Annotated in this window: 114 protein-coding genes and 1 pseudogene (1 of these 115 cut by a window edge); 62 read left to right on the forward strand and 53 right to left on the reverse strand. The window is 70.4% G+C overall.

Translation table 11 applies throughout. The annotated features are described in order from the left end of the window. Positions 1-148 precede the first annotated feature (148 nt). Positions 149-667 carry a DUF4276 family protein gene (locus tag IC605_RS15190; protein ID WP_216325961.1) on the forward strand — a complete coding sequence of 173 codons (519 nt, stop codon included), beginning with the start codon at positions 149-151 and terminating at the stop codon, positions 665-667. 247 nt (positions 668-914) lie between these two features. Here IC605_RS15190 and IC605_RS24700 read toward each other — a convergent pair whose 3' ends face one another. Beyond that, the gene (locus IC605_RS24700; RefSeq protein ID WP_246580910.1) at positions 915-1,571 is read right to left on the reverse strand and encodes a hypothetical protein; all 657 of its coding nucleotides are present in this window, start codon (positions 1,569-1,571) and stop codon (positions 915-917) included. Positions 1,572-3,423: 1,852 nt separating this feature from the next. Then, positions 3,424-3,789: a hypothetical protein gene (locus IC605_RS15200; RefSeq protein ID WP_216325963.1), complete on the reverse strand. Its 366-nt coding sequence runs from the start codon at positions 3,787-3,789 to the stop codon at positions 3,424-3,426. A 231-nt stretch (positions 3,790-4,020) separates the two neighbouring features. Between IC605_RS15200 and IC605_RS15205 the strand changes: the two genes are divergently transcribed. After that, positions 4,021-4,710 (forward strand): hypothetical protein, encoded by a 690-nt coding sequence (locus tag IC605_RS15205; RefSeq protein WP_216325965.1) that lies wholly within the window; start codon positions 4,021-4,023, stop codon positions 4,708-4,710. Here IC605_RS15205 and IC605_RS15210 read toward each other — a convergent pair. After that, positions 4,691-5,449 (reverse strand): hypothetical protein, encoded by a 759-nt coding sequence (locus IC605_RS15210; RefSeq protein WP_216325967.1) that lies wholly within the window; start codon positions 5,447-5,449, stop codon positions 4,691-4,693. The two genes, IC605_RS15205 and IC605_RS15210, sit on opposite strands and share 20 nt — an antisense overlap. Before the next feature lie 165 nt (positions 5,450-5,614). On the opposite strand from IC605_RS15210, the gene IC605_RS15215 reads away from it, so the two are divergent. From IC605_RS15215 to IC605_RS15225, 3 genes are read left to right on the forward strand one after another with little or no spacing between them, the layout of a single operon-like run. Continuing rightward, positions 5,615-6,097 carry a hypothetical protein gene (locus IC605_RS15215; RefSeq protein ID WP_216325969.1) on the forward strand — a complete coding sequence of 161 codons (483 nt, stop codon included), beginning with the start codon at positions 5,615-5,617 and terminating at the stop codon, positions 6,095-6,097. Further along, a complete protein-coding gene (locus tag IC605_RS15220) occupies positions 6,094-6,891 on the forward strand; it encodes a hypothetical protein (protein ID WP_216325971.1) in 798 nt (265 codons plus the stop codon). Before IC605_RS15215 ends, IC605_RS15220 begins: the two co-directional genes overlap by 4 nt. 3 nt (positions 6,892-6,894) lie before the next feature. Continuing rightward, complete coding sequence (locus tag IC605_RS15225; RefSeq protein WP_216325973.1) at positions 6,895-7,116, forward strand: hypothetical protein; 222 nt, start codon at positions 6,895-6,897, stop codon at positions 7,114-7,116. A 552-nt stretch (positions 7,117-7,668) separates the two neighbouring features. On the opposite strand, the gene IC605_RS15230 is transcribed toward IC605_RS15225, so the two are convergent. Both IC605_RS15230 and IC605_RS15235 read right to left on the reverse strand, forming a co-directional pair. Further along, positions 7,669-8,034 carry a type II toxin-antitoxin system PemK/MazF family toxin gene (locus tag IC605_RS15230; RefSeq protein WP_216325975.1) on the reverse strand — a complete coding sequence of 122 codons (366 nt, stop codon included), beginning with the start codon at positions 8,032-8,034 and terminating at the stop codon, positions 7,669-7,671. Then, complete coding sequence (locus IC605_RS15235; RefSeq protein WP_216325977.1) at positions 8,031-8,408, reverse strand: helix-turn-helix domain-containing protein; 378 nt, start codon at positions 8,406-8,408, stop codon at positions 8,031-8,033. The genes IC605_RS15230 and IC605_RS15235 overlap by 4 nt, the downstream gene beginning before the upstream one ends. A gap of 1,107 nt (positions 8,409-9,515) precedes the next feature. Here IC605_RS15235 and IC605_RS15240 point away from each other — a divergent pair. The 4 genes from IC605_RS15240 to IC605_RS25585 all read left to right on the forward strand — a co-directional run bounded on the left by IC605_RS15240 (position 9,516) and on the right by IC605_RS25585 (position 12,220). Beyond that, positions 9,516-10,520, forward strand: a complete 1,005-nt coding sequence (locus IC605_RS15240) for an FUSC family protein (RefSeq protein WP_216325980.1) — start codon at positions 9,516-9,518, stop codon at positions 10,518-10,520. Beyond that, positions 10,517-11,446, forward strand: a complete 930-nt coding sequence (locus tag IC605_RS15245; RefSeq protein WP_216325983.1) for an ATP-binding protein — start codon at positions 10,517-10,519, stop codon at positions 11,444-11,446. Before IC605_RS15240 ends, IC605_RS15245 begins: the two co-directional genes overlap by 4 nt. After that, a complete protein-coding gene (locus tag IC605_RS15250; protein ID WP_216325986.1) occupies positions 11,440-11,643 on the forward strand; it encodes a hypothetical protein in 204 nt (67 codons plus the stop codon). Before IC605_RS15245 ends, IC605_RS15250 begins: the two co-directional genes overlap by 7 nt. A gap of 352 nt (positions 11,644-11,995) precedes the next feature. Further along, positions 11,996-12,220 (forward strand): HNH endonuclease, encoded by a 225-nt coding sequence (locus IC605_RS25585; RefSeq protein WP_216325988.1) that lies wholly within the window; start codon positions 11,996-11,998, stop codon positions 12,218-12,220. Positions 12,221-12,340: 120 nt separating this feature from the next. Here the strand turns inward: IC605_RS25585 and IC605_RS15260 are convergent, their stop codons facing one another. After that, positions 12,341-12,748, reverse strand: a complete 408-nt coding sequence (locus IC605_RS15260) for a helix-turn-helix domain-containing protein (RefSeq protein ID WP_216325991.1) — start codon at positions 12,746-12,748, stop codon at positions 12,341-12,343. Next, the gene (locus tag IC605_RS15265; RefSeq protein WP_216325994.1) at positions 12,745-13,008 is read right to left on the reverse strand and encodes a hypothetical protein; all 264 of its coding nucleotides are present in this window, start codon (positions 13,006-13,008) and stop codon (positions 12,745-12,747) included. The genes IC605_RS15260 and IC605_RS15265 overlap by 4 nt, the downstream gene beginning before the upstream one ends. Positions 13,009-13,527: 519 nt before the next feature. Between IC605_RS15265 and IC605_RS15270 the strand changes: the two genes are divergently transcribed. After that, positions 13,528-13,767: a site-specific integrase gene (locus IC605_RS15270; protein ID WP_216325997.1), complete on the forward strand. Its 240-nt coding sequence runs from the start codon at positions 13,528-13,530 to the stop codon at positions 13,765-13,767. A gap of 4 nt (positions 13,768-13,771) precedes the next feature. Here the strand turns inward: IC605_RS15270 and IC605_RS15275 are convergent, their stop codons facing one another. From IC605_RS15275 to IC605_RS15290, 4 genes are all read right to left on the reverse strand, one after another. Beyond that, positions 13,772-14,011, reverse strand: a complete 240-nt coding sequence (locus tag IC605_RS15275; RefSeq protein ID WP_216325999.1) for a hypothetical protein — start codon at positions 14,009-14,011, stop codon at positions 13,772-13,774. A gap of 257 nt (positions 14,012-14,268) precedes the next feature. Beyond that, positions 14,269-14,613 carry a P1 family peptidase gene (locus IC605_RS15280; protein ID WP_216326262.1) on the reverse strand — a complete coding sequence of 115 codons (345 nt, stop codon included), beginning with the start codon at positions 14,611-14,613 and terminating at the stop codon, positions 14,269-14,271. A gap of 21 nt (positions 14,614-14,634) precedes the next feature. Further along, on the reverse strand, positions 14,635-16,020 hold the full coding sequence (locus tag IC605_RS15285) for a J domain-containing protein (protein ID WP_216326003.1): 1,386 nt from the start codon (positions 16,018-16,020) through the stop codon (positions 14,635-14,637). A 39-nt stretch (positions 16,021-16,059) separates the two neighbouring features. Further along, positions 16,060-16,833 (reverse strand): hypothetical protein, encoded by a 774-nt coding sequence (locus tag IC605_RS15290; RefSeq protein WP_216326006.1) that lies wholly within the window; start codon positions 16,831-16,833, stop codon positions 16,060-16,062. Between the two features lie 390 nt (positions 16,834-17,223). Between IC605_RS15290 and IC605_RS15295 the strand changes: the two genes are divergently transcribed. Next, positions 17,224-17,520, forward strand: a complete 297-nt coding sequence (locus tag IC605_RS15295) for a helix-turn-helix domain-containing protein (protein WP_216326008.1) — start codon at positions 17,224-17,226, stop codon at positions 17,518-17,520. 209 nt (positions 17,521-17,729) lie between these two features. Here the strand turns inward: IC605_RS15295 and IC605_RS15300 are convergent, their stop codons facing one another. Continuing rightward, positions 17,730-18,284, reverse strand: coding sequence for a hypothetical protein (locus IC605_RS15300; protein ID WP_216326011.1), 555 nt, complete (start codon positions 18,282-18,284; stop codon positions 17,730-17,732). A gap of 764 nt (positions 18,285-19,048) precedes the next feature. On the opposite strand from IC605_RS15300, the gene IC605_RS15305 reads away from it, so the two are divergent. After that, the gene (locus tag IC605_RS15305) at positions 19,049-19,699 is read left to right on the forward strand and encodes a type IV toxin-antitoxin system AbiEi family antitoxin domain-containing protein (RefSeq protein ID WP_216326014.1); all 651 of its coding nucleotides are present in this window, start codon (positions 19,049-19,051) and stop codon (positions 19,697-19,699) included. Between the two features lie 246 nt (positions 19,700-19,945). On the opposite strand, the gene IC605_RS15310 is transcribed toward IC605_RS15305, so the two are convergent. After that, the gene (locus IC605_RS15310) at positions 19,946-20,830 is read right to left on the reverse strand and encodes a nucleotidyl transferase AbiEii/AbiGii toxin family protein (protein WP_216326017.1); all 885 of its coding nucleotides are present in this window, start codon (positions 20,828-20,830) and stop codon (positions 19,946-19,948) included. Then, a complete protein-coding gene (locus tag IC605_RS15315; RefSeq protein ID WP_343216631.1) occupies positions 20,827-21,423 on the reverse strand; it encodes a type IV toxin-antitoxin system AbiEi family antitoxin domain-containing protein in 597 nt (198 codons plus the stop codon). The genes IC605_RS15310 and IC605_RS15315 overlap by 4 nt, the downstream gene beginning before the upstream one ends. Before the next feature lie 1,063 nt (positions 21,424-22,486). On the opposite strand from IC605_RS15315, the gene IC605_RS15320 reads away from it, so the two are divergent. Next, a complete protein-coding gene (locus IC605_RS15320) occupies positions 22,487-23,872 on the forward strand; it encodes a replication initiator protein A (RefSeq protein ID WP_216326022.1) in 1,386 nt (461 codons plus the stop codon). A 127-nt stretch (positions 23,873-23,999) separates the two neighbouring features. On the opposite strand, the gene IC605_RS15325 is transcribed toward IC605_RS15320, so the two are convergent. Further along, the gene (locus IC605_RS15325; protein WP_216326024.1) at positions 24,000-26,165 is read right to left on the reverse strand and encodes a UvrD-helicase domain-containing protein; all 2,166 of its coding nucleotides are present in this window, start codon (positions 26,163-26,165) and stop codon (positions 24,000-24,002) included. Positions 26,166-26,179: 14 nt separating this feature from the next. Beyond that, positions 26,180-26,416 carry a hypothetical protein gene (locus IC605_RS15330; protein ID WP_216326027.1) on the reverse strand — a complete coding sequence of 79 codons (237 nt, stop codon included), beginning with the start codon at positions 26,414-26,416 and terminating at the stop codon, positions 26,180-26,182. 956 nt (positions 26,417-27,372) lie between these two features. Between IC605_RS15330 and IC605_RS15335 the strand changes: the two genes are divergently transcribed. Further along, positions 27,373-28,077: a hypothetical protein gene (locus tag IC605_RS15335; RefSeq protein WP_216326029.1), complete on the forward strand. Its 705-nt coding sequence runs from the start codon at positions 27,373-27,375 to the stop codon at positions 28,075-28,077. Between the two features lie 121 nt (positions 28,078-28,198). On the opposite strand, the gene IC605_RS15340 is transcribed toward IC605_RS15335, so the two are convergent. Both IC605_RS15340 and IC605_RS15345 read right to left on the reverse strand, forming a co-directional pair. Next, the gene (locus IC605_RS15340; RefSeq protein WP_216326031.1) at positions 28,199-28,366 is read right to left on the reverse strand and encodes a hypothetical protein; all 168 of its coding nucleotides are present in this window, start codon (positions 28,364-28,366) and stop codon (positions 28,199-28,201) included. Positions 28,367-28,755: 389 nt separating this feature from the next. Continuing rightward, entirely contained in the window at positions 28,756-29,199 is a 444-nt protein-coding gene (locus tag IC605_RS15345; protein ID WP_216326033.1) for a hypothetical protein, read from the reverse strand. A 319-nt stretch (positions 29,200-29,518) separates the two neighbouring features. Between IC605_RS15345 and IC605_RS15350 the strand changes: the two genes are divergently transcribed. The 6 genes from IC605_RS15350 to IC605_RS15375 all read left to right on the forward strand — a co-directional run bounded on the left by IC605_RS15350 (position 29,519) and on the right by IC605_RS15375 (position 33,762). Continuing rightward, positions 29,519-29,929: a hypothetical protein gene (locus tag IC605_RS15350; RefSeq protein WP_216326035.1), complete on the forward strand. Its 411-nt coding sequence runs from the start codon at positions 29,519-29,521 to the stop codon at positions 29,927-29,929. Between the two features lie 790 nt (positions 29,930-30,719). Continuing rightward, positions 30,720-32,099: a replication initiator protein A gene (locus IC605_RS15355; protein WP_216326037.1), complete on the forward strand. Its 1,380-nt coding sequence runs from the start codon at positions 30,720-30,722 to the stop codon at positions 32,097-32,099. A gap of 184 nt (positions 32,100-32,283) precedes the next feature. Beyond that, on the forward strand, positions 32,284-32,646 hold the full coding sequence (locus IC605_RS15360) for a type II toxin-antitoxin system RelE/ParE family toxin (RefSeq protein WP_216326039.1): 363 nt from the start codon (positions 32,284-32,286) through the stop codon (positions 32,644-32,646). Further along, complete coding sequence (locus IC605_RS15365) at positions 32,639-32,950, forward strand: helix-turn-helix domain-containing protein (protein WP_216326041.1); 312 nt, start codon at positions 32,639-32,641, stop codon at positions 32,948-32,950. Before IC605_RS15360 ends, IC605_RS15365 begins: the two co-directional genes overlap by 8 nt. A gap of 219 nt (positions 32,951-33,169) precedes the next feature. Continuing rightward, complete coding sequence (locus IC605_RS15370) at positions 33,170-33,598, forward strand: hypothetical protein (protein WP_216326043.1); 429 nt, start codon at positions 33,170-33,172, stop codon at positions 33,596-33,598. Then, on the forward strand, positions 33,595-33,762 hold the full coding sequence (locus IC605_RS15375) for a hypothetical protein (RefSeq protein ID WP_216326045.1): 168 nt from the start codon (positions 33,595-33,597) through the stop codon (positions 33,760-33,762). The genes IC605_RS15370 and IC605_RS15375 overlap by 4 nt, the downstream gene beginning before the upstream one ends. 188 nt (positions 33,763-33,950) lie before the next feature. Here the strand turns inward: IC605_RS15375 and IC605_RS15380 are convergent, their stop codons facing one another. From IC605_RS15380 to IC605_RS15395, 4 genes are read right to left on the reverse strand one after another with little or no spacing between them, the layout of a single operon-like run. Then, entirely contained in the window at positions 33,951-35,501 is a 1,551-nt protein-coding gene (locus IC605_RS15380; protein WP_216326047.1) for a ThiF family adenylyltransferase, read from the reverse strand. Continuing rightward, positions 35,498-35,989, reverse strand: a complete 492-nt coding sequence (locus IC605_RS15385; RefSeq protein WP_216326049.1) for a Mov34/MPN/PAD-1 family protein — start codon at positions 35,987-35,989, stop codon at positions 35,498-35,500. The genes IC605_RS15380 and IC605_RS15385 overlap by 4 nt, the downstream gene beginning before the upstream one ends. After that, the gene (locus IC605_RS15390) at positions 35,986-36,438 is read right to left on the reverse strand and encodes a hypothetical protein (RefSeq protein WP_216326051.1); all 453 of its coding nucleotides are present in this window, start codon (positions 36,436-36,438) and stop codon (positions 35,986-35,988) included. The genes IC605_RS15385 and IC605_RS15390 overlap by 4 nt, the downstream gene beginning before the upstream one ends. Next, positions 36,438-37,142 (reverse strand): ubiquitin family protein, encoded by a 705-nt coding sequence (locus tag IC605_RS15395; protein ID WP_216326052.1) that lies wholly within the window; start codon positions 37,140-37,142, stop codon positions 36,438-36,440. The genes IC605_RS15390 and IC605_RS15395 overlap by 1 nt, the downstream gene beginning before the upstream one ends. Positions 37,143-37,340: 198 nt before the next feature. Between IC605_RS15395 and IC605_RS15400 the strand changes: the two genes are divergently transcribed. From IC605_RS15400 to IC605_RS15415, 4 genes are read left to right on the forward strand one after another with little or no spacing between them, the layout of a single operon-like run. Then, complete coding sequence (locus tag IC605_RS15400) at positions 37,341-37,709, forward strand: helix-turn-helix domain-containing protein (protein ID WP_216326054.1); 369 nt, start codon at positions 37,341-37,343, stop codon at positions 37,707-37,709. Between the two features lies 1 nt (position 37,710). After that, positions 37,711-38,595, forward strand: a complete 885-nt coding sequence (locus tag IC605_RS15405; protein ID WP_216326057.1) for an ImmA/IrrE family metallo-endopeptidase — start codon at positions 37,711-37,713, stop codon at positions 38,593-38,595. A gap of 41 nt (positions 38,596-38,636) precedes the next feature. After that, positions 38,637-39,854, forward strand: coding sequence for a metallophosphoesterase family protein (locus tag IC605_RS15410; RefSeq protein ID WP_216326059.1), 1,218 nt, complete (start codon positions 38,637-38,639; stop codon positions 39,852-39,854). 11 nt (positions 39,855-39,865) lie between these two features. After that, entirely contained in the window at positions 39,866-42,370 is a 2,505-nt protein-coding gene (locus IC605_RS15415) for an AAA family ATPase (RefSeq protein WP_216326062.1), read from the forward strand. Positions 42,371-42,398: 28 nt separating this feature from the next. On the opposite strand, the gene IC605_RS15420 is transcribed toward IC605_RS15415, so the two are convergent. After that, positions 42,399-42,890 carry a hypothetical protein gene (locus IC605_RS15420; RefSeq protein ID WP_216326064.1) on the reverse strand — a complete coding sequence of 164 codons (492 nt, stop codon included), beginning with the start codon at positions 42,888-42,890 and terminating at the stop codon, positions 42,399-42,401. 674 nt (positions 42,891-43,564) lie between these two features. Further along, positions 43,565-44,587, reverse strand: a complete 1,023-nt coding sequence (locus IC605_RS15425; protein WP_216326067.1) for a GGDEF domain-containing protein — start codon at positions 44,585-44,587, stop codon at positions 43,565-43,567. A gap of 373 nt (positions 44,588-44,960) precedes the next feature. Here IC605_RS15425 and IC605_RS15430 point away from each other — a divergent pair, with 373 nt between their 5' ends. Further along, the gene (locus tag IC605_RS15430; RefSeq protein ID WP_216326069.1) at positions 44,961-45,677 is read left to right on the forward strand and encodes a hypothetical protein; all 717 of its coding nucleotides are present in this window, start codon (positions 44,961-44,963) and stop codon (positions 45,675-45,677) included. A gap of 834 nt (positions 45,678-46,511) precedes the next feature. Here IC605_RS15430 and IC605_RS15435 read toward each other — a convergent pair. From IC605_RS15435 to IC605_RS15445, 3 genes are read right to left on the reverse strand one after another with little or no spacing between them, the layout of a single operon-like run. Next, positions 46,512-46,715 carry a hypothetical protein gene (locus IC605_RS15435; RefSeq protein WP_216326071.1) on the reverse strand — a complete coding sequence of 68 codons (204 nt, stop codon included), beginning with the start codon at positions 46,713-46,715 and terminating at the stop codon, positions 46,512-46,514. 1 nt (position 46,716) lies between these two features. Continuing rightward, positions 46,717-47,649, reverse strand: a complete 933-nt coding sequence (locus IC605_RS15440; protein ID WP_216326073.1) for a ParB/RepB/Spo0J family partition protein — start codon at positions 47,647-47,649, stop codon at positions 46,717-46,719. Further along, a complete protein-coding gene (locus IC605_RS15445; RefSeq protein ID WP_216326075.1) occupies positions 47,646-48,581 on the reverse strand; it encodes a type II toxin-antitoxin system prevent-host-death family antitoxin in 936 nt (311 codons plus the stop codon). The genes IC605_RS15440 and IC605_RS15445 overlap by 4 nt, the downstream gene beginning before the upstream one ends. A 355-nt stretch (positions 48,582-48,936) precedes the next feature. Here IC605_RS15445 and IC605_RS15450 point away from each other — a divergent pair, with 355 nt between their 5' ends. Beyond that, on the forward strand, positions 48,937-49,218 hold the full coding sequence (locus IC605_RS15450; protein ID WP_216326078.1) for a hypothetical protein: 282 nt from the start codon (positions 48,937-48,939) through the stop codon (positions 49,216-49,218). Between the two features lie 30 nt (positions 49,219-49,248). Here the strand turns inward: IC605_RS15450 and IC605_RS15455 are convergent, their stop codons facing one another. After that, on the reverse strand, positions 49,249-50,511 hold the full coding sequence (locus IC605_RS15455) for an MDR family MFS transporter (RefSeq protein ID WP_216326081.1): 1,263 nt from the start codon (positions 50,509-50,511) through the stop codon (positions 49,249-49,251). A 56-nt stretch (positions 50,512-50,567) separates the two neighbouring features. Here IC605_RS15455 and IC605_RS15460 point away from each other — a divergent pair, with 56 nt between their 5' ends. Then, a complete protein-coding gene (locus IC605_RS15460; RefSeq protein ID WP_216326085.1) occupies positions 50,568-52,325 on the forward strand; it encodes an ABC transporter substrate-binding protein in 1,758 nt (585 codons plus the stop codon). A 56-nt stretch (positions 52,326-52,381) separates the two neighbouring features. Here IC605_RS15460 and IC605_RS15465 read toward each other — a convergent pair whose 3' ends face one another. Together IC605_RS15465 and IC605_RS15470 are read right to left on the reverse strand one after the other, a co-directional pair. After that, positions 52,382-53,203: a hypothetical protein gene (locus IC605_RS15465; RefSeq protein ID WP_216326088.1), complete on the reverse strand. Its 822-nt coding sequence runs from the start codon at positions 53,201-53,203 to the stop codon at positions 52,382-52,384. Positions 53,204-53,329: 126 nt separating this feature from the next. Continuing rightward, entirely contained in the window at positions 53,330-54,217 is an 888-nt protein-coding gene (locus tag IC605_RS15470; RefSeq protein WP_216326090.1) for a hypothetical protein, read from the reverse strand. A gap of 175 nt (positions 54,218-54,392) precedes the next feature. Here IC605_RS15470 and IC605_RS15475 point away from each other — a divergent pair, with 175 nt between their 5' ends. Next, on the forward strand, positions 54,393-54,644 hold the full coding sequence (locus IC605_RS15475) for a hypothetical protein (RefSeq protein ID WP_216326093.1): 252 nt from the start codon (positions 54,393-54,395) through the stop codon (positions 54,642-54,644). Between the two features lie 527 nt (positions 54,645-55,171). On the opposite strand, the gene IC605_RS15480 is transcribed toward IC605_RS15475, so the two are convergent. The 3 genes from IC605_RS15480 to IC605_RS15490 form a co-directional block, all read right to left on the reverse strand. Next, positions 55,172-55,576: a response regulator gene (locus IC605_RS15480; protein WP_216326096.1), complete on the reverse strand. Its 405-nt coding sequence runs from the start codon at positions 55,574-55,576 to the stop codon at positions 55,172-55,174. A gap of 410 nt (positions 55,577-55,986) precedes the next feature. Further along, positions 55,987-56,784: a COG4705 family protein gene (locus tag IC605_RS15485; RefSeq protein WP_216326099.1), complete on the reverse strand. Its 798-nt coding sequence runs from the start codon at positions 56,782-56,784 to the stop codon at positions 55,987-55,989. Between the two features lie 86 nt (positions 56,785-56,870). Continuing rightward, positions 56,871-57,209 carry a ComEA family DNA-binding protein gene (locus IC605_RS15490; RefSeq protein WP_216326102.1) on the reverse strand — a complete coding sequence of 113 codons (339 nt, stop codon included), beginning with the start codon at positions 57,207-57,209 and terminating at the stop codon, positions 56,871-56,873. Positions 57,210-57,466: 257 nt separating this feature from the next. Here IC605_RS15490 and IC605_RS15495 point away from each other — a divergent pair, with 257 nt between their 5' ends. The 4 genes from IC605_RS15495 (at position 57,467) to IC605_RS15510 (ending at position 60,684) form a co-directional block, all read left to right on the forward strand. Then, positions 57,467-57,877, forward strand: coding sequence for a DUF4397 domain-containing protein (locus IC605_RS15495; protein WP_216326105.1), 411 nt, complete (start codon positions 57,467-57,469; stop codon positions 57,875-57,877). 218 nt (positions 57,878-58,095) lie between these two features. Beyond that, positions 58,096-58,614, forward strand: a complete 519-nt coding sequence (locus IC605_RS15500) for a hypothetical protein (RefSeq protein WP_216326108.1) — start codon at positions 58,096-58,098, stop codon at positions 58,612-58,614. Beyond that, a complete protein-coding gene (locus IC605_RS15505) occupies positions 58,611-59,666 on the forward strand; it encodes a YncE family protein (protein WP_216326111.1) in 1,056 nt (351 codons plus the stop codon). The genes IC605_RS15500 and IC605_RS15505 overlap by 4 nt, the downstream gene beginning before the upstream one ends. 172 nt (positions 59,667-59,838) lie before the next feature. Then, complete coding sequence (locus tag IC605_RS15510; RefSeq protein WP_216326114.1) at positions 59,839-60,684, forward strand: undecaprenyl-diphosphate phosphatase; 846 nt, start codon at positions 59,839-59,841, stop codon at positions 60,682-60,684. Positions 60,685-60,985: 301 nt separating this feature from the next. On the opposite strand, the gene IC605_RS15515 is transcribed toward IC605_RS15510, so the two are convergent. Further along, positions 60,986-61,738 (reverse strand): hypothetical protein, encoded by a 753-nt coding sequence (locus IC605_RS15515; protein ID WP_216326117.1) that lies wholly within the window; start codon positions 61,736-61,738, stop codon positions 60,986-60,988. Positions 61,739-62,204: 466 nt separating this feature from the next. Between IC605_RS15515 and IC605_RS15520 the strand changes: the two genes are divergently transcribed. The 10 genes from IC605_RS15520 to IC605_RS15565 all read left to right on the forward strand — a co-directional run bounded on the left by IC605_RS15520 (position 62,205) and on the right by IC605_RS15565 (position 71,945). Continuing rightward, entirely contained in the window at positions 62,205-62,705 is a 501-nt protein-coding gene (locus tag IC605_RS15520) for a PepSY domain-containing protein (protein WP_216326120.1), read from the forward strand. Positions 62,706-62,844: 139 nt separating this feature from the next. After that, complete coding sequence (locus tag IC605_RS25150) at positions 62,845-63,510, forward strand: phosphatase PAP2 family protein (RefSeq protein ID WP_281416317.1); 666 nt, start codon at positions 62,845-62,847, stop codon at positions 63,508-63,510. Then, complete coding sequence (locus IC605_RS15530; RefSeq protein WP_216326123.1) at positions 63,507-64,187, forward strand: response regulator transcription factor; 681 nt, start codon at positions 63,507-63,509, stop codon at positions 64,185-64,187. Before IC605_RS25150 ends, IC605_RS15530 begins: the two co-directional genes overlap by 4 nt. After that, positions 64,184-65,503 (forward strand): sensor histidine kinase, encoded by a 1,320-nt coding sequence (locus IC605_RS15535; RefSeq protein WP_343216632.1) that lies wholly within the window; start codon positions 64,184-64,186, stop codon positions 65,501-65,503. Before IC605_RS15530 ends, IC605_RS15535 begins: the two co-directional genes overlap by 4 nt. 191 nt (positions 65,504-65,694) lie before the next feature. Then, positions 65,695-66,582 carry an alkaline phosphatase family protein gene (locus tag IC605_RS15540; protein ID WP_216326126.1) on the forward strand — a complete coding sequence of 296 codons (888 nt, stop codon included), beginning with the start codon at positions 65,695-65,697 and terminating at the stop codon, positions 66,580-66,582. Between the two features lie 44 nt (positions 66,583-66,626). Next, positions 66,627-67,193, forward strand: coding sequence for a hypothetical protein (locus IC605_RS15545; RefSeq protein WP_216326129.1), 567 nt, complete (start codon positions 66,627-66,629; stop codon positions 67,191-67,193). A 5-nt stretch (positions 67,194-67,198) separates the two neighbouring features. After that, positions 67,199-67,873 (forward strand): ABC transporter ATP-binding protein, encoded by a 675-nt coding sequence (locus tag IC605_RS15550; RefSeq protein WP_343216633.1) that lies wholly within the window; start codon positions 67,199-67,201, stop codon positions 67,871-67,873. After that, positions 67,866-68,636 (forward strand): ABC transporter ATP-binding protein, encoded by a 771-nt coding sequence (locus IC605_RS15555; protein WP_246580912.1) that lies wholly within the window; start codon positions 67,866-67,868, stop codon positions 68,634-68,636. The genes IC605_RS15550 and IC605_RS15555 overlap by 8 nt, the downstream gene beginning before the upstream one ends. Then, positions 68,633-71,269 (forward strand): FtsX-like permease family protein, encoded by a 2,637-nt coding sequence (locus IC605_RS15560; RefSeq protein WP_216326136.1) that lies wholly within the window; start codon positions 68,633-68,635, stop codon positions 71,267-71,269. The genes IC605_RS15555 and IC605_RS15560 overlap by 4 nt, the downstream gene beginning before the upstream one ends. Positions 71,270-71,351: 82 nt before the next feature. Then, positions 71,352-71,945, forward strand: coding sequence for a DedA family protein (locus tag IC605_RS15565; protein ID WP_216326139.1), 594 nt, complete (start codon positions 71,352-71,354; stop codon positions 71,943-71,945). 114 nt (positions 71,946-72,059) lie between these two features. Here the strand turns inward: IC605_RS15565 and IC605_RS15570 are convergent, their stop codons facing one another. Beyond that, complete coding sequence (locus IC605_RS15570) at positions 72,060-72,254, reverse strand: hypothetical protein (protein WP_216326142.1); 195 nt, start codon at positions 72,252-72,254, stop codon at positions 72,060-72,062. Positions 72,255-72,581: 327 nt separating this feature from the next. Then, complete coding sequence (locus tag IC605_RS15575) at positions 72,582-73,121, reverse strand: hypothetical protein (protein WP_216326145.1); 540 nt, start codon at positions 73,119-73,121, stop codon at positions 72,582-72,584. A 641-nt stretch (positions 73,122-73,762) separates the two neighbouring features. On the opposite strand from IC605_RS15575, the gene IC605_RS15580 reads away from it, so the two are divergent. The 7 genes from IC605_RS15580 (at position 73,763) to IC605_RS15610 (ending at position 79,787) form a co-directional block, all read left to right on the forward strand. Next, complete coding sequence (locus tag IC605_RS15580; protein ID WP_216326148.1) at positions 73,763-74,431, forward strand: phosphatase PAP2 family protein; 669 nt, start codon at positions 73,763-73,765, stop codon at positions 74,429-74,431. Then, positions 74,428-74,940, forward strand: coding sequence for a winged helix-turn-helix domain-containing protein (locus IC605_RS15585; protein ID WP_216326151.1), 513 nt, complete (start codon positions 74,428-74,430; stop codon positions 74,938-74,940). Before IC605_RS15580 ends, IC605_RS15585 begins: the two co-directional genes overlap by 4 nt. Before the next feature lie 109 nt (positions 74,941-75,049). Then, positions 75,050-75,721: a hypothetical protein gene (locus IC605_RS15590; protein WP_216326153.1), complete on the forward strand. Its 672-nt coding sequence runs from the start codon at positions 75,050-75,052 to the stop codon at positions 75,719-75,721. Between the two features lie 5 nt (positions 75,722-75,726). Next, complete coding sequence (locus IC605_RS15595; protein WP_216326156.1) at positions 75,727-76,695, forward strand: PIG-L deacetylase family protein; 969 nt, start codon at positions 75,727-75,729, stop codon at positions 76,693-76,695. Positions 76,696-76,793: 98 nt separating this feature from the next. Then, positions 76,794-78,122 (forward strand): glycoside hydrolase family 1 protein, encoded by a 1,329-nt coding sequence (locus IC605_RS15600; RefSeq protein WP_216326159.1) that lies wholly within the window; start codon positions 76,794-76,796, stop codon positions 78,120-78,122. Next, positions 78,119-78,859 (forward strand): SDR family NAD(P)-dependent oxidoreductase, encoded by a 741-nt coding sequence (locus IC605_RS15605; protein WP_216326162.1) that lies wholly within the window; start codon positions 78,119-78,121, stop codon positions 78,857-78,859. Before IC605_RS15600 ends, IC605_RS15605 begins: the two co-directional genes overlap by 4 nt. Positions 78,860-78,950: 91 nt before the next feature. Beyond that, positions 78,951-79,787 carry an MIP/aquaporin family protein gene (locus IC605_RS15610; RefSeq protein ID WP_216326165.1) on the forward strand — a complete coding sequence of 279 codons (837 nt, stop codon included), beginning with the start codon at positions 78,951-78,953 and terminating at the stop codon, positions 79,785-79,787. 234 nt (positions 79,788-80,021) lie between these two features. On the opposite strand, the gene IC605_RS15615 is transcribed toward IC605_RS15610, so the two are convergent. Together IC605_RS15615 and IC605_RS15620 are read right to left on the reverse strand one after the other, a co-directional pair. Next, positions 80,022-80,759, reverse strand: coding sequence for an alpha/beta hydrolase family protein (locus IC605_RS15615; protein WP_216326168.1), 738 nt, complete (start codon positions 80,757-80,759; stop codon positions 80,022-80,024). 317 nt (positions 80,760-81,076) lie between these two features. Continuing rightward, entirely contained in the window at positions 81,077-82,111 is a 1,035-nt protein-coding gene (locus IC605_RS15620) for a S8 family serine peptidase (protein ID WP_216326171.1), read from the reverse strand. A gap of 257 nt (positions 82,112-82,368) precedes the next feature. On the opposite strand from IC605_RS15620, the gene IC605_RS15625 reads away from it, so the two are divergent. Next, positions 82,369-83,007, forward strand: coding sequence for a GNAT family N-acetyltransferase (locus IC605_RS15625; RefSeq protein ID WP_216326174.1), 639 nt, complete (start codon positions 82,369-82,371; stop codon positions 83,005-83,007). A gap of 82 nt (positions 83,008-83,089) precedes the next feature. Here IC605_RS15625 and IC605_RS25155 read toward each other — a convergent pair whose 3' ends face one another. Beyond that, positions 83,090-83,704: a DedA family protein gene (locus tag IC605_RS25155; protein ID WP_216326185.1), complete on the reverse strand. Its 615-nt coding sequence runs from the start codon at positions 83,702-83,704 to the stop codon at positions 83,090-83,092. A 34-nt stretch (positions 83,705-83,738) separates the two neighbouring features. Next, positions 83,739-84,953, reverse strand: a complete 1,215-nt coding sequence (locus IC605_RS15635) for a polysaccharide deacetylase family protein (RefSeq protein ID WP_216326188.1) — start codon at positions 84,951-84,953, stop codon at positions 83,739-83,741. A 160-nt stretch (positions 84,954-85,113) separates the two neighbouring features. On the opposite strand from IC605_RS15635, the gene IC605_RS15640 reads away from it, so the two are divergent. Then, on the forward strand, positions 85,114-85,617 hold the full coding sequence (locus IC605_RS15640; RefSeq protein ID WP_216326191.1) for a PepSY domain-containing protein: 504 nt from the start codon (positions 85,114-85,116) through the stop codon (positions 85,615-85,617). Positions 85,618-85,671: 54 nt separating this feature from the next. Here IC605_RS15640 and IC605_RS15645 read toward each other — a convergent pair whose 3' ends face one another. From IC605_RS15645 to IC605_RS15660, 4 genes are all read right to left on the reverse strand, one after another. Then, on the reverse strand, positions 85,672-86,469 hold the full coding sequence (locus IC605_RS15645) for a mechanosensitive ion channel family protein (RefSeq protein ID WP_216326194.1): 798 nt from the start codon (positions 86,467-86,469) through the stop codon (positions 85,672-85,674). A 70-nt stretch (positions 86,470-86,539) separates the two neighbouring features. After that, on the reverse strand, positions 86,540-87,565 hold the full coding sequence (locus IC605_RS15650; RefSeq protein ID WP_216326196.1) for a hypothetical protein: 1,026 nt from the start codon (positions 87,563-87,565) through the stop codon (positions 86,540-86,542). Positions 87,566-87,594: 29 nt separating this feature from the next. Beyond that, positions 87,595-88,740: a heparan-alpha-glucosaminide N-acetyltransferase domain-containing protein gene (locus IC605_RS15655; RefSeq protein WP_246580913.1), complete on the reverse strand. Its 1,146-nt coding sequence runs from the start codon at positions 88,738-88,740 to the stop codon at positions 87,595-87,597. A 168-nt stretch (positions 88,741-88,908) separates the two neighbouring features. After that, positions 88,909-90,003: an AI-2E family transporter gene (locus IC605_RS15660; RefSeq protein ID WP_246580914.1), complete on the reverse strand. Its 1,095-nt coding sequence runs from the start codon at positions 90,001-90,003 to the stop codon at positions 88,909-88,911. 1,034 nt (positions 90,004-91,037) lie between these two features. On the opposite strand from IC605_RS15660, the gene IC605_RS15665 reads away from it, so the two are divergent. From IC605_RS15665 to cydB, 4 genes are read left to right on the forward strand one after another with little or no spacing between them, the layout of a single operon-like run. Then, positions 91,038-92,678 (forward strand): ABC transporter ATP-binding protein/permease, encoded by a 1,641-nt coding sequence (locus tag IC605_RS15665; RefSeq protein ID WP_216326198.1) that lies wholly within the window; start codon positions 91,038-91,040, stop codon positions 92,676-92,678. Further along, on the forward strand, positions 92,675-94,273 hold the full coding sequence (locus tag IC605_RS15670; protein ID WP_216326199.1) for an amino acid ABC transporter ATP-binding/permease protein: 1,599 nt from the start codon (positions 92,675-92,677) through the stop codon (positions 94,271-94,273). The genes IC605_RS15665 and IC605_RS15670 overlap by 4 nt, the downstream gene beginning before the upstream one ends. Next, entirely contained in the window at positions 94,270-95,685 is a 1,416-nt protein-coding gene (locus tag IC605_RS15675) for a cytochrome ubiquinol oxidase subunit I (protein WP_216326201.1), read from the forward strand. Before IC605_RS15670 ends, IC605_RS15675 begins: the two co-directional genes overlap by 4 nt. Then, complete coding sequence (gene cydB / locus IC605_RS15680; RefSeq protein ID WP_216326203.1) at positions 95,682-96,725, forward strand: cytochrome d ubiquinol oxidase subunit II; 1,044 nt, start codon at positions 95,682-95,684, stop codon at positions 96,723-96,725. The genes IC605_RS15675 and cydB overlap by 4 nt, the downstream gene beginning before the upstream one ends. 59 nt (positions 96,726-96,784) lie before the next feature. Here cydB and IC605_RS15685 read toward each other — a convergent pair whose 3' ends face one another. Then, on the reverse strand, positions 96,785-96,997 hold the full coding sequence (locus IC605_RS15685) for a hypothetical protein (RefSeq protein WP_216326205.1): 213 nt from the start codon (positions 96,995-96,997) through the stop codon (positions 96,785-96,787). Positions 96,998-97,194: 197 nt separating this feature from the next. Between IC605_RS15685 and IC605_RS15690 the strand changes: the two genes are divergently transcribed. Genes IC605_RS15690 through arsB form a run of 3 tightly spaced genes read left to right on the forward strand, consistent with a single transcriptional unit; the run spans position 97,195 to position 99,919 of the window. Further along, on the forward strand, positions 97,195-97,851 hold the full coding sequence (locus IC605_RS15690; protein WP_216326207.1) for an ABC transporter ATP-binding protein: 657 nt from the start codon (positions 97,195-97,197) through the stop codon (positions 97,849-97,851). 2 nt (positions 97,852-97,853) lie between these two features. Next, positions 97,854-98,645, forward strand: a complete 792-nt coding sequence (locus tag IC605_RS15695; RefSeq protein WP_343216634.1) for an ABC transporter permease — start codon at positions 97,854-97,856, stop codon at positions 98,643-98,645. After that, positions 98,642-99,919, forward strand: a complete 1,278-nt coding sequence (gene arsB, locus IC605_RS15700; RefSeq protein ID WP_216326211.1) for an arsenical efflux pump membrane protein ArsB — start codon at positions 98,642-98,644, stop codon at positions 99,917-99,919. Before IC605_RS15695 ends, arsB begins: the two co-directional genes overlap by 4 nt. On the opposite strand, the gene IC605_RS15705 is transcribed toward arsB, so the two are convergent. From IC605_RS15705 to IC605_RS15735, 8 genes and pseudogenes are all read right to left on the reverse strand, one after another. Next, positions 99,846-100,778, reverse strand: coding sequence for a ferritin-like domain-containing protein (locus IC605_RS15705; protein ID WP_216326214.1), 933 nt, complete (start codon positions 100,776-100,778; stop codon positions 99,846-99,848). The two genes, arsB and IC605_RS15705, sit on opposite strands and share 74 nt — an antisense overlap. A gap of 82 nt (positions 100,779-100,860) precedes the next feature. Further along, a complete protein-coding gene (locus tag IC605_RS25160) occupies positions 100,861-101,517 on the reverse strand; it encodes a DJ-1/PfpI family protein (RefSeq protein WP_343216636.1) in 657 nt (218 codons plus the stop codon). 73 nt (positions 101,518-101,590) lie between these two features. Beyond that, positions 101,591-103,090, reverse strand: a pseudogene (locus tag IC605_RS25165) (catalase); the annotation flags it as partial. Positions 103,091-103,188: 98 nt separating this feature from the next. Beyond that, on the reverse strand, positions 103,189-103,608 hold the full coding sequence (locus IC605_RS15715) for a hypothetical protein (protein ID WP_216326220.1): 420 nt from the start codon (positions 103,606-103,608) through the stop codon (positions 103,189-103,191). Positions 103,609-103,635: 27 nt separating this feature from the next. Then, complete coding sequence (locus IC605_RS15720; protein ID WP_216326222.1) at positions 103,636-104,139, reverse strand: hypothetical protein; 504 nt, start codon at positions 104,137-104,139, stop codon at positions 103,636-103,638. A 142-nt stretch (positions 104,140-104,281) separates the two neighbouring features. Next, on the reverse strand, positions 104,282-104,779 hold the full coding sequence (locus IC605_RS15725; protein ID WP_216326225.1) for a VIT1/CCC1 transporter family protein: 498 nt from the start codon (positions 104,777-104,779) through the stop codon (positions 104,282-104,284). Positions 104,780-104,841: 62 nt separating this feature from the next. Further along, positions 104,842-106,152, reverse strand: a complete 1,311-nt coding sequence (locus tag IC605_RS15730) for a sensor histidine kinase (protein ID WP_216326227.1) — start codon at positions 106,150-106,152, stop codon at positions 104,842-104,844. Next, entirely contained in the window at positions 106,149-106,808 is a 660-nt protein-coding gene (locus tag IC605_RS15735; RefSeq protein WP_216326229.1) for a response regulator transcription factor, read from the reverse strand. Before IC605_RS15735 ends, IC605_RS15730 begins: the two co-directional genes overlap by 4 nt. Positions 106,809-107,021: 213 nt before the next feature. Here IC605_RS15735 and IC605_RS15740 point away from each other — a divergent pair, with 213 nt between their 5' ends. The 4 genes from IC605_RS15740 to IC605_RS15755 all read left to right on the forward strand — a co-directional run. Then, positions 107,022-107,735 (forward strand): Dps family protein, encoded by a 714-nt coding sequence (locus tag IC605_RS15740; RefSeq protein WP_216326232.1) that lies wholly within the window; start codon positions 107,022-107,024, stop codon positions 107,733-107,735. Between the two features lie 151 nt (positions 107,736-107,886). Next, the gene (locus IC605_RS15745) at positions 107,887-109,023 is read left to right on the forward strand and encodes a type III polyketide synthase (protein WP_216326235.1); all 1,137 of its coding nucleotides are present in this window, start codon (positions 107,887-107,889) and stop codon (positions 109,021-109,023) included. A gap of 17 nt (positions 109,024-109,040) precedes the next feature. Continuing rightward, a complete protein-coding gene (locus IC605_RS15750) occupies positions 109,041-109,739 on the forward strand; it encodes a class I SAM-dependent methyltransferase (protein ID WP_216326238.1) in 699 nt (232 codons plus the stop codon). Beyond that, positions 109,732-110,860: the 5' portion of an FAD-dependent oxidoreductase gene (locus IC605_RS15755; RefSeq protein ID WP_216326240.1), read on the forward strand. The gene runs 11 nt beyond the window's last position; the window shows 1,129 of its 1,140 coding nt (coding positions 1-1,129); it begins with the start codon at positions 109,732-109,734; its stop codon lies beyond the right edge, outside the window. Before IC605_RS15750 ends, IC605_RS15755 begins: the two co-directional genes overlap by 8 nt.

The following is a 110,860-nucleotide window of genomic DNA, read 5'->3' on the forward strand; positions in this document are numbered from 1 at the left end:
CGGCCCGCAGGCAACAGCGGCTCAAGGCGCTTAAACTGCTTCCGGGTCAGGTCACTCGGGTATGTTTTGCGTTTCACACCTCAAAACTGCCGCAGGACCTGACCCTTTTCAAACACCCTCTCAGGGAGCCTACTTCCACCGGGGAGGTATGACGACCTATGCGCGGGCCAGGAGCGACGTCCTTCAGTGGCTCAGGCAGGACACGGGGGCCCACGTCACCACCTTCTTCGACCTCTACGCCCTACCCACCGACTTCCCCCGGCGGGCGGCGGCCACCGGTGCCCCTTCCGGGGCCGCGCGGGCCACGCTGCTGGAAGAGGCCTTCGCCCGCGACATTGGTTCGCCGCTGTTCTTCCCGCACATCCAGCCCCACGAGTTCGAGGCCCTGCTGTTCAGCGACGTGGCGGCCATCGACCGGGCCCTGCAACTCCTCATGCCGGTCTCGAGGCTCTCAAACCTCACCACCATGCTGACCAGTCTCCCCACCCCCGAGGATTTGAACGACAGTCCGTCAACGGCCCCCTCCAAGCGGCTCCTCGGCCTGTACCCGGCCTACGATAAGAGACTGTTCGGGCCGCTCATCGCCGCCGAGATCGGGCTAACTCGAATGCGCCAGGCCTGTCCCCACTTCGGCGCCTGGTTGACCCGCCTGGAATCTCTGAGTTGAAAAGAGCAGGCCGCTGGCGCGGACCGGAGGCTGCAAGTCCGGTGGCGCGCTGGCCACGTTTTGGTCGACATGATCTTCCCCTCTTGGGAGGCCTGCGGGACCGTGCACCTGCACGCCCATCCCGAGTAGAGAACGAAGCGCAGATGATCTTCGGGGGCCAGGGGTTTCAGAACACTTCTCGCCTGCAGGAACTGGTTACAGGGGAAGGACACAGACATGGACCCCACGCCCCCGCAGCCGAGGGCATTCAGGGTTGCTTGAGCGCAGTTGCCCGGGCGAGGAGGGCCCGCGCCCGCCGCCGCCCATCCAGCGAACCCACCCCCGCGAAACCGCCCAGGGCCAGGCCGAAGGGCAGGGCGAGCAGCGGCAACGCCCACGCCCCCGCCACCTTCTGCGCTCCCGCGTAAGCGCCCAGCAGCAGCGCGACCAGACCGACGCCGCCGCCGACACGGGCCGGCCCGAGCAGGGTGTTGGCAAAGCGGTCCACCGCCTCGAGCTGCGCGTCGTACTCCGCGAGGACGTACTCCAACGCCTTGAGATCGAAGGCCTGCAGCTGCTGGGCGACGTGCGCCTCCCGGGCGCTGCGCTCGACGAAAGCGGCGTGGGCCTGGGGGTCCGCGGCGTTCGTCAGGCGCAGATATTCAACCCGGTAGGCGATCAAGCGCGCCACGAAGAGGAGCACCACCGCGGCGGCCACGAGACCGACCGTGAGGTCCGGCACCCGGAGGGTTGCCAGGGCGTAGGTGGCCGCCGTCGTGAGGAGCAGGGCGATGTCGAGCAGCAGGGGGAAGCGCGCCGTGAGACGCCAGACGGGGTGGGGTTGACCGCCACACACCACCGGCGGGCGCGAGGGCGTCAGGAGGGTGTGGATGGCATGCACCTGTGTGAAGACGTCACGGCTCACCCCAGGAACCTAGCCGAACACGGCGCCGGAACGCAGCGAAAGTTGGCGTGTCCGGGGGAGCAGGAGGCGGTCCACTCCGCCCTGGTTCGGGATGAGCCCATGAGGCCGGCAACGCGCTGAATTTGGTGACGCGGCGGGCGAGCTGGGAGGTGGACAGCGGCCTGAACTCCCCAGACTTCACCGTTTGCCGGGTCCTGGTCGAACCATACTGACCGATCACCCTCGAACTCCCCTACCTCGCCTCACAGGCTTGTTGCCCGGGATGTCAGCCGGCCTCCAACCGCATTCACGGCCGGCTCCGTTCCCTTGCACGCCTTCCCCTGATCGGGTCACCCGGTCAAACTCCCCGTCCGTGTTCACCACTTCCGGTGCTCGACACCAGGCGGTCCCCGAGTGATTTTCGCCGGGCATTCCCCCTTCCCGACCCGGCCTGACCGTCCACCCACGTCGCGCAGCGAGGACGTGGCGCACACCCTCGTGACCGACCTGGGCAGTTGGGGTGGTGCCCAACTCGCAACGCCCCCGAGGCCCAACCCCGCCACCTGCCCGTGGCCCGGTTCACGCTGCCCGTCTGGTGCGCTCGGCCGCAGTCGCCCGACGGACCGGTCCCGCTGCTTCGACCCCACCGGGAGGACCCGCATTTATCGCCACCACGTCACGCCAGAACGTGCTGGGCTGGGACCTGTGATCGGCGCTCACCTCGCTCCCCGACGCTATGTGGTCACCACCCCAGCTCTCCTTAGCAGGTCTCCCAGCGGGGGGACGGGCAGAGACGGAAGACCCTGGGAACCCCGGCCTGCGCCAGCCGCATCAACTGACCGGCAGTCCGGACATCCGCTCCAGAGCGGCAGGAAGACGGGGGCAACCCCGGCGACGAAGACCCAGAGGTGGCCTTTCAAACGTCCAGTTGGAGGCGGGAGGAGGGGCCGTCGCCCCAGGTTTTCGAGGTGGCGTTGTCAACCCTCCTGGGCCGCGCCCCCGGCGCCCTACACCGTGACAGGAGATCGGAACGCCTACACCTCCACACCAGGCAGGACCCAGGCGACCCCATGCCACCGGTCCGGACCGTCAGCCAGACGCTCCTGACCACGCCCAGCACCAAAAGTGTTCAACCCCCTTCGCACACCGCCAGGATAGGTACACCCGCCCCTGGTCCGTCCGCTTCCCCGGCAACCTCGGGATGGCCTGCCGAGACCTCGTCAACCTTCCGGGGGACGGCCTGACACCCCACCCTGCCTCAGCGCCGAGAACGACGAGGGGCAGAGCTGACGCACATCATCGGAGCCTTGGCTCTTCGAGACAGAACCTGTCAGATCAACAACCCGGGCGGGGCAGCAGGGCGGTCACGTGTACCCCGGATGACAATATCGCGGAGTGGGACAGGACCGGGCCTGGCCGGTCGGTCCAACAGGAGGAGACCTTCCGGCCCACCGCGTGCCGGGTGCCTGGGTGGGAACAAGCATCGGACACTGGACGCCTGGACCCGAGCGTCGGACCCGGCGAATCGGAGCGCCCGGCTGGACGACACCCGCTGCCGATCACCCCGCTGCCAGACAGGCGGGACAGACCCGACCCGGCGCTTGAACCAAGCGCGATCTCAAACAGTCAGGTTGGTCGGCGCACCTTCGGCAGCGTTGCTGCACTGAGGAGGTCATGCATCCATCACGCCGCCAGATCTGCCATCGCCGGGGCTCCCTCTCGTCCTCGCCCGGGCTCTGGTCACACGGCGACCAATCTCCCTTACAACTTCCGATCTCACCCAGACATGAACCGTGTTCAGGATGTACAGGTGGTCCGCAGCCAATGGTCGGCACTCTTTCCCACGCGTTCCCGCCGCACTTTCAGCGTCGGCCTAGCTTCCACCCTCCACTCCGTTCCGCTTGACGAGCACCCCCCGCAAGTACTCAGCGATTTGATCCATCCTCTTGACCAACTGGGTCTGGTTGGTCTCCAGGGCCTCCATGCGCCTGAGGAGTTCCTGGGCCGATTCCGACGGGATGGGTGCGGTGTACCTGCCCAGCAGCTGCTGGATGGCCTGCTTGAAGGTTCCTGCCTTCCCGCTGGTAAGGAGTGCGTGGGCTTCCCGCATGTGCGTCACTGTCTGGTCATCCATTAGCCGAGGGCGTGCCGTGCCCATCTCCGCGTGATAGATGTTCAGCCTCTTCGAGATGACGCTGGGATCGACGTCGAGTTCGCGAGCAAGTTCGGAGGCAAGCATACCCCAGCATACTCGCCAGACCAGTTTTGTCCAGGACTTGCCAGTGTTCGCGGATTGGCAAGCCACCTGCCCTCACCCGACAACTTTTTGGATTTTGCAAATTTGTCCCCTTGCAAAATCATAATCTGTTCCGGGAAGGAGAACCCTTGCACTCTCCGCCCCCGTCCGCAGCCACACGGCGGCGAGGCGAGGTGGGCACGCACAACGGATGACGATGTGCCATCATGACCCATGTCAGGGGAGCATCCCGCCATCCAGAAGGCCAAGTTGCGCGCCGCGCTCGCCCTCGACCGGACGCTGACGACGGTGCAGCTCGAGCGGCGGGGGCTCTTGCAGGCGGCGACGTGGCTGGGGCTCCCCCAGGTGACCCTGACCTGCCGGACCCGGACCACCCAGCCGCACAGCGACACCGACCTGAGCTTCGTGGCCCTGGACGCCCGGTGGCTCTCGCGGCCCCCCCGCGACCTGATGCACGACGCGGGGCTGGGTGAGGCGCGGCACCGGATAGAGCAGCGGGGCGACATGCCCCCCCGGGCTGTCTGGCAGCACGTGACGCTCGCGGGCCGACAACGCGTTCACCTCCCAGATGCGGAGGTGCTCATCCCACACCCGCAGCGGCAGATGGACTGGGCGGTGGAGTTCGACGCCGGCTACAGTCCCCAGCGCATTGAACGCAAACTGGAAGCCGCCGCCTCTGCCGGATACCGCTGGATGTTTTGGGCCACGTCGGTCCACGACCGCACCACGCGGGTGCTCGGGCAGGCCGAAGACCTACATCACCTGGGCCGACTCCCGGGGCTGGCCGGCATCACGACCATCTTCGTGGACTTCTGGAGCCTGCGGGACCCGTACGTGGGACGGCGCCGCTGCCTCAAACAGATGTCGATTGAATACAGCTTCATCAGGGTCGGGGCAGGATGAGGAGCCTGACCCGGGGGTAGTGCGAGGACACACCGCCGTCATTCGTCCGGGCGCGCTCGACCTCCAGGGCGCGCAGGAAGGTTCGCAACTGGCCTTCCTCGGGCACCGCGAGGATCAGGGGGTGACGCCACGAGTGAATGTCGTTCTCGTGTCGTCGGTAGAGCGTCCGCATCCGGGACAGCCCGATCCCGCCGCCGCCGATGGAGGCGTACAAGCTGGGGTAACCGAGCATCTCCTCGAAGCTCCCCCACTGATCCGCCTTCGGCTCCAGCACCTCGCGCTCGATGCGGTGTCCCCTGACGAAGTAGCTCTCAGTGTCTTTCAGCCTGGCCGCGTAGGCGGGCGGCACCCGCACGACCGTGCGCACGATCTGGCTGGTGGTGCCCGCCTGGTAGCCCACCTTCCCCGAGCGCTTGTACTCGTGCCGGTCCAGGGTGTACCCCTCCGCCTCCAGCAGGGCCAGCGCGTCCAGCTGGTAGGCCCGGTCGGCGACGGCGCTCGGACCGGTGAGGTAGGGGGCGTCCGGCACGATCTGCTGCTCCGCGTTGAGCCCGTGGGCCCGGGGGGTGACCGCCAGCACCGCGCCGTAGGGCGTGTGCACCTCGCGGAGGTAGCCTTCCCGGAGCAGGCGTGACCAGTTGGGTTTGGGGCCGTGCTCGGCGATCACACGCCGGGTCGTCAGGGCGCCCGCCTGCAACACCTTCGCCAACACGGCGTTCTCCAGCTCAAGCGTCCCCATGCTCCCAGGCTAGCCGCGCAGGGGGAGGGACGTCACCCCCGCCGGGGGCGGGGGTCCGGGCGGAGGCGAGCGATGTCCTGCGCCGTGGCCGGACCGAGAGCGGGGCACATCACATGAGGGGCACCGGCGGGTGGAGCAGGCACCGCAACCGACGGGAACGGCCGGGTGCGCAAGGTCTTCGATCAGGGCCAGGTGGCCATTGCGCTGTGCTCGGATACGGGGGCGACCAGCGCTCACCTCCAACACCGAGGCGAGAGCCTGATCGACGACTTGCCCTCGACGCAGGAGACCCCCAAACAGAGGAACGCCCGCATTGACCGGCTGGGGCAGATGAAGCGGGTGGAAGTGCCCCACCTCGTCACCGACACCGCCTCTGACCGCGACAACATGCGGCGCCTCACTCGCAAGCAGGAGCTGGGTTCAATTCTCCAGGGAGAATACGGGGACATGGACGACAACGGCCTCGCCGCTTCCATCCGCCGCGCCCACGCCGAGCGGGAGGGGGACTTGCCCAAGTGGTGGGAAAAGCCGCTGGGCCCGGCCATTCACGAGGACGCCCGGCAGGAGGCTCAGCCGGACGTGCCGGCCGATCTGCCCACCTCCCCTGAACACACCGTTCCCGGCGCGGGTGCCAGGGTGAGTGCATGAAGCCTCCCCGAGAGCGGCCCCTGAGACTCGTCCTGATGGTCCGGCGCGACGGCGTGCGGCAGGGCTACCACGTCGCCGAGCGGGACCAGGAGCCGGAGGTGAGTCTGGGCCTCGACCGGCTGCCCGCCAGCGGGACCGTGCCCCATGACCGCCTGCTGCGCTACGCCTCGCCGCGCGCCGTGGTGAACGCGGTGACCCACGAGCTGCACCGCCGTCATCCGCTGCCGGGCTCGGTCCGGCTGCGCTACCTGCACACCGAGCGCAAGCTCGAACGCTACGCCCGCGAGCACGGCCTGAGCGCGGTGCAGGCAGAGGCTTTGACCCTGACCCGCTCGGCATTCACTGGGCGGGAGATTTTAATTCTGCCGCTGCTCTGGCATGACCTGGCGAGCGAGTTCATGGACGTCCGCGCCAGAGGAGCGCGCACCCTCGCGCACGAACACTGGCACGCCCTCAAGGGGTACGTGGGCGGGGAATTTCACCCGCTGGAGGAGGGCGGTGCGGACCTGTACGGGGAGCGGGCCACGCGCGATCTGCTGTTGGGCGTCCCGCCTATTCCGACGGCCTACCCCGAGGCCATGCGGGCGGTGCTCGCGTTGGAAGACCGCTTCGGGGCGGTGTGGTTGCTGGAGAGCCGGCGCGCGCGCGACCAGCACGCCTACCTGAGAGCGGCGCTGCATACCTTGAACGTGGACCCGGTGGTCCGGCAGGAGGTCTTGTCGTACACTGCTTTTCGAGAGCAGTCAAGTTTCCGGCAAGGAATCGAAGACTTGCTCGCCCGTGAAAGGCGGTGACGTATGCCCACCCTCGCCCCCCAACCTCAGCCCAGCACCGAGTACCGCGAGCCGCCCGTTGTCGCGCGGCTGCGCGCCCTCTTCGCGTCGGGGGCGAGCGATGACGAGCTGCGCACCGCGCTGTACGAGGCCCGGGACGCGCAGATGAGCCCTTACGACCGCGCCATGTCGGGCGAGCTGATGGGTGAAGTCGCCAAGTACCTCGTGTTCAACGGGCGCGCGTAGACGGCTCACATGACGGCCCGACCTCGGGCTGCGGATCGCAACAACGGACGAGCACAGACGGCTCTGATGGGGCGGGGTGGGGAGTTCCCCGCCCCTTCTTCTTGACCCCCGTGTCTGCTTGGCGGCACGCACGGGGCTATGGCGGAACAACGTCCTGACTCGGATCGACCTGGCCTGGTACACCCGACGGAACGGCCTCACCGGCGTCCAGCCGAACCTGGAGGACACCCGGGCGGAATCGGCTGGGGCACGGGGCTTGACACCCGCACCTGCGCGCGTGTCTCACGCCCAGTCCGCCCCGCTTCCGACCTTCGCCCGCCCTCCTGTGCCCCGGCCTCCACACCCCTCTCGGCATCCCGGGCCTGGGCGCCTGCGAGGCCCCCCGATGGGGTGCTGAGTGACATGGCACGGGACTGCGGAACCGGGGCCCTTTCGGCGTGCGCACCATCCTCCCGACGTGAGGAGCGTGGGATGGTCGGCCGAACGACGGGTTCGTCGTGGAGAGCGGTGGAGGGCTATGACCGCTCCCGTGCTCGACGGCCGAGGGTTCGCCTACAGGTCGAACATGGCGGTCAGCGCCGCCCGGATCGGGGCAGACTCGTCGGGCGTCAGGGTCCCCAGGCGTCCCAGGATCCGTAAGACGTCCAGCGCCCGCACGTTGTCCACCAACGCCACGCTCGGGACCGTCAACCCGCCCTGGCCCGCGGCCAGCACCGGGTACAGCGCCGGAGAGGTGCTCGCGTACCCGCCCACATTCGAGGTCAGCGGCACCACGACCAGCGCCGGGAAGCGTGACACCCCCACCCGGTCGGGAAGTCCCACGACGACGGCCGGTCGGCTGCCGGTCTGCTCGTGGCCGGGCGGTCGCTGGGCCGGGAACTGCACCTTGAGCACGTCGCCCACCGCGACGCCGCTCAAGCCTCCCCCACCACGAAGCCCACGCCCGGCACGTACCGCACCGGCTCGCCGCTCGGCTCGCCACCCTCGCCCCAGTCGTAGGGCTCGAGATCGGGCATCAGGTCGGCGGCGGCCCACTCCGCCGCCTCGGTGTCGGGTTCGGGCACGGTGACGGCGGCGAGGAGGTCGGCGGGCGTGACTTCCTCGCCGGTGAGTTCCTCCAGCGCGGTGATGACGGCGCCGAGGGTGCCCAGGTCCACGCGGGTGACCTCGCCGCGCGCGAGGGCGTAGACAGTGCGGCGGCTGACGCGCCCCTCCGTGGCCTGGGCGAGGCGGTACGCGGTCAGGCCGTGGGTGTTCAGGTAGCGCTTGAGCGTGAATTCGACGGCGCGCATGGTGGTAATATCTTAACACTACCCTTTAGTGTGAACTCCGCTCGTCCACTTCAGGTGACGTCCGACCCGTGGGAGGGCGGGAGCCTGAGGACGAGCCGGGGCTGAGCGGACCAAAATGTCGAAATCGTGTCCTAAGCCCGGTACGCGTGCGCTGGCAGATGGCGCGGAGGTTGTCTCTCGGCACAACAGAAGCCCCACGCGGGAACCTGACATTGCCGCGAGTGAGGCACAGGGCTTGACATCAGAACCTGCGCGCGTGTCTTCCGCCAGGTCGGACCCTGCTTTTGGCCTTCGCCTGCTCAACCGCTTCCCTGGCCCGCCGTCCACGACCTCGGCAGAAGTCCGAATTCGGCGGCCTCTGCGGTTTGCCGGTGAGGGACGACTGGACAACGGTGACGCTGAACGAAGAGCAGTCCCACCTGAAGCCCGCGGGAGTCACCCGCACCCGCGCCAGGGGCACGGCGCGAACTCGATGCTTCGCCCGAGCCGTTGCGCGCCGGGAGGGTGGCATGAGACCCCACCACACGGGCCTCCTCGGTGCGGGCAACGATGACAGCCCCGTCGCGCGGGTTTCTCGCGGGGCGCACGCGACCTTGACAACGGAGGGCGCGCGCACGTCCGTTTAGGGGTGCGCTCGCGGGCGGTCGCCGCGAGTCGGGCGCGCGAGCCTCGGCGCTTCGTGGGGGGGGTGTACCCCCATTGCGCCGCAGGGTAGCGCGCAGTCACCGTGCCGGACATGGGCCCTTCCTCTCTCGATGTCTGTCCCGTCCCACGTCTTGATATGACGCCCAGCAACCCGGCGACCACCCAGCACTTGGTCAAAGGAGCACGCCCCCAGTCTGGGGAGACCGAGGGCGTGCGGGGGACCCTTCTCAAACTTGAAACCAATATCGCTTTCGGCGTGGGGACGCCGACGGCCTCGGCCTGGGCCCAGGACACGTGCCTGGGCATGCCTGGTCAACGCACCGGGCGAGTGGCCTTCACCCAGGAGCGCGTGGGAGCGCCGTCCATGTCACGTGAGTTCACGCATCGCCGCTTCGGACTGCTGGTCCTGGAGCCGATTCACGGCCACCCCACCCTGCCGCGGCCCCTGGTAGGCGGCCAGGCATGAGCATTCGTCGTCGAAAGAAGACCCGGGCGTTCACGCAGATCAACAACGACGCCCTGCGCAACCCCGCCCTCAGCCTGAAGGCCAAGGGGCTGCTCGCCGTGATGATGAGCTGCCCCGAAGACTGGCAGTTCTACATGAACTGGCTTCAGCAGCAAAGCCGTGACGGCAAGGAAGCCCACCAGTCCGCCATGAAGGAATTGCAACAGCACGGCTACGTCGTCCGGCAGCGCGGAAACGGCGAGGACGGCCGGCTGGAGTGGGAGTATCTGGTGGACGATGAGCCGACCGGGAAACCCACACCCACCATGACGGGTAAACCCGGTCATGGTGACGCGCCGACCATGACTGGGTTTACCGTGCATGGTTCGACCATTCACGGTGAACCCGCCACTACAAATATGGATTCCACCAAAACGGATTCCATAAAGACAGAGAACATTCAAAGAGAGGAGGCCACGCTTCCCACGCGCTCTAACCCCACACAGGGAACTCTGCCGGACATCCTCCCACCCGAACTCCCGGTGCCTGACGGGGCCAGTGAGGGTTTCCCGGTCCCTGTTCAGGTTCGAGCTCAGATCCCCACAAGCCATAACGATGAAGCCACGTCCTCCGAAAAAATTCTGGGCGGCGCGGCGCCGCGCGGACGCGAGCTGCAGACGTCCGAGGAGTATCTGCGGCGCAAGCTCGGCCCCCCGTTGGTGGACCGGTTGCTCGAGGAAATCCAGCCGCTCGGGGTAAACCGCCGCGCGGACTGGTTCGCGCTGCCGCTCGCCCGGGTGGAGGAGCTGGAGGCCGAGGCGCGGCGGACCCACGAGGCGCACAAGGTCAAGGTGTCCACACGGCTCAAAGACCTGCTCGACGAGGAGTGTCGGCGGGTGGGTCTTCTGGCCCGGTCCGCCCCTCCGAAGGATAGGCCGGAGCCCGCCCCCGACCCCAATGCCGACCCGATGGCCGCGTTGCTGGCCGGAGCGAGCCTGAACGGCAACCGGGGCCGCCGATGACTGAGTTCGCCAAGATCGAGCGCGAGCGCCAGACGACCGAGGCGTTCATGGAGAAACTTCGTGCCCGTGGGTTGGTGAAGCCCCCTCAGCGGCTCCCCGACCGGCACGCTGAGGCCATCGACGGCGCGCTGGCGTTGGCCCTGGAGCCCGAGGAGCCGCGCCGCCTGTACGCGACGCCCGAACAATACCGGGGCTGGGCGCAGGACCCCGTCACCCTCACGCTGGACCTGCACGCCGAGCACTGCCAGGCAGGCATGATCCTGGTGGGGGAGGGGGCGCAGGTGAGTTCGCTGGTGTGCCCCAATTGCCAGGCGCAGGGCCGTGCGGTGGAGCTGCGCAAGCGACTGGTCGCCGCAGGCGTGGACGGCCGTTACCTGGACGTGGAGTGGGCGGATTTGGAGCAGCTCGCACCGCTCGACCGCCTGGCTCGCGCTTGCGGGGACATCCGGGGCATCCTCGATGAGGGGGAGAGCCTGCTGCTGTGGAGCGAGGGCACCGGCAGCGGCAAGACGCAGGCGGCGATGCTCGCGGCGAAGGCGGCCATCGCGGGACATCGGACGGCGCTCGTAGTCAATATCGCCCGCCTCGCGGTGGAGATTCGTGACGGGTACGGCGACCGCAGCGGGGCGGCCCTGAAGGAGTCGGCGGTCCAAAGGCTACTCGCGGCACCGGACCTGCTGGTGATTGACGACCTGGGCGCAGGCGAGTCGGACAGTGCGGCCATCGAACGCCGACTGCTGTTCCTGGCTTTGGATGAGCGGCAGATGCACCGGCGCAGCACAGTCGTGACGAGCAACCTGCGCCCCGAGGAACTGGCGGTCACCTTCGGAGCGCGCATTCTGGCCCGTCTGTCTCCCCTGACCATTATCCATATCAACCACGGAAAGAACTTCCGCCTGAAACCCGGGAGGAAGAGCCGATGGTGAAACGCCTGCCCACCCCGCGCCACAGCGTCTACCAACCCGAACTCGCCACCGTGGCCGAGCTGGAGGCCCTGGATCTGAAGCTTGGCAGCATTCGCACGGGCGCCCCACCGACCTACGAAGACGGCGACCGCTCGGGCAGGTGTGGGCTGAACGAGATCGGCGGCGAGTTCGCCGGACGCCAAGGGGCGACGTCGTGAAGGGCCCAGCTCTCCCCCACCGCGCGGTGGTCGCCGTCACCGGCTGGCCCACCCACGAGCGCAAGGGCAGGCTGGTCGGCAGGTTGCTCATCCGCACCGGTTGTCGGCCCACAGGCGAGACACGCGTGACCGTCCGTGTCTCCACACACACCGCCCCGGCACGCTGGCATCATGACGTGGACGAGGCCGAGCTGATCCCCGCCGCCCCTGCCGGGCGAGTTGCCCGCTCCCCGGCGAGGGGCGGTCTCCCCCGGGGTGCTGGAGGCGACGCTCTTCACCCCGGAGTTCGGCACGTGGTTCTGGGCACGCGTCGAGCAGGGAGAGGGCTGCTGGGAGTGGCAGAGCTCATTGAATGGGGGGGGTGGGCCGCAGCCTCCCCACTCACCGGGTGGTCTGGCTGCTGGCCGGACGCACGATCCCCGACGACCTGGTGCTCGACCACCCTTGTCGCAACCGGCGCTGCCGCAATCCGGCTCAAGGCAGTCGCCAGCCCGGAGAACACCCTGCGCGGGGAGACGGCGTCGGCTCGGCACGCCCGCGTGTTGTACTGCCCGCGGGGGCACGGGTATGGGGGTGAGAACCTGAGGGTGCCCTTGCGGGCGGCGGGGTGACGTAGCCAACGAGGCGAGGGCAGTGTGGCCTGGAAGAGAACACACCCACCCTGGAGCGGGTGGGCGGACGGGCCATGCGGCGCGCTTCAATCAGCGGCCTGAGGCGCGTGGGGGTAAATCGGCACCTCGATTCGCTGGCCCGCATGGCGCGGCACGAGCACGACCTTGACCGTGTAGCCGAGCGCGTCCGCGTGTTCGGCCAGGGAGGTCACCGTCGGGTTGTGGGAGGCGTTCTCGATCTGCGAAAGCCTGCCCTTGGTCAACTGGCGCCGCCTGGCCAGTTCCTTGGCCGTGATCTGGGCCCGCTGCCGGGCGATCTTCCAGGCGTGAGCGAGGTTCTCGGCGTTCAAGGCGTCCTGATAGTCGGCCTCGATCCCCGCCCGGCTTTCCTGGGTCAACAGGCCTTCCGGCAGCCTGTCTGCCGGGGTGACCGTTCCGTCGTCATTCAGGAGGCTCGCGGCCAACTCCATCTTTGCTTTCAGGCGCTCGTTCATACCTTGATCTCTCCTTTCTTGACGGCAATCAAGACGTCATAGGCTTCTTCGATCAACCGCTCGTCGGGGTCGGCGTCCGGTTCTTTGTACTCGGCGTTCACAAGCACTGGGCGGCCATCCTTGAGCCAGAACAGGTAGATCCGTGCACCACCGCGCTGCCCCCCACGGGTCGAGGGCTTCAACTCCGAGATCCCCGGATAGCCCTGAAGAGAGAAGACGAAACGGCTCTGGTAACCGTGTTGGCGAACGTCCTTGCACATCTCAATGCACTGCCAGACCGCATCTCGGTAGCCGGCACGATTCAGGGTGATCAGGCACTCGATGATTCGCGGATTCTTTGCCCCCAGACGGCCCGGAAGGCGCGCCTACACCAGGGCGGGCACAGGTTTAGTTCACAGTAAACCATAACCAGGGGTCAAGGGATCGATCTCCGTTTCGGAGTCCCCATGAAGCAAGAGCGTTCTGCCGGGCGTTGCGCTCGGCCAGCCTCACCGACGCCCGCCCCTTCGCCGAGGTGCGCGCCGCCCTTACACCGAGGCGGAGGTCGCCGCCATGCTCAACGCGGCACCCCGCCGCGAGCGGGTGTCGCTGCTGCTGGGCACCCACACGGGCCTACGGGTGGCGGAGCTGGTCGCGCAGGAGTGGCGCGACGTGGACCTGGAGACGGGCAAGTTCCTGGTGCGGCGGGGCAAGGGGGCAAGACTGGCCGGGTTTACGCCTCCAAGCGCCTGTGCGCGGCCCTCCAGAAGTGGCGGGGCCAGGGCTCGGGAGAGGGCCCCGTGCTGGGGAACGCCGACAGCGCCCGGCACTTCCGGAGCAAGGTGGCCGCCGCGGCGGGCGTGTCGAGCAAGGGCCGGGCGCTGCACAGCTTGCGGCACTCCAGCGGCGCCCGCATCTACCACGAGACCCATGACCTCAAGCGGGTCGCCGACCACCTCCGGCACGCCGACGTGTCCATCTCGGCGATCTACGCCCGCCGTGCCGGGGCCGAACTGCGCGCCACCACCGCCGACTGGTAGAGGCTCAGCGCCTCAGATCGAGGGTCCACTGAAGCGGCCCGGCACTCACCACGCCGCGGGCCTTCAGGGTCGAGACATGGGCCTTGAGGCTGCTCCAAGACACCCCGCCCTGCATGAGCGCCCCGCTCAGGTACAAGCCACCGCTCTCCGGCGTCATGGTGCCCTGGAAGTCGAACGTGCCCAGCGTGGGAGTGAAGAGGCGGGCACTGGGCGTGCCGGACGACGCATCGAGGGTGAGGGTCAAGTCGGTGCTGCCCACGAGGCTGGTGCCCAGTCCGCGATAACTGCCCGTCGTCAGCAGGGTGGAGACCGGCGAGGAGAGGGCGTGGAGACGGGAGGGCCTGTTCGCCCCCCGGGTGGTCCTCGGTCGCCTCGGCGGCGTGAATGAGCAGGCTGAGCGTGTCGTTGTTGACCATACCGACGCCCACACGCTCGTGGTGACTCCTGGCAGAGTCGGCGATGGGCAGGCCTGCGTTCCCGGTGAAACAGCACACGAAAAAGTCACCGCTGCTGTCGTCGCACCCTCCCCCGGCGCGCCAGACCCACGCCCGCCCACCGGACGAGCCGTTCGCAGGGATGCAGCAGCAAGGGGGCCTCGGTGGCGGGGATGGGCGCGCTCTCCTCCGTCAGCACCCGCCCCACGGGCAGGCCCGGCACCCGCAACTCCGCCCGGCGGCCGCGGTTAACCTGCACCAGAACACCCACCCGTGGGGGTCTCGCCTCCTGGGCCACCTGGCGGCGGCCAGTGGCGATGCCGCCCTTGAGGCCGTGACGGCTCCTTCCGTGCTGCCGCCCACATTCCTCTCGGCCACGGGCCCACCGGCCGCCCTGTCGGGAGCGGCCCAGACAGGCTCCTCGCGGACAGGGTCAGCCCAGGAGCTTGCGGTAGGCCGCATTGATCGCCTGCATCCGCCGCTCGGCCAACTGGCGGAACTCCGGCCCCAGATGCCCGACCCGGTCCGGATGGTACTTCTTGGCCAGGTCCCGGTACGCCGCCCGGATCTCCTCGGGCGAGGCGTCCGGTCCCACCCCCAGCACCTCATGCGGTTCCCCCCCGCCGCCCGTCCCCCCCAACGTCTCCAACGCCTCGAGCAGGTCCGCCGCCCCCCCACGCAGGCACCACACCTCGCCCATCAGAGAGAAGTCCGTGTCCCGGGCGCGCGGCTGCCAGACCACGGGCACGCCCTGAAGCTGACGTGCCGCGTGCCGCACCTGGTCGTGAATCTCCTGCCACGACTTCACCCGGTCCCCTTTCGGCGCCTGGAGGTCCATCCGGTCCGTCCTGGCCTTCACGTCCACCACGTACTTCTCCCCCGCCGGTGACATGAGGATGGCGTCCGCGTCGCCCCCCGAGGTCAGCAGCAGGTTCGGGATCATCTCCCACTCGGGCGGCATGAGGTTGTACAGTTCCTGCACCGCCTCCGCCTCGACCTGCCGCCCGAACTCTGCGGGGGATGGCTTGGGTGCGGACTGCTCGAGGTTGCGCCGCATCCCGGACCAGGTCTGTAACTGCCCGGCGAGGTCGTCGGCCGTGCCGATCACCGTGCTGACCCCATGCTCGGCAGTGGTCTCATAGTCGCCCTGGGCCTGTGGGGGCTTGACCACCCACAGAACGTGCTGGCCACGGCTCACCACCCCGGGGTCACGGGCGGCCAGGGAACGCACGGTGTCGGCCGTCACGTCCCGCCAGTTCACGTGCGGCGTGCCATACCGCTGCTCCGCCCGCCCCGGCGTGACACCCAGAAAGAAAGTCTGGCCCTCCGGGCTCACCAGAACCCGCGCGACGTGGGAGGCCTGCGGGTCCCTGGGCAGGTAAACCTTCCACCCCTCCCCCAGGCTTCCAGCCAGGCGTCCAAGGGCGCGGTCGAACCCCAGCGCCCGGCGATGCACCGCCAGGTGACGCAGGGCCAGAAACGCCAGAACCGGCGCGACGAGCAGCACGGCGGTGTTCTCGGACAACAGCCGAGCCAACAGGAAGAGGATCACCAGCAGCGCGAGCGCGAGCAAGCGCCCCACCTGGTCCAGGGAGCGCAGGCTCAGGGCGAAGACCACCAGGGCGAGGGCCAGGGGAACCGCGCCGCGAAGCCCCAGGGCCAGTTGCGCGAACAGCAGAACGGTGAACGCCACCGTCGCCGCCGCGAGCATCCGGGCGCCCCGGACGTCCGGGCTGAAGGTCACCGCCTCCTTCCTGGCGCCCAGCAAGCCCAGGAGATGCAGGAGCCGGAACAGGACGGGGGGACGCTCAGTGGACATGGCGGGTCCTCTCACCCGTCAGGTGGGCCGGCCGGCACGTCACGCCTGGTCCTCCATCACGGGGGAGGTCTTCACGAGGTGCTCCAGCAGCGCGGCAAGTTGCAGGTCACGCCCAACGGTGCGGGTCGAGGGGCCGCCCTCCCCGGCGACAACCTCCCGCAGCAGCCCCTCCAACACCTGCGCCGCCGGCTGTCCACTCCGCAACGCCCGGTGCATCCGGGTCCTGGCCTGGCGCACCTGCTCCTCGAGGGACAGGCCCAGAGCGACGCTGCCCTGAGCGCCCAGCTGGCGGAACCGGAGGGCCGCCTCCCAACAGATCTCCAGAACGCGGTCGGGTTTGGGCCGGCCCTCGAGCACGATCAGCGCCAGTTGCACCCGCAGCAGCGCGACAAGCTGCTCCTCACGTGGACTCAGGGGCGGGAATGGCAACTCCACCGGCTCGGGGATGTCGGGCGCGGCTGGCAGCCCCGCCAGACGCTCGACCGCCAGTGCTCCTTTGAGCAGCGCGGTCACCTCCGTCTCTGCACGGGAGGCGTCCCCCGGCTCGAGGGTCACAGTCCGCAGGTTGAAGAGGTGCTCCGCGTCCCGGGTGCTGCGATGACCCGCCAGATGGTCCTCGAACTGGGCCGTGCTCAGGCACAGCGGCCAGAAGAACCTCTGGACACTCGCCCGGTGGTAGGCCACGCCTCGCAGTGTCTGGGCGGTCCGCAGGGCGAAGTGCCGCAGGTCGGGCGAGGGGTCCGGCTCCTCCCGCACCCACTCCCCCACGGCGACGGCCATCAGCAGAACCCGCTCGACAGTCTGCGGGGGCAAGGGAGGCACCGACGATTTGGGAATGCCCCGGCGCCGCCTGGTCGGGCCGCCGTGCTCTTCACGCACTTTTCCGGTCACAGCCTGAACCCTCGGGACCGAGACCATGACCCATTGGCTGCCAGGCGGGATGAGGCGATCAGACCAGCGCCTGCCCTTCCAGCAGGGCGTAGGGGGGGATAAAGCCTGGTGGAGTGGAACCCGGGGAGGGACCTGAGAAGCATGGTTGGGCAGTCCTTTCGTGATGGAAGGTGTGACTCAAGACAAGACGGACCAGCCGAAAGATCCCGCCGAGCACGAGCGGTGCTCTTTGGCTGATGCACCGGCTGACCAATACTTTAGGCCATAATTTATAGCGTCGTCACGAAGAAGGTGGGGGGCGAGGGTGGCGGGATGCCGCCACGCAAGCGCCAGGCCCGCCCCGAACACCTCGCCTTCCAGGTTGCGCTGGGCGAGCTGATCCGCGCCGGGCGCAAGCCTTCGTACAATCAGGACGACTTCGCGGACCGGGTGGGGGTGTACCGCAGCCACATGGGATTGATCGAGCAGGGCAAGCTCGATCTGCGCCTCTCCACCCTGCTCGCGGTGGCCGAGGCACTCGACCTGCCCCTGTCCGAACTCATCCGGCAGGTCGAGGCCCGGCTGGTGGAGGACGACCGCTCCCCTACTTCCCCATCAGATCGCGGGTGAAGGTCAGGAGTTCTCGGAGTGCGGGTGGTCTCCGAGGTGGCCTGGGCGCCGATCTGCCTGTGCTTCCTTGACACCACCGGGAGTAGCATGATCGGCCACGACTGGGCGAAATCCCGCTCGCAGGTCAGGTCGCACGGAATGGAGCGGGAGTGCCGAGCCGTACCGACAGCAGGCGCGCTTAGGCAGATCGACCCTCGGTGGCCTCTCCCCTACTCCTCTCCCCCCAGGTCGTGGGTGAAGGTCAGCGGCTCTCGTGTCTGCCGGTTGTACCCGAGGGCCCGGGCGCTGATCCGCCCCTGCTCCCAGCCCACGGTGAGCAGCACGTGATCCTCATTGAAGAGGTCAGTCCCCAGGCCCTGACGAAGCCAGGTCACATCCTGTTCGAGGGGAGCGAGTTGACGGTCGGGGTACATCAGCCACTGGCCCACCCAGTCCAACTTGCCGGGGTAGACGGTCTCCAGGCAGTCGCTCCAGCCCAGCACGTAGCGCTCGTCGAGGGCCAGGGGTTGCCGGCGGAGGTCCGGGTCGCCGCAGGTGTACCCGGCGGGGGCGGCATATTGCACCGAGAGGTCGCTCGCGCTGTGGAAGCCGAACAGCGGGCCCCCCTGGTAGCTGCCGGAGGCATAGAGCCGCTCCCTGAGGAAGGCCACGGCCTGGAAGCTAAGGGTGACGTGCCCGATGGGCTGGGCTTGCTCGTCGCTGCGGGGCCGCCGAGGACCAGGGAGGTCCAGGAAACGCTGCTGGGAACGCGTGAGGTCACGCATCGGGCGCCTCTTTGGTCCGGGAGATCTGCGGGTCGGTGTTATCCTGCATCTGATCCACCTCAAGTTGGATTCTGAAGGGGCCGTAGTTTCCAGGCTCCGCCCCTTCAGGCTTCCGATACTAACATAACAATTGCTCATTACTTCTGTTAGTAACCACACAGCGTGGTACACAGCCACAATGGCGGGCATGTCTGTGACACGGTGGCGACTTGCCGACTTTCTGAGAGACCGGGGGCTTTCTGTTTACGCCCTAACCAAGGCAAGCGGAGCCAAGCAGCCCAACACGATCTACCGCATCGCACGTCCGGGCTACGAACCAACGCGTATTGATCTTCCTACTCTCACTCTAGTCCTCGATGGCCTGCGCAAACTTACCGGCGAGGACGTCCAGATCGGCGACATCCTGGAGTACCACCCAGACTGAGACGGGCAACAGGGTTCGGGCGCTCGTAGGGAAACGGGGCCTTGAGCAGCACCAGGACGCTCTGGCCCTCGCCCTTTCGGCTTGTCCCAGGGCAGAGCCACTGTGTCAGGCCCAAAGCGGCGCCGAGGCCCACCCTGAGCAACCGCTGGGACTGGTCGGCACGCCCGCCGCGGAACTACAACTTGTGGACCCTCCAACCATAAGCCCGGCATAGCTCCTAGCACTGTAATCAAAGGGGACGCGAAGGCGAGACCCGACCTCTTCTCAGCCGGGTCCCCCTGCACAGCGTGGCAAACTCTAGGCAGACAGCCCTTAAGAGCCTTGCCTTTGCAACACATCAATGACCGCCCTGACCCCCTCCTCCCTCAAGCAATTGCGTGTCCTCTTCGAGGCGCGCGGCGGCTACCTCACGGCCCGAGAGGTCCGCGTGCGTACGCTAGCTAATCCGGCCCGCACCCGCCGCTGGAAGTATCCGGCCTCCAGGCCGCCCGCCGGATTACCCCAGCGTATGCACCGCGAACACGGTTTCCACACTGAGCAGCTCTCACGCCTCGTAGCACTGGGCGATATCGAGCGGGTCCAGCGGGGTGTCTACCGTCTCCTCGACGATCAGGTGCCCTTCGGCGCCGCCGAGGAGCTGCTGGAGGTGCAACTGCGCGTTCCCTTCGCCCGCCCCTGCCTCGTCTCCGCCCTCCATCTGCACGGCCTCACCACCACCCGACCGGCCCGGCTGCAGTTCGCCATCCCCCGCAATCGCACCTTTCCAGAGATGGAGGGGCTTCCTACCGAGGTCTTCTACTTCGGTGAGCGCGCTTACACTACGGGGACGCTCGACCTGCCCGTCGCCGGGCGGAGCCTCACGACCTACACCCCGGAAAAGACGCTCGCCGACCTGCTGAAGTATGCCCCCAGGTTCGGGCGGGACCTCATACCTCGAGGGGCTCAAGAACTATCTGCGCCGCCGCAGAGCGGGCACCCATGCGCTCCATGAGGCTGCCCGCAGCGTCGGGGTGGAGCGGGAGCTGAGGCGTGACCTGGAGGTGCTCCTGCATGACCAGGAGCACTGACCCCTCGGGCGGCCTCCTCGCTCGCCTGCGCAACCCTTCCGCTCGTCTTGGACGTTCCGCAGGGTTCCCGCTGCTCCCCAACGTCCAATAAGGGCCTCCGAGGCTCCCCGCTCGGGACGGGGAGGTGCCGCACCTCACGGAAGACCCGGACCTGACCGTCACGATGCACGTCAGGTGGAAGAAGGGGGCACATCGGTTGGAGAGAGACACCTCTCGAGGAAGATGACGATGTGCTGGTAGGCGACACTCATGTCCGTGACCGCGTGGTCGGCGTCGCGGGCGAGCGCCGCGAAGGGGGCACGCCACTCCTCAGGGGGAGGACGCAGCTCGTCGGGCCTGGGCAGCGGATGGGTGCTGTAGCGGGTGAAGACGTCGTGGATGACGTGTTGGACGTCGGGACCGGGCGCCAGACGAAGTTCACCGATGATGAGGCTGAGGTCGAACAGATCCTTGACGCGGGTGCGGACGTCGTTGGGTCGGGGACGGGTGTACGCGTGGAGCTTCTCCGCGAAGTGCTCGGGAAGGGGGTAGCTGTACATCGCGGGCGAGTCGAGTTCGGCAAAGGCCAGGTCGATGCGGGCTGGCAGGCGCTCAGGGGCGTTGATCAGCGTGTCGCCCTGGCCGACATCGACGAGGAACCACGTGTAGGGCTTCCCGTCGAGTTGCGCCTCGACCCGGAAACGCCGGCCTCCTTCCGGAGGGCCCTGAAGAGCGCCCCGGCCCGCCTGGGGAGGCGTGACGGTGAAGAGGAAAAAGTCGCCGAGGTCGGCTTCTGCGGCATCGGCAAGATCATCGAAGATGTCCTCGGCGGGTCTGGGCGGAGCGTTGAAGTCAAGGTCCTTGGTGGCACGGGCATGGCCGCCGAGGCGGAGTTCGAGAGCGTAGCCACCCTTCAGAACGTACGCGTCCCCGTGAACACGGTTGAGGCGGGCCAGGAATCGCTCGTACGCGAGCCGACGTTGGAGATGGGCGAGATCCTCACCGTTGTCCTCAGCGAGGGTGCGGAGGCGATCGCTCAGGGCCCGGCGGAAGGCAGCCGGCGTCTTGTACCTCACAAGGCCTCCAGCGCGCTCAGCAGGCGGCGGCGGGCGGCGGGCGGCAGGTCCTGGGCGGCGGCCAGGAGGCGGCGTGGGCGGATCAGCCCACGTGCTGAGGCCTCCTGAACGGCGCGGTGCAGGTGTTCTGGGCTGAGGGGGCTGTCCGCCAGATCGAGGAGCGTGCGCGCGGGGGTCGTCACGCGGTACCCGCCGGCGGGCTGGGTGTCCTGGGGCGCGAGGCGGGCCCGGTGGAGGACCACCCCACGCGGTGGGACCTTGCGGAAACCGGGCGGGACCGTCAGGTGCACCCGGCTGGGATCGTGATCGCTGAGGTCGTGGTGACGCAGGGCGGTGTCGTGGGAGACGACCGCCTGGGGCTGGTCGTGGAGGTCGCGGCTCCAGAGGGTGAGGCGGGCGAACTGATCAGCGTTGCCCTCGGGATAGTCACGCAGGCGGTAGATGCCGCGCTCGGGATGCAGCCATTCGCCGAGGCGGGCGTAGTGGTGCTGGAGGCGACGGGAGAAGCCGGCCGCCTCGGCCTGCTTGGCGCTGAAATAGCCGGCCTGGCCGTCGGCGACCTCGAACAGTTGCCGCCGGTGTTGCTGAGTCACCTCTGCCTTTGGCCGTCCCATGTATGGATATTACATAATATGTAGTATTTGTGTAGATGACGGGACCTTCCCCGTTCCCTGCTCGTGCGTCCGGCTCACCTGAGTGCTCCCGCCTCACACGCATCACCCTCATGGATCAATCCGTGTGACGCGCCGACTACGCCCAGCCTGCGGGCGTGACGGCCGTGCCCTGCGGAATCCGGCCAACCGCCAGACTTTCGAGACCTGCGTCGCGCTCACCCTGCAGGTGGTCGCGGCGGTGGAGATTGTCCCGGGGCTGAATCGGGACCGGCCCACCCGGGAGATGCCGGGCTTCACGGAGCAGGTGGAGCACAACGCCCAGGACATCGCGGTGATGCCGGACCAAGGCGGCAGGGACGTCCACGCCCTGGAGCAGGACGGGTACGGCAACCGCCGAGCGGGACAGCTCCCTGCAGGCGGCGTACCACGGCCCGCACTCTGCGGCCCACCCGGGAGTGGAGCAGGGCGCGACCATGGCCACGCTGCCGTGTTGGTAGCGGACGCCCTGCGGATGCCGGCGGAGCGGAACGGACGTCTCAGCCATGGAAGGGGAGCGCTTCCCGGGACACCTTTGTGCCGTTTCCGGAGGCGGAACAGCTCTTCCCCCCTGCCCCCGCACGTCGGCACCTCCGGGACACCTTTGTGCCGTCCAAGAGCAGGACTCGTCCTTTTTGCCGTCCTCCAGAGCATCCAGTGGGAAATTGAAAGGGGACGAAGGGGTCCCCAGTCACGGCACAAAGGGTCGGCGCGCCGGGCAGGGACACCTTTGTGCCGTTGTTCGGGTTTTCTTCGGCCGGACCGACTGTTCTGGGAGTTTTGAACTTGCCTGAGGTGAAGGGCGGCTCGCCGGACACCTTTGTGCCGCATGGACCCGGGGATAGGGACACCTTTGTGCCGTTTGGGTCTATTTCGGACGAAATCAGGGACACCTTTGTGCCGTTCCTCCCCTTCGACTTCGACTGGGACGAGGTTCTCGGGTCATCCCTGTTGTTGTTTCTTTTATATGTTCTATGAATACAATCAACAGCTCAGCAGGAGGCACATGAAAAAGGACCGGCAACTGGCACTGCCCAAAGTGGACGAGCGAAACTTCGCGCGCCTCGGCGTCGTAAGCATCCAGACCCGGCTGGACGACGAGGCCAGCCGGTCCTGGAGCAGCGCGTTCGAGGTCGCCGGCCGGTCCTTTGGCGTCGCGGCGGAGGCCCCACACGGTCGTCCCAGGGGGATCGACACGAACGTCGTGATCGGCATCGAGAGCCTGTTCGCGGCCCGGTCGTGTCCCGAGGACAACCGACTGCATACGACGGCCTACGAGTTGCGCGCCGCGAGTTTCCTGCCACTGAACGGCAAGAGCTTCCACCGGCTGCGCGAGTCCCTCGACCGCCTGTGGTACACCAGCGTGACGGTGACGGATGGCTGGCACCTCCCGGATGGGCGCAAGCTGCGCAATGTCAAGCGCATGCGGCTGATCAACGACCTGAGCTACTGGGACATCGACGGCGGTGACAGCTTCGAGGCCACCCGCGAACTCGTGCCGAACGCCACGCTCACGATCCAGCTTGGCACGCAGATGGCGAACAGCATCCGCAGTGGGTTTACCCAGGCGCTGGAACACAAGATCCTCACGGGCATCGAGCAGCCGCCCGCGCGCGCCCTGTACCGGCTGCTGGAAGCGCACCGGTATGCCGACACCGGGGAACAGCGGCGGTCCCTGGCCGTCAGGCTCGAAGACTGGCGCCTGGCCTGCGGCATTACGGACGGCAAGCCCAGCAAGATGCTGCGCGCGTTGAGCGAGGCGCACGAGGAGCTGGCCGCCCAGGGCTACCTGCGGGACGTCCGCGTCGGTGGGTCCAGGACCACCACGGAGCTTACCTACGACTTCGCCAGCCTCGACGACCCGGATCCGGCGCTGGTGCGCCTGTTGGTCGAGAGCGGGGTGGCGGCCCCGGCGGCCAACAAGCTCGCCAAGGAAAAGGGCGACCGGGTGGAGGAGGTGGTGCGCTACGTGCAGGACATCATGCGCGAGAAGCCCGGAAGTGTCCGCAAGCCGGGCGGCCTGATCAACGACATGCTGCAGCGTCCGGAGAAGTATGTGCTGGACGCCCGACCTCCTGCCGCCGACCCCGAGGGACGCCGCGAGGAGAGCCGGGCCCGCATCCGGGCCGCAGAGGACGAGGCCCAGCAGCGCACCGACCGAGAGCGCCGCGACCTCCTGGCTGCTCCTCCAGAGGTGCAGTGGGAACGCACCCGGCGCTCGTTGAAGCTGCTGCTCGGCAAGCAGTTGCCCGGCGTGCAGTGGGACGCCCTGGAAGGCGCGTGCCTGGGCGGGCAGGTGCACGCGGGGGCGCTGTTGCAGGACCTCAGTGCGGCTCAGGCCCGACTTGAACTGCAGGCCTTTGTGGACGACCTGCGGGACAAGCTGGCCTGAGGGGATGACAGCAGCGCGGCAGTGATCTTGCGAGCTCCCAGTCATCTCCACAGAGACCCGGACGCGAGGCTGGATCCTGCGGGTGGTCCCGGCCGGAGGGGGGCGGGGACTTGACCGGGGAACCCCCTCACCCTCGGGGGGGCGACGGCTGCAAGGCCCCCGGGTCCAGGTGCAGGCCGAGCGGCGCGAACGGCACGCCCAGCAACTCCCCGGTGCGCGCGTCGAAGCGCAGTGTCTCCCCGCTCAGCGTGATGTTCACCACCCGGGCGCCGAGGCGGTTGACCTGCGCGTACTTCCAGCGGGCCAGGCCCCGCTCGAACACCATCACCCGCACGCTGCGTGGGCCCGGCTGCCCGAACGCCGGAATCGCCAGCCGGGCGGCGCGTGCGGCCACCTCCATCGCCTTAAGGACCTCCTCCCGCGCGTACACCTGCCGGGCGGGCACCCGGCGCAGCAGGGCCAGGCTGGTCGCGGCCCAGGCCTGGAGCACCGGGCGGGGGTCCCCAGCGAGCGCCGTCAGCCGGTCCACCAGGGGCGGGACGTCCAGCACGGACGTGCCGCCGAACAGCGTCAGCTCACGCTCGTCCTCGATCAGGAGGGGGGCTTCGGGCGCGGCCCTGGGGGCGGCGGGGCGCGGAGCGGGCGCCGGAAGCGGAGTTACCTCCGGCACGGGCTTGGGGGGAAGCTCCTTTCCCGTCACCCGCAAGCCTTCTTCCCAGGCCTGCTGGCCGTACGCGAAGCGCAGGGTCTGCTGCGCGCGGGTGTACGCGACGAACTGCACGCAGCGCTCCTCCTCGGGGTCACCCATCGCCAGCGGCATCAGTTCCGGGTACAGGACCGTCACCCGCGGCCACTCCAGTCCCTTGGCCTTGTGCACGGTGCTGAGGGTCACCTCGCCCCCGCTGCGGTACAGGGTGGCGAGCAGGGCGCGGATGGCGTCCACCGTTCCCGGGCCCTGCCCGCTCACTTGCTCCGCCAGGACGGTCAGGCAGCGGCAGAGGTCACGCAAGTCGCTGAGCTGGCGTTTCGCCTGCCACTCGCCGCGCTCCAGAGCCCGCTTCATGGGGGCGGCGCGCCTCTCCTGCAGGGCGGACACCAGGACGGGCACCCGCTCGGCGGTGAAGGCCTCCGGGAAGGCCTCCTGCGCGGCGCTCACGAGACGCGCTTCCAGGTCGCGCCCGGTGACGTACACGCTGCGGCCCTGTGTCAGAAGATCCAGCGCGAGCCGGATCAGTGGGGCGTTCAGGCGGCAGAGCACCACGTCGCCGCGCCGCAGGTCCAGGTCCTTGGCGGGCAGGTGTTCGACCGTGCCCTCGGCGGCCCCTTTTACCGGCTCGATGAAGTCGCTGACCGTCTGCGCGATCGCCACGACGCTCCTGGGGCAGCGGAAGGAGACGCTCAGCGGCAGCTCGCGGGCGCCGATCTCCCGCGCGAGCCGGACGAGCCCCCCGGGGTCCGCGCCCGCGTAACTGTAGATGGCCTGCGAGGGGTCACCGCACAGAATCAGGCGGCCCGGGTGGAGAGTACGCAGGCCGGTCACGTGCAGCACGAACTGCTGCCTGAGCGGGGTGAGGTCCTGCGCCTCGTCGACCAGCGCTGTGCGCACCTGTCCCCGCCCCAGGCCGAGCCCGAGGGGCAGCCACAGCATGTCGGTGTGGTCGATCAGGCCGCGCTGCAAGAAGGCCTCCCGGCTGGCGTGCCGCAGGCTCTCCAGCACGCCCGCGAGGAAGCCAGCGCGGTCGCGCTCGGAAGCCAGCGGCCGTTCCATCCCTGCCCGCTGGTCCATCTGCGGCCACGGCACCAGGCTCAGCAGCAGGGCGAGGTCGTCCGCGCTGTTCAGCGAGAGGTCCAGTTCCCGGTACAGGTCCCAGGCCCGCAGGGCGGTGAAGGTCAGGGCGCGCAGAGAGCGGGGGGACGCGCCCTCCCCCAACGCGTCCAGCAGCCCGAGTTCGCGCAGCAGGATCAGGGTCTTGTCGGCTTGCAGGTCCAGGGCCTGGCCGGTGCGGGCGAGCTGGCCCATCCCGTGCGCGTGCAGGGTCCGGGCGGGCAGGCCGGGCGGCAGGCGGCCCTGTACGCCCTGGGTGGCGTGCTTGTTGTACACGAAGTACACCGCCCCCGCCGGGTCCGGGAGGTGCCAGGCGGCCTCGGTCAGGGTGGTGGTCTTCCCGCTGCCCGCCGTGGCACGGACCATCACGTGCTGGGCCGTGTCCCGCACCACCCGCACGACCAGCGCCTGCTGCGCTGTGAAGCGGGGCGGGACGGGACGCAACGGGGTGGGCGCGAGGCTCGTCATCGGTCTCCCGCCCATCATGGTGTCCCGTGCGCGGGTTTGGATGACAGGGACGTCAGGAACGCGGCCGACGAGGGGGTCGGCTGGGTGAGCAGCGGGTGCAGCGTCTCCACCCCGTCCGCCCAGCTCCGGTCGCGGGCGACGACGGGCTGAGGTGCCGTGACGTTGTGGCCGCCGGTCATCTTCACGGCCCGCCAGGTCAGGTGCTGCTCCCAGGCGAGGGTCATCACCTGGGGCTCGTGCTCGTGCGTCATCACCCACGGCATGTCGGGGTTCGCGCAGGACCGGAAGAGCCAGGCATGGTCCAGGGCGTAGAGGGTATGCGGCCGGCGCCCGGCGCTCTTCGCCCTGACAGCGGACGGGGGTAGACGAAGAGGACCGTGCCCGGGCAGAAGGGGATGCGCTCCAGAATGCCCAGGGCGTCGTCCAGGGGACGGTGACCCGGTGCTGGTGGGCGGCGAGGACGGCGATGCGCCTGGCGAGCGTCTCGGGGTACCAGCGCTGCCGCAGCCCGCGCCCGTTCTCGTCGAGGTTAACGAGGCCCGCCCCGGGGGTGAGGAGGCCGCCGCGGTTCAAGCGGTTTTTAGGATGGTCTGGAAGGCGCTGTCGAGGTCCGTCCGGGGCGCGGCGTGCAGCACCCTCGTCCCCGGTTGGGCGTGAGGTCAAGGTACAGGAGACGCCGAGCGAGCTGCGGCGCGCAGCCACTGAACACCACCCGGTGGACGGGACGACGGCGGGGTCGGGTTCGTTCAGCCAGACCCGGGCGGACGTGTGGTCGAGGACCGTGGCGGTGAGCGCCGCGCCGCCCGCGAAGGGCTCGAAGAACAGGGTGGGCGGGAGCGCCCTCAGGTGGTGTCGCAGGGCCGGGGCGAACCAAGTCTTACCGCCGGGAGAACAGGTCACCCCCCTGGCTTTGATCCACGCGACGTTCTCCGGGGGCTAGGTGGGGAGGACGATCATGGGAAGGCGCGCCCCCCGAGCGCCGCTTCCGCCGCTTGGGGAGCTGGTGGCACCACCTTGCTCAGGAGCACCCCGGGGTTCAGATTCCTGGATGGCACCGCGCCTCGCCGTTCCCGGGCTTGCGCTATGGGCGAGCGGTGCAGCCATCGCGTGCTCGCACCTGGCGTGACCGGATCCAAGCCCAGCTTCTCGCCGTGGCCCTGGCGAATTTTCCGTTCCGCCGCTGCACAGGGTGTGCCATTCTCATCTCATGCACACGTTGAAGCGGATAGCGATAGGCACGATCATGACCCTGGGGGTGACAGGCTGCAAGCCACCCCTGGCTGAATTCAAGGAAAACACCCTGCTGACCTACGTCCCGGATCTGGTGCGGGGCAACTGCGCTACCCACGAACCCTGTTCCTACTTCAGCAGCACCCCCGCGCGTGACCTCGTGGCGGCCTTCCAGAAGGTCAGTCCGGGCTTCACCGGTTACTTCCGTGACGGGCAATCCGACCTCCCCGACGCCATCGTCGATCAGAAGGGCAATGCCGTCGAGGTGTCCTGGGTGGGAACAGGCAACTCTGTGTTTGAGATCCCCGACGTGGGCGCGATCGACCCGCGGGTGGACAACACGGGCTGGTACTGGACGACCCTGGAGGCCCTGAAAAAGAAGTGGCACGAGCAGGAAGTGACTGGCCGCCTGCAGGCAGACAACCTCCTGCGGACGGTGCTGAACGCGGAGATAGACCAGTACGGCAGCTGCGGCTTCAGTTCCTGCTCGGGGCGCATCATGATGAACCCCTCCATGGTGGAGACGTACCTCAAGGAGCAGCTCGATGCCGATCTCAAGTTTGACCAGCGCGGCGACCACACCTATGAGGCTGCCACCATGAACGCCCGCATCACCATGGAACCCGACACCGTGGCGGATCAGGGTTGGTTCATCACGGCCCGCTGGGGCAACCAGCCCTGAGGACTTCCCGCATGGAGCGGTGTTCGGCAGCCGAACGGTCCGCTCGCACTTCACCAATGGGCCATGACAGAGAGCACCGTATCCGGCGTGCAGCCCCCAGGCAGGGGTCAGGGCCAGCATCTCAGCAGCGTTCTTGCACGGCTATGCGCAGCGTGTCGTGGTTGAGGCGCTCCAGCAGGTCGAGCAGGGCCCACCGGGCGGCGCTTTCACTCACGCCGAGCTGGGTGGCGAGCGGCTGGGCCTCGGCGTCAAGGTCGGCATCGGCGAAGTCCTGTGCATGCTGGTGCACGCACCTCCGGCCCGCTGGGAGTGACGCTCCCCTGAGCAGCCGATGTGGCGGTCTGGCGGTCACGGTCACTGACACCTAGGCCCAGCATGACCTCGACCGGCGTCAGCTCGAAGCACCAGCCCCGCTTGACCTTCTTCCCCTCGAGCGCGTGGAACTGGCCCCCACCTGCCGTGTGTCCCGCAACCGCTCGCGCGGCAGCGGGCGGGTCGTGATGAGCTGGCCAGGGGCACCGGTTTGCACGCGGGCAAGGCGCCTGAGCCCAGCCACCCGTTCCTCGCCCCCGGGCCGAATTCACTTCGAAGGTCGATCATGGGTGAGGTCAGGGCACCTCGACCTGTTGAACGGCGCGGGCGCCGGGCGTGCCCCCGAAGTGGTGTTGGAGCAGCGCTTCAAGCGTACCCCCAGTCATACCGGCAACTCCCGCGGTACAAGACGGTTCCCACCCCGTTCACGGCAGTAAAGCCCGCGCGGCCTGGGGACAGGGTGAAGCTGTACGACAGGAAGTCCTGGCCGCCGGGCACAGGCGTCACGGCCTGCCCGAGGAACAGGTCGTCCAGGCGATACACGGACACGAGCCGGGAAGCCCCCACAAGTTGCAGGCCGCCGGGGCGCTCGGCCTGTACGGTGAACTCCCGCACTCGGGAGTTCACCGTGAAGACCAGCGTGGGGGTGCCCGTCCTCCGGAAGCGGGACACGCCCGCCTCCGGCGAGGCCACGCGGGTTTCTTGCACGGCCGGGCACCGCGCCCGGATCGCGAAACTCTCCGTCTGGGCCACGGCCGGGGAGCCCAGCCAGGTCAGGCCGCACACCGTCAACCACAGGCGCGTGTTCATACCGCCTCCCGCCGGGAAGGGGGACCGAGGGCCTCTCCGGCACTCACGAACCGTGAGCTTCCCGGTGAAGTGTGCCGCATCCAGCGGACGGTGGTCAGCCCAGCACCCCCGGCGGGACAGCCGGGCAGCGGACAGGACGTCAAACCCTGTCCCGGGTGGAGTGGCGGCGCCGGTCTGTCGAGCTCGAAGGGTGGCCGGTCCCAGAACGACATTCCCTGCTTGCGAGTTCGGCTCATCTGGGTGAACTCCGCTTGCCCCACATCATCCTCGTGGGCTGACCGACTTGACGCGCTGCCTGCCCTGCACCCAGCCTGGGGGCATGACGGCCGTGCCCCGCTCCCCGCTCGATCACCCGGCCAACCGCCAGTCCTTCGAGACCTGCATCGCGCTCACCCTGCAGGTGGTCGCCGCCGTGGAGTTTGCCTCCACACTGGGCGAGGAGCGGCCCACCCGCGAGCTGCTGCTCTCCTTTGCCGAGCAGGTGGAGCGCAACGCGCGGGACATCGCAGTGATGGCCGGGCACGGGGGGACGGACCTGCGGGCGCTGGGCGAGGACTGGTACGGCAAGCTCGCCGCCACCCGGGACGACCCGCTCGCGGTCGCCTACCACGCGCTGCACTCGGCGGCGTACCTGGGGCTGGAGGGTGGGGCGACGACGGCGACCGTGCTCGCGGCGGTGGGCTACGCCCTGCGGGTGCTCGCCCGGCGCGAGGGCCGGCTCAGCCACTGAACGTCGGGGGCAGGCCGGGCGAACATCGAGCGGGCATTCGGTCCGGTTTCGTGGGCTCGGAACCCGCGCTGCGAGGGCAACTGTGCCCCCGTCAGTGGCCGACGATAACGGGCGTTTGGGGGGGTTTACCAGGGGTCGTCCCAGCCGGACACCCTAAGAAGCACCTTCCCGGGGGCCGGGCGTGCCCTCTTTGCACACCTGAAACCGGAAACGGACCTCAACCGGCTGGTCAAAACACCGGCAGGCCCACACGATACGCTCGGGCGTTTGGGGGGATTCTTATGGACAGCTATCGGGCGTTTGGGGGCGTTGCGTCCTAAAACATCGTCTGGGACGTAGTTTTGAATTCTGCACCCAGGTGTCGGGCGTTTGGGAGCATTCGGGCGCCCTGCTCTCGGGCGTTTGGGGGGATTGTGGCGACACGGTATCGGGCGTTGGGGGGGATTGGCCCGAATGCCCTATCGGGCGTTTGGGGGGATTCTATCGGGCGCTTGGGGGCATTCGGCCCTGCTTTGCTCCCCCCGACTCGGGCGTTCGGGGGGGTCCTGCGGCAAAAGTGTCGGGCGTTTGGTCGCGTTTCCCCCTCCAATCCTCGGGCGTTTGGGGGAATATGGACTGCATAACATGTGGTCATGGGTGAATATGGCGTTCCCTTGTTGTTGTTCAACAGGTATCTAAAACAATCTTTTAAAACATCATTAAAAGAGACAGCAAACAAGTGCTTCGCAGCGCCAGGCTCCTTGAGAAGAGGGCGCATCGCCCATTACACTGGCCCATCAGCAGGAGGCCTATGGCGAGCAGAAAGTTGGAACTTCGGCCGTTCTCGGACGAATTGAACCTGGCCCGGCTCAGCCTGGTCAGCCTGCAGCGCGATGTGGACGCCACGCAGACGCGCTGGGAGAGCCGCATCGTTCAGGGCGAGCGCGCCTACCATGTCGAGTGCATCGCCCCAGAGGGTATTCCGCACGGGCTGGACTCGGACGTGGTGCTCTCCATCCAGACCCTCTTCGCCGAGGCGGGCCTGCCCGAGGACAACTGCGTCACCACGACGCCCTACGGCCTGCTGAAAGCGGCCCGGCTCGACACGAACGGCCGCAACTACGGCAAGCTGCGCGAGAGCCTGCGCCGCCTCTACCTCACGAGCTACCTCATCCACGACGGCTGGTTCGACGCGAGGGGCCGGCGGTGGCGCTTCACCGGCAAGACCTTCCGCATGCTCGAGGAGCTGGTCTTCCGGTCGAGCGAGGATCTCGGCGGCGACGTGACCCTCGACGCCGACGGTCCGCTGCGGATCCGGCTCAACGCGCAGATCGCCGACAACATGCGCGCGGGCTACACGCGCCTGCCGGACATGAAGATCATGCAGAAGCTCGAGCAGCCGACGGCCCGGGCGATGTACCGGGTCCTGGACGGGCACCGCTACCGGCCCGAGCAGCCCGAGCAGCGCGTGCAGTCGCTCGAGTTCTCGCTGATGGAATGGGCCGAGCACTGCCGCATCACCTCCGACCGCCCGGACAAGATCCGCCGCAACCTGGACCGCATGCATGACGAGCTGCTGGGCGCGGGCTTCCTGGCGGAAGTCCGGTACGATGGGCGCGGCAAGCGGCAGACCATCACCTACGTGTTCGGCAGCGCGGCCCGCGACGCCGATCCCTACCTGGTGCAGCTGCTGCTGGGTGTGAAGGTCAGCCGGGTGATGGCAGAGAAGCTGGCGCGGGAGTTCCCGGAGCGGGTGGAGGAGGGCCTCGCCCTGGCCCGCCACATCGCCCAGACCAGCGCCCCCTCGCGGAACTTCCCCGGGCTGGTGGTGGACGTCATCCGCCGTCTGGAGCACTACACCCAGCCGGAGACGTTCGTCAGCCCCAAGGCCGTCACGGCGCGGCCGGCACGTGTGGAGCCGCGCGTGCCGGACGTCGAGCAGGAGATCTTGACTAGGGAGCAGGACGAGGAGCGGCTCTACCGCTCCCTGCCGCCGGAGTTCCAGGTGGAGGAGACCCTGCGGAGGCTGAACGTGTACTTCCGCAAGCGGGACCTCACCCCCGCGCTGTGCGAGGAGGTGCGGCAGGCCATCATTGGGGGTGCCGACGGCTGGGCGATGCACCGCGCCCTGGCGCGTGCACTGGCCCGGAACGAGGACAAGCTCGCCACCCTGCGCGGGTTCCTGGACTGAGGTCTGCCGCGAGGGCTGGAGGACGCGCGGGTAAGGTCCCTGCCCTTCACGCCGAGTTCCCGTCTCCCCTTTGATTCCTCTCCCCCTCCGCGCTCGTGTGCCGAGGCCGACGGGCCGCCCCAGCGGGTGTCCCTCGCCTCATATCGTCTTGCTAGAATATTACAGATGTGTAATACTCTGGTCGATGTGGGAGGTGGAGTACACCGACGAGCTCGAGGGGTGGTGGGAGGGGTTGTCCGAGGCGGAGCAGGAGTCCGTCGCTGCCTCGGTCGGCCTGCTGGAGGCGCGGGGACCTCACCTCGAGTTTCCCCACAGCAGCGGCATCTCACAGTCCCGGCACCCGCACATGCGTGAGTTGCGCGTCCAGCACGCAGGGCGCCCCTACCGCATCCTCTACGCCTTCGATCCACGTCGGTCGGCCATCTTGCTGATTGGCGGCGACAAGACCGGGAACAGCCGCTGGTACGACGAGTCCGTTCCCATCGCCGATACGCTGTACGACGGGCACCTGGAGACGCTGAGAAGGGAGGGGTTGATCGATGGCTAAGAAGTGGAGTGACCTGCGGGCGAGGATGTCCCCGGAGGCCCAGACGCGTACAGCAGCGCGCACGGAGGCCCTGCTCGTCGAGTTGCAGCTTCAGGAACTGCGCCAGGCCCGTGGGCTGACACAGGTGGACGTCGCCCGGAATCTGGACGTCGAGCAGGCGGCCGTTTCCAGGTTGGAGCGCCGCGAGGACATGTATCTCAGCAGCCTTCGGGCGTACATCCACGCGCTGGGCGGCGAACTCAAGCTGGTCGCGTCCTTCCCGGACGGCGACATCCCGCTGCATTCCCCGGAAGTCAAGCGCTGAACAGCACCCTGCTGGACGGGCATCACCGTGACGGGTCGGTCCGGGACACATGGGACAAGCCGCTTCAGGATTGACCTCATCGTGGGGTACGACCTGCGGGTGCTCGCCCAGCGCAAGGATCAGGTCAGCCACTGAGCTGAAGTGCCCGGCCCAGTCCAGCCCCTTGGCTCTTCGGGGGAAGTTTCGAGACCAACCTCTGGCACTTTGGGGCGTTTCCCTATGGCGGCCTGGCGGGAGGCGACCGGGCTGAGCGGCCAGCGGCCCAACAACATCAGGCGGACCCCGGACGGCGCCCACGTGCACCTGATCGCGGCCGAGTACCTGCGCGACGTGTCCTACGAGGGCTCCGGCGAGGGTGCGCGCATCCGGTACGAGTTCGAGGGGGAGGTGGACCCCGAGCTGGTCCGGCGGCTGACCGAGATGAATGTCAGCCGCCCGGTGGCCGAGGCCCTCGTCGCCGATCACCCCGAGCGCATCCGGCCGAGGTCGCTTGCCGCGACGGTGGTGGACGCCGTTCGCCCCATCCCGAGAAGTACGACGCCCGGCTGGGCGGGGCCAACGGCACCCCCACCCGGGCCGGGGCGAGGGTTCAGCCCGGGCCGCCGCCGGTGCTGCTGCCGCTCAGCCGCGAGGAGTCCCTGGGCATGATCCGCTCAATCCTGCGGGTGAAGCTGGGCCGCGCACCCCGCAGCGAGGCCCTGTCCAGGTTGGAGACCGTGGACGGGGCGGCCGTGGACCGGCTGATGGCCGCCGCCCGTGGCCAGGAAGACCTGATCAAGGCCCTGGAGGAGGTCCTCGGCGAGTCGGTCTGACCCTGGCGGCCAGCCCTCCGCACTTACCCCCTGAACGTGGAGGTGGTGCGGGGCCACCGGGCAGTCCGCCGCCGTCACGGCCTACCCCAACCCGGACGCCCTTCTGGTGGAGCGGGCCCCGACCTGGCATACCACCCGCGACCCTCGGGTCCTGGGAGCGCGCGGGGGAGGGCGGGAGGTGTCCGATATCAGGAGTTGTGGGGAGCCGCCACGGCGTCCCCGTTCGGGTACTTCTGTGTGTGCATGCGCTGCCGGAAACCGGAGTGGCACAGGCACGCGCCGGTAGTGTCCCGCTGATAGCGCAGCACGTCCCCAGCTGGCACCCCCAGCAATTGCTGCCGGTACGACGAGTCGACGATGAACCCGCGGAGTTGGGGGACGGCGAACTTCAGCGTCTCGGCGAGCAGCAGCAGGCCCGCGAACGCGGAGACGAACGCGGACGACACGTTCACCGGCGCGGCCGAGCCCTGGACGGCGCTCTCGGCGTACCCGACGCGGTTCCACAGTGACAGCAGCGGTTGACCGAGATACGAGTCGAGGGTCGCCAGGGCGTCGGGCGGCAGGACAGCTACCCGGCGGATGGCGTCAAGGTCCTCGCCCGTGAGACCCTCGTTCCCGCGGATGAGCGCGAACGTTCGGCCTGGTGTGAGGCCCACGCGCTGCGCGAGCGTTCCGGCGTCCCAGCTTTCGAGTTCCTGGCGGATCGCGAGGCAGCCGAGACAGGCGCCGGTGCCGAAGCGGTGCGCGCTGACCTCGACGAGGGTGCCGTCAATGCCGGCGTTGAGGAGGAAGCCCGGCAGAGCGTCCTGGATTTCGAGGCGTGCTTCGAAGGTATCTACCGCCGACACGGCCAGCGGGAGGACGTAATCGACTGGGAGCCCCGCGACGTAACCGGCCGCAGTGGCCTCCACGCCGCGCACGTCGAGGCGGTCGCCGAGGAGTGGGCGGAGGGTCGCCTCGACCCACGGGGCTTTTGCAAGATGTGCTTCCGCGCTCGCCGCGTCGAGCAGGCTGTACTTGACGGGATTGCGCTCGTCGAAGCGGCCGTTGTCCACGGCCGTGATGCGCCCGGTGAGCCGCGGCGTGAGAGCCACGCCCTGCAGATAGCCCATGCCGATGGAGCCGGCCCCGAAGAGGGTGAGATCGACGTGGACGCCCTCAGGCAGCGCGGGCTCGCGCCCGTCGATTGGGCCGTAATGGAGGAGCGACAGCGTGTATTCGGGCTGGATGTACGCGCCAGGCACGCGCCCCTCGAAGGCGAGCTTGAACGTCTCCGCGGCGCCGAGCGTGCCGGCCGCGAGGGCGCCGAGCGTGTGGTTGCCGCCCTCGACGGGCTGGGGCGCGAGACGCGACACACGGGCTCCCCAGCCCGTCGCCCCGAGATGCAGGTCGCCCACCGGGGCGTCATCTCCAATGGCAATACGCAGTTCCCGCCCAGTGCTCGGACCCGGAATGGGACGGCGCAGGGTCGGCAGGTGCGCGGTGAGGGCGGGCAGGAATGGACCGCGCACGATGGGCACGGCGCTCAGGGCGGGCGCGGTGGGGTCGCCGTCGAGGACGACCTGGTCGAAGAGACGCGCGGCGAGCGTCGCGTATTGATACGCGAGGACCTGCCCGGCGGGCGAGCGCAGCGCGCTCAAGCCCACGTGGACGCGCACGACGGTGCCGCGCAAGTCCGCGAGGACGTCTCCGCCGAGGTCCGTGGTACCGGCGAGGAAGGACAGGCGCGGGTCGTTCACGGGATCACCTCGAAAATGCGCGCGAGCTCGTTCGGCGCGAGGGGGAGCCAGCCGCGGCCACGGTGGAGGCGGTAGATGGCGCAGTCCTCGAGCTGCAGGGGGCGCCGGGCGAAGTCGGGCACAACGACGGACAGGGCGCCGTGGTGGGTGAGGACGAGGTTCTCGTCGTCGCGCTCGCTATGGTAGGCGCGGCCGGGATGGGAGTGCACGCGGACATACAACCGCTCGTGCGGCGCGACGTGGTCGAGGAGAGTGAGGTGCGCCCGTTCGGTCATGTCGACCGCCACGCCGAACTCGGTTTTGGTGCAAATCTGCTCCGGCACGAGGAGGCGCGTGAGTCTCACGCGGTCGCTGTCTTCGCCGTCCGGTTCGCCGATCCAGAGGGCCATGCCCTCGCAGCCGTGCAGGCCTCGTTCGTACAGGAAGTCGCGCGTACGGCTCAGGAGCGCCTCGTGGATGATGTGCAGTACGTCTCGGGGTGCGGTCATGCCCACTCTCCGGTCGCGAACTTGCCCTTGATGGCGTGGAGGAGTCGGGCGAGGGGGAGTTCCGCCCGCCACAGCTCCCAGCGCTCCCCAGTGACGCTCGGGCGGTGGCCCTCGTGGGTGTAGTAGTCCCGTGTGCCCTGTAGGCACAGGAAGGGTCCACTGAGCATTTGATGTGAAGGGAAGGAGCCGGCGTTACGCGTCATCCAGCCGTGCGGGGAGAGCGGCTCTCGCGTCGTGGGATCGACGGGGCGCACCTGGATGGCCTGGAAGTCGTAGTCGGTGCACTCGAAGTGCAGCAGGCGTGCCTGACCCTGGAGGTTCGTGAAGCGGATGTAGAGGTCTGGGGAAACGTCCTCGACGAGTTCCATCTCGGGGGAAAAAAAGCCCTCCGTGTCGAGGGCCTCCTGGAGCTGCTCGCGAAGGAGTTGCCGGGAGAGCGCGGGGTGCATCAGCCGTCCCCAGGGACGCGGGCAGAGCGCAGGGAGAGGACGGCGCCCGCCTGCACGCCCGCGGCGGTGAGGGTGGAGGCTCCGTCGAGGGCGCGCCCATCGAACACGAGGTTGAAGACTTCTTGGGGGTTGAGCTGGCCGGCGGCCGCGAACTTCGCGACGGCCCGCGTCAGGAGGGCGGCGACGGTGTCGTTGGGATCGTAGAGGAAAGTCTCGGGGGCGCCGTTCGGGGCGCAGACGGAGATGAGGAGCGCGGGCGCCGCCCGGCTGGTGAAGCGCTCGGTGCCGGCGCCACCCAGGTCAACCACATCGGCGTCGCCCACGGGGAGGTGGCTGGGTTCACGGTGGAGCTGGACGTCGGGTGCCAGGGCGGCGATGCGCTTGAGCCCCGCGCCGGTGACCGTGCGTTCGAAGCGGTCGTAGAGCTGGCCGTCGATCTGGACACGGTAGCGGACGGTGTCCTCGAGGGCGCCGGGCGCGCGGGTGAGGAAGTGTTCGACGGCACCCGGGGTGAGGGGGACTCGGTCGGTGTCGGTGAGGCGGCGGTCGTCGTCGTGGGTGGTGCCCCGCAGGATGAGGGCGTGGGCGGCGGGCACGGCTGCCATCTCGCGAACCTGGACCGGGGTGAGGTCGGGGCGGCTGGTTTCGATCTCGCGGCCGTCGACGGTGAAGATGTACACGCGATCAGGGTTGGTCTGGGTCATAATGGTTCCTCCTTGGGTCGGGGACGTCGGGGTCCCCCGTGGGAAAGAATCTACTAATTCTTAGATATTCTATGTGTAGTCTAATCTACGTTAGGCGTTCTAGCCCAAGTCTTTACATCCTTTGAAAAGCTGTATGCTGAGCTGTCGAGGCTGAGCCATAGGGAATGCGGCCTGTACCTCGACGAGAAGGGAGGCCGCATGCCTGACCCCAATTCAGAAGACACCCCCTTCGGGCAGCAGCTCCGACAGCTCCGCCGCACGAAGAAGCTGACCCTCAAGGATGTCGAAGCCATGACGGGCATCCACAACGCCTACTTAAGCCAGGTGGAAAACGGCAAGATCGCCCGCCCCGCCCCCGACAAGTTGTACGCGCTCGCCGAGGTCTATGGCGTATCCTTCGACCAACTCATGTACGCAGCAGGCCACATCACGAAGCAGCCACATGCAGAGCCCCAGGGGAACGAACCCAAGACCCTGGTCGGAGCCGTTCTGTCCAGCAAGAACCTGACTGCGGAGGAAGAGGCGAAGCTGGCCGAGTACCTCGAGTTCCTGCGCGCCCGCAAGTAGTTTGCGCAGCCCCGCCCAGGTCATCAAACAGGCCCACCGACTTCTCGCCGAGATGGACGTGAATGGGCCGCCCACCCCCGTCGTGGCCTGTGTGGCTCACGCCAAACTGTCCATCGAGGGCCGTTTCTCGCTCGGCCAGTTGCCTCCCGGCGAGTACCGGGCGCTGATCGACGACGAGGTGTTTCACCTGGCCATCGAACACACGTCCGGCCTGCTGGACCGCACGAACAGCCGAATCTACCTGAAGGCGGGGATGGTTCCCGGCCGACGTAACTTCGTCACGCTCCACGAGGTCGGTCACGGCTGGCTCCCCTGGCAGCGCCTGCACCCCACGCACCCGGATGGGGAGCAGAACCTCGACCCCGACACCCGGGCGCGGGAGGAGTGGGAGGCCAACGTCTTTGCCGCCGAGACCCTGTTTCAACTTGACTGGTTCGAACGCGAGGCCCGCGACCTGCCCTTCGAGTTGCAGAGCGCGATGGCGCTCGCGAACCGTTTTGAGGCCTCGGTGCACGCTTCACTGCGCCGGTTCGTCGAGCGGCACGACCAGCGGGCCGTCCTTCTGGTGGTGGAACGATACCCGGTTGTTCGTCCTGCCGGCGCCCGGCACAGGGTGGTGGCGGTCCACTGGTCCGGGCCGTTCCGGCAGCGGTACCGCCAGTGGAAGAAACCCCGGTGGCTGCCCACCGCCCTGTTCGCCCCCCTCCGCACCAAGAACGTCGCCGTGCACTTCGAGGGCGAACTTCCGCTCGACACCGGCAACGAGGTCGTCTCCATGGCACTGCAGGGCTTTCGCAATGAACACCACATCCTGCTTCTCGGGCGCCCCCGCGACGGACAACGTCTGCCCCGCCGCATGGCGCGGTCCATCATGCACACCCGTTGACCTGCCGCCCCGGGCCCCGAACAAGGAGGGCATACCACCACATGGACCCCATCCGCATCATCCACATCGCCGACCTGCACCTGGGCTTCACCGGCCCCCCTACCCTGCTCGTGAGCGAGGGAGAGCAGGCCGGACGGCCCGTGCGGGAGGTGGATGTCGAGCGGGCCGCTGCCTGGATGGCCGACACCATCCCTCGCCTGACGCCCGCCATCGACCTGGTCCTCGTGGCAGGTGATCTGTTCCACCGGTCAACTCCCCTCCCGCGCGCCGTCGCGTCCGCCGCCCACCTCGTGGCCCGGCTCCGCGGGGTCGGCATTGACGTCGTGATCATCGACGGCAACCACGACACGCCCAGCCGCGTCACCCAGGGCAGCCCCACGGCTTTCCTGGAAGCCCTGGGGTCGTGGGTGGTATCCGGGCAGCCACGGCAGATTCGGGGTGACGACTGGAGTAATGCTCGCCTCCGGTCCCACGTCGTCGTGCACGCCGTTCCTGCCAGTACAGACCCGGGCGACGACGGCGTCCAACCGGAGCCGGGCCACGTGAACATTCTGCTCGCTCACGGCCGCCACGATGGAACTTCAGAGGCCAACTCTGGCCGCAGGGGCGCCACGATCAGCAGCGACCTGCTGCGGCGCGGGTGGACCTACGCGGCGCTCGGCGACTGCCATGCCCACGGTGAGCGTCCGCTCACAGACGTCCCGGCGTACTACGCGGGCAGCGCGGAGGCCCTGACCTTCGGCGAGGCGCCCGAGCACCCCGCCCGGTCCGGGGACCCGTACGCCTCGGGCGGGATGCTGCTCGTCACGGCCGCGTCGGCGGCCGACGTGGCTGTGACGAGCCTCCCCTACCCGGGCCGACGCGCCGTCGTCCGGCTCGGGGAGGTGGACGGTGAGCACCTGAGCGGCGACCAGCTGCTCGACGAGCTGGACGCGCGCACGTCGGCCGTCCCCGACGGCGCGGTCGCCTCGGTCAAGGTGCGGCGCTGCCCGCCACACCTGCGCGCCTCGGTGAACATGACCCGCCTCAAGGGCCTCCAGGCCCGTTGCCTGCTGCTGGACGTGGAATGGGAGGTCGTCGATCCGGAAGTGCTGCAGAGCGAGGTGCCCGCGAGCCCGGGCCGGCTGGAGGACCAGTGGAGCGCCTACCTCGACGATCACGCGCACCCCGGGGAGGACGTGGCCTGGCTCCTCGAGCGGGGCGGCGCCCTGCTCCAACAGGCACGGGACAGCGGTCTTCATGCGGAAGAGGAGCTGTAGGATGGTGCGCTGTGTTTGAAGTGTCGGTCGAGAATTACAGGCGCTACCGTGACCGGACCACGGTCCGTTTCCGTCCCGGGCTGACGGTGATCTCCGGCGAGAACGGCGCGGGCAAGAGCACGTTGACCGAGGCGATCCTCCACGCCCTGTTCGGCGCGAAATCAGGCGAGAATCCCCAGGCGGACGGCAGCCAGCAACCCTATCAGGTGAACTTCAATTTCCAGGGCCAGGGCTTTGTGCTGGACGTCCACGTGCGAGGTAATCACCACCAGGTGGACGTGAATGGCACCCGTCTCGTGCGCTTCGGCAGCGGCAGCCTCAAGTCCGCCCGGCAGGTGCTCGGGCAGCACCTCGGCAGGCTGGATCGCAAACGCTTCGCATTGGTGTACTTTGCCGTCCAAGGCGAGACCCAGGTTCTCGTCAGTCTTGCTCCGGGCCAGCGCAAGGCCCTGTTGGAGGACGTGCTGCAACTGGACGTCGTGAAGGCGGCAGTCAATCTGCAGAAGGCCGCGGTGGACGCGCAAATCGGCGAAGTCCAGTCCAAGGTGCAGGGGGCTGCTCACGCGGCGGCGCAGCACGGCGTCGGGGGGGAGCTAGACCAACGTGCCGCCGCACTCCGACGGTCGACCAGTCCGCACACGAGGCAGGAGAACCTGGGGGCCTTTATGCGTGCCCTTGACCAGGCCATCGCGTCGCACGACGAGCGACGCGCGGCGAAGGCAGATGCGTTGGACGCCGCGCAAACTGATCTCGCCTTCGCCAAAGCGCACGAGGAGAATTGCCAGAAAACCTGCCGAGACCTTGAGGGCCAGGACAGGGCCCTCGATGTCGTCAGGCTCGAGAAAGCCAGCGCCGCCGGCGCCGTGCAAGCAGCACGCGCCACAGTCCAGGAAATTGAGCGCACGGTGGCCGGGCGCCTCGCCGCCCTCGACGCAGCGAGGGCAGCCGAACCGCTGGCCAGGCAATACGAGGCGGCAACGCGTCGGGTCGAGCACCTGACCGCCGAGAGGCTCCAGCACGCCGAGGAACGGGCGGTGGCCAGGCGCCTCGCGGAGGCGACGGGTGCCGTCGTGCAAGCTGTGTCGGAGTTCGAGCAGTACGACGGGCTGGACGCGGCCCTGGCGGCCGGCAAGCAGGCGCTTGCTCAAGCCGAGCAGCACTGCGAAACGTTCGGGGACGATCCCCATTCTGCGCGCCTCGGCCAGCTCGAGCAGCGCCTCGACACGCTGGAAGCGATGAAGGCCGACCAAAAGTCAGCCCTCCTGGCGTTGGGTCGCACGGATGAACCGCAGCGCTGCCCGACGTGTGGTGAAGCCCTCAGCAGGGAAGCGGTGGCCCGGCTCCGGGCGACCATCGAGGAGTGGCTGCAGTCCACGTACCCCGGGGAGTCCGAGCAACTGCGGCGCGAGCGGGAAGTGGTGGTCGCAAAACAGCAGCACTGGGCGAGCGAGCGCAAGGCGGCGGTGGCCCAGCGAAAGGCCGTTCAGGGGCAGTGCCAAGCCAACGAGATTCGAAATGCACGGCGGGCTTCCGCCCTCGAAGCACACCAGGCGGCCCTGGAGCTTGAGCGCGACGCTCGGGTGGCCTGCCTGGACCGGGGAATCGAACTTCCTTTCGATGAGGCTTTGGGGGATGACCTCGAACGGCGGTGGACGGTGGTCCGGGAAGAGGCGGAACGGTGCGAGGCTGCCCACGCCTCGTTCGCGCAGGTCGCCACCTTGCTCACCCAGTGGCGGGAGGACAGCAATCGCCTCGACGTGGCGCGGTGTGACGTCGTTGACCTCGAACGGCGAGAGTCAGCCGTGAGGTACGACGGCTCGGAGCACGAGGCTGTGCTGCACCACCTGAGCGAGGCCAGGCTGGCCTCGCAGCAAGCCGCGAAGCGCGGGGCCGAGGCCGAGGGCGCAGTCACCCAGGCTGAGGAGGCGCTGGCGTCGGCTGACGCCGCGGCCGCTCAGTTGGCGCTGGCACGACGGGACGTCGAACGGGAGTACGACGTCCTGGTCCGCGAGGAGCGGCTGCACGTGCACCTGGGCAAGTTTCAGGAGCACTTCTTCAACGTCAACACCGCGCAGGTGATGAGGCGGGCGACCGAGCTGATGCGGCAGGCGACCCGCCAGGCCATCCGCGCCTTGGAACTCGATGGCGACGGCAAGCTGTTCTACTGGGACCAGTTCCTCGCGCGCCACACGGCCAACCGGTTGTCTGGGGGCGAGCAGGCATTGGCGGGGCTGTGCATCCGGCTGGCGCTGGCCGAGCGGGCCCAGGCGATCTCAAGTGATGGGCGCGTCCGGTTCCTGGTGCTCGACGAGGTGCTCGGCAGCCTGGACGATGAACGTCGCCGGCAGGTGCAGTCCATCTTCGACGCGGTGCTCGCCAGCGGTACCTTCGACTACATCGTGATGATCACGCACCTTGACGAGGTCAAGAACAACTGGGCGGCCCACCGCATCGAGATCATCCACGATCCGGTCACCGGGACCAGCAGGGCCACGACGTTGCCGTCCACCTCCTGAACCGTCGCGAGGACATGTCCGGGGCGGGTCAGAATGAAACGGCCTGCGCGAGGGATGGGGGTGCGTCGCCGGGCAGTTCCGTCTTCAGCCGCGCGATCAGCACCTCGGGTGGCAGGCGGCGGAGAGCGGCCATGCTGGCAGGGGGCAGGAGCGCGCGGAACAGTGTGAGCAGGCGATCGCATTTCTGTGTGTCGGGCAGGGCCGCGTGCAGGATGCCCGCAGCACGGCGGATAAAGCGCTCGTGCTCAAGCGAGGTGGTGTGCTGGGGGGACGCACTATTCCAAAACGGTGCTTGGGCGGCTCGGCAACGCAACTCCGGCAGCCCCACCACCTCGACCACCTCTGGGGGGCTCGCCTCCTCCAGAACGTACCCGACAAAGCGCAGCGCCTTCACGGGATCGTCGAATCGAAGCGTTGCATCCGCATCCCCTTCCCAGTGAATGAAGTACCTCGTGCGCGAAGGGCATCCCTGGAGATCGCCAGGGGTGTTGGCTGGCGCTTCGGACTCGTGGATGGTCAACCTCCGAATGCCTTGCATAAATTATTGTGTCTTATTATGTAAATAGCTAAAATAATCTGGCCTACACTTCAGCCCTCAAATGAACAGGACCCGAGCATGGTGCCTCTTTTCGGCCCCGGGAAGCAGCGGGAGCACTGGGCTCGGCAGCATCCAAGTGCTCTGGCTCAGCAGAGAGAACGCTGGCTGGGAAAGCTGCACACGGCTGCCTCTCGCCCCGACCTGGCAACCCTGACAGCGGAACGGGCTCTCGGCCGCCTCCAGGCTGGAGCGCCGAGAGAACCTGTACCTGAGCAGCCTTCGGGTGTACGTCCACGCGTTGGGCGGCGAGCTTAGGCTGGTCACGTCCCTTCCGGATGGCGACATCTCCCTGGAACCCGGGTGCTGAGTGGTCGCCTGCTGACCGCGAGCCGGGCGTGCGGGGACAGGGCTGATCTGCGTACAGCGCCTCAACGGATGCCCCAGCAGCCCTGATGGAGGAACGGGCCTCAACCTGCTGCGTTCGCCAGAGCGGCTCAGACTATGGAGCGGGACCCGGCTCGCCCGGCAGCCCATGTGGTCAGGGGCATGGGAAGTCGGGTGTTCAGGCGGCCCCGTTTGGCTGTCCTACCTGCTCGACCAAGCTGGCATGCACCTTCACCGGGGAGACCAGCCGGGCCAGGTGCCCAGGGGAGAACCTACCGCGGCAGAGGCCCCTCCCCCCGGGTGCGCGCCTTGTGGCGGTACATCCTCCGGTCAGCTCGCGACAGCCAGGCGCCCGCCGCCTCCCCCGGCTGCCAGCATGCCACCCCCACGCTCGCTCCGGCGGATGGGTACCGCCCGCGCACCTGCCGGACCACCCCCGTGACCAGCCTCCCGGCCGCTTCCAGCTCCGAACCTTGGAGCAGCAGCGCGAACTCGTCGCCGCCGAGCCGGGAGGCGCGGCCGGGGTCGCCCCCGGCAAAGCCCGTTCCAAAGCGGCGCAGCAGGTCGTCGCCCGCCGCGTGCCCCAGCGTGTCGTTGACCCCCTTGAGCCCGTCCACGTCGATGAGCGCCAGGAGCACCCCCTCGTCCGCCCCCTGCACGGCCTGAGCGAGGCCGCGCTCCAGCGCCCGCCGGTTGGGTAGCCCAGTCAGTGGATCGCGGTGGGCCAGCTCCTCGAGCGCCTGCGCCTGTGCCCGGGCCTGTGCGAGCTGGTCGTGCGCCGACCGCAGCACCAGGGCCAGCGCCCCCGGCGCGAGCAGCAGGGTGAGCGGTAGGGTCAGCCCGTCGAGGGGGCCGGGCTGGCCGAGCGTCCCCACGGCGTGCGGCAGCATTGCCAGCAGGAGGCCGCCCAGCGCCACCCCGGCCCGCCACGTCGCGGTGCGCGGGTGCAGCCAGAAGAAGCTGGCGGGGAGGAGCGTGGTGGCCGCCACGAGGGCCAGGCCCAGCCGCGGCGAGGCGGGATGGGCGGGCAGCAGGTACAGGGAGGCCAGCCACCCGGCCAGCAGGAGCAGCGTGTGCGCCAGGGGCAGCGCCCCGAGCAGGCGGGCGCGCAGCCGCGGGGGACCGGCGAGGGCCAGCAGGGTGCAGACCACAGCGGCGGCCAGGAGGCCGAGGTACACCGGCGAGGTGAGCCCCGGGCCAGCCAGGGCGGCGCCCCCCAGGGCCGCGGGCAGGGCCACCCCAAGCAGCAGCCTGGGGAGCCCAAGCTGGAGCAGGTGGCGAAGGGCAGCGCGCATCAGGCGAGTGCCCTCGCGCGCGTGAGCGGGAGCAGGAAGCCGGGCGGCCGTGCCGGGGCGGGGACCAACCCCGAAACCCGGGCCGCCGAAAGGGAGAGGATAAGCACCCTAATGCTCCTGGCGCCTCCCCCTGACCCTGATGCCCGTCATCCGCGGGGCTCAGGCAACCGCTGGGGGCAGCGGCCCTCACCCGGGCAGGCCGCATCCCCGCTTGAGCGCGCGCCCCGGCCCCGCTAGCGTGGGTGGCCGTGGCCGACCCTCCCGCTGCCTTCCCCCAGCCCCCCCAGGGGCGCGAGGCCCCAACCACTGGACGTCCGCCCCCGAATGCTTCGGGCGGGGCCGACGCCCCCGACCTGAGCCACAGGAGTTCACCATGACGGCCCACCTACCCCTGCTCACCCTGCTTGCCCTGCTCCCCGTCGCCGCGGCCCAGTCCTTCCAGACCCCGGTCCGCTGGACGGTGCCTGGCCTCTCCAACTCCACCGTTGACTTCAGCTTCACGGGTTGCACCCGCCAGCTAGACACGGCCATCCACTGCGAGCTGACCGTCACGCCCTCAATCGACCGCATCGGCAACAACAATCCGATCACCTTCCTGACCTTTCAGGAGGACGTCCTGGCGGTGGACGGCGTGGGCAACAGCTACACCAACAACCTGGTGTCCGACGGGGGGCGGTTCGCGGGCAGCGCGAGCGTCCGGGTCCCCGCCCGGATCCCAGGGCGCCTGGTGTACCGACTTCAGGGCTACCCCCGGGCGGAGAACACCTTCCGGTTGCTGACTGTGGCCGGGAAGTCCTTCGAGAACGTGGCCATCCGCAACGCGGGGGTGCCGCCGTTTCGCCAGGCGCGCGGCCTGCTGAACGGCAAGCCAGCGACGGTGTACCTGGAGTCGTGCGTGCCGGCGAGCGCCAGCACCGCCAACTGCCTGGCGAGCGTGACGCTGAGCACCAATGCCGGGAAGCGGCAGGGGCAGATCACGACCTACACCGGGGCGGCCCTCGTGCGGGTGGACGGGGTGCCCCGCCAGGGCGAGACGATCCCCTCACTCACGGTCAGCGGCGCTAGCTTCACCAACGTGCCCGTGCGCTGATGCTGGCCGAGTTGAGGTCTAGGCGAAGTTGTGCCCGAGGAATGAGATCCTCCCCGCCGTGAGGAGGGCCGGGTGGCGCCTTCTCATCGGCGCCCTGTCATCCGCTGCTCTCCCCCACCCCATGCCTGCGTGTGCGGCCGATCGGGGCGTTCGCACCATGTGACCTGTCCCGATCAGGCGGCTGGAGAAGCTGCCCCAGGAATGCCTCAACCCCCGGCTGGGCGCTGCTGACGATGGCCTCATCATGAAGTGGCTTGCCGGTGAACTGGGAGAAGGACGGGTTCGATCCGGGTGCCCTGAACTCCAGGCGTTCAGGGGATGTCGCCCTCCCTGGCACCCGGGCGCTGGGGTGAGGCCGAGTGTGGGCGGAGCAAGCACGCGAGGTCACCTCGCCGGTGCCCCTCACCAAGCAGTTACGAGCGTAAGCCGTTGCGTTGGGCGATGAGGTACCCGTCTGGAGGCCCTGGCAGGCTGCCGCGCGACCACCGTCGTGGGGTTCTTCTGCGCCAACAGCGTCCGGGCGCGCTGCTGGGTGCCCGGGCCACTGCCTGGACCGTCGTGCGGGTCCGGAGGCCCGGGGTCCCCAGAGGGGTGATGCTGGTCCTGGGCCTTTTCTGGTTCGTGTTGTGCATCGCCGCGAGCCTCCTGAGCGGCGGCCACTCCACCCGCCGCCCGCTGTGGTGCGCGGACGCCATCGACGCGGCCAGTCAGATCAAGGCGACCCTGCCGGAAGTTGGGTCGCTCCCGGCACCGGGCAGGTGCCGACAGCCGGAGAAGTGGTCGGAAGGAAGAGGGGTCAGACCGGATGGGTCTGACCCCTCTTCCCTTCCGCCGTCACCGCTCGGCGACCACCCAGGTTCCGTGCTCGGTCTTGACCTCAATCTTGGTGATGACGCAGTCACCCCCGGGCCAGGCGACGACATCCCCGACCGCGGGCGTTCCCGCAGAACCGTCCACGTTGAAGCGGTAGTGTGCCTTGCCGTCCCCCCGCAAGCTCGGCTTGGGCGTGTTCCTGATCTTGCTGGCGGGAATCCGCACGTCACTCTCCCCCGTTCTGGAGCAAAGCCTCAACTTCCCTCAGCAGCTTCTGGAGCCGCTTTTGCCGTCCGGCGTCCAGGCGCTCGATGCGGCGGGGCGAGGCCAGCCGGAAGACCCGGCGCGTCTCCTCGGCGAGGGTAGGGGCCGCGCCCGAGGGGGGCACCGTGGCGCCCGCCCGGGCCCCCTGCAGGGCCGCCTCGACGTCCCGCACCCCCCACTCCCCCGACTCGATCCGGGGCAGCCACTCGGCCTGCTGGTCCGGCGTGGCCCGGCGCAGCAGGCGCACCGCGTTGTAGGACGCGCCGCGCCGGATCGCCTCGCGCAGCGCGTCCGGCAGGTCCAGCAGCGGCAGGTAGTGCTTCGTGAAGCTCAGCCGGGTCAGGTCCCGCCCCAGGACCGTCAGGGCATCCTGAAGTGCGGCCTCCACCTCGGGCTCCACCCCGCTGCGGCGGGTGAGGCGGGCGCGCACGTCCTGGGCCGTGGTGGTCAGCCCCAGCGCGGCCAGTTCCAGGGCGGCGCTCGCCACCTCGTAGCCGTTGAGATCCTCGCGCTCCAGGTTCTCGCGCAGTCCGAACAGCCGGGCCTCCTCGTCCGTGGCCTCCCGGACCATGACCGGCACGTAGGCCCGCTCGGGCACAGTGGCGGCCGCCAGGCGGGAGGCCCGCCAGCGCCGCTCCCCGGCCATCAGTTCGGCGCCGCCCTCGACCGGGCGGGCGAGCAGCGGCACCAGCACCCCATGCTGTTCGATGTCCCGCGCCAGGCTGTCCAGCCCGGTGAAGTCCATGCGGGCCTGGAAACGCGAGGGACGCAACTCGTCGACGTGCAGGTACTGCACCGGCGCGCGTTCCCGCTGGAGACTCTGAATCTCCTGATGGACGGCCTGCGTGCGCTGGAGGGCCGCCTGCATCCCTGACGACAGCTTGCGCCGCGTCATTCGGCCTTCCGCCCGATCCGCTGGAGCAGCGCCGCCACGACGCCCTGGATCTCCCGCCGCGCGTCGGAGTCCGGCGCGTTCACGCCGATGGGCTGGCCCTCCGGCTGGCAGCGGTTGTACATGGCGGGTCGGTAGGTGAGTGGCCCGGCGAGCTGATCGCCCAGCACCTGCTGGAAGACCTCGTGGCTCTCCTTGCTGTGCGCGGTGTTCTCCATCTGCGTCACGAGGTACATGGCGACCCGCAGCCCCGGGTTCGTGCGCGTGTACTCGCCCAGCATCTCGCGCAAGCCCTCGAGGGCGACGATCCCCTTGTAGCGCGCGGGCACCGGCACGATCACCCAGTCGGCGGCGTTCGCGGCGTTCGCGGTCAGCTTGCCCAGGCTGGGCGGTGGGTCGATCAGCACGAAGTCGTAGGTGCCCTGCCCGCGGACCTGCTCGATAGCCGCGCGCAGCCGCCCCTCCGCGTTCGTGTAGCCTGGGAGTCGGGCGTCGGTGCGTGCCAGGCTGAGGTGGCTGGGGATCAGGTCCATGCCGTGCACGGGGTAGGGCTCGGGCAGCGGCGCGTAGTCCTCCAGCACGGGTTGCAGGCTGCGCTCAACCGGCGCGTCGAGCACGCCCAGCCAGTTGGTGAGGTTCGCCTGCGGATCGATGTCCAGCAGCAGCACCCGGTACCCGAGCTGCGCGAGTTCGTAGCCCAGATCGCGGATGGTAGAGGTCTTCGCCGCGCCCCCCGCGTGGTTGAAGGCCATCAGCACCGAGGTGCCCCGCTCGGCGCGCTGGAGGTTCTGGAGGTCCTCGACCGACACCAGGCCCGCGACCGGCTTGCCGTGCCGCTGGAGCACTACCGGCTCTCCCGGGCGCAGGCCCTTGACCTGCTGCCCCAGCTGCATCTGGGCCTCGCTGATCGGGACCACCTTGCCTTTTTTGGTCATGCCCGATTTTTATAAAAAACGCCGGAGGATTGCAAGAGTTTTATTAGAAATCGCCGGAGGTAGGGTGGGAACAACGTTGTTCCCGGCGCTCGCCCGTCGCATGAGTTCATGGGTTTTTGCGCTCCAGCACCGTCAATGGGTCGAGGCGGCGCCGCCTCCCCTGGCTCGAACGGGAATTGCCCGGTGAGCGCGCCGGTCAAGGTCAGCCGCTCGGACATCTACCACCTGCCCACGGGGGACAGCAACGACAACCGGACGAGGGGGTCGCTTGTTTTGCGAACGAGGCCGCGGCGCAGGCGGCGGGCTACCGGGCCCCGAGACGTTAGGCTCGGCCGTAACAGGAACCGACCTCACCGTGCTTTGCCCCGACGGGAGCGCGGGAACGCCCACCCCCCGGCAACAGGCCCTCCCCGACGTCGCCCAGGCGCTCCTGAAACCAAACGCCCACTTCGCGGTGCTGAAGCAGCCCACGCTCCACCGCGCAGAGGTGAACGAATGCCTCGCCGAGACCGAGCCGGGCCACTTGTACCTGCGCTACGACGTGGCGAGCGGTACGCCTCAGGAATACTGGATGCAGGTCGGCGCCCACCCCCGGATTGCCCGGAAGAGCGGCCAGGTGACCGTGCCAAGCATCTGACCAGGCCACACCAGGGAGGAGGCACTCGGCTCAATCGTTGGCCTGGGGTTGCGGCTGGGCTCTCGTCTGCCCGTCACCCCACCCCCGCAGCCCCGCGAGGCTCAGGAGGATGCTCAGCGCCCCGAGCGTCAGGGTGACCAGGGCCATGCCCGTACCGCCGACGCTCGCCCCCAGCGGCACGCCCAGCGCGGCGAGCCACTTGCCCACCGTGAAGGTCTGCCCGCTCACGGCCAGGTACGCTCCCCGGCGTCCCTCGGGCACCAGGTCTGCGAGCAGGGTCTGCCGGGTCGGCACGTACAGCAGTTCTCCCACGCTCAGCAGGATGCTGGCCGCAATCAGGACCGGCAGGCTCAAGCTGGCGTTGAGCACTGCGAATCCCGCTGCGAAGAGCGCGAAGCCCACCGCCATCAGCCGGGTTAGGTCGCGCCCCTTGACCCAGGTACTAACCGGCACGGTGAAGGCCACGATCATCACTGTGTTGACCGCCGTCAGGACGCTCATCGCCTGCACGCCGGAAAGCTGTACGCCGAGGGCCGTCTGCGGAGGAAAGAACCGGGCGAGATGGACGGGGATGAAGTTGCTCCGCCCAAATTCGACCGTCATCAGCAGGACGAAGCCGACCAGGAAGAGCAGGAAGGGCCGGTCCCCCACCACCTGCGCGTAGCTGCGAGCGAGGGGCGCCAGGCCCATCCGCTGCCGGACCTCCTGGCGGGTGGGGCGCGGGCCGCCGAGCGTCTCAGTCATGCGTGACCAGGCCAGGAACAGCGTGAGGCACGACATGAGGCACAGGCCCGCGAGCAGGGTGGGGAAGTGGTCCCGGTACAGCCACCCGCCGAGCAGCGTGCCGATCAGGAGGCTGGCGTTGATCGCCCAGTAGTTCACCGCGTACATGAAGGTGCGCGTATCCGGCGTGCTGACATCCACCAGCATCGCCTCCGCCGCCGGGTTGATCAGCCCGCTCGACACGTTTATCAGGGCGAGCGCGGCGAAGGTGACCCACGGCAGGGGCGTCACTACGTTGGCCGCCAGCAGCACCAGGAAGGCGGCGAGCTTGAGCCATTCCCCGGCGAGCAGAGTGCGGCGCCGACCCCAGGCGTCCGCCAGCCCCCCGCCGTACAGGCCCGCCACGAACTGCACGCCGACGAGGGCGGCGAGGAGACCCCCTGCGAGCGCCGGGCCGAGGTGGTCGGTGAAGTAGATCGCCATGAACGGAAACACGGCCCCGCCCACCATCCGCGCGAGAAACGAGTTGACGATACGGACACGGACGTTGGGATGCAGGTGGCGCCACATTGCCCGCCAGTGTCGTGGGAAAGAAAAGGGGGAAAAAGAGGCAGAATGGGACCCGGATGACCCCTTTTCCCGACTGGCCGTACCTGGAGTTGCGCGCGGCACTGCATGAGCGGGAGGACGGTCACCCGTCCCACGCCGTCACCCTGGACGACCTGACCCGCTGGTGGTCGTGCAGCCCCAAGACGGCCAAGCGGCACCTCGCGCGGCTCCAGGGGGAGGGAAGGCTGGGCTACATGCCGGGCCGGGGGCGGGGGAACACCTCGCGGCTGTCCTTCACGGGCGACCTGCAAGCGGAACTGGCGGCGTTGACGGAGCACCTGGCCCGGGCAGGGGACGCGGGAAGTCTCGCCCGGCTTTCCAGGCTGCCCTTCCCGCGCGCGTGGGTACTCACCGAGGCCACCCGGGGCGTCTTCGGGCTGAGCGGCACGCCCGCCGGGGTGGACCGCCTGCGCACGGTCCTGACCCGGGACCTCACCAGCCTCAACCCCCTGCACGCGAGCGCGACGGCCGAGGCGCACCTGCTCGCTCAGGTCCTCGATCCCCTGACCCGCTTCGACCCGGAAACGCAGACCCTCCAACCACATCTCGCCCACTACTGGAGCCTCTCGCCGGACGGGTTGAGCTGGACCTTTCACCTCCGCAAGGGCGTGGCCTTTCACCACGGGCGCACGCTGGACGCCGGGGACGTGGTGTTCACCCTGAAACGGGTACAGAAGGGGGCGTCCTGGTTCCTGCCCAACCTGACCGCGGTGGAGGCCGTTGGACCCTTCACCGTGCGGCTGCACCTAACCCGGCCCGACGCCTTCTTGCCCCGTCGCCTCGCGGACACCCAGGCGCTGATCCTGCCGCGCGACGTGCCCTTCGACGAGACGTGCCCGGTGGGGACCGGGGCCTTTCGCTGGACCGGGCTGGAGGGCGGCTTTCGCCTCACCGCCTTCGACGCGCATTTCGCGGGCCGTCCCCTCATCGACGAGGTGGAGCTGTACCGGGTGGGCGCGCCCCATCACGGCGGGCACTACCAGGTCGACGGAGCCCCACCCGCCTCAGTAGACGAGTGGCAGGCCGAGGTCGGGGTGCAGTTCCTGATCTGGAACGGGGAGCGCCCGGCGGCCGGGAACGCGGCCCTGCGCGCGGCGGTGTACGAGCTGCACGACGTGGCCGCCTTCTGGCGGGAGACGGGGCGCGAGGACCCCCTTGTGCCCGCGACGTCCTTCTTCCCGCGCCGAAGTGCTCTCCAGCCGACGCGCCACCGTTGTGAGGACCGAGCTGCCGCCCTGCTCCGGGAGGCCGCGTACAGCGGGCCGCCCCTGCGCTTCTGGGTCCTTGATCTGCCCGACCCGGTGGCGGAGGGCGAGTGGTTGGTCGCCCGCGCCGCGCGGCACGGTCTGCCCCTGGAACTTCACCGGTATCCCCTCACCGCGACGCCGGACCGGACGGACGATGCCGACCTCGTGCTGCTGGCTGAGGTGGCAGGGGCGGACGAGCACCTGTCCTTCTGGACGGCGATGCGGCAACCCGAGTTGCTGTTCCGCCGCCTGCTGCCCCGGGAGGTGCTCGCGGAGGTGGACCGGGCGCTGGACGGGTACCGCACCGCCCGGAGCTTCGAGGCGTACGAGGCGATCCTCGACCGGGTGGAAGCCCTCCTGACGGGCGGGCATCACGTCAACCTCACCCACCACCGGGTCAAGCGCCGCGCCGTGCATCCGCTGATCCGCGACGTGCATCCCGACGTGTACGGCCGCATCAACCTGAAAAAGCTCTGGATCGGGGAGCGTTCAGTCACGGCACCGACCTCGTGCCCACCCGGCCCCTGACCGACCCACCCCAGCCACACCGGCTCTCCACCTCCCCCGACCCTCAACAGCAGTCCTCACTGATGGGCTGGGGATGACAGACCCAGATTGTGAAAGGCCGCCCGGCCCAGCCGCAAGAGTTTGGTATTTCCCAGTGTTCCCGGCTGGCGCGCAAGACGGGCACGGAGGTCGGGCGGATCGGCCGGACGCAAGCTATTGAACAATTCAGCGCGGTCGAAGGTGAACCCGGGCGCGCCGATCCGCCGCGCGAAGGCCCCCAATTGTTCTGGCGTACCTGCCACTTGCAAGCTGCACACCCAGCCGCGCCTCCCCTGAATCACGTCCCGGGCGTCCAGCCAGCCCTGATGTTCACGCACGAGGTTCAACACGCCGTACCGCAGTGAGGCAAAGGTCTCAAGCTGCCGAGCCGCCACTTCGGGTTGAACGGAGCGGCCCAGAACCTGCCCCAGGGCCTTAGCCTCGATGACCTGCCGGGCCGCACGCCGGGTCCAGGTCTGGGCGTCGGCGGCCGAAGCCCGACTCCACTCTTCCAGGTCGGCCAGCGCGACGGAGGCGGGCTGGGCTTGAGGTTCGGCCCAAGTTCCCCGAACTTTCCCGGCCGCGAAGTAGGCCACTCGGACCTGCACCGGAGCCTGTTCCAATGCGGCGTGCAGTTCGGCGAGGGTCAGGGTGTGACCCAGGCCCAGCCCGGCGAGGCGGACGCGAGCGCCCCGGTGAGGGAGGGTGTCCAGCGGGCACAGCCGCCACTCGGCACCGGGCGTCCCAAACTGCTGGGCCCGCGGGCAGCCCGCACGCTCGGCCCGTGGCGCACAGCCTCCCAGGGCCAGCACGAGCAGCCCGGTGAACAACGGGACGAGCCGACGCCGGAACCAGGACATGACCGGAGTTTGAGGCTCATCCGCCAGGCTGGCTTCCCCCGAAGGGTGCAGGGTTCGAGACCTCCGCTGGCCGCTGGCCCTTCGGCTCAGGCGCCCGTCAGACCCACCCTGCTGTGGAGGGCACCATCAGTTCCTGAAGGCCAGGCTGGCGAGTTGCGCCGAGTACCGCCCCGGGGCGTCCTCCCGCAGGGTCAGCACCCCCGTCACATCGTTCTTGTCCTGATCAGTAAAGCGCCAGAGGCTCGTGACGGTCTTGCCCGCCGTGTTCCTTGCCAGCGGCGTCCACCCCGCGGCCTGGAGTTGCGTCCCGTAGGCGTCGAGGAGTTGCGCGGCGCTCAAGGACGACTGGATGGAAGCGGAACTGGTCCAGCTTCCACCGCCGCCGCCCGTGCCGCTCGGCTGCACGGTCGTGCCGCCCGGCGGGCGCAGCGCCGGAAGGTTGGTCTGGTACTCGCTGCCCCGCCTCTCCTGAAACTGAAGCTGTTCTCGCAGGTTCCGGTCCTGGCTCACGTTCAGGGTGACCCGGGTGACCGTGCCCGCGCGCCGGATCTGGGCGTTGAACCTGAGCTGCTGCTCCAGACGGTAGAACCACACCGCCTCGGGGTTCTCTGCGGCCTGGAAGCCCCCCGCGAAGGAAGGACTGAGCCCCCCCGGGAAGGGCGTCCAACCCAGCGCCCGGAGCGAGGTTCGCAGGGCCGCCTGCACCTGCGCGGGGGAGGCGGAGCTGTCGAAGTAGACGCTCTGGGAGTTGGGAAAGTCAGAGGTGTTGCTGGTCCGGATCAGACTGCCCAGCAAACGGCCGGAAGGAACATTCGGCAGTGGCCCCAGGGGTTGGGGCGGCAGCTGGCCGACCAGGAGCCGGGCCGCCACGTCGATAGGGCCGAAATCATCGCTCAGGGCGCGCCGGGTCAACTCCCGCTCCCGGGCGAGATCGGCCGGGGAGGGAACGGGGCCCGTCTGGGCGAGTGCGCCGGATACGGCGAGCAGGGCTACCAGGAACAGTCGACGGTTCATGCCACCTCCGTGAACTGGCAAAGACGAGACTGGAGCGGAGCCAGTTCAGCTTCACGCTATCCAACCTCCCGCTGATTTCCTGCTGACTTTCGCGCCTGCCACCGGAAGGGGTTGGCTGGTGGCCTTGCAGGATGGTCACTTTCGACCAAGATCGGCCGGGAGACCGGCTTACGTCGTGCCGCTCCTCCTCATGGGTCTCCTGAGCGCCTGCGGTTCCCTGCCCACCGAGTGGCCGTACAGGAACCCCTGCATTTCCTCCTATCAGCGGCCGGACTGGACCCGCCTCAAGGCGGAACTGGAGCAGGCCCAGGCCCGTTGGACAGCGGCTGACCTCCACACGTACGCGTACACCCGCACAGTCTCGAACTTCGCTGGGGAGTTCGTCACGCGGGTGGATGTGGAGAACGACGTGGTGGTCCTAGTCTGAGCGTGGGGGCGGTTTTGTGCCGTCTGGGCCGCATCTCGGAGAGACCGTACGGCAATCCGACAGGGCAAAGCGCTTTGCGCTGTGGACCGCGTGGCGCCCGCGACGCTGGTCCCGGTACGGTGTTGATTGAGGGTGGGCGCGTGCGGACCAAACGTGCATGACCAGGGCGGGAAGCCTGTTGAAGGTTCTGAGAAGCTGCGGAGTTGCGCGCTCCACACCATTCAGCCTCAGTGAGATGGCCGGGACGGCACATTCACGTTCAAGTGAACTGGGGCAGGTGGCCTTCTCCTGTCTGGCTCCCAGCCCCAACAGCGCCGCACGGCCCCGTGTCCTGTCATGAGGCGGGCAGGGGAGACCCCGAAGGTCTGGAAGGGCAGCCCAGGACGCGGGCCCTGCTGAAACCGCCGCAAACCGGCGCGCTGGCGGGAGTGGGGAGAGCCTGGCCGATCCTATCCCGGTGAGGCGGTGCCCGGGCAGGCGGAGCTGACGCACCAACCTCATCCGGGGACAGAAGGAAGCCTGCCGCCTCAGGCCGGGCGCAGGGGTGTGAGCCAGCGCTGGCCGAGCTCGTTCAGGGCGGCGATCAGCTCCTCGAAGTGTTGCGGTTTGAGGACGTACCCGTCGGCCCCCGCCGAGTTCGCCCTCGTCCGGTCCCGCGCCTCGTCCGAGGTGGTGAACACCACCACGGGCACATGCTGGAGTGTGGCGTCACCCTTGACGGCCGCCAGCACCTCGTGCCCGCTGACGCGCGGCGTGTTCAGGTCCAGCAGCACCAGGTCGGGCAGCACGCCCGCGCCCCGCAGCAGGTCCAGCGCCTCCTGCCCGTCGCGGGCCACGCTCAGGTCGCACTGCACCTCACTCGCCTCCAGCGCCAGGCGCGCCAGTTCCAGGTCGGCTCCATCGTCTTCCACGATCAGCAGATGCTTGGACACGCCGCTCCTTTCACGACACCGGGAATGTTGAGGCACGTCGACGGGCAGCCAAGTTCCACGAGAGGGCGCCGGGGACTCGGGCGTTCGGGCGTGACGGCGGGGGAACCCTTCCCCTGCTGCTCCACCTCATGGCCGGGGACGCAACTCCGGGGGCAGGTGCACCTGGCCTGTCCTCCGGTGCCGCTGGGAGGACCGCCGCCGGGGAGAGGCGCGCGCCTCCTGGCCCTGGCGCGACCCGGGTCGTGTTCCCGCTCCGCTGACCCTTCCGGTGGTGGCGTGGTGATCCTCCGGCCAGGCCGCGTCCAGTCGGGCGTGCTGAGCCCAGCCCGGCGCTCCCGGTGACCGTGCCTCCCCAGCCCCTGGCGGCCCCCACCTCATTCGTGGGGGCCGCCAGAGAATCCTGCGCTGTCTCAGGCCGCCTCCGTGACCCGGACCTGGTCGCGGCGCGAGACCGTGAGGTAGGCGACCACCGCCAGGATCGAGGCCAGGAAGATGGCGTTGAGGGCCGTGCTGCCCAGCCCCAGGCCGCCCACGTCCCGGCCCTGCGAGAGGTAGTCCCCGATGGACGCGCCCAGCGGCCGGGTCACGATGTAGGCGAGCCAGAAGGCCAGGATGCCGTTCAGCCCGGCGTACACGTGGGCGAGCGCCACGGCGGCGATCACGCCCGCAAAGATCAGTGCCGAGGGCAGGTAGCCGAGCTGCAACCGTTCGGCCATCAGGTCCCCCGCCGCCGTGCCCAGCGCGAAGGTGAAGAGAATGGCCAGCCAGTAGTACGCCTCCCGCCTTGGGGTGAAGATGCTGTGGATCGAGAGGGTGCCCTCACGGCGATACCACAGGGCGAAGGTCGCGATCAGGGCCACGCTGAAGACCCCGGTGCTGGTCCACAGGCTGACCCCGAAGTTGTCCGTGAGGTTGTCGGTGATCAGGGTGCCGACCACGCTGATCAACACAATGCTCAACCAGTAGACGCCGGGGACGTAACGTTTCGTGCGGAACTGGGCGATCAGGGCCAGCGCCAGCAGGACGCTCATCAGCAGCGTCGTGCCGGTGAGGCCGAGGTGCAGGTTGCGGTTCAGGTAGTCCGCCGCCGTCTCGCCGACCGTCGTGGCCATCACCTTGACGATCCAGAAAAACGCCGTGACCTCGGGAACTTTGCTCCAGAGGGTCCGGCCTGGGCTGAGGGGTTCGGTGGTCAGGGTCGAGTCCATGTCTGCCTCATGTTGTCAGCGGGTGGGGTCGTGTTCACGAACGGAAGGGGCGCCGGAGGGAGTGGTCCTCCGGGCGCCCCAGGGATTCAGAAGGTGAGGTTGGCCCTGTTGTCGTTCCACAGCTTGCGGCCGATCACCTCGATCTTCCGGGAGAAGTCGCCACTGTCCTTGAAGGGCCGGTTGGCGATGATGTCCCTCGCTGTGGTGGCGGACACGCCCTTGAGGCACTGGAGGTCTGCCTGGCTCGCCCTGTTCAGGTTGACCCTGGCCTTGAGTACCTTGGCGCAGGAAGAACCCGTCATGGTCATCCCCTTGGCCACCTGGGCGGTGGGTGCGGCGGTCTTGCCTGCCACCTGGCTCTGGGCGCCGGCGAGACCCGTCACGGTGAGGGCGGCCAGCAGGGCGAAGCTCGTGGAACGGTTCATAGGGACCTCCGGGAGCGGTTCGGGTTCTTTGCCTCGAGGGAACCGCTGGGGGGCACCTTAGGTCTGGGAAGTAAAGGGCTGGTATAGAGCGCCTGGCCCGGCGACCGAGGAGAGTCGGCCCCCGAAGCCTCGCCGGGGTGGCCGAGCGGGACGAACGGAAGGGGGCGGCCTATACGTCGTCTTTACCCGGGGGGCTCACCCTCCAGGCAGGTGGCCGCTCCTGGGAAGCAGGACCCGTGGTCGCCCAGGAGGACCCTATGAGACACGTCTTCATCCCCGCCGCCCTGATCCTGACCGCCGCCGTGGGCACCGTGGGGGCCGGGCCGGTCACCCCGCAGGCCCCGGGGACGGGAAGCGGAAGCGCCAACTTCATGCTCATCGACGGCACCGGCCGTCCTGGAGCGGTGGACGTCTACGTGGACGGCACGCTGGTGGATCGTCAGATGCTCGCCACGGACCAGCCGGGCCGGTTGCACCTGAGGCCCGGCCGGCATCAGGTCACGGTCAAGTCGAGCTACGCGGGAACCGTGCTGGCCTCGACCGGCGTGGACGTGCAGGCTGGCCGCCCCTACGCACTGAGCTTCCAGAACGACTGGAGGGTGGTGGATTACACCCTGAACGTGTCCAGCGGTGACCGCGCGGTCTGGCGGGCGATGAACACCAACTGAATGCGCCCGGACCGTCCACCTCGCCCGTCGCCCCGCCGGTGACGGGCGTTTTCTTGAGGACGTTAGACCCCACCCCGGCTGTGGGAGGATGTCGCTTATCGCTCCCGAACTCACCCGCGCATCGGGCGGGCCGGGGGACGGCTCTCCGGCACGGCAGAATCCCCGCACGACGCCCCGGCTATACCCGGGCTTTACCCCGGGGCGTCAAGCTCCGGAACATGAGACCCGGTCCGCCCATCAACGTCGCCGGTGTGCTGGGAACCCTCACGCTGCTTTCGGGGGCCCGGGCCGCCGGGTGGACCGTCTCGCTCTCGGCGACCGACCCCGCCCTCGTCTGCGGGGCCAGGGTCACACCGGACCTGCGGCTGGGCACACCCCCGGCGGGGACGAAGAGCCTGGCGGTCATCTTCTGGGACGAGCGCCCGGGTGGATTGAGCGGTCGCTGGAGCGTCTTCGACCTCCCGCTCGGCACGGCCCGACTGGCCCCAGGGGCGGCCCCAGGGGCAGCGGCCCGGCCAGCACCGGGCGGCGGCAGGGTGACCCGCAACGAGGCCGGGCAACTCAGCTACACCGCGCCGTGCGGAAAGGGCAAGCACGACCTGTACGTCGACCTGTACGCTCTCGACGTCCCCAGCCTGAACCTGCCCGCCGGGACCCCGCTGCAACAGGTTCACGCGGCCATCAAGCGGCACAGGATTCTGGAGGCCAAGGCGCACGTGACGCGGGTGAACCCGTGAGGCTCGCCTGCGCCGCCGCCCTGGTCGCGGCCCTGACCGCCGGCGCCGCCCACGGGCTGAACCTCTACGCCCACACCCGGGTGGGGATGTTCAGCCCCGCGGTCAAGGGTATTCCCGCCCGCGTCTACGTTCCCAACGGCAAGGACAACACCGTCAGCGTGATCGACCCCGCCTCCTTCCGGGTCATCCGCACCTTCCCGGTGGACGAGGAGCCGCAGCACGTGGTGCCGTCGCACGACCTGCGGACGCTGTGGGTCGCCAGCGATCAGGGGCGGCAGGCGTTGACGCCCATCAACCCCCGGACGGGCCTCCCGGGCCAGCCAGTCCCGGTTCCCGATCCCTACAACCTCTACTTCACCCCGGATGGCCGCTCCACCCTGGTGGTGGCCGAGAACGAGGCGAAGCTGATCTTCCTGTCGGCGCGGACCATGCAGCCCCAGTACGAAATCAAGGTGCCGTGCAAGGGCGTGAACCACCTGGACTTCAGCCCCGACGGACAGCACCTGCTCGCGGCCTGCGAGTTCAGCGGCGACCTGATCAAGGTGGACCTTCTGGCCCGCCGCGTCACCGGCGTCATGCACGCGGGCGGGATGCCGCAGGACGTGAAAATCTCGCCCGACGGTTCGGTGTACTACGTGGCGGACATGATGGCGAACGGGCTGCGTGTGATTGACGGCTCGGGCGACACCCCCCGCAAGGTCGCCTTTATCCCCAGCGGCAGGGGCACGCACGGCCTGTACCCCAGCCGGGACGGCACGCGCCTCTTTATCTCCAACCGCGGCGAGGGCACCGTGTCCGTGCTCGACTTCGCCTCCCGGCACCTGATCGCGCGCTGGAGCGTCCCGGGGGGCGGCAGCCCCGACATGGGCAGCGTCTCGGCGGACGGGAAGCAACTCTGGCTCTCGGGGCGGTACAGCGACGTGGTCTACGTGTTCGACACGCGGACCGGCCGGGTGCTCAAGGAGATTCAGGTTGGGCGCGGCCCGCACGGCCTGACCTACTTCCCCCAGCCCGGGCGCTATTCTCTGGGACACACCGGCAACTACCGCTGAACGGGGCCTCCCCGCACCAAGTGTCCTCTCCGGTGACTGCCTGGCCGGGGGAGGGGGGTTGGGGGACCTCGCCAGCGCGGTATACCAGTCCTTTACCCCCTCCGGGTACTGTCCCCGGCATGACCTGTCTCGTGACGGCCCCCGTTCCTCGTCCCTGTCCTGTGGTCCGGGTGTGAATCCCCTGGTGAGCGCCGTGTTCCTCGGGGTGGTCGAGGGCCTGACGGAGTTCCTGCCGGTCTCCTCGACCGGGCACCTAATCGTCGCCGAGCGCCTAATCGGCTACCGCGACGTGGGCGAGACCTTTACCATCGTGATCCAGCTCGGGGCCATCCTGGCGGTGGTGTGGTTTTACCTGCGCGAACTGCTGGACAAGCTCGGTGCGCTCCTGAGGGGTCAACCCCAGGCCCGACGCTTCTGGCTCAACCTGGTGATCGCCTCGCTGCCCGCCGCCGTGGTGGGGTTGCTGTTCGAGAACGCCATCAAAGCCGTGCTGTTCTCGCCGACCACCGTGGCGCTCAGCCTGATCGTCGGCGGTGTCATCCTCTGGGTGGTTGAGGCGCGCCGGGCTCAGCCGACGACGGTGTCGGTCGTGGACCCGCAGCACACCCCGGAGCCCGATCTCTACGGCGTCACGCCCCGGCAGGCGCTGACCATCGGCCTCGCCCAGGCCGTGGCGGTGATTCCCGGCGTGTCGCGGAGCGGCGCGAGCATCGTGGGCGGGCTGCTGAGCGGCCTGGACCGGGTGACGGCGACCGCCTTCTCGTTTTTCATGGGCATCCCGGTGCTGGGCGCGGCGGGGCTGTACAGCCTGTACAAGGCCCGGCACACGCTGGGACAGATCGAGGGCGGCGCGCCGGCCCTCCTCGTCGGCACCGCCGTGTCGTTCGTGACGGCGCTGCTGGCGGTGTCGTGGCTGCTGAGGTACGTGTCCCGCCACGATTTCCGGAGCTTCGCCGTGTACCGCGTCGTCTTCGGTGCCGTCATCCTGGCCCTGGTGGCGGCGGGAGCGCTGCGGTAGGCACTGGGGGCGAGCTGGAGTGTCCTCGCGCCGCTGGCACGCCGTGTTCGGGGGCTGGGCCACCTGTCCCGGCGGTTCGGCGCCCTGCGGAGGAGACCGCCACCGCCCGTGAAGAGTCCTGGGCCGGTGTGATTCCTGCCGCCGCTTCAGGGCCAGGTGCAGGGTCACGCGCCAGCCTTCTGGGCTCGTGCAGACACGTTCCGCAGGGGTTCCACGTGCCGTCGCTCGGAACCTCCCCCAGGGCCTCGAACCCGGCTGGCGGCGAGAGCCTCCCCGAAACCCGACCCCGGGCCGGACGGGTTCAGGCGGGAAAGCGTCCACGGCCATGTCCTGCGATCCTGCCGACCCCGCTGCCGACAGCCACCTGGGCAGGTTGCCCGGTCGCCGTGGTACTTCCCGGCCAGGACGCCCGGGTCCTCAGCCAGGTCGCGTGTTCGGCGATCAGGCGGCCACGCTCGCTGGCCTGGGGATGGACGTGGACGCCCCGTCGCCCGGTGAACCCGAGGCTGTACAGCGTGGCGAGGATCTCCGGGCGGTGCGCGATGGGCACCCCTGCCCCCGCCCAGTGGTCCGCCGTGGCCCTCAGGCAGGCGGCGACCAGGTGCGGGGCTGCGAGGGGGTCGAGCAGCAGCCGAAGCTGCGCTGGCAGGTCGGGCGGCACCTCCAGATAGCCCAGCGCACCGAGGCGGCGCAGGGTGCCCACCTTCATCTGGGCGCGGCCCAGGCTGAAGGTCTCGACGGGTCGGCCCGCCAGCCACCCGGCCAGCCGCCGGAGGGCCGCCGCCGGGCGCTCCGGCAGCGAGACGGTCAGGCGCAGCAAGATCTGCTGGAGGTGATCGTACCCGTCGAGGCGCACCTGCTCGTCGGCCAGGACGGCGGCAATCAGAGTGGCATCGACGCCGTACCGGTCCGCCGCGTTCCGGGTGGCCCGCTCGTCGGTCGAGGTGAACCGGACGCGACGCAGCCTGGCGGCGTGCGCACGGGGCTGTGCGGGTGGCCGTCCGGCAGGAAGGTCTGGCCGGGCGGGAAGCGACTCGGGCGTCAGGGTGATCATGCGGCCATGATCTGCCGGAGACGTAAAAGGGCCGTATAGGCGCCTGCGGTCGGGCAGGGGGCCGCCAGTGAAGCTGGCGAGACCGCCCGGCAGGAGAGGCAAGGCAGCCATCAGATGCGTAACCGTCGCGCGTCATGCTCCCCGGGCGGCGGTCACCGGCGATTCCACTGAGTCACCTCCTCCTGGAACCGCCACGCCCCGGCCCTCGGCGCCTCCCCCTCCTGCCGGGCGCTGCCAGCCTGCCGCCCGAACGTCACGTTCCCGCCCCGGCCGGGCGCCCCACACCAGACCCGCCACAGAACCCCTTTCCCTACCAACCACAGGGATGGGGACGCCCCGGAACACCCCGCACCCTTCCTGATGCGCGCCAGCGTTATACGCGGACTTTACCGTCTTATACGGCCTTTTTACCGGCCGCTCCTACGCTCCGGGCACGCAGAAGGAATCTGCGGACAAGGAGAACACCATGCGCAAGAATGTCAAGACCGTCCTGCTCACCCTCACCGCCCTGACCGCCGTCGGCCTCCCACTCGCCGGGCACGCCTTCGCCCAGGGGAAGGCCCCCTCCGCCCAGGTGGCCCAGGGCGGTCAGGCGAGTCAGGACGCGGAAACCAACGATGACCAGGGCGGCGCCGTGCGGGGCAGCATCCAGCTTCCCGACGACCCGCAGGGCACGGAGGTGCCGGACGCGCAGGAAGAGGCCCAGTACCGTTCGCTGGCGAAGATCACGCCCACTCAGGCCCAGCAGGCCGCTCAGGCCGCCGTGCCCGGCACGGTCACCAGCGTGAAGCTCGAAGACCAGGACGGCAGCCTGGTGTACGCCGTGGTGATCGGCCAGACCGAGGTGGCGGTGGACGCCGGGAACGGCCAGGTCCTGCGCCAGGAGGCCGCCGGTCAGGACCAGGGCACCGACCAGGAGACGGGTGGACAGGAGGGCCCCGAGACGGGCGAGAGCGGCACCAACTGAGTTCCCGCGCCCGGTGGCTGAACGCTGACCCGGCCACCACCTGACCCACCTCACCACGACGGGCACCTTCCCAGGGTGCCCGTCGTCCTCTCGCCCGACGGTATACCGCGTCTTTACCTTCCTCGGGCAAGCTGCGGGTATGAGCACCCTGCTGTCCCATCGCCACCGGGTCCGACCGGTGGCCCTGCTGCGCCTGTTTCTCGGCATCCTGCTGCCCCTGCTGGTCGTGGGGCTCGTGGCCGAGGACCTCCTCGAGGGGCAGAGCTTCGCCTGGGAGACACCCTTCCTGCTCGCGCTGCACAGCCACGCCACCCCGCTGCTCAATCAGGTGGCGCTCTTCTTCACCACCGTCGGCGGCGTGACCGTCATCGCCCCGATCAGCGCCGTGATCCTGGTCGTGTTGTGGCTCAGGGGGCACCGGCTGGCCGCCTTCTGGGGGCTGGGCGTGGCGGGCGCCGCCGGACTGAACGTGGCGATGAAGCTGCTGATGCACCGTTCCCGCCCCGAGTTGTGGCCCCGCCTGGTGCAGGAACACGACGCCAGCTTTCCCAGCGGGCACAGCATGTACAGCGCCGCCTTCGTCACCGCCCTGATCCTGCTCGCCTGGCGCACGCCCTACCGCTGGCTGGTCCTGGGGCTCGGCGTGGCCTTCAGTGGGCTGGTGGGCTTCTCACGGCTGTACCTGGGCGTGCATTATCCCACCGACGTGCTGTGCGGCTGGCTGACCGGCGCGGCCTGGGTGCTGGGCGTGTACGGTGTGCTGCGGCCTTTCGCGCCGGAGCACGGGAAGGAGAGCACCGCATGAGACTCCTGATCGTCGAGGACGACCCCCATATCGCCGAACTGCTGAGCGACGGCCTGACCGAGGAGGGCTACGAGTGCGACCGGGCCGCGAGCGCCGCCGAGGGCCGCGAACTCGCCCGGCTGTTTCCCTACGGCCTGCTGATCCTGGACGTGATGCTCCCCGAGGGCATCGACGCCGGGTACCGACTGGGGCGGCAGCTCAGGGAGGGCGGCCTGAACACCCCCATCTTGTACCTCACCGCCCGGGGCACCGTCGAGGACCGGGTGGAGGGGCTGGAGGCGGGCGGGGACGACTACCTGGTCAAGCCGTTCGCGTTCAAGGAACTGCGGGCGCGGGTGCGGGCCCTGCTGCGGCGGGCGAGCGGCAACGCCCAGAACACGGTCACCCTGCCGGGGGGCTGGGTGATGGACCTGGGGGGCCGGGAACTCTACGCTACGGGCGTCCGTGCCGAGCTGACCCGCCGGGAGTTCGCGCTGCTGGAACTGCTGGTCCTGAACCCGGGCCGGGCCTTTTCGCGCGACGAGATCATCGAGCGCCTGTGGGGGGGTGATGGGGGGGCCGTGGAGCCCAAGGTGATCGACGTGTACGTCAGCACCATCCGCCGCAAGACCACCGACGTCCTGATCGACACCATCCGGGGCACCGGGTACCGGCTGGGCCGGGGTGAGGCGATGTGACCCGGGGGGGCGGCCGGCGGGTGGGCTGGAGACCCCGGGACTGGAGCCTGCGGGTCAAGCTCACGCTGGGCTACGCGCTGGTCTTCGCGGTGACCATCCTGCTCGGGGCCGTGCTGGTGTACTTCCTGGCCCGGGACAGCCTGACGGGTTCGCTCGACACCACCTTGCGGGAGACGGCCAGCGTGGCGCAGGGCAGCATCGAGGACCAGAACGGCCGCTGGACCTTCTCGTCGGAGCTGAGACCGACCGGCGACCTGGCCATCGAACTGCTCTCGCCCACGGGGAGGCCGCTGGCCCGCGCGGGTCAGGAGGAGCACGACCAGGCCATCCCCCTGCGCGTGGGCTTTCTCTCGACGGCAGAGCACCGGGTGCTGACCCTGCCCGTGGACGGCGGGCTGTTCCTGCGGGTCTCCCGGCCCAGCGATACCCTGGTGGAGTTGCTGGAAACCCTGGCCCGTATCCTCAGCGCCGGCAGTGTGCTGATGGTCATCGTGGCCTGCGGGGCGGGGTATGTCCTGGCCGACCGGGCCCTGCGCCCGGTGGACGCGGTGGCCCGCACCGCCGAGGGCATCGCCCGGCGCGGCAATTACCAGGAGCGGGTGCCCGCCGCGCCCGGCCACGACGAGATGGCCCGGCTGACCTCCACCGTGAACGCGATGCTCGACCAGCTCGAGGTCACCATCGAGCGCGAGAAGAGCTTCGCCCGCATCGCCGCCCACGAGTTGCGCACGCCGCTGACCGTGCTCAAGGGCCGCCTCGACCTCACCCTGGAGCGCCCGCGTGAGGCCGCCGACTACCAGCGTGCCCTGAGCGGGATGCAGGGCCGGGTGGACGCGCTGATCACCCTCTCGGAGGGCCTGCTCGCCCTGGCCCGCACCGACGCCCCGGTGCATCTGGAACGGGTGGAACTGGCGGGCAGCGCCGCGGCGGCGGTGGACGCGCTCGACGAGGTGGCGCGCCCGGCGGGCCGGCCGGTGCAGCTCGACCTCAACGAAAGCTGGGTGCAGGCCGAGGAGGAGGGGGTGGGACGCGCCCTCGCCAACCTGATCGAGAACGCGCTCAAGTACGGCACGGGTGGCGTCCTGGTGCGGGTCCGGGAACGTGAGGTCACGGTGCGCAGCGCGGGCCCCGGGCCGGACCAGGCCCAGTGGACCCGGCTGCTGGAACCTTTCGAGCGCGGCTCGGGCACCCAGGAAACCGCCGGAAGCGGGCTGGGCCTGCCGCTGGTGGCCGCCCTCGCCCGGCGCTGGAATGCCGAACTCCTGCCCCGCTGGGAGGAAGGCGCCTTTGAGGTCAGCCTGCGTTTTCCGGCCTGACCCGCCGTTCTCCTCCCGCCGCACCCACAGTCCACCCCAGGAGGTCCCACATGTTCGACGTATTTCCTCGCCCTGAAGTTGCTCTCGCTGCGGAGGTTTCTACGGCGGTGTCCCATCCATCACCGGCCGATCTCGTGGACGAACAGGGAGGCTTCAGCCCACGCGGCGTGGTTCCGGTGGGAGCATCCGTCGTGCGACGGGCTCGCCGCCTGTGGTGGGTGTGCCCCGTGCTGCTAAGCACAGCGGTGGCCCAACCTAAAAGCCTGCCGCCCTTCTCGCACGTGTTCGTGCTGGTGCTGGAAAACACCTCGGCGGGGGACGTGCTGGGCAACCCCAACCTGCCGACCCTGAACGCGCTCGCGCGGGAGTACGGTCTCGCCACGAACTACACAGGGGTCGCCCACCCCAGCCTGCCCAACTACGTGGCCCTGCTCTTCGGCAGCACCCTCGGCAGCCGCAGCGACGACCCCCGCCAGCGTTTCCCCGGGGACAACCTCGCCCTGCAACTGGAGCACGCGGGGAAGACCTGGAAGGGGTACATGCAGGGGTTGCCCGGCCCCGGGTGGGACGGCCCTTCGGCGGGCACCTACGCCAAGAAGCACAACCCCCTGATGCTCTCCTCCGAGATTGCCGGGAACCCGGCCCGCGCCCGGAGGGTGGTCCCCCTGGAGGAGCTGGACGCCGACCTGCGTTCCGGGACCGTCCCCACCTTCGCGCTGATCGTGCCCGACCTGTGCCACGACCTGCACGGGGCGCTGACCTGCTGGCGTGGCTCCGGGCTGGAGCGGGCCGGGGACGCCTTCGTGCGCGAGTGGGCCGCGAAGATCATGGCCTCCCCCGCCTGGAAGGACCACGCCGCCCTGGTGATCACCTTCGACGAGGGGGGCGGCGGAGACCGGGCCGGGGGTGGGGGCAACGTGGCGACGGTCGTGGTGACGAGTGGCGGCCCGCGCGGGGTGCGGTCGAACCGGCCCTCCAACCACTACAGCCTGCTGCGGACCCTGGAGGACGCCTGGGGGCTGCCCCCGCTGCGCGAGGCCGCGCGGGCGACGCCCATGACCGACCTGTTCACGCGCTGAGGTTCCTATACCGCCTTTATACCGGGCGGGCCTACGGTCGGGGCATGAACAAGAACCAAGGTCTGGTGCGGCCCGCAGCGACGTTCGCCCTTCTCATCCTGGTCTCCGGCGCCCTCGCGCAGACGCAGGTGGCCCCCGAAACCCACCCGGTGGGCGACATCCCCGACTCGCAGGCGTTCGTGCGGTATACCAACGCGCCGGGCGGCTACAGCCTGGAAGTCCCCGAGGGCTGGGCGCGCCGTGACCAGGGTCCGGCGGTGAGCTTCACCTCCAAGTACGGCACCGTCGAGGTGACGGCCCGGAAAGCGACGGGGACTCCGAGTGTCGCGGCGGTCCGGGCGGGCGACCTCGCCGCGCTGGCCCGGACGGACCCCAGCGTGAAGGTCACCCTGGTCAAGGCGGCGCCGTTGCCCGCCGGGAACGCCGTGCTGGCTCGCTTTACCTCCACCTCCGCCCCGAACGCGGTCACGGGACGGCGCGCCGCGCTCGACAACGACCTGTACGTGCTCACCAAGAACGGGCGCGAGGTCGTCCTGCGGATGAGTGCCCCCAGGGGGGCGGACAACGTGGACGCCTGGAACCGGGTCGCGCGTTCGTTCGCGTGGAGGTGAGGGCCGTGTCCATCCTGGAGGCCGTGGACCTGTACCGCTTCTACCACGTGGCGGACGAGGAGGTGCGCGCCCTGCGCGGGGTCAGCCTGGACGTGGCGCCGGGAGAACTGGTCGCCTTGCTGGGCGCCTCCGGCAGCGGCAAGAGCACCCTGCTCGCCTGCCTGGCGGGCCTGGACGACCCGGACGGCGGCGCGGTGACGGTGGCGGGCGAGCGCCTGACCCGGCGGCCCGAGGCGCAACGGGCGGGGGTGCGGGCCCGGCACCTGGGCGTGATGTTGCAGGGCGGGAACCTGCTCGCGCACCTCAACGTGCTCGACAACGTGACCCTGACGGGGCGGTTGCTGGGGCAGCCGGGCGAGGCCCGCGCGCTGGAGTTGCTGGGGCAGCTCGGGCTGGACCACCGGCGGCGCTCCTTTCCGGCGCAGCTCTCCGGGGGGGAGGTCGCGCGCGCCTCGCTCGCGGCGGCCCTGGCCCACCGCCCCGCCGCGCTGCTCGCCGACGAGCCGACCGCCGAGGTGGACGCGGCGACCGAGGAACGGGTGATCGGCGTGATTGAGGCGTTCGTGCGGGGGGAGGGGCACGGCGGACGCTGCGCCGTCATCGCCACCCACAGCCCCCGGCTGGCCGCCCGGGCGGGCCGCGTGCTGCGGCTGAAAGACGGGAGGTGGCAGGATGCGTGAATCCAGGATGGTGGAAGTTTCACCCCAGCAGCTGACCCCCGGGCCCGTTCCCTCAGGCGCGGCGTCGCCCCGGCCGGTGGACGCGGCGGCCACTCCGCTGGCCGAGGCGCACGGGGTGGGCCGGACCTTCACCGTGGGCGGGCAGGAGGTCACCGCCCTGCGGGAGACGACGCTCCAGGTGCGCCCCGGCGACCGGATCGCGCTGCTGGGCCCGTCCGGCAGCGGCAAGAGCACCCTGCTGCACCTGCTGGGTGGCCTGGACACACCGACCACGGGGACGGTGAGCTGGCCCGCGCTGGGTGAGGCAGGCAGCCTGCGGCCCGGCAAGGTGTCCTTCGTCTTCCAGGCCCAGAGCCTGATGCCGCCCCTGACCGCGCTGGAGAACGTGGCGCTCCCGCTGCTCCTCACGGGAGCTGCGCCGCAGACGGCCACCGAGGAGGCGAGGCGGGCCCTGGACACCCTGGAGTTGCTGCCGCTCGCCGATCAGCTTCCAGAAGAACTCTCGGGCGGACAGGCCCAGCGGGTCGCGGTCGCGCGGGCGCTCGTCACCCGTCCCCGCCTGATCCTGGCCGACGAGCCGACCGGGCAGCTCGACTCCGTGACTGCCGGGCACCTGATGGACGTGCTGCTGGGCGCCCTCGATCCCGGCGCGGCGCTGGTGATGGCGACCCACGACGAGGCCGTCGCCCGGCGCCTCGACACCATCTGGCGCATGGACGGCGGTCAATTCCTGAGCCGGGCCACCAAGGAGGGACCCTCATGATCAGTCTGTGGCTCCGCGGTTTGATCGCGCGCCGTCCCCTGCGCCTGTGGGGCAGCGCGCTGGGCATCGCCCTGACCGTCGCCTTCCTGGCCTTCCTGCTCTCGTTCATCGCGGCGGGGACGGCCAACATGACCCGCCGGGCCATCCAGTCGGTCCCGGTGGACTGGCAGGTGCTGCTGGGGCAGAACACGGGGCGCGCCCAGGCCGAGGCCGCCATCCGCGCCGCCACCCCGGTCCGGACCCTCCAGGCCGTCGGCTATGCGGACGTGCCCGGCTTCACGGCCAACACGGGCGGCACCGTCCAGACCACCGGGGCGGGCAAGGTGCTGGGATTGCCGGTGGGCTACCGCGCCGCCTTCCCCACCGAGCTGCGCCCCCTGATCGGCTCGCCGGACGGCGTGGTGCTGTCGCAGCAGACGGCGGCCAACCTGCACGCCGCCGTGGGCGACACGGTGAACATCGGGCGCTACGGGGCCGCCCCGGTGGGGCTGCGGGTCGCCGGGATCGTCGACCTGCCGCAGGCCGACTCGCTGTTCCAGGCGGTCGGGGCGCCGAAGGGCCTCGCGCCCCAGGCGCCGCCGGACAACGTGGTGCTGCTCCCGCGCGCCCAGTGGGACGCCCTGTTCGCCCCGCAGAAGACCACGCGGCCCGACACGGTGCGCGAGCAGCTCCACGTCCGGCTGGGCACCGCCCTCCCCAACGATCCGGGCCGGGCCTTCGCACTCGCCGGGACGCTCGCCAACAACGTCGAGGCACGGCTCTCGGGCGGGGCGGTGGTCGGCAACAACCTCGCGGCCAAGCTCGACGGCGCGCGCGGGGACGCCCTGTACGCCCAGGCGCTGTTCCTGTTCCTGGGGCTGCCGGGGGCGCTGCTCGCCGGGGCGCTGACCCTGAGCGTCGCGGGGGCGAGCGCCGGGCAGCGCCGGACCGAGGCGGCCCTGCTGCGCGTCCGGGGAGCGGGCGACCGCACCATCCTGCGGCTGGGGGCGGCGGAGGCCCTGCTGGTGGCGGGCGTCGGCACCGTGCTGGGCGTCGTGGCCTACGTGCTGCTCTCGCCCCTGGTCACGCCGGGCACGGCGGTGAGCGTCCCCCTGCTCGCGCTGCCCGTCCTGGCGGGGCTGCTCCTCTCGCTGCTGGCCGTGCTGCTGCCCACCCTGGGCGCGGTCCGGTCGTCCACGGTCGCCGCTCAGCGGCAGGTCGTGGGCCGGGCGGGCACGCCGCTGTGGCAGCGCCTGTACCTCGACCTGCTGCTGCTCGTCGTCGCCGGGGTGATGTTCTGGCGCAGCGCCGCCGGAGGATACCAGCTCGTGCTCGCGCCGGAGGGCGTCACCCAGGCGAGCATCCAGATCGAGGCTTTTGTCGCGCCGCTGGCCCTGTGGCTGGGTGGCACCCTGCTGGCGATGCGGCTGCTGGGCCTGCTGCTGCGCCGGGGCGCCCTGACCCGGCTGCTGCGGCCCGTGGCCGGAACCCTGGCGGGGACCGTCGCGGCCGCGTTGGGGCGGCAACGCTCGCTCCTGACGCGCGGGGCGGCGCTCGTCGCGCTCGCCACGGCGTTCGCGGTCTCCACCTCGATCTTCAACGCGACCTACAACGACCAGGCGCGGGTGGACGCCGTGCTCACCAACGGGGCGGACGTGACGGTCACGGGCACCGCGAACGGCCCGGCCGGACCGCGCCTCGCCGCCCTGGGGGCCCTGCCGGGCGTGGCGGGCACCCAGCCGCTGATCCACCGCTTCGCCTACGTGGGCGCGGACCTCCAGGACATCTACGGCATCGACGCCGCGCACTTCACCGATGTCAGCCGCCTGTCGAACACCTACTTCAAGGGCACGACGGCGCAGGGGGCGCTGGCGAAGCTCCAGGGCCGCCCCGACGCCCTGTTCGTCTCGCAGGAGACGGTCAACGACTACCAGCTCTCGCTCGGCGACCGGCTGAACCTGCGGCTGCTGAACGCCCGCACCCACCAGTACGGGATCGTCCCCTTCACCTTCGTCGGCGTGGTGCGCGAGTTCCCCACCGCCCCCAAGGACTCCTTCCTGGTCGCCAACGCGAGCTACCTGGCCCGGACGACCGGGAACCCGGTGGCCGAGGTGGCGCTCCTCAAGGTGAGCGGCTCCCCGCAGGCGGTGGTGGACGCCGCGCGCCGGGCGACCCAGGACCTCCCCGGCGTGACGGTCACCGACCTCGCTACGGTGCGCAGCCGGATCGCGTCGGGCCTCACAGCGGTCAACCTCGCGGGCCTGTCGCGCATCGAGCTGGCGTTCGCGGCCCTGCTGCTCGCCGGATCGACCGGGCTGGTGCTGGCCCTCGGGCTCGCCGAGCGCCGCCGCACCTTCACGGTGCTGGGGGCCCTGGGCGCCAACCAGCGGCAGCTCGGCGCGTTCCTGTCGGGCGAGGCGCTGGTCGTCGTGGGACTCGGCGGGGTGCTGGGAGGTGTGATCGGCCTGGGCGTCGCGCAGACGCTGATCAAGCTGCTCCAGGGCGTCTTCGACCCGCCGCCAGAGGTGATGGTGCTGCCCTGGCCCTACCTGGTGGGCCTGCTGGCCGCCGCCGCGCTGAGTACCCTGGCCGCCCTGCGGCTGGCGCGGGCCGCCTCCAACCGGAGGGTGACCGAGGTGTTGCGGGCAGGCTGAGGAACCATCGGAGGGGGAGTGGCCTGAGCCACTCCCCCCCTCGGTATACGCGTTCTTTACCTCGGCTCTCTAGGGTGGGGGCATGGTCGACCTTCCCCAGCTCCTGCTCAGCGCCTCGTACCTCGGCATCTTCGCCATCGTCTTCGCCGAGAGCGGGCTGCTGATCGGCTTTTTCCTGCCGGGCGACAGCCTGCTGATCACGGCGGGCATCCTCGCCCAGCAGGGCAGCCTGCACCTGGCGGGCGTGATGCTCGCGGTGGCCCTGGGCGCGATCATCGGGGACAGCACCGGGTACTTCATCGGGCGCCGCTTCGGCCCGGCGGTCTTCAGCCGCCCCGACAGCCGCCTGTTTCGCCCCGAGTACGTGGCGCGCACCCAGGCGTTCTTCGAGCGCTACGGGGGCTTCTCGCTGATCCTGGCCCGCTTCGTGCCGGTGGTGCGCACCGTGGCGCCGACGTTCGCCGGCGTAGGGCAGATGCCCTACGCCCGGTTCCTGGCCTACAACATCGCGGGCGGGCTGCTGTGGGCGACCAGCGTGCCGCTGCTGGGCTACTGGCTGGGCGGCCTGATCCCGCACCTCGACCGCTACATTCTGCTGGTGGTCGGCGTGGCCGTCGTCCTGAGCCTGATCCCGGTGGGGCTGGAGCTGCGCAAACTGCGCGCGGGGCGGCAGTGAGCCGGGTGGGCCCAGCGCCCGTCTCCTGATCCGGGGTGGGCGCCGCTCCTCTCAGCCTGTTCAGGATGAGGGCCAGCGCCCCACCCTCGCGCGCGCCGCCACTGGCCCCAACCGCTACTTGCCGAATTTCCTGACCGCCTCCTTCAGGCTGCCGAACTCCCCGGCCAGGTAGGACCACTTGGCGCCGCCCTTCGGTTTGGAAAACTGGGCGTTCAGCTTCCAGAACCTGGGGTCGGTGTGCTTCTCCAGGTGAATCCGGTGGATGGCATTCACGTCGCTGCCGTCCTCCAGCTTGATGAACTTCGCCATGCTCCAGCTTAAGCGGCTCCCCTCGTGACGTCAGGAGGTAGGCAGGCTGAGCCCCATCGAACAGCAGAAATGCGAAACCACTTCCTCCGCTTCCGGGAGCCAGGAGAAAACATCCTCTCCCGAACAGCGAGGGGGTGACACCCGCCGGGCATTGACCCTGTGCCCGGTTTTGGCTATGATGACGCTGTCAGGGTATGCGCTGAACACGGGATGACCGTGCGCTCTGGCACCGCCCGAGAGGGTCCCTACCCGAGAGTGGGATAACCAAGAGGATCAGTTCCAGTTCAACTTCAAAAGCGACGGCACACCTCAGGTGTGCCGTCGCTTTTACCTTTGCACCTTGACCGGTCTGTTCATCTGGGTGTTGTAGAGCAGGAACTCGAACTTGACCGGCTTCGTCTTGGGCCGGTTTTCCAGCTTGTCCGCGTCTCGTGGAAAAGCACTCTCCACGATCAGCCTGAGCTGCCTGCTGCCCTGCTCCTTGTAGGGTTTGAAGTACACCTCGTACTCCACCTTCTCACCCTCCCGCGACGTGACCTCGATGGTGAAGTAGTTGCCGTGTCCGGTGTGAAAGCATTTCCTGCCCATCAGGTCCCGGACCAGGGCGGGCAGTTGCCGCGACAGCTCGTAGCGCAGGGTGTCGAAGCTGCGGTAGTCACGGTTGGTGACGTGCCGGTACTCTAGCGTGGGGTCGTCTCCAGGCTTTTTCTTCTCCGTGAAGCAGTGATGGCCGAAATGCACGAACACCCGGTACGTGACGGCGGGTTTGCCGTCCTGGGCAGGTTTGACGTATTCGCAGGTGAAGCCGTCGAGGTGGCTGAGGTCGTAGACCTGCTCCTGGTAGAGAAAGGGCGGCCATTTCGTCATTCCGGGGCAGGATAGTGTGCCTCTCAGGGAGCGCCCAGCGGCCTGAGCAGCCCCTGCACCTCCTCAAGCCGCCCGGGGTGCCGACGTCGCGGACCGAAAGGCATTCGACCCGGCCCAGAGGGTCCCGCGCGAAGTGGAGGCGCTCCGGCCCGTCGCGGGCGCTTCGCCTTCGCGCTGTTTGCGCTTGGGTCCGTCGGGACGGGCCTGCTCGCCCTGCCGGTGCTCGCGGGCCCGGCCGCCTTCGCGGTGGGCGAGGCGCTGCGCTGGCCCAAAACCCCCTGGAGGCCCGGGGCTTCCATCTCGTGCCGAGTGCCTCGGCCCTGCTCGAAGTGGGGCCGACCTTCACGCCAGTCGACCCCGTCCGCGCGCTGTTCCTTGTGGCAGTCGTCAACGGGGTGGCGAGCGTCCCGGTAATGGCGGTGATGCCGCTGACCTCAAGCCGCCGGGTGCTGGGAGAATTCGTGCTGTCTCCAGGTTTGAAGGTGCTCGGCTGGGTGGCGACCCTTGCTCACGGTGAGCGCCCTGACGCTGGCGAACCTGGGGCGGTGACGTGGGGAGGCCCGGTCGCCCGTGCACCGCCCCAGTTCCCCCGTATACCGCCGCTATACCGTTCCTATACCGCCCTGCCCCATGCTGCGACCATGACGGGTTCCCTGACCGACCTGGCGAGGCGCGCGCAGCCGGCCACCCTACTGCGCTTGTTTCTCGGCGTCCTGCTGCCCCTGATCGTGCTGGGATTGATCGGCGAGGACGTGCTGGAAAGGCAGCGCTTCGCCTTCGAGACGCCCGCGATGCTCTGGCTGCACGGGCACGTGGGCGGGGCGCTGACCGCCTTCAGCGTCTTCATGAACTATTTCGGGGGCCCGGTGGTGATGGGCGCGGTGATCGTGCTGCTCCCGCTCGCCCTCTGGTTCACCCGCCACCGGCCCCAGGCGCTGTTCGCCCTGCTGGCCCTGGGCGGCGCGGCGGGCGTGCAGGCGATCATGAAGCGCCTCTTCCAGCGGCCCCGCCCCGAGCTGTGGCCGCGCCTGGTAACGGAGACGGGCGCCTCGTTTCCGAGCGGGCACAGCACCGTCGCGGCGGCGCTCGCCGTTCTGGTGGTGATCCTGCTGTGGCACACCCGTCTGCGCTGGCCTGCCCTGGTGCTGGGCGTCACGTACTACGCCCTGATGGCCCTCTCCCGGGTCGTGCTGGGCGTGCATTACCCCACCGACGTGCTGGCTGGCGGCCTCACCTCGCTGGTGTGGGTGCTGGGCACGTACCAGATTCTGCGCGGGCGGCTCCTGCCGCAGAACGCGGGGCGTGCATGAAGCCACTCCAACCTGACGACGAGTTCCGGGCCAGCAGAGCGTTCCCAGACGGGTCGGACCTGAGGACGGCGGAGGTCAACCCACCTGCCCTCTCGGCCCTCTCGCGGGCCGAGGACTGGAACGGCGCCCTGGCAGTGGAGGATCACTCCGGTCCGGTCCAGTCTTCCGTCTTCCGGGAATGGCGCTCCCCGCTGCCCCCGTCGGACCGGCAGTCCCAGACGTGGCGGCTGCCGGTTGGGTTCGTGCTCGATCTGGGGACCAGAGAGCTGTCCCGTGACGGTCTCCGGGCGGCGCTGACCCGCCGGGAGTTCGCCCTGCTCGAACTGCTGGCCCGTCATCCGGGCCGCACCTTTACCCGTGCCGAGATCATCGCGGGCGTCTGGGTCGGGAAGGTCGGAGTTCAGCCCAGGGTGATTGACGTGCACGTTCGCGCCATCCGCCGCAAGACCGTGCCGCCGATCATCGAGACCTCCCGCTGCGCCGGGTACAGGCTGGGGGCGGTCACGTGAGGTTCGGGCGCTCACGTCCGGTAGGCTGGAGCCTGTCCCTGCGGGTACGCGAACGGCTCGTGGCCCTGGGGGCTTTCCCGGTTCGCCGCGGCTGGCCTGTGGCGTGCGCGTGACCGCCGCTCCTGCCCCCGAGTCGCTGTGGCCCGCCCGGCTCGCCATCCTGAGCGTGCTGGGGCTGAACCTGCTGCTGGGCGAGCACCTGACCGCCGGGCCGAACTGGCTGCTCCCGGCGGTCGAGGTGCTGATGCTGCTGCCGCTGAGCGTCCTGCGGGGTCGCCAGCGGCGGCACCTCCACCTGCACGGGCAGCTCAACCTGGCCCTCAGCCGCGTGACCCGCCCGCTCGCCCTGGGCCTCACCGGGCTGCTGCACCTCGCCAACCTCATGTCGCTTGGCCTGCTGGTGGGGGACCTGCTGGGGGGCAGCGGCGCGACAGGCCGGGCGCTGCTGGCGGACGCGCTGAACCTGTGGGTCACGAACGTGCTGGTCTTCTCGCTGTGGTACTGGGAACTCGACCGGGGTGGCGCTCTGCGGAGAACCCACCCGGGGACCTTCCCGGACTTCCTCTTTCCCCAGGCGGGGACGGCGGGCCTGGCCCCGGCCGGGTGGCGGCCCGAGTACGTCGACTACCTGTTCGTGGCGTTCACCAACGCCGCCGCCTTCAGCCCCACCGACACCCTCCCCCTCACGCGGCGTGCCAAGCTGCTGATGACGTTCCAGGCCGTCACGTCGATGCTGACCGTGGTGCTGGTCGCCAGCCGCGCCGTGAACATCCTGAGGTGACCCCTATGCGAAGACGGCACGTCCTGATCACCACGGCGGTTCTCGGCGCGGCTGGCCTGGCGGCCTGGATCAACCTGCCCGCGGTGGGGCGGGTGTTCGACGCGGGGGCCGACCGCGTCGCGGCCCTGCCGCCCACGGCCCCCTTCCGCCCCGGTCAGCGGGTGCTGGTCCTCTCGCCGCATCCGGACGACGAGACGCTGTGCTGCGCGGGGCTGATTCAGCAGGCCCAGGCGGCCGGGGCGCAGGTGTTCGTCGCCTGGGCCACCGCCGGGGACGGGTTCGAGCTGGACGCAGCGCTGACCCGGCGCGTGGCTGACCCCAGCGGCCAGGACATGCGCGCCCTGGGCAACACCCGGGCGGCCGAGGCCCGGCGGGCCGTGGCCTTGCTGGGCGTGCCCCCGGGGCGGACCTTCATGCTCGGGTATCCCGACGGCGGGCTCTTCCGGCTTTTCACCACCCATTACGCGGAACCCTACACCGCGCCGCGCACCGGGTCGGGGGCCGTGTACGTGCAGGGGGCCCTGACGCCCGGCGCGCCGTACACCGGACGGGCGCTGGAGGCCGACCTGACGCGGGTGCTGGGCCGGGTGCAACCGGACCTGGTGCTCGCCCCCGCGCCGCAGGACTTCCATGCCGACCACCGCACCCTCTCCTACCTCGCCATGCGGCTGCTGAGCGCGCGGGGCCAGGAAGCGAGGGTGCGGTACTGGGTGGTGCACGGCGGCCTGGAGTGGCCGCTGCCCAAGGGCCTGCACCCGGAACTGGCGCTGACCCTCCCGCCGCTGGCCAAGGGGTTGCCGTGGACCCGGGCGGACCTGACCCCCGCCCAGGTGGCACGCAAACGGGCGGCCGTGGACGCTTACGGGACGCAGACGCGGGTGACGGGACGCTTCATGCGCGCCTTCGTGCGGCAGAACGAACTGCTCAGCACGGAACCGCTGCCGGAGGAGCGAGGGCTCATCGGCGGTTTTTGAAGAGCCAGGCTCCCGTGAACCCGCCGTCACCGGAGTCGGGCTCGGCGCAGACGCAGACGGCCCCTGGGTGGGCACACCCTGAAAGGAGAACAATCCGCTTGATCTACTTCATGTTCGCGACCGGCATCGAAAACTCGTACCCCACCATCCAGGGCGGCCGGGTCCGCATGGACGAGCTGGAGAAGTGCCGCCACTACGATTTCTGGAAAAAAGACTTCGACCTCGTGCAGGACCTCGGTATCTCGTACCTGCGTTACGGCCCGCCCATTCACAGGACCTGGCTGGGACCTGACCGGTACGACTGGAGCTTCGCCGACGAGACCTACGCCGAGCTAAGGCGCCGGGACCTCACCCCCATCACCGACCTGTGCCACTTCGGGGTGCCGGACTGGATCGGCAACTTCCAGAACCCCGACTTCCCGGCGCAGTTCGCGCGCTACGCCCGTGCCTTTGCCCTGCGCTATCCCTGGGTGCAGCTCTACACGCCCGTCAACGAGATGTACATCTGCGCGCTGTTCTCCGCCAAGTACGGCTGGTGGAACGAACAGATGACGACGGACACCGCCTTCGTGACGGCCCTGGGGCATATTGTCAAGGCGAACGTCCTCGCCATGCAGGCCATCTTGGAAGTGCGCGCCGACGCCATCTTCATCCAGAGCGAGTCCACGGAGTATTTCCACGCCGAGAATCCGGCCGCCATCGCCCCCGCTGAACTCATGAACGAGGTCCGCTTTCTGTCGCTCGACCTCAACTACGGGCACCGGGTCTCCTCCCAGATGTACGAGTACCTGCTCGACCACGGCATGACGCGCGACGAGTATCACTTTTTCCTGGACGAAAACCTCAAGCACCACTGCATCATGGGCAACGACTACTACGCGACGAACGAGCATCTCGTTCACCCTGACGGAAGCACCGAGTGGGCGGGCGAGATGTACGGCTACTCGGTGATCACGGGCCAGTACTACGCCCGCTACGGCCTGCCGGTGATGCACACCGAGACGAATCTCGCCCAGGGTCCGCAAGGCGACGAGGCGGTGCGCTGGCTGCGCAAGGAGTGGGCCAACGTGCTGCGGGTGCGCAACGACGGGTTGCCCATCGTGGGCTTCACCTGGTACTCGCTGACCGACCAGGTGGACTGGGACACCGCCCTGCGCGAGAACAACGGGCGGGTCAACCCGCTGGGGCTGTACGACCTGGACCGCAACATCCGCCCGGTGGGAACTGCCTATCAGGAACTGATCGCCCAGTGGCGGGACGTGCTCCCCACCCAGAGCGTCGTGCTGTCCCTGCCGATCTTTCCGCCCAGCCAGCAGCAGCAGGGCGTGCTGCGCCGGGTGGAAAGCGGCGCCCGCGAGCGTGAGCGCCGTTCCCGCGTGGCGTCGGCCAAACGGGGCGTCCCCAACCCGGGAGGAGACGAAAAATGAGCCGTTTCGAGAACAAGACCGTGATCGTGACCGGGGCCGCGAGCGGCATCGGCCTCGCCACCGCCACCCGCTTCGCGCAGGAGGGCGCCCGCGTCGTGATCGCCGACCTGCACGGCGACCAAGCGCAGAAGGCGGCCGGGGAGGTCAAGGCCGTCGGGGCGCCGGACGCCCTGGGGGTGCCCTGCGACGTGTCGAAGCCCGATCAGGTGCAGGGGTGCGTGGCGCAGACCCTCGCCCACTTCGGCACCCTCGACGTCATTGTGAACAACGCGGGCCTGATGACCTTCAAACCGCTCACCGACCTGACCGTGGAGGACTGGACGCGGGTGCTGGCGGTCGATCTGCTGGGGGCCTTTCTCTTCATCCAGCAGGGCTTCTTGCACATGAAGCCCGGCGGCTCAATCGTGAATATCTCCAGCATCCACGCGCGCGAGACCGAGCCGCTCGTCGCCCCCTACGCGGCGGCCAAGGCGGCCCTGCTGTCCCTCACCCGAAGCGCGGCCATCGAGGGCAAGCCCCGGGGCATTCGGGTGAACGCCGTGCTGCCGGGGGCGGTGGACACCCCGATGCTGTGGGACAACCCCAACGTGAAGAGCGGCGTGGAGAAGATCAACCCGGCGGACGTGGGCCGGGCGCAGGACCTCGCGGCGGCCATCGCCTTCCTCGCCTCCGACGACGCGGCCTTTATCCAGGGCACCGGGCTGGTGGTGGATGGCGGGCGGCTCGACCACCTCTGAGGGAGGACGGCGGGCTGGAAGGGCCTGCGGACTCCCTCTTCCGGCTCCGTGCAAACCACTCCGAGAGTCCTCTCAGGGGAAGGGAGACAGGATGGCCCCGGCCAAGTTCGCGGTCGTCGACCCAGGAGCGAGAACGCCCGACGTGACTCCTCCCCCCGACCGCCCGCTGCACGGCGCGCCCTTTCCGCCGGGCCGCTTGCATCCCCGGCTGTACCTCGCCGAACTCGTCGGCACGGCGCTGCTGGTGGGGGTGGGACTGTCCATCGTGATCGTGATGTTCGGGACGGGCAGTCCGGTGACCGCGTGGCTGCCGGGGGTGGGTGAGCGGCGGTTTCTGACGGGCGCCCTGTTCGGGTCGGTGGGGGCGCTGCTCGCCCTGTCCCCGGTCGGCAGGGTGAGCGGGGCGCACCTCAATCCGGCGGTGACGCTGGCCTTCTGGCTGGAGGGCAAGCTGGCGGGACGGGACGCGGCGGGGTACGTGCTCGCGCAGCTCGCGGGGGCCGTGCTCGGCGCGCTGCCCCTGCGCCTCTGGGGAGAACTGGGACGCAGCGTAGAGTACGGGGTGACGCTGCCCGGGCCGGGCGTCTCTCCCGGCGTCGCCGTGCTGGCCGAGGCGGGCGTGACCTGCGCGCTGGTGGGGCTGATCTTCACGCTCGCCAGCCACCCGCGGCTTTGCCACCTCACGCCCCTGGCGCTGCCCGCGCTGTTCAGCGTCCTCGTGCTGGTCGAGGCGCCGCTCACGGGCACGAGCGCCAACCCGGCGCGGAGTCTGGGGCCCGCCGTCGTCGCGGGGGTCTGGCAAGGGCAGTGGGTGTACGTCGTCGGGCCATGTCTGGGAGCGGCGGTCGCCGTGGGCCTCTTGCGGCTGGAGACGTTCGGCCCCCGCCGCGTCCTCGCCGCGCGACTCGCCCATTTTCACCTGCCCTGAGGCCTCCGCCAGGGGAGGACGGGGAGGACATCCCCCGGTCCATGTCTGTGCTGGCGGCGGGCGTGGAGGAGGCGCCCTGGTCAGGCTGGTCGCCGACATGGAGGCCACCCGGCACACGCCGCCGTGTGCCGGGTGGCCTTTGTTCGTCCCGACGGGGCCGAAGGAGGAGTGGGGCTGGTCCGCCGGCGGGCGGACGCAGGCCAGAGGACCAGATGAGCCGCCCGCCCTGACGGGTCAGGGGTGAGCCTTGAAGAACAGGGCGATCTGACGCCCGATGTCCGCATTCATGTAGCCCCGCGACAGATGCGGTCCCTGCACCTGGATCACCCGGACGGAGGCGCCCGCGCCGCGGGCCAGATGAGCCAGCCGCACCCCGTTGGCGGCGCTCCGCACCGCCGTGTCCTGAGGGCTGACGACGGTGAGGAGCGGCGTCCAGCGACCCGGGAAGGTGGCGAAGTCGTTCACGGGGTCATGCCCCGCCAGGCTGGCCGCGCCGTACGCCCGCCGGACGCTGGCCGCGCGCCTGACCGAGGTGCGCACCGCGTCGCTCAGGTTGACCCGCCCCGCGACGATGGCGGTGGCCCGGACCTTCACGCCCAGCGTCTGCCGGTACGCCGTGAGGGTGGCGGGCAGGCCGCCCATCGAGATGCCGAGGGTGTAGATCCGGCCGTCTCCCTGGAAGTGCGGCCGGGCGGCCCGGTACACCCGGCGGATGTACGCCAGCGCCCCGGGGCTGCCCCAGGTCTCCTGACCGCCGTCGTTGCTCAGCAGCAGCACGTACCCCTGCACGTCGATGGCGTCCACCAGGGTGTCGAAGGGCGGGTGGGTGATTCCGTCCAGGGCCTGTCCGCCCCGCCCGTGCGAGACGATCACCAGCGGGCAGTTCGCCCGCCGGCAACGCTCCGGCACGACGAGTCTAGCCGCCCCCTGGGCGTCGGGGATGGCCCGGGTGGCCCGTCCGTCCGCTTCCACCGTCCACCCCCTGGCCGCAGCCAGGCTGAGCCGAACCGGTTCACGTCCACCGCTTGCCCGAGGGGACGTGCAGGCCGTCAGGAGCGCGGCGAGCGTCAACAGGGTCAGGAAAAGGGCCCGCGCCAGGGCAGCTCCTTGCGGCTTCAGGGACAGGGCGTTCGCGTGGGCAGGGCATCGCATGGGGTGACCGTATCCCACGTGGGTCAAGTCGAGGTATAGCGAGGGCAGGTCGGCCGCCCTGGGCGCTGGGGGAGCCCACCCCCTGAGGGAGACTCAGGTCCGCCGCCTGAGAGCGAACGCTGCGACGGCCCACCTCGTTAGCGGCGGGGCGCCAGCGAGGCCAGGGCAGGCCAACTCCTGGCCGCCTGCACGGCGGCACCCACGTCGAGGATGCCCGACCCACAGGAGTGCGGGCTCACGGCGTCGCACTGCCCACCCGCGAACGGCTGGGCAGTCTGCTCCAGGAGGCGGGTCACGGCGGCCGGGCTGAGGGTGGGCCGCTCGGCGAGCAGCAGGCTGGCCGCGCCCGCGACCAGGGGTGCGGCGAAGCTGGTGCCGGTGAGTTCGCTCTCGCCGCCCCCCGGGCGCAGCACGTCGACCCCCTCCCGGGCCGTGCCGCCCGGCGCCGCCAGGGCCACCGCCGACCCCCAGTTGGAATAGGAGGTGCGCCGTCCTCGGTCGTCGGTCGCGGCCACCGCGATGACGCCCCGGCACCCCGCCGGGGTGTTGCGGGCCGCCGGGATGTGCAGGTTGCCCGCGGAAGCCACGATCACGGTGCCCCGGGCGAGCACCTCGTCCACGGCACGCTGCATCGCCGGCGCGCACCCGGTGTGCGGCACGGTGTTCAGCGAGAACGACGCGTTGATGACGCGTGCGGGGAAAGGATTGCGAGGTGCGCCCGGCACGTCCAGCCCGGCCGCCCAGCGCAGGCCGTCCCGCGCGTCCGCCAGGGTGGTCATGTTCGCCCGGCCGATCACCCGCACGTGAACCAGGCGGGCCTGCGGGTTGACGCTGTGGACGATGCCGGCGACGGCGGTGCCGTGGCCGCCTGCCCCGCCTCTGGACGCGAGAGGGTTCGGGTCCCGGCCCGTGCCGTCACCGGCATTGCGGGGGTTGGTCACGAAGTCGTAGCCCGCCCGCTGAACCCCGTCCAGGAGGGGCTGCTCCGACATCCCCGTGTCCAGGATGGCCACCGTGACGGGGTGGGCGGCCGCAAACATCACTCCCGAGGCTGGGGGCAGGTGGATGCTGTTCAAGTTCCACGGCACCTCCGCCCGGTTGACTCCCCAGATTCCCAGGGCAGCCGACACGGTGACGGTCAGCCCGGCCCACCACACACCTTTGGTCTTCATGCCCTCAGCCTCGCCCGAGAAGGTTGAGGACCGGTATAGCGTGCCGAACTCCACGGCATCCGACGGGCGCTGCGGCACCGACCGGGAGGAACCGGGGTGCTCCGCCGGACCGATCCGAAGAGGGTTCGGGAGGCGGCCCGGCAGGACGTCTCCTCGCCGGGCCCGTTGCCGGGTGCTGCGAAGGGAGGCGCCACCGCCCTCGAGTGCTCCGGCGAGGTGCGGAACCTTCCCCAGTCGCCCTATGCTCTCCTTTTCGTATGCCTGACCTTCCACGCCTCCGTCCGGCCACCCCGACCGACCAGGCTGCCGTCGGCCGCGTGGCGTACCTGACCGGGTTTTTCGGCGAGAGCGCCGAACGCTACTTCCCGGACCCGGCCCTCTTCGCCGACCTGTGGGTGCGGCCCTACCTGGAAGAGACGGGGCCGGCGAGTCTCGTCGCGGAGGTCGGCGGCCAGGTGGTCGGCTACGTGCTGGGAGCGTCTGCCCCGAACGTGTACAGGCGCGCGCTGAGGACCGTCGTCCTGCGCCGGGTCCTTCCCCGGTGGCTGGGCGGCCGGTACACCCGGCCGCTGGCCGCCGGCCCCTACCTGCTGCGGGCGCTGCGCTTTCCCTCGCCACACGCGCCGTGGGACGTCTACCCCGCCCACCTGCATCTCAACCTGCTCCCCGCCGCACGGGGCTCCGGGTTGGGTCGGCGGCTGCTCGAAGCGCACCTTCGCGCACTCGAGGCGGCGGGAGTGCCCGGCGTTCAGCTCAGCACCACGCGCGAGAATGCAGCCGCGCTCATCCTGTACCACAAATGCGGCTTCGAGGAGGTGGCGGCCCGCGTCACCCCCTTGTGGACCCCGTGGCTGGGCCGTCCGGTCGAGCACCTCGCGCTCGCTCGCCACCTGTGAGCCGCTTCCCCCGCTGGCCCACGCGGGAGACTGATTTCGCTGGAGGCCTCGACCGGTTGAAGCGGTCGGAGGTGTTGAATTCTCAGGAGACCGGGCCGCTCATGCCGCCGAACCCCCTCCGCTGCCGTCTCCTCACCCACAACCAGCCGAGCCCCAGCACCAGGGCCACGGCCAGCCCCGCGGCCACCTCGGCCCCCACCCGTTCCAGCCGGGGGAGGAGAGCCGCGCCAAAGCGCCACAGCACCACCTGCCAGACACCGACGTGCAGCAGGGCCCCGAGAAAGCTGAACAGGACGAAGCGTGGGAAGGGGTACCGGGCCGCTCCCGCCCCGAGGGTGATGGGCGTCCGGAGCGAGCCGACCGTGCGGCTCAGGATGATGACCCCGGCGCCCCACCGGTCGAGCAGGGCCTGTGTCCGTTCCCCTTGCAGAGAACGGGTCCAGCGCGCCGGGAGGCGGTGACCGCCCCAGCGACCGGCGGCGTAGCCCAGCAGGCTGCCGCCCCAGTTGCCGAGGACGCCCCAGAAGAGCGCGGCCTCAAGCGTCGTGCGGCCCGCGTCGATCATCGCCGACTGCGCCAGCATCGGGATGACCCCGGGCACGCCCGGGACGCCCGCGCCCTCCAGGGTCAGGAGCCCGAAGGTGGCCGCGTTGAGTAGGGTGGGATCGAGCGAGGCCAGCCAGAGGCGCAGGTTCACGGTGCCCGTCCAGCCCGGGCGGTGGGCAGACGCCTCATCGCGCGAGGGCGCCCGCGGTGTCCACCCGGTAGCCCTTCTCCCGCGCGACCTTCAGCAGGTCGGGCAGGGCGGCCAAACCGTCCGGCGCGTTGTCGTGCAGCAGGATGATGCCGCCGGGCCGCAGGTTGCGCGCGAAGCGGGCCTCGACCGTCTCCACCCCGGGGTTGGCGAAGTCGCCCGGGTCGTCCGTCCAGAACACGGTGGTGAGGCCCAGCCCCCGGGCGACGTTCAGGACACGGGCGCTGTATTGCCCGCCCGGGGGCCGGAAGTACCGCACCGGCTGGCCGGTCAGGCGCGTGAGCAGGTCGTTGGTGGTCTGCAATTCCCGGGTGATCTGCGCGTCGGTGAGCCCCGGCAGCCGCACGTGGTGGTAGGTGTGGTTGCCGAGTTCGTGTCCGCCCGCCACGAGGTCGCGGATGAAATACGGGTAGGCCTCGGCATTGCGGCCGATCACGAAGAAGGTGGCCCGCGCCCCGTCCCGGCGCAGGAGGTCGAGCACCAGCGGGAAGTACATCGGGTGGGGCACATCGTCGAAGGTGAGGGCCACCTGGCGCCTCGTGGGGTCCCCCTTGTACAGCAGCCCGCCCCGCACCCCTCCGCGTGTCTGGGACAGGAGCTGGTCGAGGCGCTGGCGCAGCAGCTCGGCCTGGGTGCCGAAGAACACCGGGAGGCGTTCGAGTTCCTCGCTGGGCGTGAGTTCGGGCTCGGGAGGGGTCGTGCCGGGGTTGGTCCAGAGCCGGTCGTAGCGGCCGTCTGCAATCTCGGCCCGGAAGGTCGGCAACCGGTCGCGCGGCACCGAGAGGGTCAGCAGGGGGAGCGGGCCGCCGAAGCCCCAATACCCCTGGGCGCGGTAGACGCTCACGTCCACCTCGCCCAGGCCGGGCGCGGCGCGGAAGGTCCGCAGCACGCTCTCGGTGGCGAGGTCGAGCGCGCGCCGCCCGGTGGCCTCCCGGTCCGGCAACAACACCAGCGCGTGGGCGACGCGGAGAAAGCCGTTGCCCAGCACCTCCACCCGGCGCACCTCCGGGATGGCCGGAGTCAGGCGCAGGGTGGGAATGACCGGCGCCGCCCGGGTGCCGGGCGCCGTGGGCTGCACCGCGCCGGGGGACGTGACCTGCGGGATGGGGGCGGGCCGAGCGGGCGCCGGTTGGGCCAGGACCGTCGGGGTCAGGGCGGCCGTGATCAGCAGCAGGGGCAGGACGCGGGGCATGACTCCAGGGTACGGACCGGTCGTTAAATCCGGGTATAGCCGGATTGGCGCGGCGCTATACCAGACCTTTACCGCGTTATACGCGGTTTTTACCGTCCTCCGGCACACTCTGCCCAGGTCGAGGCACCGTGCCCGGCCAGAAACCCAAGGAGAATCCCTGATGAACAAGAACACCCGCACCGTCCTGCTCGCCCTCGCCACCTCCGCCGCCGTCGCCGTGCCGCTCGCCGGGTACGCCTTCGCGCAGAGCACCCCGGCCGTCCGCACGACGGTGGCCCAGGCCCAGACCGGCAGCCAGAACGAGGGCGCCGAGGGCAACGAGCAGAACGAGACCCCGGCCTACCGGGGCAGCATCCAGCTTCCCGCCGAGCAGCCGGGCGTGGAAACGCCCGACGCCCAGGAGGAGGCGCAGCTCCGCACCCTCGCCAAGATCACCCCGCAGCAGGCCAGCCAGGCCGCCCAGGCCGCCGTGCCCGGCACGGTCACCAGCGTCAAGCTCGAGGACGAGGACGGCAGCCTGGTGTACGCCGTGGTGATCGGCCAGACGGAGGTCGTGGTCGATGCCGGCAACGGCAAGGTGCTGCACCAGGAGGCCGCCGACAGCGAGAACGAGGCCGGGGAGACCGGGCAGGAGGGCAACGAGCAGGCCGAGACCAACGGCTGATCCAGGCCAAATTCAGGGGAGCACCTTCATGGGGTGCTCCCCTTCTCGCTGTGGTCAGGAGACAGCTTCTCCAGGGTTCGTCGCCACGTGGGCGTTCACGAGCCGGGCCAGGTCCGCGAGGACGGCGCGGCCCGCGTCATTGGGCGCGACGTAGAACACGGTTTCCCAGCCCGCCTCCGACAGGGCCACCGGGACCAGCCGGTCGTCCGGAGTAAGCACCGCCCCGGCGTCATCCAGGCTTACCCCGGGCGGCAACTTGACCGTGACGCCCTGCGAGCCTCCGGGGTGGACGATCAGGGTGGCGTCGAGAATCCGGGCGTTGGGCACCTTGATCACGCCCGCCAGGCCGGACAGCACGGTGTGCGTGAGGGTGAGGTCGCGGACCTCGCCGCCGTACTCGACGCCGCCGAAGGCCCAGGACCGGACGGTGACGCGGTCGCCGACGCGAAAGGCGCGGCTGGAGGTCAGCACCAGGCCCGCCATGACGTTCGCCAGCAGGGACTGGGCGGCCAGGCCCAGCACCACCGTCAGCACCGTGCCCCCGGCGAGCAGCCCCGTCAGCCGGAATCCCCCGGCCCCCAGCGCGACCAGGGTCACGGCGACGAGCATCAGCAGGTGAGCGATCCGCAGGGCGGGCAGCAGGTGCGGCGTGCCCACGCGCACCAGCGCCCGGCGGGCCAGCAGGGACACGCCGCGGGCCAGGAGCAGGCCGCCGACGAACAGCAGCGCGGCCGAGAGGCGGCGGCTGGTCAGGTTCGGTTGCAATTCCTCGAGGATCGACGGGCTGAGCAGGAACAGCAGCCCGGCGACGACGACGGGCCACCAGGACTCGCGGGCGGGGGCGGACGTCACGGCCCCCATCATGCCGGAACGGGGGGACCGGGATGGACCCGGGGTGGGGTCGCTTGGGCCTGGGTCCGCATCAAGAGGTAGCCGCCGAACGGGCCCAGACGAGGGCGTCCTGCACGCCGCGCGGGGTGTGCCCCTGCGCGGCGTAGAGCTTCGCGGCGGCGAGGTACTGCGCGCGGGCGGCCCCGGGGCGGCCCTGCTTGCGGTACACGTGGCCGAGCACGTACGCCGCCAGGGCGTTGTGCGGGTTCTCGCGCAACGCGGCCTGGAGCCACCGCTCGCTGCCTTGCAGCCCCGCCGGGGTGGCGCGCCCGACCCCAGTGCCCAGCAGGCCGCCGGGGGCCCGCTCGCCCCGGTAGTAGTCGAACTGCGAGCGCAGGTAGGCGAGGTCGAGGGCTGACACCCTGGAGAGCGCCACCGGCCCGCCGCCGTCGGCCCGCCGGTAGCCGGTGATCGTCTGCCCGGCCCCGTACTGGGGCAGCAGGAAGCGGTACGCCCCGTCCGCCCAGGTCAGCAGCCCCCGGTGCTCCACGAAGGGCGTCGGGTCGCTCGCGTCGATCAACAGGTCCGCGCGGCCGGACGGCAGGCGCAGCGTGGCCGTGACGTGCCCGAGGTTCGTCTCCTGACCGCTGAGGTTGCGCCAGACCATGACCGCACCGGCCTGGAGCCCTGCCTCCTGCAACAGCCCGGTGATCAGGACGCTCTGGAGCAAGCACTGCCGCTCGCCGGACCGCGCCGCGCTCGCGAACTCGAAGCCGCGTTCCAGGCTGAAGCGCGGCAGGGCGGCCTTCACGAAGCGGTGCGCCCAGGCGGCGGTCTCCCGGGCCAGCCGGTCACGGTCCGCACCCGTCGCCAGGAGGAGCTGGGCACGCCGACCGGCGAGTGCCCGGCCCAACGAGGGTTCCTTCAGGAGCAGCACGTCCTGGCGGCGGTAGGCGTCCGTGAGCCAGGCGTCGAACGAGCCGGAGAGTCCGGCCCGGCGGTAGGACTCCGCGCCGAGCGTCTGGAAGGCTCCGGAGGTCAGCGGGAGGGTGGCGGGGGCGGCCAGTGCGGCGGGGGCGAGGGCCAGCAGCAGGGCGAGGGAACGGATACGGTGCATAAGCGACCTCCAGGAAAGGGGCGGGTGGCTCAGAGTTTCCAGATCAGCCCGCGCCGGGCCAGCCAGACGAGGCCCAGCCACACGGCCAGGACGTAGCCCAGGGTGTAGGTCCAGCCTCCCCAGAGCCCGCCCAACTGCTGGCGGGCGAGGGTCAGCAGGGCGCCCTGCATGGGCTGAGAGGTCCCCCCCCAGGTGACCGTGAGGCCCTGCAAGACCCAGACCTTGACGAGGATGGGCAGCACGTAGGCCGCAAGGGCGTTGCGCCCGGGGATGGTGAGGGGCGCGAGCAGCCGCGCGCCCCCCGGCAGGCGGCCAGCGTCGCCGGTCAAGTACATCGCCAGCAGCCCGAGGGTCCCGAGCCCCGCGGCGTACAGCAGGTAGGGCGGCGTCCACAGCGCCTTGCTCAGAGGCAACGAACCGCTGGCGGCCCAGGCGTACCCGGCGGCGCTCCAGGCCAGGCCCAGCCCCAGGAGTGTGGCGGGGGCGCTCGCCCGCCTCGCTTGCAGGGGCCGCGCGGCGAGGCTGCCCAGCAGCACCAGGGCGGTCGCCGGCACGACGGACGGCAGCCCCCGCAGGCCCAGCGGGGTGAGCCAGGCATTCACGGCCTGCACGGGGTGGGCGGTCTCTCCCAGGACGCCCCGCCCGGCCGCGTGAGGCATCCAGAGCAGGAAAGCGGCGTACGCGCCCAGCAGGGCGGCGGCGGCGAGGGCTTGCCAGCGGACCCGCCAGCCCTCCAGCAGCGCCGCGAGGAAGGTGGACAGGGCGATCAGTTGCAACACGCCCAGCCCCAGCATGAACTGCCCCCCGGTCACGCTGGTGACGAAGGCCCCCACGAGGTAGAGCAGGGCCGCGCGGCCCGCCAGCCGCCGGACGCGCGCGAACCCGGTGAGGTCCGAGCGGCGCATGGCCGCACCGGCGAACGGCAGGGCGGCACCGGCGCAGAAGAGGAACCAGGGAAACACCAGGTCGGTGAGGGTCACCCCGCCGAACGGTGCGTGCTGGAGTTGGGCGGGCGTCTGGCCGCCCACGGCGACGTTGTTGACGAGCAGCATCAGGAGGACCGTGAGGCCCCGCCAGGCGTCGAGGGCCAGCAGCCGGGTGGAGCGCACTGTGACCGGGAGGTCCAGGGAAGGTGGTGCGGAGGCCGCCCGGGTGGCCCAGGACATCGGTCGCATGGGTCCAGTCTTCGCCCTCACCGTTAAATCCGGGTATAGCCGCGTGGCAGGGGCTGGAACAGCGTGTGGCTGCGGGCGCAGGAGGTGACGCCCGCCCGGGGAGAGACCACCTCCGGCTCCCCCTGGTCCTGGCGGTGTCTCCTCCCACGGACCCTCCGTGCGCCGCGCTCAGGGCCCTCCCTGGTACAGGCGGCTGGGGTAGTAGTACCTCGCCAGCAGCAGTTTCCCGAGGGCCGCCAGGGGGACGGCCACCAGCGCCCCCACCAGGCCCAGCAGATGCAGCCCCACCAGGATGCTCAGGGCGACGGTGACGGGATGGAGGTTGGTGGACCGGCCGAGGATCAGGGGCGAGAGCACATGGCCCTCCAACTGGTTGCCGAGCAGGAAGACCCCTACGACCAGCACGAGCTTGAGCCACCCCAGCGGCGAGGCGAGGAGCAGCGCGGGGACGAGCGCGATGATCACGCCCAGGTACGGCACGAGGTTGAAGACCCCCGCCAGAAAGCCCAGCGCGAGCGCGGACGGCACGCCGATCAGCGCGAGGCCCAGGGCGACCAGGCTCCCGATGGCGAGGGCGATCACCACTTGCCCGCGCACGTACCCGCCCACCGACTGCTCCACGCCGCGCGACAGGTCGAGCGCCAGCGGCTGCCAGGAGCGCGGCAGCAGGCTCAGCAGGGTGTGGCCGATCTTCTCGTAGTCGGCCATCATGTACACGCTCAGGATCAGGACGGCCACGGTCTCCGCGAGGGTGCTCGCCACCCCGAACAGCCGTCCCAGCAGCGGGCCGCCCGGGGCGAGCAGACCTTGCAGGAACGGCAGCGTGTCCCGCGACAGCAGGGCCGTGCTGCTGGTGATCAGGGTGGTGAGCTGGGCGCGCAGGCCGGCGGTCCAGGGCAGGTTCGGGCGCGCGGCCAGCCAGCCGTCCACGAAACGGCTGACATCCTGGGCGACCGCCGGCAGGCGGCCCACGAGGTCGATGAGCTGCGTCCCGACGGCCACCAGGAGCGAGGACGCCAGCGCCGCGAGCGCGAGCGCGATCAGGAGCACCACACCGACGCCCACGCCACGCCGCAGGTGACGGCGCTCCAGCCAGGTCAGCAGCGGGTGGGAGAGATAGGCGATCAGGTAGGCGGTCAGGCCCACCGTGAGCACGGGCGCCAGGTCGCGGGCCAGCCAGAGCGCCAGGGCGATCACTCCGAGAAACACGGACGCGCGCACATAGGGATTGCGCCACACGAGCGCGAAAGCGTTGCCGGACAAGGGTGAGCCTCCTTCAGGGGCGCCGCACGGACCTGGTTGAATGAGGATCAGGTCACTCGGCGGGAAGAGCGGAAGCGGTGGGCCCCGGACGTCGGGTCGGCGCCCAGAATGCTTAGGGTCTCCAGCCACCCCTCCCGAAAGCGGACCGGATGCCCGGCTTTTCACGATGCTCCGAAGGCCAACCTGTCACTGGTCAACCCGGGCTGATCCCCGAGGCCGAAAGACCCCCCACCTCTACACGCGGAAGGTAAAGGCCCGGTATGGCGAGGCCCGACACGGGCAGGGGTCGTGAACTCGCGCACTCCGTCCCCGCCCAAGGTGCCGGGAAGACCCGTCGTTCATCCCCCGTCGCCGGGGTGAAGGGGTGGCCGCTCCGTTCCACCCCAGGAGGCGGCTGCCGTCCGGTCAGGTCCTGCGGTCGCAACGTCCATTTCTATACCGGGGCTTTACCCCCGGGGCTCATCCTCGACCCATGACCGTCCTGACCCCTCGGCGTTCGTCTTTCTGGACGCGCCCACCACGCCGAGCCCCGGGCATCTGGCGGCGTCCCGGCACGCCGGGGAGAGTGTGCATTCCCGGCGTCACGCTGGCCCGGCTCGCCCGTTGCGCCGCGGCAAATGTCCCTGGACCTGCGCGCCCCCGCCGTCCCAGGGACGTCCGGAGGTGTGCCCCGAGTCGACCCGGGCTTCCGGTCTCCTCCCACCACCTCATGCGGACCGGACGGGTTGGCGACCGCCCTCACCCGCAAGCCGGTAGGCCGAGCACCGCGTGTGGTCCGGCACGCGGAGTCCCCGTCATGGCGACGGGTGCCTCCAGGGTGAGGCGGCACGGCACCCCGGACGGAGCGGGTGAGCGCCGTGCCTGACCATAGGGGAGGAACCACTTCCGACCTGGAGACATGGATTGGCCGACGGAAGCAGACACCAGCGCGGCGTTCACCTCGCTCAATGGGGAAGGTGGGACGTCCGTCCCCTGCGACCAGGGATGCCTGGCTCTGGCGCAGCCGCCCAATTCGGCGCAGGCTCGGTGACAAGATGACGACGAAGCCCCGCCGCACCCGGAGTCTCCTGCTTGGGCCTGCCAGCCTTCGCCGCGAGCTGGCCGTGTCCGGCGTGCTGAGTGTGCTGGGCCTGCTCGCCACCGCCGCCGCGTTCGTGCTGACGGCCCGCGTGATCGCCGCCGGGCTCTTGCAGGGGCAATCGCCTGGGCCCAGCACCGTCGTGACCGTCGCGGCGCTGCTGCTGGCGCGTGCCGGGGCGGGCGCCGCCCGGGAACGCCTGGGGACCCGGCTCGCGGCCCGATTGATCGGGACCTGGCGCACACGGCTGAGCGAGGCATCTCTCAGGCTCGGGCCGGTGGCGCTTGCGGACACGCGGGGCGCGGACCTCGCCACGCTCGACGCGGAACTCGGCGCGCGGCTGACGCCCTACTACGCGCGGTACCTGCCCGGCGCCGTGCACGCGGCCCTCGCCTTCGCGGTGGTCCTGGGCGTCACCGCGTGGCTCGATCCCGCCACAGCGGGGGTGCTGCTCGTCACCGGACCGCTCACGGTGGTGTTCCTGGCGCTGGTGGGGCTCGCCACGGGCGCGGCCACCGAGCGGCAGTGGCTCGCCCACACCCGCCTCTCCGCGCGGCTGCTGACCCTGGTCCGCCACCTGCCCACCCTGCACGCCTTCGGCGCGGTCGCGCCCTACCGCGACGTCCTGGCCCGCTCGGCCCGCCAGCACCGCGAGGCCACCCTGGGCGTGCTGCGGGTCGCGTTCCTGAGCGGTTTCGTGATGGACTTCGCCGCGACCCTCGCCACCGCCCTGGTGGCCGTGTGGATCGGCGTGCGGCTGTTCGGCGGAAGTGCCGAGCTCGCCCCCACCCTCGCGGCCCTGATGCTCGTCCCGGAGTTCTTCGGCCCGCTGCGGCAACTCGGCACGGACCGGCACGCGGCGCTGGACGCCGGGCCCGTCGCCGCCCGGTTACAGGAGCTGCTCACCCGACCGCTGGCCCCCTCCGGGGAAGGGAGGGTCCCGGTCGGCGTCCCCCACCTGAGCCTGAATGGGGCGCACGCGGACCTGCCCACGCCCACCGCGCCGGTGAGCGCGGAACTCCCGCCGGGGACCCTCGCCGCACTGCGCGGTCCCAGCGGCAGCGGCAAGACCACGCTGTTGCACGCCCTGCGCAAGCACGTCCCACACCTGGGCAGCATCCGGGTGGACGGCACGCCGCTCGACGACCTCCGCGCGCCCGACTGGCAGGCCCGGGTGGCGTTCGTGCCTCAACACCCGCGGTTGATCGCGGGCAGCGCGCGGGACAACCTGCGCCTCGCCGCCCCGGACGCCCCCGATGCCGAACTGGAGCGCGTCTCAGAGGCGGTGGGCTTGAGTGACGTGCTGCACGCGCTGCCCGCTGGATTCGACACGCCGCTCGGCGAGGGCGGCGCGCTGCTCTCGGGCGGCGAGACCGCGCGCCTCGCCCTGGCCCGCGCCCTGCTCTCCGGCGCCGACGTGATCCTGCTCGACGAGGTGAGCGCGCACCTCGACCCGCAGAGCGAGGCGGAACTGTACGCGGTGATCGGACGCGCCTTCGCGGGGCGGACGGTGCTGCTCGCCACCCACCGCGCGGTCCCACCCGGCTGGCGGGAGATTCTCCTGGGCGCGCCCATGTCCCCGGCGGTGGCCGCGTGAGGGGCGCGCTGGCGCTCGGGGTCCTGACCGCCCTGGCCGGGGTGGGGCTGGCGGCCAGTTCGGGCCTGCTGATCTCCCGGGCCGCCCTGCGCCCCGAGGTGTTCCTGAGCCTGCTCCTGCTCGTGACCACCGTGCGCGCCCTGGGGCTGGGCCGCGCCGCCCTGCGCTACGCCGAGCGCCTCGCCGGGCACGCGGCGGCCCTGGAAGGCGGGGAGCGGGTACGGCTGCGGCTGTTCGACACGCTGGCCCGCTTCGGGCGCGACCTGCTGGCCTACGAGCGCGGCGGCGACCTGCTCGCCCGCTCGGGTGCGGACATCGACGCCCGGCAGTTCTTCACCCTGCGGGTCAGCCTGCCGCTGGGGGCCTTCGTGGGCGTGCTGGTCGCCCTGGGCGGCTGGCTCGCGTGGCTGGACCCGGGCCTGGCGCTGCTCGCGCCGCTCCCCCTGCTGGGGGCGGCCCTGGTGGTGCTGCATGGGCGGGGACGCGCCGCGCTGCTCGCCCGGGAGGACACTCACCTGACACGCGAGCACGCGGCCCGGCTGCTCGACGCCCTCTCGGCCAGCGGGGACGGCGGCGGGAACCACCACGGCCCCGAACTCGCGCGCCTCACGGCCCGGCTCGAACACGCCTCACTGGAGACCGGGCGCCTGGCGTGGCGGGTCACCCTGGCCCGCGAGCTGGGGTTCGCGGTCGCGGTGAGCGGCGTCTTGTGGCGAGGTGCGGCGCTCGTGCAATCGGGCCACCTGAACGGCGCGCTGCTGGCGGCGGTGGTGCTGGGCGTTGCCGCCGCCTTCGACGCCGCGGGACCTCTGGCGGCCGTGCCACTGGCCCACGCCGCCGACGTGGCGGCCAGGGAGCGCACGGCCGCGCTGGAGGCGCTGACCCCGGGTGTGGTCACACCGCCTATGCCACGGGCCGTCCCACCCGGGCCGCTCGCGCTCGAACTCCGGGGCGTCACCGTCCGGCGCCGCGGGCGGACCGTGCTGGATGACATGTCGCTGCGCCTGCGCGCCGGGGAGAGCCTGGGCATCTCAGGGCCCAGCGGCGGCGGCAAGACCACCCTGATGCGGCTGCTGACCCGGGACCTCGACCCGGACGCGGGGCAGGTCACCCTGAACGGGGCGGACCTGCGCGACCTCGACCTCGCCACGCTGCGCTCCCGGATCAGCCTGCACGAGCAGGACGCGCCGCTCCTCGACGGCACCCTGCGCGAGAACCTGCGGCTCGGCGACCACCACGCCACGGACCCCCGGCTGCGCGGCCTGCTGGACGACCTGGGACTCACCCACCTGGATTTGGACACCTGGGTGGGCGAGGGGGGCACCCGGCTCTCGGGCGGCGAGCGGGCCCGGGTGAGCCTCGCCCGCGCGCTGCTGGGGCCGGGCGACCTGCTGCTGCTCGACGAGCCCACCGCCCACCTCGACGCCGCCACCGAGGCGCGCGTGCTGCGGGTCATCGGGCGCGAGCGCGCCGGGCGGGCCCTCCTGATCGTCACCCACCGGGCCGCGCCCCTCGCCCTGACCGGGCGCCACCTCACGCTGCGCGGCGGACACCTGCACGAAGGGGCGTCCGTTCCCGAAAGGACCGCCGTATGAACGAGCTTTTCGGCTTCTCCACGCTGGACCTCTCGCGCTTCCAGTTCGCGACGACCAGCATCTTCCACTACTTCTTCGTGCCCTTCACGGTGGGCTTCGCGCTGATCATCGCCGTCCTCCAGACGCTGGCCTACCGCAGCCACGATCCCAAGCTGGAGAACCTCACCCGCTTCTTCGGGCACCTGTTCTTCATCAACTTCGCGGTGGGCGTCGTCACCGGGATCGTGCAGGAGTTCCAGTTCGGCATGAACTGGCAGGGCTTTTCCAACTTCGTGGGCAACATCTTCGGCGTGCCGCTGGCGCTGGAGGTGCTGATGGCCTTTTTCCTGGAGAGCACCTTCCTGGGCCTGTGGTGGTTCGGCAAGGACCGGCTGCCCGCCTGGGCGTCCCTCGCCAGCATCTGGATCGTCGCGCTGGGCACCACCGTCAGCGCCTTCTGGATCATCCTCGCCAACGCCTGGATGCAGCACCCGGTCGGGTACGCCATCAAGAACGGCCGCGCAGTCATGACCGACGCCTGGGCCATCGTGACCAACCCCAAGGCGCTGGAATGGTTCGCCCACCTCTGGTCGGGTGGCCTCACGGTCGCCGCGTTCTTCGTGCTGGCTGTCAGCGCCTACCACCTGCGCCGGAAGCACAACGTGCCCGCCTTCCGGGTGAGTTTCAAAGTCGCGCTGCTCACCGCACTGATCGGCTCGCTGGGCGTGATCGCCGCCGGGCACGTCCAGGGCCAGAGCGCGGTGCGCGACCAGCCCATGAAGTACGCGGCCTTCAGCGCCCTGTGGGACACGCCGACCGGCGCCCAGATGCCCGAGAGCCTCGTGGCGCTGCCCAGCAACGGCGCGCGCGCCAACCGCTTCGAGGTCACGGTCCCGTACGTCGGCTCGTTCCTGGCCTTCAACAACCTCTCCGGCAAGGCGAAGGGGCTCAACGACCTGCAAAAGGAGTACGCGGCGAAGTACGGGCCGGGCAACTACCTGCCGTGGGTGTGGCCGGTGTACTGGGCCTTCCGCGTGATGGTGGGCCTGGGTGGCCTGATGCTGCTCGTCAGCGCCTACTACACCTGGCGCTGGCGGCAGGGCCGGCTCGACGACCCGGGCCGCCTCTACCCGCTGCTGCTGGTGATGCCGCTCGCACCCCATCTGGCGAACTTCAGCGGCTGGGTCGCCACCGAGATGGGCCGCCAGCCCTGGATCGTGCAGGGCCTGCTGCGGACGGCCGACGCGGTGAGCGGTCTGACCCCGCAGACGGTGCTCGTCTCGCTCACGGCCTTCTGGGTCGTGTACCTGACCCTGATCGGCCTGGACGTCTTCCTGCTCACCCGGACGGCCCGCGCCGGGATGCACGAGCCCGAGGTGGAGACGCCCTCGGTGCCCGCCCCGAACTACCTGCCCGAAGGAGCCGCGCCGTGACCGCCGACCTGCCCACCGTCTGGTTCGCGCTGACCGCCCTGACCTTCACGATCTATTTCTTCCTGGACGGCTTCGACTTCGGGGTCGGCATCCTGCAACCCTTCCTCGCGCGCAATGAGGCGCAGCGCCGCGCATTGATCGGCACGGTCGGTCCCTTCTGGGCGGCGAACGAGGTGTGGGTGATCCTGGCCGCCAGCGTGATCTTCGCGGCGTTCCCGCTGTGGTACGGGGCGCTGCTGACGGCCCTGTACCCGCTGTTCGCCCTGATCCTGCTGGCGCTGATCGGGCGGGGCGTGGCCTTCGAGTACCGCTCGGAGGTCGATCACGTCCGCTGGAGGCTCTTCTGGGACGCCACGTCCTTTGTCACCAACCTGCTGCCCGCCTTCCTGTGGGGCGTGATCATGTCCAACATGGTTCGCGGCTTGCCGCTGGGGGTCGGCGGCCGCTTCGAGGGCCACGTGCTGGGCGCCTTCGACCTCTTCACGGTGCTGGGCGGGCTGGCCACCCTGAGCCTGTTCGTGCTGCACGGCGCGACGTACCTGCTGCTGCGGCTGCACCGGGGCAGCACGCTGTACCTGCGGGCCCGGCGCGCGGCCCTGCTGTGGGGCGCGGCCGCGACTGTGCTGGTCCTCGCCTTCGTGTACGTGGGCTTCGTGCGCTCCGGGGTGTTCAACTCGCTGGGGCTGTCCCAGTGGCTCTTCCCGGCGGCGGCGGCCCTGAACCTCGGCCTGGTGTGGCTGGCCCTGACCCTCAGGCGCGACGGGCTCGCCTTCGCGGCCACCGGGCTGACCATCGTCTTCTCGACGGCGACCATCTTCCTGAGCCTGTACCCGAACGTGCTGCCGAGCACCCTGGGGGAGGCGTACACCCTGACGGTCCGCAACAGCGCGAGTGAGCCCTACACGCTGCGGCTGCTCTCCTGGGTGAGCCTGATCTTTCTCCCCCTGATCATCGGCTACCAGGGCTGGAACTACTACGTGTTCCGGCAGCGCGTGCAGGAGCGCGATCAGGCCATCCCCGGCGGCGGTTCGGGGGACTGACGTCGGAGCGGCCTGCGGCCATGAAGGTGTCGGGGCGCGAGCCCGGGGGTCCCATCCACTCACAAGGGTTGAGGCGAGTCCATCCTGGGCACGGCGGCCGAGCGCTCGAAGAGACCGCACACCCCGCTGCGGTCCCCCTCGTGGTAGTCCAGGAGGGCGACGGGGGCGGTGGTGCCGGGCTTGAGGCCCTCGGCTTGAAGCTGGGCGGCGGTCGCCAGACCTGCGGGAAACGTGTTGACGTACCGGGGAATGCGGGGCGAGGGCTTGGCCATGAGGTTCCGGCTCCCATCCTGACAGAGGTCAAGGTGAGCTGCGGGAGAGTGGATGCGCACCGATGTGAAGGTGAACCGAGCCCAGGGCGAGGTGCGGCGGTTGACCGTCGCGGCCAGCCTGCGACCGGAGGCGTCTCGGGCTGTCCCCGGGCCGGTCGTCTCCCCGGCTCGGTGTTGCGATCGGCGTGGGGCGGCTGATGGCCCTGCTGTCGGCGTCGGGCCTGCGGCGCACGGTGGAGGGCCGCACGCTCTGGCAGGACCTGAGTCTGGACGTGGACGCGGGGGAAAGCGTGGCCGTCGTGGGGCCGTCGGGCTCGGGAAAGAGTCTGCTGCTGCGCGCCCTCGCCGGGCTGGACGTGCTGGAGGGCGGCGAGATCACGCTGGAGGGCCGGGCGCAGGCGGGGTGGCCGATGCCCCGGTACCGCTCACACGTCATCTACCTGCCCCAGCGGCCCGCCCTGGACGGCGGCACCGTCCTCGACCACCTGCGGCGGCCCTTCACCCTGGCCGTGCACCGCCACCGCACGTTCCATCCCGGTGAGGCGGAGGCGTTGCTCGGGGCCTTCGGGCGGGACGGGGCCTTCCTGCGGCTGGACGCGGCCACCCTCTCGGGGGGCGAGGGGCAGCTCGTGGCCCTCACCCGCGCGCTCCTGCTCGGTCCCACCGTGCTGCTGCTCGACGAGGCGACCGCCTCCCTCGACCCGGACACCGCCCGCCTCGCGGAGCGCGCGCTGCTGGGCTGGCTGCGCGGGGCCGCGCGGCGCGCGCTGGTCTGGGTCAGCCACGATCCCGCCCAACGGGCCCGGGTCACCTCGCGCGAAGTTCTCCTCCAGCCCCGGTCGGTGACGCCCTGAGCGTGCCGATCAGCGCCGGTCAACTCGCCCTGGCGGCCGCGCTGCTGCTGGTGAACGTCGTGCTGTCGGTGCGGCTGCGCCTCGGGCTGGAGCGGGACGTGCTGGTGGCGGGGGCGCGGATGGTCGCGCAGCTTCTCGCGGTGGGGCTGATCCTGGGGTGGGTCTTCGCCCTGCGCTCCCCGCTGCCCGTCGTGGGGATCGGGCTGGTCATGACCGTCTTGGCCGGGCAGGCGGCGGTGGGCCGGAGCCGCGAGCGCTACGCGCGGGTGTACCTGGACGCCTTCCTCGCGGTGTTCGGCAGCTCGTTTCTGCTGACGGGGCTGGCCCTTTCCGGCCTCCTGCGGGTCCACCCGTGGTTCGAGCCGCAGGACGCGATCCCCATCCTGGGGATGGTGCTGGGCAACACCCTGACCGGGGTGGCCCTGTCGCTGGACCGCTTCACCGGGGACCTGCGCGCCCGCCGCCCGCAGATCGAGGAGCTGCTGGCGCTGGGCGCGACCCGCTGGGAGGCCGCCCACGCGGAGGTCGCCGCCGCCGTGCGGACCGGCATGATCCCGGTGCTGAGCAGCATGGCCGTCATGGGCATCGTGAGCCTGCCCGGCATGATAACCGGGCAGATCCTGGCGGGCGCCCCGCCGGGCACGGCGGGGCGCTACCAGATCGTGATCATGTTCATCCTCGCGGCGAGTTCGGCGCTGGGGAGCCTGGCCGTGGTGCTGCTCGCGTACCGCTCGCTCTTCGACGCGCGGGACCGGTTGAGGGTCGAGCGGCTGCACGCCCGGGGGCGGCGGTGAGCGCCCTGCTGGTGTTCCTCGTAACGGTCGCCCTGGTGGTGTGGCAGCCCCGCGGCCTGAAACCCGCCTGGACCGCGCTGGGCGGGGCCGCCCTCGGCCTGCTGCTGGGCGCGGTCCGGCCCGCCGACATCCCGGCGGTCTGGCACGCGACCTGGAACGCCACGCTCACCCTGGTCGGGTTGATCGTGATGAGCCTGCTGCTCGACGAGGCGGGCTTCTTCCGCTGGGCGGCGCTGCACCTCGCGCGCTGGGGACGCGGGCGCGGCGTGGTCCTCTTCGTGCTGCTGATCGTGTTCACCGCCTTGGTCGCGGCCCTGTTCGCCAACGACGGCGCCGTCCTGATCCTCACGCCCGTCGCCCTCGAACTCGCCGGGGTCCTCGCGCTGTCCCGGGCGGCCACGCTGGCCTTCGCCTTCGCCGTGGGGTTCGTGGTGGACGCCACCAGCCTGCCCCTGCCGGTCTCGAACCTGGTGAACATCGTCGTGGCCGACGCCTTCCACCTGAGCTTCGCGCGGTACGCGGGGGTGATGGTGCCGGTGAACGCGGCGGCGCTGCTCGTGTGCCTCGCGGTCCTGCTGCTCGTGTACCGCCGCGCCCTGCCGGGCCGCTACGACCTGACGGCCCTGCCTTCCCCGGGGAGCGCCCTGCGCTCACGCGGCCTGTTTCTCGCCGGGTGGACCGTGCTGCCGCTGCTGCTCGCCGGGTACTTCCTGGCGGGCCCGCTCGGCGTGCCGCTCGGCGCCATCACGACCCTGGGGGCCGCCGCGCTGTGGCTCGCCGCGGGCCGCTCGCGCCAGGTGTCGAGCCGCGCGGTGCTGGGGCACGCCCCCTGGGACGTGGTGGTGTTCGCGCTCTCGATGTACCTGGTGGTGTACGGGCTGCGCGGCGCCAGGTTCACCGTCGGGTACGGGGACCTGGTGGCGGGCGCGGCGGGGCACGGCACCCTGGCGGGCGTGCTGGCTGCGGGGAGTAGCGTGGCGGCGCTGAGCGCCCTGATGAACAGCCTCCCGGCGGTGTTGTTCGCGCTGCTCGGGGTGCAGGGGGCCGCCCTGACCCCACACCTGCGGGAGGGCCTGGCCTTCGCGCTGATCGTGGGCGCGGACATCGGGCCCAAGCTCACGCCCACCGGGAGCCTCGCCACGTTGCTGTGGCTGTTTCTGCTGGGGCGGCGCGGGGTGAGGGTGAGTTGGGGGGAGTATTTCAGGGCCGGGATCGTGCTGACCCCACCCGTCCTGCTCGCGGCGCTGCTGGCGCTCGCGGCCTTCCTGCGCTGAACAGGCTCAACGGGACCTCCGGGCCCTGTGGGGTGGGCCACCCGCATTCGACCCCCTGAACCCTCCCCGAGGGTGTTCGCCGTGTGGACAAGGGGCGGTGAGGGTTGGCGGCCCCGTCATCCCCGCCCACGTGGGGAGGGGGTGTACGTCCGCGCGAATGGCCGCCCGGGTGTGGCGGCGCGCTGCCCCAGGACCAGGCGCAGTTGCTCGGCCTGCGGCAGCGCGACCGGCCCGAGGGCCCCCGGTCCACCCCGCAGGAAGGGGGCCAGGGCGGGACCCGGCGAAAGCTCGCGGCGGGCAACGTGAGGTCGCCCGGTCCCAGCCCCGCGAGCTGTGACAGCAGCGTGAGGTGCTGGGCCTCGCTCGCCCCGAGTTGCGCGGCTGTCGCCGCCAGTTCGGGCTGGCCCTGCTGCGCAAACTGGTGGGTGGCCGCCAGGTACGCGCCGGTGAAGACCGCCTCCAGGTGCAGGGCGGTGTCCGCGAAGACGCCAGCATCCGGCAGCAGCTCCCGGGGCAGGTAGAAGCGGGACGCGAGCGGCGCGGCGCCCAGGGACCGCAGCACCTCCAGGCGGTGCGCCTCGGCGTCCAGCACGGCCCGCAGATGTTCGGCGGTGTCCCCGTCCATGCGGAAGGTGGCCGTGGTCAGGGCCTGGTGGTAGAGGGTGACGGCCAGCGCCTCGGCGGTCGCCGCGAGGTCGAGGACGGCGGCGTGGTCGAGGGTTCCGGTGCTGGACCGGTCCTGGCCGAACGCCTGACCGAACCCGGTGAGGGCGAGGGTGCCCGCCAGGCCGCGCAGAAAGCCGCGCCTGGTGCGCTCATTGCTGGTGGTGGGTTCGGTGGTGCCGGTCTGCTCGTTCATGGGGAGAACTCCGGGGAGGGCGCAGGGGGAGGAATGACGTGGGCCGCGCGCAGGAAAGCTTTCCCCGCGCGGCCCCCCAGACTTACGCCGGAACCTGCCCAACGTTCGGGCGGCCCCAGTAGCGGTGGTGCCCCAGCGCGGTGACGAAGGCCGTCAGGGCCGCCGGGGTGCCGCCGTTCTGGCCGACGACGATGCCGTATTCGGCGAGCCTCTGCGCGCCCGCCCCGCTGGCGAGGCGCATCCCGCCCACCTCGGACAGGTTCTGCACGGCGTCCGGTCGGCCCGCTGGCGCCTGAGCCGCCCCCGCCGCCGGACCCGCGATGGCGCGCAGCAGCCGCCCGATCTCGGACGCGGTGAGCAGCTCGGTCCCCTCCCCGAGCGCCCCGATGGGCTTGGCGTGCTTGTACGCCTGCGCCACGAAGTTGTGGGCGTCTCCCAGGCCGATCAAGGTCTGGATGCTGGCCGCGCCGCCCGGCACCAGCACGGCGTCGTACAGCACCGGGTCGGTGTTGGCGAGGGTCTTGTTCGCCACCACGCCCTCCGCGAGCGCCCCCAGGTGCGGCCCGACGATGTCGGCCATCGCGCCCGCGTCCGTCAGGGCCCCCTTCACCGCCGCCACCTGCGCGGCGTTCACGCCCTCGGCGGCCAGAATCGCTCGTCGGCGTGGTCGCCGCCGCCAGGACCGCCATCTCGGCGGCGGAGTCGGCGGTGCCCCCGGGCCTGGCCGTGCCGCCCACACGGGGCCTCTCGCCCAGCGCGCGGGCCACCTGCGCGGCGAGCACCTCGTTGATTCTCTCCAGGTGGCCGAGCATCCGCAGGCGGATGTCGCGCGTCTCGACCTTGCTCAGCTCGAACTGGAGGGACTTCGTGATGTGCTCCTTTTCCACCGGCGTCATCGAGTTCCAGAAGAGCCGCGCCTGCCCGTAGTGGTCCCCGAAGCTCTCCGCGCGGGCCCGCACCTTGGGGCCGGACACCCGCTCGGGGGAGCTCACGTACCCGCCGCGCGCCTGCGGGACCTCGGCGGGCTTGTTGCCCCCCAGGGTATTGGGCTCGTACGACACCCTCCCCCGGTTGACGGTCTGGCGCATGTGGCCGTCGCGCTGGTTGTTCGCCACGCGGTTCACCGGGCGGTTGATGGGCAGCTCGGGCCAGTTGGGCGAACCCAGGCGGGAGAGCTGGGTGTCGAGGTAACTGAAGTTGCGGCCCTGGAGCAGCGGGTCGTCGCTGAAGTCGATGCCCGGCACGATGTTGGTCGTCATGAAGGCGACCTGCTCGGTCTCCGCGAAGTAGTTGTCGGGGTTGCGGTTCAACACCATCCGCCCCACCCGCTGCACCGGCACGAGGTCCTCGGGCACGATCTTGGTGGCGTCGAGCACGTCGAAGTCCCACCCCTCGGCCTGCGCCTCGGTGAAGACCTGGACGCCCAGCTCCCACTCGAAGGGTTGCCCGGCCTCGATGGACTCCCACATCGTGCGGCGGTGGAAGTCGGGGTCCTTGCCCGCGATCTTCTGCGCCTCGTCCCACACCAGCGAATGCACGCCGAGCAGGGGTTTCCAGTGGAACTTGACGAGGTGCGCGTGCCCCTGCGCGTTCACCAGGCGGAAGGTGTGGACGCCGAAGCCCTCCATCATGGCAAAGGAGCGGGGGATGGCGCGGTCGCTGTGGACCCACATCAGCATGTGCATCGACTCGGGCGTCAGCGAGATGAAGTCGTAAAAGGTGTCGTGCGCGCTGGCCGCCTGCGGAATCTCGTTGTGCGGCTCGGGTTTGACCGAGTGGATCAGGTCGGGGAACTTGATCGCGTCCTGGATGAAGAAGACCGGAATATTGTTGCCCACCAGGTCCCAGTTGCCCTCACCCGTGTAGAACTTGACCGCGAAGCCGCGCACGTCGCGCGCCGTGTCCGCCGAGCCGCGCGAGCCCGCCACCGTCGAGAAGCGCGCGAACACCGGGGTCTGCACCCCGACCTCGGTGAGGACCTTCGCGGTGGTGTAGGCCGAGAGGGACTTGTCGAGCTGGAAGTAGCCGTGTGCCCCGGCGCCGCGCGCGTGGACCACCCGCTCGGGGATGCGCTCGTGGTCGAAGTGGTGGAGCTTCTCGCGGAAGAGGAAGTCCTCCATCAGGGTGGGACCGCGCACCCCGGCCCGCAGCGAGTTCTGGTCGTCGCTGACGGCGTGCCCCATGTTGTCGGTGAGGCGGGCACCGGGGCTGGCCGTGTTCGCGCTGAGGTCCTGGGCCTTGGTCTGCTCATCGAGCTTGCTGGCCGTGTCGTCGAGGGAGAGGGGCGGGGAGAGCTTGCGGTTCTGGGCCATGAGAGGACCTGCCTTTCCTGGAGGACGGCGAAAGGGCGAAGGAACGGGGCTTGAGTGGGTTTTCCCGCGCCGGGCTTTTCCGGGGAGGTGCGCCGGCGTCAGGGGCGTGGGTCAACACCGCGCGCAGGTCCTGGCGCGGTGACGGCGGCCAGGGGGTCCGGTCGGCGCAGCCGCGAGAGGGCGAGCCCCACGAACGCGGCCTCCACGATCAGCGCGAAGACGCCGCTGGGCTCGGCCCAGTTGCCGATGTCGCCGGTGGCCCCGGGCAGGCCGGTGCTGCGCGTGAGGACGTACCCCGCGATGGCGCCCAGCGAGATCAGCGCGCCCAGGGCGTACCCGGCCCGGGCCCGCTCGGTGAACAGCCACGCCCCCGACGCCGCGCACCCGGCGACGAGCAGGATGTACAGCCAGCCCAGGTACGGCGTCTCGCCGAGCTTGCCGGGGATGTCCTTGTAGTGAATCCAGGCGACGGCGGCGAGCAGCATCAGACCGAGCCAGTGACGGGCGGCGTGCGACATGGTGTTCCTCCTGGGGAGTCAGCCGGGTCAGCGGGCCTGCGGCTGGGAGAGGGTGGTGACGGGGGCGGACGGGTCGGCCTCGCGGCGGTACAGCGCGAGCCCTAGCAGCAGGCCCAGCCCGCTCATCGCCAGGGGCGCGCTGACGGGGGCCGGGCCGTTGAGCCAGTTGGCGCGCGGGGCGGGCAGCCCCAGCACCCCGGGCTCGCCGGGGCGCGCCTCGGGGGAGGTTCCGAGCGCCCCGGCGCGTCCCTCGCGCCGCAGCTCGGGGTTCTTGCCCGTGTGCTCCAGCGCGCCGTAGACGCCCGTGACCAGCAGCAGCGCGGCGGCGGCGCGGAGCAGCAGGCGCGACCAGGCCCGGTCGGTCCCGAGGAAGAGCGCCGCCGCCACCACGCCGACGGCGATGGACGCGAACGGGATGAGCTGCGAGGGGCCGTACCAGTGGCCGACGGCCGCGAGTTCCGCTGCGAGACCGAGCAGCCCGAGGAGGCCGAGGACGACGAGGGCTTTGCGCAGGGTGAGCACGTGGGTCATGGGAGGTCTCCTGCCGAGACGGTGAGGCGCGTTCGGCCCCGGTTCAGTGGGCGCCAGGAATGTTGGGCGGGTGTAAGGACGCGGGCTTCATGAAACCGGGACCAAGGCCAGCCTGGGGGGAGGGGCACGGCACGCCTGTCGCTCAGGGGCGGGCGCCGAGGGTCCCCAGCCACACCCCGACGCCGAACACGACCCCACCGCCCACGATCACCTGCACGACGGTCTGGGCGAGCGGCGAGCGCATGTAGTGCCAGCGGATATAGGCGATGACCAGCAGTTCGACCAGCACGACGGCGTAGGCGAGGCTGAGGGCGACGCGCAGGTCGGGCAACAGGAAGGGCAGGGTGTGCAGCATCCCGCCGAGGATGGTGGCGACCCCGGTGATCGCGCCGCGCGCGAGGGGGGTGCCGCGCCCCGAGACGACGCCGTCGTCGCTGAGCGCCTCGGCCAGCCCCATGCTGATGCCCGCCCCCACCGAGGCGGCCAGGCCCACGAAAAAGGCGTCGACGGGTCTGCCCGTCAGCCCCGCCGTGGCGAACAGCGGCGCGAGGGTGCTGACCGAGCCGTCCATCAGGCCCAGCAGGGCGGGTTGAATCTTCTGGAGCACGAACGTCTGGTCGTGAGGGGAGGCCTGTGACATGCCCCTTATTGAGAAGGATTCCTGTTACGTGGGTGCAAGAAATGTGGAGTGAGCTGCCCAGATTAATCGGGTCTGGCAGGAGGGAAGTCCACCGCGACGCGCAGGCCCCCGGGCTCGCCGTTCTCGAAGCGCAGGGTGGCCCCGTGCGTCTGCGCCACGCGCTGCACGATGGCGAGCCCCAGCCCGTTGCCGTCCCCACCGCGGGCGGTGTTCACCTGATAGAAGGGCTCGGCCAGGTGCGGGAGGGCCGTCTCGGGCACGCCCGGGCCCGCGTCCTGCACCGTCAGGCGCACGTGGTCTGCCTCACCGCCCACGTTCACCCGCATGTCGGCGCCCTGCCCGTACCGCAGGCCGTTCCCGATCAGGTTCTCGACGAGGTGGGTGAGCAGCGCCTCGTCGCCGATCACCGTGGCGTCGCCCCGGGTCTCGAAGTCCAACCGCACGTCGGGTGCCGCCTCGCGCGCCCGGTCCACCGCCTCGCCGGCCACCCGGGCGAGGTCCACCGGCAGGAGTTGCACCGCCCGCACGCCCCGGGCGAGCAGCAACAGGTGTTCGGTGAGCCGGCGCATCCGCTCCACGTCGGCGAGCGCCTCGGCCATGTCCTCGCGCAGCTCGGCCTCAGAGCGCGGCCCGGCGAGCGAGCCTTGCAGCCGCATCTTGAGCGCCGCGAGGGGGGAGCGCAGGTCGTGGGCGGCGGCCCGGGTGAACTCCTCCTCCCGCTCGCGGACATCCGCGAGTTGCGCGAAGGACGTTTGCAGGGTCCCGGCCAGCCGCCCGACTTCGTCGTTGCGCCCTGCCCCGGGCAGGGGGGTCCGCAGGTCCCCCCGCTGCCCCAGCCGCGCGGCCGCCTCCTGCAAGCGGGCCACCGGGCGCAGCAGCCGTCCCGCCAGGAGGAAGCTCAGCAGGGCCACCAGCGCCGCCGCGGTCGGCACGGTGACCGCCAGCGCCCGCAGGTAGGCGCGCAGCGGGTTGACGACCCCCAGCACGTCGCTGGCCAGTTGGGCCGTGGCCGCTCCCCCGCGCAGGGTCACCGTGGCGATGAGCACGTCGTGCCCCGCGCGCGGCGCGTAGCCGGGCGGCAGGTCGGCCGGGATGGGCGGGAAGTTCTCCGTGACCGCCACCACCTGCCCGCCCTGCAGGACCCGCACGTCCACGTTGCGCGGGAGCGTCGTGATCTCGAGCGGCGGGGACGTCCCGGACCGGGGCCGCGCCGCCAGCTCCTGCTCCAGGCGCGGGATCAGCATTTCCAGGCGCTCGTACTCCGCCACGGCCAGAAAGGAGCGCAGGGCGAGAAACTGCACCGCCGCGACCACCAGGACCACCACGGCGGTCTGGAGGGCGACCCCCAGGGCGAGCCGGGTGCGGATGGTCATGGCACCCGGTACCCCAGCCCACGCGAACTCACGAGCACGTCGGCCGTCAGCTTGCGCCGCAGGTAGCTCACGTACACGTCCACCACCCGCGCCTCGCCCCCGAAGTCCGGACCCCAGACCCGCGCGAGCAGTTCCTCCCGGGTGAACCAGCGCCCCTTCGAGAGCACCAGCGTCTCGAGCAGGGCGTACTCGCGCGCCGTGAAGCCCACCACCTGTCCCTGCCACCACACCTGGCGGTGCCGGGCGTCCAGGAGACCCGCCCCACCGCCGAACTCGACCCGCGCGCTGCGCGCCCCCTCGCCGCGCCGCACAATCGCCCGCAGGGTGGCGAGCAACTCGGGCAGCTCGAAGGGCTTGACCAGGTAGGCGTCGCCGCCCAGGTCCAGGCCGTCCACCCGGTCGTGCAGGGCGCCCCGGGCGGTGAGAAACACGATGGGCACCTCGGCGCCCTCCGCCCGCAGGGTGCGGGCCAGCTCGAACCCGTCGAGGCCCGGGAGCATCACGTCGAGCAGCAGGGCGTCGTAGCCCCCCGAGCGCGCCTGGGTCAGCCCACGCACGCCGTCCGGCTCCACCTTGACCTCGTGGCCCGCGTCGGAGAGCGCCCGCGCGGTCGGGAGCGCGATGCGCGGGTCGTCCTCCACTAGCAGCAGCCGCACGCTCAGCGCCCCCGGGGGGGAGCACAGGACATCCAGGGGCCGCCGGGCAGGGTCATGCCGCCACGGTAGGCGTTCCAGATCAAAGGGGCGTAAGAACGGCACGTGAGGGGAGCTTAAGAAAGCGTTGAGGACCTGCCCTTTCTTGCACCCGTCTAACCGCGCCTGCCTACCTTCACGGCGGTTGTGTCGCCCCAACCCCACCCAGGAGCCCTCATGAAACACCTGATCCTCCTCTCCGCCCTCCTCCTTCCCTCGGCCCTCGCGGGCGGGGCGGGCGCCCAGAGCGCCGGTGCCGGTGTGCCATCCACCAACGTGAATGCGCCCGCGCCCACCACCGGGCAGCCCACCGCGCAGAACACGGGCACGGCCTCGCCCCTGCCCTACAACCGCGCATCCGGCCTGCCCGCTGCTGGCACCGAGGACCTGAAAAAGAGCGTGCAGGCGCTGCAAAATACCCTGACCGAGCTTCAGGCCCTGCAACTCCAGACCAAGCAGGCGCACTGGAACGTGTCGGGCACCCTGTGGTACACCCTGCACGAACTCCTTCAGGAGCATTACGAGGGCATCAGCAAGTACGCGGACGACGTGGCCGAGCGCCAGCTCTCGGTGGGGGCGTCGAGCGACGGGCGGGCGATCACCATCGTTGCCGCCTCGCGCCTGCCGGAGATTCAGGCGGGTTTCATGGACGACAGCCAGGTGATCCAGTTCTTCACCTACCAGTACGAGACGGTGGGGCAGCGCATCCATCAGCGCATCGGCGACGTGGAAAAGGTGGACCCCACGACGGCGAACCTGCTGCAGGAGGTGGAGCACAGCATCGAGAAAGACCAGTGGCAGATGCGCGCCTTCCTTCAGAACACGCCGCGCGACCCCAACAGCGGCTTCGACCTCAACAACAACCAGCCCGTGCCCCTGCGTGGGAAATAAGGGAACGGGCACGACCCGGGGGGGGCCCGCCCGGCCCTCCTTCCTTCCCGCGGAGCAGGAGGCCAGCGCACTGGGGAAGTTCCCTCCAGCGCGCCCCCGCTCCTTCACCCGGCGGAAGGAACCGCGTCAGCCTGTCCCCCTACCCTGACCTATGCCTGTCTATCTACACGCCATCGCGTCCGCCGTCCCGGAGACCGCCTACCCTCAGTCGGTCATCCGGGACGTGATCGGGTCGCAGCCCGAACTGGGCCGACTGGGGCAGCGGCTCACCACCTCCATCTTCAACGCCTCGGGGATCGACCAAAGGCACAGCGTCGTGCGGGACTTCCTGGGCCCGGCGGGTGACCCCCCGGGCCTCTTCTACGACCCCGGCACGGGCCGGATGCTCACGCCCGGCACGGGGGCGCGCAACGACTTCTACGTGCCCCACGCCACCGAGCTGTTCGTGCGGGCGGCCAGAACGGCGCTGGAGGCCGCCCCCCACCTGGGCGCGGCCGACATCACGCACGTCGTCACGGTGTCCTGCACGGGTTTTTTCGCCCCGGGCCCCGACTACGCCCTCGTGCGGGCGCTGGGGCTGCCCGCCTCCACGCACCGCTTTCACGTGGGCTTCATGGGGTGTTACGCGGCCTTTCCCGCCCTGAAGATGGCCCAGGCCTTTTGCGAGGCAGACCCGGGGGCGACCGTGCTGGTGGTCTGCGCGGAGCTGTGCACCATCCACATGCACTCGGCCGACGACCCCGACACGTTGATCGCCAACTCGGTGTTCGCGGACGGGGCGGCCGCCGCGCTGGTGAGCGCCCGGCCGCCCGTGCCCGGCACGCCCGCGCTGCGTCTCGACCGTTTCGAGACCACCCTCACGCCCCCCGGCGTGGGCGAGGCCGACATGGCGTGGACGGTGGGCGACCAGGGCTACGACATGGTGCTAAGCACCTACGTCCCCGACATCATCGAGTCTCACATCGGGGGGGCCCTCGCGCCGCTGCTGGGGCAGCCCGAGGGGCCGGGGGACGCCGCGCACCGGGGCGTCGAGCGCTGGGCCGTCCACCCGGGCGGGAGAAGCATCCTCGACCGGGTGCAGGGCGCGCTCGCCCTGAGCGACGAGCAGATGCGCCCCTCGCGCGAGGTGTTGCGCCGCTACGGCAACATGAGCAGCGCCACCGTGCTGTTCATCCTGGAAGACCTGCTGCGCGGGGCCGGGGACGAGGAGCGGGTGTGCGCGATGGCCTTTGGCCCCGGCCTGACCGTGGAGTCGGCCCTGATGACCCGGCTGTGTGGGCTCGACTGATGGGGGAGGCCCGGCGGATGCGCCCCGACCTGACCCGACGCGACCCCACCCTGCGCGAGCGGATGGACGACCCGGCCTGCGACCCCGGCACCCTGCGCCGCACCTACGCCCAGTTCGGCGCCGTGAATGCCCTCGTGGCGGGCTGGCGGCAGGTGTACCGGCGCGAACTGCGGCCGCACCTGCCCCCGGGCCGGACGCTGAGCCTGCTCGACATCGGCTGCGGCGGGGGCGACGTGGCGCGGGGCCTGGCGGACTGGGCGCGGCGGGACGGGCGGCGGCTGCGTGTGACTGCCATCGACGCCGACGAGCGCGCGATCCGGTACGCCGTGGCCCGTCCCGCCCACCCCGACGTGACCTACCGGCGGGCGCTGAGCGGCGACCTCGTGCGCGAGGGCCAGGGCTTCGACTTCGTGATCTCCAACCACCTGTTGCACCACCTGACGGACCCGGAGTTGGGCACCCTGCTGCGCGACAGCGAGCGCCTGGGCCGGGTGCGGGTGGTCCACAGCGACCTCGCCCGCCACCCCCTCGCGTACCGGGCCTTCAGCGCGGGGGCGCGGCTCTTTCAGGGTTCGTTCATCCGGGAGGACGGGCTGCTCTCGATCCGGCGCAGCCACACGGTGCGGGAACTTGCGGCGCTCGCGCCACCGGGCTGGCAGGTCCGGCCCCTCGTTCCCTTCCGCCTCCTGCTGACCCACGCGGGACCGCATGCTTGACGTGCTGGTCGTGGGGGGCGGACCGGTCGGCCTGTTCCTGGGGTGCCTGCTCGCCCGGCGGGAACTGAGCGTCGCGGTTCTGGAGCGCCGCCCGGCGAGGAGCGGCCACTCGCGTGCCGTCGGCATCCACCCGCCTGCCCTGGCGGCCTTCGAGGAGGTGGGCCTGACCACCCCCCTGCTCGCCGCCGGGGCGCCCATCACCGGCGGGGTCGTGCTCGGGCGGGGCGGAGTGATCGGCGAGCTGAGCTTCCGCGCCGCCTCGCCGCGTTACCCCTTTATCCTCTCGCTGCCCCAGCGGGACACCGAGCGGGTGCTGGAGGAGCGGCTGGCCCACCTCGCCCCGGGTGCGCTGCGGCGGGGAGTCGAGGTCGTGGGGCTGCGGGACGAGGGCGGGCACGTCTCGGTCGCCTGCCGGGAGGGGGAGCGCGAGGAACTCCTCCGGGCCCGCCTCGTCGTGGGGGCGGACGGCACCCGCAGCACGGTCCGGGGCCTCGCGGGCATCGGCTTCCCGGGCGCCCCCTACCCGGACACCTACCTGATGGGCGACTTCCCGGACACGACCGCCTTCGGGCCGCGGGCGGCGATCTCTCTGATGGAGGACGGCGTGGTGGAGTCCTTTCCCCTGCCCGGGGAACAGCGGCGCTGGGTCGTCCATACGGAGACGCTGCGGGACGACGCGCGGGCGCAGGACCTCGCCGCCCTGGTGCGCGGACGGACGGGGCTGCACCTGCCCGCCGGGGACTGCACCATGCTCAGCGCCTTCGGGGTGCGCCACCACCTGGCCGACCGGATGGTGGCGGGCCGGGTGCATCTGATCGGCGACGCGGCGCACGAGGTCAGCCCCATCGGCGGGCAGGGCATGAACCTGGGCTGGCTGGACGCCGCCGCGCTCGCGCCGCTGCTGGGGAGGGCCGTGGGGGGCGCTCCCGGAGCCGGCGCCGCCCTCCTGCGCTACGAGCGGGCCCGCCTGCGCTCGGCCCGACTCGCCACCCGGCAGGCCGAGTTCAACATGGCCTTCGGACGCCCGGCCCGGGGCCCGGCGCGGCGGGTGCGGGACGCGGTGCTGCGCGGCCTCCTCTCGCCCCCCGTTCAACCCCTGCTGGCCCGCGCCTTCACCATGC

Source organism: Deinococcus aestuarii, from assembly GCF_018863415.1.
Taxonomy (GTDB): Bacteria; Deinococcota; Deinococci; order Deinococcales; family Deinococcaceae; genus Deinococcus; species Deinococcus aestuarii.

Bases quoted from the DNA above. Each gene is read 5' to 3' on its own strand.
- IC605_RS15740 (WP_216326232.1), top strand. From the start codon at position 107,022: ATGAAACACCTGATCCTCCTCTCCGCCCTCCTCCTTCCCTCGGCCCTC.
- IC605_RS15665 (WP_216326198.1), top strand. From the start codon at position 91,038: ATGACGACGAAGCCCCGCCGCACCCGGAGTCTCCTGCTTGGGCCTGCC.
- IC605_RS15325 (WP_216326024.1), bottom strand. From the start codon at position 26,165: ATGACGAGCCTCGCGCCCACCCCGTTGCGTCCCGTCCCGCCCCGCTTC.
- IC605_RS15400 (WP_216326054.1), top strand. From the start codon at position 37,341: ATGCCTGACCCCAATTCAGAAGACACCCCCTTCGGGCAGCAGCTCCGA.
- IC605_RS15220 (WP_216325971.1), top strand. From the start codon at position 6,094: ATGAAGCCTCCCCGAGAGCGGCCCCTGAGACTCGTCCTGATGGTCCGG.
- IC605_RS15685 (WP_216326205.1), bottom strand. From the start codon at position 96,997: ATGGCCAAGCCCTCGCCCCGCATTCCCCGGTACGTCAACACGTTTCCC.
- IC605_RS15240 (WP_216325980.1), top strand. From the start codon at position 9,516: ATGAGCATTCGTCGTCGAAAGAAGACCCGGGCGTTCACGCAGATCAAC.
- IC605_RS15460 (WP_216326085.1), top strand. From the start codon at position 50,568: ATGACCCCTTTTCCCGACTGGCCGTACCTGGAGTTGCGCGCGGCACTG.
- IC605_RS15720 (WP_216326222.1), bottom strand. From the start codon at position 104,139: ATGACCCACGTGCTCACCCTGCGCAAAGCCCTCGTCGTCCTCGGCCTC.
- IC605_RS15350 (WP_216326035.1), top strand. From the start codon at position 29,519: ATGACGGCCGTGCCCCGCTCCCCGCTCGATCACCCGGCCAACCGCCAG.
- IC605_RS15440 (WP_216326073.1), bottom strand. From the start codon at position 47,649: ATGACGCGGCGCAAGCTGTCGTCAGGGATGCAGGCGGCCCTCCAGCGC.
- IC605_RS15715 (WP_216326220.1), bottom strand. From the start codon at position 103,608: ATGTCGCACGCCGCCCGTCACTGGCTCGGTCTGATGCTGCTCGCCGCC.
- IC605_RS15320 (WP_216326022.1), top strand. From the start codon at position 22,487: ATGAAAAAGGACCGGCAACTGGCACTGCCCAAAGTGGACGAGCGAAAC.
- IC605_RS15610 (WP_216326165.1), top strand. From the start codon at position 78,951: ATGGCCCCGGCCAAGTTCGCGGTCGTCGACCCAGGAGCGAGAACGCCC.
- IC605_RS15335 (WP_216326029.1), top strand. From the start codon at position 27,373: ATGCACACGTTGAAGCGGATAGCGATAGGCACGATCATGACCCTGGGG.
- IC605_RS15305 (WP_216326014.1), top strand. From the start codon at position 19,049: ATGACCGCCCTGACCCCCTCCTCCCTCAAGCAATTGCGTGTCCTCTTC.
- IC605_RS15225 (WP_216325973.1), top strand. From the start codon at position 6,895: ATGCCCACCCTCGCCCCCCAACCTCAGCCCAGCACCGAGTACCGCGAG.
- IC605_RS15375 (WP_216326045.1), top strand. From the start codon at position 33,595: ATGATCCGCTCAATCCTGCGGGTGAAGCTGGGCCGCGCACCCCGCAGC.
- IC605_RS15625 (WP_216326174.1), top strand. From the start codon at position 82,369: ATGCCTGACCTTCCACGCCTCCGTCCGGCCACCCCGACCGACCAGGCT.
- IC605_RS15355 (WP_216326037.1), top strand. From the start codon at position 30,720: ATGGCGAGCAGAAAGTTGGAACTTCGGCCGTTCTCGGACGAATTGAAC.
- IC605_RS15530 (WP_216326123.1), top strand. From the start codon at position 63,507: ATGAGACTCCTGATCGTCGAGGACGACCCCCATATCGCCGAACTGCTG.
- IC605_RS15750 (WP_216326238.1), top strand. From the start codon at position 109,041: ATGCGCCCCGACCTGACCCGACGCGACCCCACCCTGCGCGAGCGGATG.
- IC605_RS15345 (WP_216326033.1), bottom strand. From the start codon at position 29,199: ATGAACACGCGCCTGTGGTTGACGGTGTGCGGCCTGACCTGGCTGGGC.
- IC605_RS15250 (WP_216325986.1), top strand. From the start codon at position 11,440: ATGGTGAAACGCCTGCCCACCCCGCGCCACAGCGTCTACCAACCCGAA.
- IC605_RS15565 (WP_216326139.1), top strand. From the start codon at position 71,352: ATGGTCGACCTTCCCCAGCTCCTGCTCAGCGCCTCGTACCTCGGCATC.
- IC605_RS15585 (WP_216326151.1), top strand. From the start codon at position 74,428: ATGAAGCCACTCCAACCTGACGACGAGTTCCGGGCCAGCAGAGCGTTC.
- IC605_RS15385 (WP_216326049.1), bottom strand. From the start codon at position 35,989: ATGACCGCACCCCGAGACGTACTGCACATCATCCACGAGGCGCTCCTG.
- IC605_RS15485 (WP_216326099.1), bottom strand. From the start codon at position 56,784: ATGGACTCGACCCTGACCACCGAACCCCTCAGCCCAGGCCGGACCCTC.
- IC605_RS15620 (WP_216326171.1), bottom strand. From the start codon at position 82,111: ATGAAGACCAAAGGTGTGTGGTGGGCCGGGCTGACCGTCACCGTGTCG.
- IC605_RS15605 (WP_216326162.1), top strand. From the start codon at position 78,119: ATGAGCCGTTTCGAGAACAAGACCGTGATCGTGACCGGGGCCGCGAGC.
- IC605_RS15495 (WP_216326105.1), top strand. From the start codon at position 57,467: ATGAGACACGTCTTCATCCCCGCCGCCCTGATCCTGACCGCCGCCGTG.
- IC605_RS15580 (WP_216326148.1), top strand. From the start codon at position 73,763: ATGACGGGTTCCCTGACCGACCTGGCGAGGCGCGCGCAGCCGGCCACC.
- IC605_RS15515 (WP_216326117.1), bottom strand. From the start codon at position 61,738: ATGATCACCCTGACGCCCGAGTCGCTTCCCGCCCGGCCAGACCTTCCT.
- IC605_RS15705 (WP_216326214.1), bottom strand. From the start codon at position 100,778: ATGAACGAGCAGACCGGCACCACCGAACCCACCACCAGCAATGAGCGC.
- IC605_RS15265 (WP_216325994.1), bottom strand. From the start codon at position 13,008: ATGTGCAAGGACGTTCGCCAACACGGTTACCAGAGCCGTTTCGTCTTC.
- IC605_RS15210 (WP_216325967.1), bottom strand. From the start codon at position 5,449: ATGGGGACGCTTGAGCTGGAGAACGCCGTGTTGGCGAAGGTGTTGCAG.
- IC605_RS15520 (WP_216326120.1), top strand. From the start codon at position 62,205: ATGCGCAAGAATGTCAAGACCGTCCTGCTCACCCTCACCGCCCTGACC.
- IC605_RS15425 (WP_216326067.1), bottom strand. From the start codon at position 44,587: ATGCGCGCTGCCCTTCGCCACCTGCTCCAGCTTGGGCTCCCCAGGCTG.
- IC605_RS15470 (WP_216326090.1), bottom strand. From the start codon at position 54,217: ATGAACCGTCGACTGTTCCTGGTAGCCCTGCTCGCCGTATCCGGCGCA.
- IC605_RS15455 (WP_216326081.1), bottom strand. From the start codon at position 50,511: ATGTGGCGCCACCTGCATCCCAACGTCCGTGTCCGTATCGTCAACTCG.
- IC605_RS15430 (WP_216326069.1), top strand. From the start codon at position 44,961: ATGACGGCCCACCTACCCCTGCTCACCCTGCTTGCCCTGCTCCCCGTC.
- IC605_RS15560 (WP_216326136.1), top strand. From the start codon at position 68,633: ATGATCAGTCTGTGGCTCCGCGGTTTGATCGCGCGCCGTCCCCTGCGC.
- IC605_RS15330 (WP_216326027.1), bottom strand. From the start codon at position 26,416: ATGACGCACGAGCACGAGCCCCAGGTGATGACCCTCGCCTGGGAGCAG.
- IC605_RS15370 (WP_216326043.1), top strand. From the start codon at position 33,170: ATGGCGGCCTGGCGGGAGGCGACCGGGCTGAGCGGCCAGCGGCCCAAC.
- IC605_RS25585 (WP_216325988.1), top strand. From the start codon at position 11,996: ATGGGGGGGGTGGGCCGCAGCCTCCCCACTCACCGGGTGGTCTGGCTG.
- IC605_RS15595 (WP_216326156.1), top strand. From the start codon at position 75,727: ATGCGAAGACGGCACGTCCTGATCACCACGGCGGTTCTCGGCGCGGCT.
- IC605_RS15675 (WP_216326201.1), top strand. From the start codon at position 94,270: ATGAACGAGCTTTTCGGCTTCTCCACGCTGGACCTCTCGCGCTTCCAG.
- IC605_RS15295 (WP_216326008.1), top strand. From the start codon at position 17,224: ATGCCGCCACGCAAGCGCCAGGCCCGCCCCGAACACCTCGCCTTCCAG.
- IC605_RS15635 (WP_216326188.1), bottom strand. From the start codon at position 84,953: ATGCCCCGCGTCCTGCCCCTGCTGCTGATCACGGCCGCCCTGACCCCG.
- IC605_RS15410 (WP_216326059.1), top strand. From the start codon at position 38,637: ATGGACCCCATCCGCATCATCCACATCGCCGACCTGCACCTGGGCTTC.
- IC605_RS15395 (WP_216326052.1), bottom strand. From the start codon at position 37,142: ATGACCCAGACCAACCCTGATCGCGTGTACATCTTCACCGTCGACGGC.
- IC605_RS15190 (WP_216325961.1), top strand. From the start codon at position 149: ATGACGACCTATGCGCGGGCCAGGAGCGACGTCCTTCAGTGGCTCAGG.
- IC605_RS15285 (WP_216326003.1), bottom strand. From the start codon at position 16,020: ATGTCCACTGAGCGTCCCCCCGTCCTGTTCCGGCTCCTGCATCTCCTG.
- IC605_RS15465 (WP_216326088.1), bottom strand. From the start codon at position 53,203: ATGTCCTGGTTCCGGCGTCGGCTCGTCCCGTTGTTCACCGGGCTGCTC.
- IC605_RS15690 (WP_216326207.1), top strand. From the start codon at position 97,195: ATGGCCCTGCTGTCGGCGTCGGGCCTGCGGCGCACGGTGGAGGGCCGC.
- IC605_RS15545 (WP_216326129.1), top strand. From the start codon at position 66,627: ATGAACAAGAACCAAGGTCTGGTGCGGCCCGCAGCGACGTTCGCCCTT.
- IC605_RS15725 (WP_216326225.1), bottom strand. From the start codon at position 104,779: ATGTCACAGGCCTCCCCTCACGACCAGACGTTCGTGCTCCAGAAGATT.
- IC605_RS15655 (WP_246580913.1), bottom strand. From the start codon at position 88,740: ATGCGACCGATGTCCTGGGCCACCCGGGCGGCCTCCGCACCACCTTCC.
- IC605_RS15490 (WP_216326102.1), bottom strand. From the start codon at position 57,209: ATGAACCGTTCCACGAGCTTCGCCCTGCTGGCCGCCCTCACCGTGACG.
- IC605_RS15245 (WP_216325983.1), top strand. From the start codon at position 10,517: ATGACTGAGTTCGCCAAGATCGAGCGCGAGCGCCAGACGACCGAGGCG.
- IC605_RS15365 (WP_216326041.1), top strand. From the start codon at position 32,639: ATGGCTAAGAAGTGGAGTGACCTGCGGGCGAGGATGTCCCCGGAGGCC.
- IC605_RS15500 (WP_216326108.1), top strand. From the start codon at position 58,096: ATGAGACCCGGTCCGCCCATCAACGTCGCCGGTGTGCTGGGAACCCTC.
- IC605_RS15205 (WP_216325965.1), top strand. From the start codon at position 4,021: ATGTCAGGGGAGCATCCCGCCATCCAGAAGGCCAAGTTGCGCGCCGCG.
- IC605_RS15235 (WP_216325977.1), bottom strand. From the start codon at position 8,408: ATGCGCGCCGTCGAATTCACGCTCAAGCGCTACCTGAACACCCACGGC.
- IC605_RS15730 (WP_216326227.1), bottom strand. From the start codon at position 106,152: ATGACCATCCGCACCCGGCTCGCCCTGGGGGTCGCCCTCCAGACCGCC.
- IC605_RS15200 (WP_216325963.1), bottom strand. From the start codon at position 3,789: ATGCTTGCCTCCGAACTTGCTCGCGAACTCGACGTCGATCCCAGCGTC.
- IC605_RS15360 (WP_216326039.1), top strand. From the start codon at position 32,284: ATGTGGGAGGTGGAGTACACCGACGAGCTCGAGGGGTGGTGGGAGGGG.
- IC605_RS15260 (WP_216325991.1), bottom strand. From the start codon at position 12,748: ATGAACGAGCGCCTGAAAGCAAAGATGGAGTTGGCCGCGAGCCTCCTG.
- IC605_RS15555 (WP_246580912.1), top strand. From the start codon at position 67,866: ATGCGTGAATCCAGGATGGTGGAAGTTTCACCCCAGCAGCTGACCCCC.
- IC605_RS15300 (WP_216326011.1), bottom strand. From the start codon at position 18,284: ATGCGTGACCTCACGCGTTCCCAGCAGCGTTTCCTGGACCTCCCTGGT.
- IC605_RS15570 (WP_216326142.1), bottom strand. From the start codon at position 72,254: ATGGCGAAGTTCATCAAGCTGGAGGACGGCAGCGACGTGAATGCCATC.
- IC605_RS25150 (WP_281416317.1), top strand. From the start codon at position 62,845: ATGAGCACCCTGCTGTCCCATCGCCACCGGGTCCGACCGGTGGCCCTG.
- IC605_RS15650 (WP_216326196.1), bottom strand. From the start codon at position 87,565: ATGCACCGTATCCGTTCCCTCGCCCTGCTGCTGGCCCTCGCCCCCGCC.
- IC605_RS15745 (WP_216326235.1), top strand. From the start codon at position 107,887: ATGCCTGTCTATCTACACGCCATCGCGTCCGCCGTCCCGGAGACCGCC.
- IC605_RS15390 (WP_216326051.1), bottom strand. From the start codon at position 36,438: ATGCACCCCGCGCTCTCCCGGCAACTCCTTCGCGAGCAGCTCCAGGAG.
- IC605_RS15640 (WP_216326191.1), top strand. From the start codon at position 85,114: ATGAACAAGAACACCCGCACCGTCCTGCTCGCCCTCGCCACCTCCGCC.
- IC605_RS15575 (WP_216326145.1), bottom strand. From the start codon at position 73,121: ATGACGAAATGGCCGCCCTTTCTCTACCAGGAGCAGGTCTACGACCTC.
- IC605_RS15445 (WP_216326075.1), bottom strand. From the start codon at position 48,581: ATGACCAAAAAAGGCAAGGTGGTCCCGATCAGCGAGGCCCAGATGCAG.